Here is a 112,695-nt window from a genome sequence, read left to right as displayed (position 1 = left end):
AGGCCCGCTCCCACCGTTCAGTGGTGCTGCTGGCAGGACCTGTGGGAGCAACTGTCTTACCCCTGCCATTTGTCACCGCCACTCAGTGCCGCCCTCGCGAGCAGGCTCGCTCCCACCAAGGAAAATGAACATCCCACCCGCACCACAGTTCAACTGTGGGAGCGGGCCTGCCCGCGATGGGGCCGGTACAGCCGCCACCGTTCTATTGCCTGCGATGGCGCGGGCACTTGTCAGCCGGCTATTTCCACCACATCTCCCACCAGCCGCACCGGCCAGGTGCGCAGTTGTTGCTGGGGGTCTTCGAGGCAGTGGCCGTCGTCGAGGCAGAAGTGCTGTTTGTACAGCGGCGAGGCAATGACGCGGTGGCCTTTGAGGTGGCCGACGATGCCGCGGCCGATCACGTTGGCCCCCGATTGCGGGTCGCGGTTGTCCACGGCGTATAGGCGCTCTTCGCTGCTGAGGTAGAACAGCGCCACCTGGGCGCCGTCGAACCAGGCGACAACGCCCGAGTCGGCCACCAGGTCCTGGCGGCTGCACAGTGCTTGCCAGTGCACGGCTGGGGCGGCGTTTCGCAGGGTGTTTGGCGGGGTCATCAGTGGGCCTCCTGGGTGACGCTTATCAGTTGCAGTTCATGGTTGTGGACCGGGCGGCGCTGGCCGCGCTCCTTGACGAAGTGGATGTCCGGGTCGGCGCGTCGGTCGTTGACGAAGGTGCGAAAGCGCTTGAGTTTTTCCGGGTCGGCGATGGCGTTGGCCCATTCGCATTCGTAGCGCTCGACCACCTGGTGCATCTGCGCCTCCAACTCGCCCGCCAGCCCCAGGCTGTCGTCGATGACCACGGCTTTGAGGTAGTCCAGGCCACCCTCCAGGCTTTCGCGCCACACCGAGGTGCGTTGCAGTTTGTCGGCGGTGCGGATGTAGAACATCAGGAAACGGTCGATGTAGCGCAGCAGGGTCGCGTCATCGAGGTCGGTGGCCAGCAGCTCGGCGTGGCGCGGGCGCATGCCGCCGTTGCCGCAGACGTAAAGGTTCCAGCCTTTTTCCGTGGCGATGACGCCGATGTCCTTGCTTTGCGCCTCGGCGCATTCGCGGGTGCAGCCTGAAACCGCCAGTTTGAATTTGTGTGGCGCGCGCAGGCCCTTGTAGCGGTTCTCCAAGTGCAGGGCCATGGCCACGCTGTCTTGCACGCCATAGCGACACCAGGTACTGCCCACGCAGGATTTGACCGTGCGCAGGGATTTGCCATAGCCGTGGCCGGTCTCGAACCCGGCCGCCACCAGTTCGCCCCAGATGTCCGGCAGTTCGTGCAGTTGCGCGCCGAACAGGTCGATGCGCTGGCCGCCGGTGATCTTGGTGTAGAGGTCGTACTTCTTCGCCACCGCGCCCAGCACCATGAGCTTGTCGGGGGTGATCTCGCCGGCGGCGATGCGCGGGATGATGGAGTAGGTGCCGTTTTTCTGCATGTTGGCCATGAAGGTGTCGTTGGTGTCCTGTAGGGCCACCCGGGCCGGGTCCATGATCGGTTGGTTCCAGCACGAGGCGAGGATCGAACCCACAGTCGGCTTGCAGATGTCGCAGCCCAGGTGGCCACGGCCGTGGCGGCGCAGCAGTTGGTCGAAATCCTCGATGCCTTCGACGCGCACCAGGGCGTAGAGCTCCTGGCGGGTATAGGCGAAGTGCTCGCACAGGCTCTTGTCCACCGCCACGCCACGGGCGCTGAGTTCATGCTCGAACACTTGCTTGAGCAGGGCGCTGCAACCGCCGCAACCGGTGGCGGCGCGGGTCAGTTGCTTGAGCGCACCGAGGTCGCTGCACCCGGCGTCGATGGCGCAGCACACCGCGCCTTTGCTGACGTTGTGGCACGAGCACAGGGTGGCGCTGGCGGGCAGAGCGTCGGCGCCCAGCGCCGGGGCCGCGCCGCCGCTGGGCAGGATCAGGCTGGCCGGTTCCTGGGGCAGGGCGATGCCGTTTTGCGCGTATTGCAGCAGGGTGTCGTAGTAGCTGTTGTCGCCAATCAGCACCGCCCCCAGCACATGCTTGCCGTCGGCGGACACCACCAGGCGCCGGTAACTGGCGCTGGCTTCGTCGATGTAGCGATAGCTGCGCGCGCCCGGCGTGGTGGCGTGGGCGTCGCCGATGGAGCCGACATCCACTCCCAGCAACTTGAGCTTGGTGGACATGTCGGCGCCGGTGAAGGGTTGCGCCACGTGCCCGGCCAGGTGCGCGGCAACGGTGCGGGCCATGGTGTAGCCGGGGGCGACCAGGCCGAACACGCTGCCGTTCCACGAGGCGCATTCGCCGATGGCGAAGATCGCTGCATCGCTGGTGCGACAGTGGTTGTCCACCATCACCCCGCCCCGGGGCGCCACGTCCAGCCCAGCGTCGCGGGCGAGGGCGTCCTGGGGGCGGATGCCGGCGGAGAACAGGATCAGGTCGGTTTCCAGGAACTGCTCGTCGGTGAAGTTCATGCGGTAGGCGTAGTCCTCGCCGGCGACGATCTCCCGGGTGGCGCGGGACAGGTGCACCTGCACGCCGAGGGCTTCGATGCGCGAGCGCAGGGCCTCGCCGCCCAGGCTGTCGAGTTGCACCGGCATCAGTTGCGCGGCGAACTCCACCACATGGGCCTCCAGCCCCAAGGACTTGAGCGCGTTGGCCGCCTCCAGCCCCAGCAGCCCACCGCCCACCACCACACCGCGGCGCGCGGTGGTGGCGGCGGCGCGGATAGTGTCGAGGTCGTCGAGCGTGCGGTAGACCAGGCGCGAAGGGCCCGCCGCACCGGGAATCGGCGGCACAAAGGGGAAGGAACCGGTGGCCAGCACCAGGCAGTCGTAGGCCTGACGCCCGGCGCCGGTGACGATCTGCTTGGCCTCGCGGTCGAGCGCCAGCACCGGTTCACCCAGGTGCAGGTGCACACCGTGGCGCAGGTAGAGGTCGGCATCGCCCAGGGCCAGGGACTCGGCGTCGCGCCCAGCGAAGTATTCGGACAGGTGCACGCGGTCATAAGCGCGCTGGCGCTCTTCGCCGAACACATGCACCTCATAGCGGGCCAGGGCGCCCTGTTCGATCAGTTGCTCGACGCAATGATGGCCGACCATGCCGTTGCCGATAATCACCAGGGTTTCGCGTGGGGTGGGGGTGACGGTGGGGTTCATAGCCTTTCCTCGAAACGGGTCGCGGCCCGGGCGGGGGCCAAATAAAAAGCAAAAAAAAACGCCTGGAGCTGGGGAATCAGCTCCAGGCGTCTTTGCCTGGCGTTCGTTGTGCTAGCGGTGAGGGAACCGGGCCGCGTTGCCTGGATCACCGCGCCCGTGCCTGGGCAGGCCAGTGGTCGTCGATGACCACTCGGGGTGTGCCTGGGGTGTAGCAGGGTTCGTGCCAGTGTTGGATATATGGGGTTGCAGGGCTCTAGGCAAAGGGTTTTACGCGGCTGATGGTGGGGGGTGGCGAGAAAGGGGATGAACCAGATCAGGGCATCCGGGAGCGGAAATACTCTTTTTGGGGCGCCAGGGCCTTATCCCAGAGGCCAGTAGAAATGATCGGCCTTTGTGGGGCTCTGCCCGCGATGAGGCCGGTACAGCCGATGCCCCTCTAGCGCTTGCAATGCCGCCATCGCGGGCGGGCCCGCTCCCACAAATGCCCCCCGGCAACGCGGCCCACTGGTTCGCCACCACCGCGCAATCAAGCCTGGATCGGCGTGCACAACTCCACCAAGGTGCCGTCCGGGCAGCGCACGTAGGACACCACTTGCCCCCAGGGTTTGCGCTGTGGCGCGCTGAGCTCCGTGGCGCCATGGTCCAGGGCGCGGGTGTGGGCGCCGTGGACGTCGTCGGTGACGAGGCCGATTTCCATCCCTAAAGGTTGCGCTGAGGCGTGGGCCTGGATGTGGCCGCCGGGGAAGTTCATCTCCCCCAGTTCGTGGGCGGCAAAGGACAGGGTGGTTTCACCGCTGGCCAGTTCGCCGTAGGTTCCGGATTCATGCACAAACCCGCGGGCAAAACCAAAGGCCTGCTCGAAAAAGGCCAGGGAGGCGGCGACGTCGGGGACGTAGACGATGGTGTATCCGAACTTCATGGGGCAGCGTTCCTTTGCCAATGATGGGGGGCGCAGCTTAACTGCCCGGCTGCTGTTTTTGAAAGGCATCGGTGTGCCGGCGCCCGGCATTGCTCCAGGCCCCGCCGGATGAGGCCCGGTGGCCATAGGACACTCGCTCGATGCCTTCCAGGCGCTGTTGCAGGACCTGGCTCAAGGACTCTTCGGGGCGCAGGTAGGTATCGCCGAAGTCGCCGTCGAGCAGGCTGGGGTGGGCGATGACTTCCAGCAGGCCCCGCTCGGGCGGTGCCAGGTCGCGCAGGTCTGCCGGGGTGCAGACATAGTCGGCGGTGCTTGCGGCCAGTTGGCGCAGGCGCCGGTTGAACAGGGTTTTGTACAGGCGCTTGATGGGGTGGATCCGGTTGCCCAGGTTGCGTGCCAGGCGCACCGGTACGCCGTGCTGGGCGGCGAAGCGGGCGAGGATCTCGCCGATGGGCCAGATGTTGTGCACGTGTTGGTGGGAGTCCAGATGGCTGGGTTTGAGCCCCAGGTCCAGGCAGCGTTGCCATTGGGCGTGCAGTTCCTGGTGGATGGCCTCGCGCACCGAGGCCTGGAGCCACAGGCAGTGGCGCGGCAGGCGCAGGTCGAATTCGCCGGCGCCGTTGCAGAACGCCGGTTGCGCAACGATGGCCTGGCTCAGGGGGCGGCCATGGGTGAGGTTCAGGTGCAGGCCGACGCGCCCCCGCAGCAGCGGCAGGCGAGCCATGGCGCAGGCTTGGGCAAATGCGGGCATGTTGGCCATGGCCGTGGCGCTGCTAATCAGGCCGGCCTGGAAGGCTTGCAGGATCACGGCGTTTTCGTGGGCGTCGAGGCCGAAGTCGTCGGCGTTGATGATGACGTGGCTGGGCATGGCGGTGCCTCCTGGCAGGGGATGGGTGGTGCCGGTGGTGCGAGGTTGGAGTTGGCGCGCCGGCGCAGCCACGGCTTGAACAGGTGCCACAGGCGCAGGCCCAGGCCCAGGCAAATGCCGCTGGGGCGCCAGGAATAGAAGCTCCAGCGCCAGTGCTCGACCTGGTCGCTCATGCGTTCGTGGAGTTGGTGGCTGGAGTTGTCCAGGCTGACCCGCGAGGCGTCTACCCAGCGCCAGCCGTCGTCCAGGCCCCAGTCGATCCAGGCTTGCAGCAGCACACGCCCGCTGCCCAGGTCGGCGTATTGCGGTAGGAAGGCCAGGTTGTAGTCGTATAGCCGAGCGTGCTCGAGCAAGCCCAGGCGATAGCTGATACAGCGCCCGTCCAGCTCCAGGCTGACCACCCGCACCAGGCCTTGCTCGGCCAGGGCGGTGAAGGCCTGGATGATCCACGGGCGGTTGGCGGGGCTGAAGATGCCCACGCCCTCGTCGCCTTTCCAACTCTGCGCCTCCACATCGCTGAGGGCTTGCAGCAGCGGGCCGATGCTGGCCGCGTCGGGTACCCAGCGCCGCACCTGGGCGCCGCAGGCGGCAATGCGCTTGCGCGCGCGGCGCAGTTTATAGCGGGGGGCGCCGCTGACTTCCTCGCGGTCGGCGTCGCCGATCAGGTGCACCGGCACCCGGCAACTGAGGCGCCGCTCGGCGGTGGAGCTGCGGTACATCCAGTGGGCCAGGGTGCTGTGGCGGTCCGGCAGGTCGGTCAGCTCGCTGAGTTGGAGCAGGGCGTGGGGTTGCCGGCGGCGGATTTCCCCCAGTGCTTGTTGCAGGTCTGCCACGCCCAGTTCCGCCAGCCAGCCGAGGCGGTCGGCCAAGGGAAAGCCCAGGTGGCGCACCACGCGAAACGGCCAACCGGCAAAACGCTCGCGGCCACTGACCAGGGGCAGGCACAGGCACAGGGTATCGGCCTGCCAGGCCAGTAACACCTGCAACTGCTGGGTCGGGCCCAGGGCCGCTTCGGCCGCCAGCAACCAGGCCAGGGTATTGAATGGCGTGGCGTCGGGGCAGCGCTGGCGCAATTGTTCGTAGGCGCCCTGGGGGAAAAACGGGTCGCGCAGCGAGCCCAGCCATTGGAAACGCACGGCCATGGCGTTCAGGCTGCCGCGTGGGGTGCGGGGTGAGCGGTCATATAACGTTCCATGTCAGGGCAAAAAGGGTTTGGCCGGGCAGGGTGAAGCGCACCACCCCATCCTGGCAGTCGAAGGGCGCCTTGCGGCTGACGCTGTCGTCGCCCATGTACAGCAGTTGGCTGTCGGCGGGCGGGCACTGAACCTGGGAACCTTGCAGGCTGATGTGCTGCTGGCGGTTGGCTTTGTTCACCCCCAGGAGGCTGCGCTGCTGGGCGCTGGCCATGGCCAGCACATCGACTTCAAAGGCGTCGTTGTCCAGGCGCAGTACCTGCCCCAGCCAGTGCTGGCTGATGAATTGCTGGGCCAGGCCCACCGGTTTGAGCTCGAAGCTGCCGTCGGCGCGCGGGCGCAGCAAACCCTTGAGGTGGTCGTCTTCATCGGCCAGCAAAAACCAGTTGAGCATGTCCAGCAAGCCGTCCTGGCTGGCGTTGATGACCACCGAGGCCCACCACAGTGAGGCGAAGTGGGTGTCTTGTTCATAGGGGCTGACCGAGCCGCCGCTGGAGATGTTGGTCTGGTCCAGCAGCAGCGCCTTGCGCGGGCGGCCATCGCTGTCCAGGCCCACCAGTTGGGCGGCCTGGCGGACCGCGTCGCGGTAGGTGCGGGTGGCCAACAGGTCGCGCACCATCCATTCGTGCCAAGCCAGGGCGTCGACGTTTTCCCCCGAGTTCTGCAACAGGCGCCGGGCCCAGTCGATGCCCCGGTAGTCACGGGCGTTTGGCAAGAACGGGCCGTTGACGAAGCGCGAGCTGGCGGGCATGGCGATGCGCACGCCGGCTTCGTGGGCGCCGGGGTAGCGGCGCACCTGCCAGGCCAGGCTGTCGAACAGCTGTTGAAAGGAACTGTAGTTGCGGTAACTGGCATTGGGTTCGTCGGCAAAGCTGATGTAGTGCAGCCCAGGCTTCGCCATGGCCACGGTGCTCGCCAGCCAGGCCTGGAGCGCAGCCTGGGTAGTGTCGTCGGCCACCAGGTCGGATTTGCGCCCGGTGGCGGCCATCAGGGTGAGGTCGTGGTCGATGGCAAACCGTTCGCGGTAGAGCTGGCGGAATTTATCTTCGAACTGCGGCCGGTTGCCTACCACATCGACAAAGCTGTAATAGCCGGCGGTGCGCAGGCCCAGGGCCTGGACCGCTTCATGGGTGGCGGGCGGCAGGCGTTCATAGGGCAACCCGCTGCCCAGGCGCGGCGTGCTGCCCAGCACGTCGGCGTACAGCGTGAGGCGCACTTGGCCGTCGTCCTCGCGCAGCGGTTGCAGGTGTTCGGGGCGCTGGTCGAACAGGTTGGCCGTGCCATCGAGCCAGAACGCCGCCTTGCCGCTGCCCAGCAGGCGCAGGCGCCAGACCTGCTCGGTGGTGGCCACGGGCAGGGCCACTTGGTCGAAATGCCAGTGCTGCGGGTAGGGTTTGAGTGCCAGGGCCAGGCGCTGGCCATCGGCGAGGCGTTCGGCTTGCAGGGCGCGCACCCCGCCATGGAACTTGCCCGCGAGAAAGGCCCGCTCGCCGGCGCCCACCTTGAAGTACAGCTCGGTGTCGGCGGGCAGTTCGGCGTTGAAGTGAACCTTGACCGGTGCGTACAGGGCTGCGGTTCGTTCATCGTGCTCTACCCGGTAGCGGCGGAAGCTGTAGCCGGGGATCTCCAGGCGATAGCGGCCGGCGGCCAGGGGCCAGCGCTGGCGGCCGCAGGTTTCGTCGGCGTCGATCACGCGCTCGGCGTGCAGGCGGCCCTGGCCGTCCAGCAGGTACAGGTGCTCCTGGTTGGCATCGGCTTGCCAGGCTGGGGTCCAACTGACGGCCAGGGTGTCGCCTTGCCCGGTTTGCAGATACAGGCTGCCATCGCGGATCGCCGCCCAGCTCAGGGCCTGCGCCGCCGCACCCTGGCACAGCAGCAGGCCGAGCAGCAGGGCCATGGCTTTCATGCCGGGCTCCGGGTCAGCAGGTTGCGCACCGACACCAAATCGCCGGGCAGGATGAACAACGTCTGCCACACCGGCACCCGGTTGAGCCGGCAGTACAGCGCCAGCAGGCAGGCGGCCACCGCCAAGTAGGTGGCGGACGAAGCTATGGCGGCGCCAACGATGCCGTACCGGGGGATCAGAACCAGGTTGAGCACCAGGTTGAGCAGGGCCCCCAGGCCGGTGGCCAGGGAGATGCTGCCGGGGCGGTTCTTGCCCAACAGGTCCAGGCGCAGGGTGCTGACGAAACACAGCCCCAGGCTGCCCGGCAGCAGGGCCAACAGCGCCGGGTAGGCGGGGCGGTATTCGGCGCCGAACAAGGTGACGATCAGCCATTCGCCCAGCAGCGCCATGCCGGCACAGGCGCAGATCATCACGGTGCTGGTTAGGCGCAGGGCCATGGCGGTCAGGCTCTCGATGCCTTCGCCCTGTTGCAACAGGCGTTTCATCAGCGGCGTGGTGACGGCCTCGGTGACGATGGTCAGCAGGTCGGCGGCAGCGCTGGCCATGGCATAGAAACCCAGGGCGGTGCTGCCCAACAGGGTGCTGATGAACAGGTAATCGGCCCGCGAGATGACCTGCCTGAACAGGGTTTCGGGGTGGCTCTTGGCGCTGTAGTGCAGCAGTTCGTTTTGCCCCTGGCGGTCCCACCTCAGGGCCAGTTCGTGGTTGTGCGAAAGCCACCAGCAGCCCACCGCTACCACCAGCCCCAGCCCCGCCAGCCAGGTTATCAGCGCCGCTTCCAGGGCTGCGGTTTGCCACATCCAGAACAACGCCAGGAACAGCAGCAGCGGCGCGGCGGACTCGATCAGGCGCAAGCCGTTGTAGCCTTCCACCCCGCCGGAGGCATTGTGCAGGTTGAGCAGGCCGTTCTTGAGCACCGCCAACGGCACCGCCAGCAGCAGCAACCAGGCCAGCAGGCCCAGTTGCCGGGTGATCTCAAGGCTGGCGCCGAACTCGCGCAGCAGCCACACCCCCAGCCAGGTCGCCAGCCCACCGAGCAGGCAGCCGAACACCAATACCTGGCTGAGCAGCAAACCCATGGCCCGTTGCTGGGCGGCCTGGTAGGCGATGGCCGAGTTGAGCCCGCCGCTGGTGACCGCGCTGATAAGTTCGGGCAGGGCACTGAGCAGGGCGAACAGGCCCCGCTCACTGGGGCCCAGGATGCGCGCCAGGAGCACGTTACGCAGCAAGCGCAGGACGATCATCGCCACGCGGGTGCCCATGCTCATGGCCAGGTGCCGCAGGTAGGGGCTGCGGGTCATGGTCGGGCCCCTTGATACATGCGCCAGGCCAGCAGCGACGGGTGGTGGGCGGTGTGCTGGCTGACGCCGATGCGCGGCAGTGCCAGTGGGTCGTGGGCGCCGCGCCAGACGCCTGGGCGGGTGCCCAGGGCATAGGGGTAACGGTGTGCGGCCACGCGTTCGCGTACCCGTGTGTCGTGGTTGCCATTGGGGTAGCAATACACCGGCAGCGGCTGGCGGCAGCCGCGCAGCAGGGCTTCGTGGCTGCGGCGCAACTCATGCTCCAATTGCTCATCGTCCAGACCGGTGAGGATGGCGTGGCTGGCGCCATGGGGGCCGAAACGCACCAGCCCGGAATCTTCCAGCTGGCGCACCTGTTGCCAGTCCAGTGCCTGGGGCGTGCCCTGGGCGGGGCAGGCCTCGGCCAATTGGCTCAAGCCTTGCGCGGACATGGCCTTGAGGCTTTGCAGGTACTGGGCCAGGGCCTGGCTGCGTTGTGGCTCGGTGGCGCTGTCGAGCAGGGCGGCGGGCACCGGGCGGCCGATGCCGTAGAGGTGCTCGATCAGGTTCTGCCGGGCCTGGGCGCCGAAGCTGCCCCACAGGGTTTCGCCGACGCTTTCCCACCAGAAGCACTGGCGGCTGCCGATGAAGTCGGTGGAGAGGAAAATGCTTGCCGGTACCTGATGGTGTTGCAGCAAGGGGAAGGCGTTGACGGCGTTGTCGCGCCAGCCATCGTCGAAGGTCAAGGCCACCCGTGGCCGCGCGGCGCGCACGGGGGCGGTGAGTAAGTCCATCAGCGGTACACAGTCGAAATGGCGCTTGAGCCAACGCAACAAATGCTCGAACGCCTGAGGGCCGATGCACAGCTCAGTGCGATGGGCGAGCCGGGCACTGGTGTCGTCGGCCAGCACCCGGTGCAGCATCAGGATCACCCCGGCGCCGCGCAAGGGCGCCGCTGGCCGGGGCGTGTTGAGGTAGAGCCAGCCGGCGCTGCGCTTGACGAGTTGTTTGATAGCCATGGGCGCCGTCCTCAGCGGTTTTCGTCGGGGGTCCACTGGGGGTAACGATGGCCCCGCAGGAACTGCCACAGGCCCGCGCTCATCCCGGCCAGGGTCACCACCACGAAGGCAGCGAGGCGAAACGGCTTGGGCAGGCGATGGCGCACGTCCAGCAACCCGGCGATGGCCACGCCATAGCCGAGCACCTGGGCGATCAAGGCCAGGTTGTAGAAGCCATGCTCGCCCCACAGCCACAGGTTGCTCAGCAGCAGCGGCACCAGCAGCACCGGGGCCAGGCGGCGCAGCAGTTTGTGGCTAATCAGGGCCACGGCGTAGAGGCCGTGGCGCAGCGGGTTGAGCAGTTCGCTGCGCTGGGCCAGGCTTTGCAGGCCGCCTACGGTCACCCGTTGGCGGCGGCGAAACTGTCTGTTGGCTTGATCCACGCCCTGGTCGGTGACCCGCGCCGATTCGACGTAGACGATGGTTTTGCCGCCCACGGCCGCGCAGGTACTGAGAAAGAAGTCATCGTTGACTTCGGCGGGGATCCATTGCAGCAACTCGCGCCGCAGGGCCAGCAGCGCGCCGTCGGCAGACACCATGCACCCGGTACGGTTTTCCATGCGCCGCAGCCAGCCCTCGTAATGACGGTAGAGGCTGTCGCCCAGGCTAAGGCCGTTGCCCGGCACCGGAATACTCATGTGCCCGGCGCACGCCCCAACCTGGGGATCGTTGAGCGGTGCGAGCAAGTGGCCCAGGGTGTCGCTGGCCCACTGATTGTCCGCGTCGGTGAATACCAGTATCTCTCCCGTGGCGTGACCCACGGCGGTATTGAGGGTGGCGGTCTTGCCCCGGCGTGGCAGGTCGAGCACTTCAATGCGTGGGTCGACCACGGCTTGGGCACGGGCCACGGTGTCATCGCTGGAGCCGTCGCTGGCCAGGATGATTTGCAGACCCAGGGGGGTGTAATCCTGCACCAGCAGCATGCGCAGCTTGTCTTCGATATGCCGCGCCTCGTTGTGGGCGGCAATGATGACGCTCACCGTCATCGGCCGGGCGGCCTCGACCCGGCGTGCTTTGAACAGCGGCGCCAACAAGGTCAGCAGCAGCGGGTAGCCGACGTAGGCATAGAACGGCAACAGCAGGCACAACCAGAAAATCACTTCAGCCACGGGCAGGTCTCCTTGCTTTCCAATGACACAGGCTGAGCACGAACGCGGCGCCCGCCAAGTGCAGGCGTACCCAGTGCAGGCCCCACAGTTGCAGGCTCAGCCAGGGGTCGCGGTGACTGAGGCTTTGGCGCAGGCTCAGGGCCAGCGCCGGCAGGCTGGTCAGCAGCAAAAGGAACAAGGCCTGGCGCGTCTGGCCGGCGAACAGCGCCGCCAGGGCCAGGGCATCGAGGGCCCACACACCCAGCGAGAGCAGGGGCAAGCGCAGCAGGCGCCAGTTGAAACGGCTGCGCAGCAGTTGCACATGGCTGCCCTGGCGCCACAGCTCCTTGCCCATCCATTCGCGCCAATTGACTTCATAGCCCCAGTGCAGCGCCAGGCTGTCGTTGACTGCCAGCAGGCGTGCGCCGGCGCGGCTGAGGCGCTGGGTCAGGTCCTTGTCTTCGCCGGTGCGCAGGTGTTCGTCGAAGCCGCCGACCTGCTCGAACCAGTGGCGGCGCATCAGCAGGTTGGCGCTGGGCAGCCACGGCGCCGGTGGCCGCGGGCGATGGGCCGGGCGCAGGGTACGCCGCTGCCAGGCACAGGCGAACCACGGCGCCTGGGCCGGGGTGTCGCAATCAAGCGCCAGCACATCGGCCTGGCCACTGGCCTCAAGGCCGGTGAGCAGTGCCAAGCTGTCGGGGGGCATTTCGATATCAGCGTCGATAAACGCCAGCCATTGCCCCTGCGCCTGGGCCGCGCCGGCATTGCGCAGGGCGCCGATGGCCAGGCCCGGCAGCGACCACACGCGGGCACCGCAGTCGCGGGCGATCTGCGGGCCCTGGTCCTGGGAGCCGTTATCCATCACCAGTAGCTCGCACTCAAGGCCAGCCGCCCGTGCCGCCAGGCGTGCGGCCTGCAAGGTGCGGCCAATGTGCCGCGCTTCGTTGTACATGGGTATGACGATGCTGATCCCGGTCATGGCCGCGCCTCCTGGCGTGTGGCCTGTTCCACCTGTTGGCGCAGCACGGCGGACAGCGCCAGCATGATCCACAGGTACTTGAGGTTGGGCACGCTGAGGAACAACAAAAACAGGGCCAGCACCAACAGGCTGATGCCCAGGTGAGTGAGCAGGTCGGCCTGCTCGTGGGCGCCCCGGCGCAGGCACAGGGCGCGCGCGCGCAGGAAATTCCATAGGCCCAGGGCAATCATGGCGATAAACAGCAGCGCCGCCGGGATGCCGGTTTCGGCCAGCAGCCCCAGGTAGGTGTTATGGGCTTCGCGCAGCAGGTCGCCGGGTTTGCGGTGCGAGGCAATGAACAGCTTGGCGTAACCGCTGTTGGCGTAATGCTGGGGGAAGGTGCCGGGGCCGGCGCCGAGCAACGGGTGCTCCAGGATCAATTGCCCCCCCACCAACACGTATGAGGCGCGCCGGCCCAGGGATTCGTCGGCCTGGGTGCTGACGTTGCCCCCCAGCGCAGCCAACGACTGCATACGGGCAAAGTAGGACGCCGGCACGGTGTAGGCCGCCAGGGGCACGGCAATGGCCAGGGCCAGCATGGCGAACCCCAAGTGCCGTGGGCGAATGCCGGGCAGGTGCGAGCGGTAATGCCACACCCCAAGGCCCAGGCTGAGCAGCAGCACCAGCAGCCCCGAGCGCGATTGCGTGGCGGTCATGCCCGCCAGCAACAGCCCGGTGCAGCCCAGCCAGAGCAGCCGTTGCCCGGCACTGGGGCTGTGAATCGCCAGCAACAGGGCCAGGGGCACGGCAAAGGCGACAATCATCGCCATCAGGTTGGGGTCGTCGAGCAGGCCGGCGGCGCGGCCCTCGTCTTGAAAGTGGCTGGAGAGCAGGGCCATGGCGCAGGTCAGGGCGATGCCCAGTACCGTCAAGCGGCAGAACAGCCCCAGGTTCAGCCCGCGGCCCAGCACCAGGGTGATGACGAACACCACCGGGCCCACCAGCAGGTTGCGCAGGTCGGCCAGGGATGCCTGGCGGTCATCGGAGGCCCACAGGCTCAGCAGGTACAGGGCGCTGAAGCCCAGCAGCAGCGGCCACAGGTTGCTGCGCAAGTGGCTGGCGGGGATTTGCCGCAGGGCCAGTTGCAGCGCCAGCACCAGCATCAGCGACAGCCCGAGGAACTTGGCCGCGGAAAAACTGCTGTCGCGGAACAACCCCTCGAACGGCAGCACCGCCACCAACGCCAGCAAGCCCCAGGCCGGGCGCCGATACAGCAGCACCACGCCCAGCAACCCCAGCACGGCGCCGGGTGCCAGGTACGGAAAAGGGCTGGCCAATAAGGCCAGGGCCAACAGCGCCACCAGGGCGACCAGCGACAGTGGCACGATCATGGCCGTGCGCCCCTTGCGGTGTTCAGGTACAACTGCCCCCAACGCCCGGCCAGTGCGGCCAGGTCGTAGCGCTCGCGCTGGGTGTGGCGGGCGTTGTCGCGTAATTGCCCGGCGCGTTGCGGCTGCTCCAGCAGGCAGGTGAGCTGGCGTGCCAGCGCGGGGCTGTCCAGGGCCGGGGCGAGCAAGCCGTTGTGGCCATCGACGATCACGTCGCCAATCCCGCCCACGGCGAAGGCCACCACCGGCACGCCGGCCTGCATGGCTTCGAGCAGGATCATCGGCGTGCCTTCGGTGCGCGAACTGATGACCAGCGCATTGAGTTTCGCCCACCAGGGCTGCATGTCGTGTTGGTAACCGGGCAGGTGGATGCGCCCCGCCAACCCGGCAGCGTCGATACGCGCCTGCAAGGCCTCGCGTTCGGGGCCGTCACCGAGCATCACCGCATTCAGCGTGGGGTGTTGCCGGCACAGCGGGATCAAGGCATCGAGGAACAGGTCGGGGCCTTTTTCCTGGCTCAGGCGCCCGACAAAACCAGCCAGCCAGGGGTGCTCGCCCGGGCTGCTGGGCAGCGCGGCCAGCGCGGCCGGCAAGCCGTTGGGGATGACGTGCAGTTTGTCCGCGCGTACCTGCGCCTGGCGGTGCAGCACGGCGATGCTCTCGGCCACGCACACCACCCGGTCCACCACACGGGTGCGGCACAGTTGCAGGCTCAGCCAGGTGTACAGGCGCTGCTTGCGGCTGCGCGGGGTAAAGCCGTGTTGGGTGATGACCAACGGCAGGCGCCACAGCAAGGCCGCCAGCCAGCCGAACACCAGGCCCTTGAAATTGTGAGCATTGAGCAACGGCCGCTGGGCCCTTTGCCGATGCAGGCTGCGCAGCAGCGTGCTCAGGTCGGGGCAGTCATGGCACTGCACCCCGGCGGCGCGAAAACGCGCTACCAGCGGCGCCGGCGCGCCGAGGAACAGCACCTGATGCCGGCCCGCCGTCGCCAGGCAGTGGTCCAGCAGCATCCGCTCGGCGCCGTAGAAACCACCGCTGCCCAGCAGGTGGATGATCGGCAGTGCAGCCTCGACGGCGCTGTTCAATTGCGCACCCAGTGCATCAGGCGCGGCATCGACCAGTTGGGGTGCGGGTTGGGTTGCTCGTGCTGCTGGTCGTTGATGACCAGCAGCACCGGCAGGTCCAGTTGCCGGGTGATCTGCGCCGGGTGTTTGAAGCGGTGGTCGAAGAACTCACGCAGGTACACCAGGGTGATCGCCAGCAGCAGGCCGGTGAGCAGGCCGAACGGAATAATCAGCATGGGCTTGGGGAACGCCGCTTCGGTGGGCTCGTAGGGCGGGCTCAGTACACGGGCGTTGGACAGGCCGTTGTCCTGGGGCCGTTGGGTGCTTTCCTCATAGCGCTGGGTATAGGTGAAGAACGCCGCGTGCAAGGCGTCGATCTCGGTGTCCATCTGGCGCAGCTTGCTCAGGGTTTCTTGCAGTTGGTGGATGCGCGCCTTGAAGTCGGCGATGCGCTGGGTTTTCTGCGCCACCACCGAGCGGACGATGTCCAGGTCGCTGCTGCGTTCCTGGATGCGGTTGTTGACCACTTTGAGGAACTGCTGGCGCGCGCGGCTGATCTGCTCGCGGATCAACAGCATCGGCTCGCTGCCGGGCTGGAAGATCGCCAGGTCACTGTTGTAGCGCGCCACCAGGGTGGTCAGTTGCTCGACCATCTGGCCGATTTCGCGGTCCTGATAGGTGAGGTTGTCCACGGTGGTGGTGAAGGTGTAGGGGAAGGTGAAGTCGCGGCTGCTGGCCGCCGCCAGGCTGGCCTTGAGGTAATCGAGCCACTGCTGGCCTTGCAGCAAACGGTCGCGGGCCTGGTTCAGGGCCTGTTCCTCGACGTTGATGGCGTTGAGGCGAAAGGTGATTTCCTCCTTGGGGTCGGAGGCGCCGATGCCTTCGAGCAGGCCCAGGCGATTGCCTTCCAGGCCATCGAGGCGCGCGCGGTATTGGCTTTTCTTCTGCTCGTAAAAGGTCTGCGGCAGGTCATTGGATTGCAGGTCCTGGCGGTTTTGCAGGTAGTTATCCAGCAATTGGGCGACGAACAGGGTGCCCTGGGTCGGGTCGGCAAAGCGGTAGGTGATGGAGATCACGTTGGAGCCGGGCAGGGTTTCCACCTTGAGGTTATGCAGGGCGTTCTCCACCAGTATGTCCAGGGTGTTATCGCGCGGCGGGTCCACCTCCATGCCCAAGGCCTGGCGCGCTGGGTTGACCAGGTGCTCGCGCAAGGGTGTGAGCACCTGTTCGCGTAGCGGGCGCATCACCCAGCGGCTGAGCAGGCCCTTGGGCGGCGTGTATTCGCCGCGTTCGCGCAACTGGCTGATGGTCTGGCGGATCAGGGTGGGCGAACGCAGGATGTTGCTCTCGGTCTCCATGTCCGACAGCGACGGTTGCACGAACTTGTCGGTGTCCTGGGCCAGCAGGGTCGCGGTGTCGCTTTGCGAGAGTTTTTTCGACTGCACGATGACTTGGGCGGTGATGTCGAAGCTCTGCTTGAGCAACAGCGGCAGCAGCAGGGCGATCACGGCGAACAGCAGGAACACCCGTTTGACCAGTTGCCGGTTGGCGAACAGGATCCTGAAGAACTCGTGCAGGTAGTTTTCCTGGGGATTCATGGCGGGCACCTGCGTTTTAGTTGTCATTGCTGTTGTCGTTCAGGTCATAGCCGACGCTGAACCCGATGCCCTGGAACAGCACCACGTCGGCCAGTTGCCGGGCGATTTCGCCGGCGCTGGCCAACCCGGTCTTGGGCACGAACAGCATGTCGTCCGGTTGCAGGTAGGCCATTTGCGTGGCATCGCCTTCCAGGGCCTTGGCCACGTCGTAGTGGTAGGCCTCGACCTGGTTGCCCTTGCGCCGCATCACCACCACCGAGCCCAGTTGCGCCTTGATGCTGGGGCCGCGGGCCAGGGACAGGGCTTCGAGGATCGACACCGGCCGGCGGATCGGGTACGCCCCGGGCATGCCCACTTCACCCAGCACATACACCTCGTTGCCCGCCGTGGACTTGAGCAGCACATCCACCGTCATGCGCCCCGGCAACTGGGCGTAGCGCTGGTTGAGCACATCGCGCAATTGGTTGAGGGTCATGCCTTGCAGGGGCAGGGCACCGATCTCGGGGAAACTGGCGTAGCCGTCGGTGCCCACGGTGATGTCGCGGCTCATGCCGGTGGCCGGGTGGTTAAGGGTGTTCTTGAGGTTCTGTTCGTTGGTCATCGGGCTGGTGACCTGCACCGACAACTGGTTGCGGTTGGGCTTGAACAGGCTCTTTTGTGTGTAGATGCGCTGGATCTCCTCGCGCGCCTGCTCGCTGGTCAGCCCAGCGATTTTCGCCGAGGCATTGGCGCCGGGCAGGTCGATGGTGCCGTCGGGCAGTACCAGGCGATTGCCGTTGAGCTGGCTGGCGGCGTTGAAGGTCAGCGCCACTTGGTCGCCGGCCTGCACTTGGTAGGCGTTGGAGCCGCTGGTGCCGATATGGAAGATCACTTCCAGCACGTCCTGCGGGCGCAGGGTTTGTTCCACTTGCCCGATATCGGTGGCCTGGGCGTTGGCGGGCGCAGCGGTGAGGATCTGCACCGGGGTGCTGCGGGTTTCGGTATGGCTGGTGCAACCGGCCAGCGGCAGCAACAGCAGGACAAGCAGTCGGGTGTTCATGGCGTCATCCTTCGTGGCGGCTCAGAGGTTGTCGTACAGCCACTTGGGCATGTAGTACTTGCGGCCATTGAAAATGCTGCCGATCAGCTTGGCCCCGGCCTGGGCCAGGCGCTGGGTGGCGGCCTGGGCCACTTCGCTGCGGGTGTCTTCGGCGCGCACCACGAGAATCACGCCGTCCACCAGGGGGCTGATGACCAGGGCGTCGGCCGCCGAGTACACCGCGCCGCCGTCGATCACCACAAAGCGGTACTTGCCGCCCAACTGCTTGAGCAACGGGCGCAGGTGCTCGCTGTGCAAGTGGCTGGCGTCGCGCGGCGAGCGGCCATTGGGCATCACGTCGAAGGGCAGGTTAGGCACTTGGACAATGCAGTCCTGCACCAGGGGCGGTGGTTGGGAATCGAACAGCAAGTCGCGAAAACCGCGCTCGCGGCCCAGGCCCAGTTGCTGGCTGAGGTTGTGGCTATCCTGGCAGGCGTCCAGCAGCAGTACGCGGCCACAGCTCATCTGTGCCAGTTGGCCGGCCAGGGCCAGGGCGCTGGTGCTGGTGCCATCGCCGGTGTTGGCGGCGGTGATGAGCAACAGGCGCAGGTCCGGGTCGAGCAGGGCCGAGGTCAGGTTGGTTTCGCTGGGTTGAGCGAAGGTGGGGCTTTTGCTGGTTGAACCGTCCATCTCAACTTGCTCCTTGGCCGCTGAACACTTTGAAAGGGGTTTTCAACAGGATCTTCATGTCCAGCATCAGGCTCTGTTGGCTGATGTAGCTCAGGTCCAGTTCTACCCGTTGGTCGAAATCAATGTTGCTGCGCCCGCTGATCTGCCATAGGCCAGTGATGCCGGGATAAATACTCAGGCGTACCAAGTGGTTGTCCTGGTAGCGGTAGGCATTGAAGGAGGTGGGGCGCGGGCCCACCAGGCGCATGTCGCCGATGACCACATTGAACAGGTTGGGCAGTTCATCGAGGCTGCTGCGCCGCAGCCAGCGCCCGATCGGGGTCACGCGCGGGTCGCGGTCGATCTTGAAGTCGATGGCCTCGCTGCCGTGCTTGTTCAGGTAGCGCAGCGATTCCTTGAGCTCTTCGGCGTTGGCGACCATGGTGCGCAACTTGTACATGCCGAACATCCGCCCGCGATAACCGGTGCGCTGTTGCACGAAAAACACCGGCCCCGGGCTGCTCCATTTGACCAGGGCGGCCAGGGCCAGGAGCAGGGGCGAGAGCAGCACCAGCAAGGCCACGGCACCGAGGCAGGCGAGCACGCGGTTGGTGCGCGACAGGCTCCAGGGCCGCCCGCCCTCGCGGCCGGTGAGCCAGCCGCGGCCCTGGCGGTGGATGGCGGCGTCCAGGCGCATGCGGTGGGTGGCGTCCAGGCGCTTGTCGCGGCGCAGTTGGGTGGTGGCATGGGATTGTTGGCCTGTCATGGGGTTCTCCACGGCTTATGGGTCGCTGCCGCTGACGAAGCTCCACGGTTTTGTGGTGTCTCAACATCGGGCAAGGGGTAGTAGTCACGAAACCAGGCCACGAAGCGCCCAAGGCCTTCGTCCAGCGCGATCCGTGGGCGAAAACCGCTGGCGCGCTCTAGCGGCGCGGCATCGGCGCAAGTGTCGAGCACATCCCCCGGTTGCAGGGGCAGTAACTCGACGCGGGCTTGGCGGCCCAGGTGTTTTTCCAGCAGTGCCACGTAAGCCTTGAGCGCCACCGGGCGTTGCCCGCCGATGTTGTACAGGCACCAGGGTGCCAGGCTGGTGGCCGGGTCCGGGGCGTCGCCGGCCCATTGCGGGTTGCCCTGGGGCGGCCGATCAAGCAGGCGTACCAGGCTTTCGATGATGTCGTCGATGTAGGTGAAGTCGCGCAGGTGCAGGCCGTGGTTGAACAGTTGCAGCGGGCGGCCCTCGCTGATGGCCCGGGCGAACTGGATCGGCGACATGTCCGGCCGGCCCCAGGGGCCGTACACGGTAAAAAAGCGCAGGCCGGTGCAAGGGATCGCAAACAGGTGGCTGTAGCTGTGGGCCATCAACTCATTGGCTTTTTTGCTGGCGGCGTACATCGACAGTGGGTGGTCGGCGCCCTCGTGCACCGAATAGGGCGTGCGCGTGTTGGCGCCGTACACCGAACTGGACGAGGCGTAGATCAGGTGCCGCACCGGGTACTGGCGGCAGCCTTCGAGGATGTTGAGGAACCCGGTGAGGTTGCTGTCCACATAGGCCCGCGGGTTCTCCAGGGAGTAGCGCACCCCGGCCTGGGCGGCGAGGTGGATGACCGCCTCGGGTTGCTCGCGGGCGAACCACTGGTCGATAGCCACGCCATCGGCCAGATCCAGGCGTTCGAGGGCAAAGTCCCCGGCCTGCTCGCGCACCCAGCGCACCCGCGCTTCCTTGAGCGCCGGGTCGTAGTAGCCGTTGAAGTTGTCCAGGCCCAGCACCTGATGGCCGTCGCGCAACAGGCGCAACACGCAATGGGCGCCGATAAACCCGGCGGCGCCGGTGACCAGGACCTTCACTTCGCGGCCTCTTGCGGGGCCACGTGGCGTAGGCCGATGCCGCGATAGTGCAGCCCGGCGGCCGCGATGTGCTCGGGGTTGTAAAGGTTGCGCCCGTCGATCACCACCCGCGCGCGCAACTTGCTGGCCAACCAGGGGAAGTCCACCACACGAAAGTTCTTCCATTCCGTGCAGATCACCAGGGCGTCGGCGTCTTCCAGGGTGTCGTCGCGGGTGGCGCACAGTTGCAGGTCATCGCGATAGCCGTACAGGCGCCGGCATTCGGCCATGGCCTCGGGGTCAAAGGCACGCACTGTGGCACCCTCGTGCCACAGGGCTTCCATCAAGTAGCGGCTGGGGGCTTCGCGCATGTCGTCGGTGTTGGGCTTGAAGGCCAGGCCCCAGAGCGCGATCGATTTACCGCCCAGGCCTTCGGGAAAGTAGGCGCGCAACTTGCCCAAGAGGATGTTGCGCTGGCTGTCGTTGACGTCGCACACGCTTTGCAGCAGGCGCAGCGGCATGCCGTTGTGGTCGGCGGTGTGCAGCAGGGCACGCAGGTCCTTGGGAAAGCACGAGCCGCCAAAGCCGCAGCCGGGGTAGATGAAGTGGTAACCAATGCGTGGGTCCGAGCCGATGCCTTTGCGCACCGCCTCGATATCTGCCCCCAAGTGTTCGGACAGGTTGGCCAACTCGTTCATGAAACTGATACGGGTGGCCAGCATGGCGTTGGCGGCGTACTTGGTCAGTTCGGCGCTGCGGTTGTCCATCACCATCAGTTTTTCGTGGTTGCGGCACAGCGGTGCGTACAGGTCGGCCAGTTGCGCCTGGGCGATGGGGTCGCTGGTGCCGATGATGATCCGGTCGGGGCGCATGCAGTCGAGCAGGGCGCTGCCTTCCTTGAGGAACTCGGGGTTGGACACCACCCGCACGCACAGCTCTGGCTTGCCTTGGCGTTGCAGTTCGGCGCGGGCGCAGGCCAGTACCTGGTCGGCGGTGCCCACCGGCACGGTGGATTTGATGATGAGGGTACGGTCGGCAGCCATGTGCTGGGCGATTTGACGGGTGACCTCCAGCACATGCCTCAGGTCAGCGGAACCGTCTTCGTCGGGCGGGGTGCCCACCGCGATAAACACCAGGGTGGCATGGGCCACTGCGTCGCTGGCCTGGGTGCTGAACAGCAGGCGGCCGTGCTTGATGTTGTCTTCGAGCATCAGCGACAGGCCGGGTTCGCTGATGGGGGGCACGGCTTGCTGGAGCTGGCGAATCTTCTGGGCGTCGGTGTCCACGCAGAGCACGCGATGGCCGATATCAGCCAAAGCGGCTGCTTGAATCAGGCCCACGTAGCCCGTGCCGAATACGCTGACGTCCATATTCACGCCTCTTAAATAATCAATTTATCTAAATAGAATTAATACCTTGGAGTTGGTATAGATCAGCCTGGAAAAATCGTGTCAATGAAATGACATGTTTTTTATCGGACGATCTTTTTCCCACGCTCTGCCAATGACCATGAATTGCTTTGCGGTCGGGGATTTAGCCCGTTTTTCTGTGAAAGCCTCTCGCCAGATTTACACGACGAACGGCTGTAGGCCTTGATTTGGAAGGGCTGCGCAGCCGTCTGCGTCAGAAATGAGACGGTTCGTTTTTTGACGCTTGTAAAAATGAAACATGAACTTGCTCTTTGCCCAGGTGCTGCTAGTTTTCGAGTCGATTCATCAGAAAAACGGCACGCGAATTGCTATCGCCAAATTATTGACTCTTCGCCCTGCGGTTTTTTGATAAAGGCTATCGAGCCTTCTTTCCGGGGACGCCATGCGCCACAGCCTCAAACCCATCTTGCTTGGCCTGTACCTGCTCACGGGCCTGGGCCAGTACCAGGAACGCCTCGCCGCCCTAGGCTGGGGCTGGCCGCTGCTGGCCTATGGCGTGTTGTTCGCAGCGCTGGTGCTGGCACTGTGGCTCACTGCTGCCATCCCCCCACCTGTGCTGCGCTGGGGCCTGGCCGTGGTGTTGGCGGGGGCGGCGGTATTTTTCGAGGGCTACGCGAGGGTGACAGCCAGTTACCTGACCTACAGCCAGTTTGTCTCGCTGGTGTACTCGGCCGGGTTTATCGGGGAGGCGTTGCAGCAATACGGCGCGGCGCTCATCTGGCCCCTGGGCTCGGGGTTGTTGCTGTTGCTGGGGATTGGTGTGGCGCCGCGCCAGCCTTCGCGGGTGCCCCAGGTGCTGGCGGTGGCGGCGCCCTTCGTGGCCGTGCTGGCGCTGTCGGTGTTGTTGTTCGCCCGGGCGGGGGCTGGGGCCATGGGCCTGCCGGGGTTGTTCACGCCCCTGGTGTACCTGAACCTGCTGGCCTATGAGAGCGCCCAGGCCTCCGTGGGCCCGCGCCAACCGGTGACCCTGGCGCGCCAGGGTGGGGCGGTGGGGCACGATATCGTATTGGTGATCGACGAAAGCGTGTCGGGCAACTACCTGGACATCAACACCCCCGGCGGTGTGCCCAGCCACCTGGGGCAAGCGCCCGCCGGGGTGGCTATCTTCAACTTCGGCTATGGCGCCGCGATTGCCAATTGCAGTGCCGATACCAATGTCACCCTGCGTTTTGGCGGCACCCGCGAGGACTACCTGCGGATCAACGCCACCCAACCGTCGATCTGGCAGTACGCCCGCCAGGCCGGGCTGGCCACGGTGTACATCGACGCCCAGCGCACCGGCGGGCATTTGCAGAACCTGATGACACGCCTGGAGCGTCAGGACATCCAGCGCTTTATCCAGTTCGATGACGTCCCCGTGCGTGACCGCGACATGGCCGTGGCCCGGCAATTGATCGATTTGCTCAACGACGGCCAACCGCAGTTGGTGGTCATCAACAAGGTGGGCGCGCACTTTCCGGTGCACGACAAATACCCCGACGCCTTCATGCGCTACCGGCCGGCGCTGCCGCGCGGGGGCTATGCCGATATCTCCGACACCGGCGCGCGCGACGGCTTCGACGGCCGGCCGGACGACTGGCAGCGCTACCGCAACGCCTACCAGAACACCTTGCTGTGGAACGTCGGCGAGTTCTTTGCCCGAGTATTTGCCCAGGCCGACCTCAGCCGCGCGGTGCTGATCTACACCTCCGACCACGGCCAGGACCTGCACGAACGCGGCAACCCGGGGCTGGACACCCATTGCGGCAGCGACCCGATGCCAGAAGAAGGGCTGGTGCCGCTGGTGGTGATCCAGGGCCGCCAGTTGCAGACCCTCGACTGGCAAGCCGCACTGCCCGGCAACAAGGACCGTTCCAGCCACTACAATATTTTTCCTACGTTGCTGGCGCTAATGGGCTACAACCTGGCGGCCATCCGCCCGCTCTACGGCAAGCCCTTGAGCGAACCCACCGAGGATGCGTTCAGTTTCAATTACCGCTTCAACGCACGCCTGGGCGCTAAACCACTGTTCAAACACATTGATCTGGGCCAGGTCGTCACGCCCCCCGGCCCCGTTGATTTCACACTAAGGCCAAGCGCTTTTGGTGATTAGACAGATTAATGGCCTACTGCTAGCGTTGTCGGAAAGTCCCCACGGGTCATCAACTTAAAAAACAATGCAGGGATGCAGTCAGTTCCTTGCCAAGGTCATAAAGGGAAGGAAATCATGCGCCTTGTCAGTCTGTGTTTGGCAACTTCGTTAGTTGCCGGTTGTGCGTCTGCGCCTGCCAGTAAAGCGCCTTCTTCGTTGATTGAAACGCGAGTGGGGTGGCGGACTCAGTGTGGTGTGAAAACCATTACCAACAACACGGCCTACCAGTCAGTGGTGGGGGCTGCTGTGGTTGCCATTGTGGTGCCGAAGTTGATCTCGGGGGCCATTGATGCCGGGGCCGATTACTTGAAAGCGGCAGGGCAGAGCAAGGCGGTGAGTAGCCAGGCGCGGGTCGACGGCAAGTTTTATGACGTCACCGAAGAGGGGGATTTAAAAAAGAGTGATGGCAGCCGTTGCCTGGAAATTGTCCGCGCCAACTTCGGTGACCCTACCAAAGATACGGTTGCCGAGCATCCATGGGCTGACGGAATCACTAACTTCGCAGGGATAAATAATGTCCAGTTCAGGCTGTCAGCGATTGCGGTGGTAGTGGAAAAACAATACTTAAAGTTGATTCCTACCTACTTCAAAGTTGAGAAATTTCAGGAAAGCTCCTGGTTTAAGAAAACTCGGGATTATTCAATCGCGGTTACCTTTGCCACGCCGGGCAGTGCTGCGCCCTTCAGCGCCTTCGAGTTCAAGTTCGCCGGCGTCAGGGCCGGGGACGAGAAGCAGATCGGCGATATGGTCGGCATGGAGAGCTTGCCCGTCCCCTTGCCCGCGGACATGGCTGACGCGAAGGTCGCCCAAACCCGCCAAGAAGCCCAGGCGGCGCCCTATGTGCTGGCCTACGACATCATCAATAGCCGCTACCGGCACGACCATCCCAAGACGCCCGCGCTGCCGACTCGGCCCCCGATTTACGACACCTCGGTGCAAGCGGCGGCGCAGGCCTATTGCCACCAGTTGCAGCAACACAATCGCAGTGTGCCGCGCAACTTCGCGTTGAACGACGAGCGTTGTACCTATGGCAATGAACCTTCGCGCTTGGCGTTGGAGAAGGGCCTCAAGGACGCCTATATCAGCGATGCGCAAGTGAGTTGGGCCCATTCGGTCTGCCAAATACCGCCCACCCGCAATGCAGAGGGAGAGCTTGAGGCCCAAAAGTGCTCGACACTGCCAACGGTCACTGGCACCACCGGCTACTTCATCACCACCGCCACCCTGGTGGAAACCCGCGAAGGCAGCAAGTTCGCCGCTTACCTGGGCAATGCGCTGGCTGCCTCCAAGGACGAACTCTCGACGCTGGTGCAATCGAAAGTGATCCCCGCGCAGCGGGAAGCGGCCCGGGATGCGGCGGACAAGGCCAAGCGCGAAGGCTATGAGGGCATGCTGCAAGCCGACTACGCCGTGGAGTACGCCCAGGCTGTGCTGATTGAAACCAGTGCCGTACCCGACATTCCAGCTTCGCAGCTGAGCGCGGCCAAGGCCAAGCTGCTGGACAGCAAGATCAAAGCCAACAAGGCCTACCGCGATGCCGGGCGGGCCGCCCCTTACCCGCACCTGGACTGATGCCATGGGCTTTAAAAGAATGAGCGCCCGTTGGGCGCACGCGGGGCTGCTGGCACTCGCGGTGGCGAGCCTGGCCGTGGCGGACACGGCAACCATACAAACGGCCTATGACTTGTTGACCAGGGGCGGCACGCGGGTAGCGCAGGGCAGTAACACCTGGCAGGTGGCGATGCTGCGCAAGGACCAGCCCCGGGCGGCGGGAGCCTTTTGCAGCGCCACCTTGATAAACGACCAATGGGCTCTGACCGCCGCCCATTGCTTTCACAATGGCGAGGGCGACTGTAAACAGAACCTGACTAGGAACGGGTTTTACTTGTTGCTCGGCTCGGTCACCCTCAACGAGCAAACCCCGGCCTATCAGGTTGAAGAGGTGGTGATTCGCCCCGGCTATGACTGCAAGGCCAAGTACTACGACATCGCCCTGGTGAAATTGGCCAAGCCGGTGCCCGGCCTGCATGCCATTGAGCTGCCGGATGCGGCGCAGGAAAAGAGTGTGGTGGCGGCCAAGCCGCAGTTCCACGTGGCCGGCTGGGGGGCCCGCAGTGACTTGGGGCTGGGCTCGCGGGATTTGATCCAAGCCTCGGTGCCTGTGATGGAACACGCCGCCTGCAAGCACTTACGCCCGAATCTGCCGGGTGGGACCTTGTGTGCTGGCGACCAGGGCGGCGGCGACGCCAAGCGCGCCTGTCGCGGTGACAGCGGCGGCCCGTTGTACGTGCTGGGCAAGGACAAGCAGGCGATGCAACTGGGCATCGTCAGTTTTGGCGAGGGCTGCGAGGACACGCCGCTGCCGGGCGTGTACACCCAGGTGTCCGTGCACAAAACGTGGATTCAAGACACGGCCAAACTCGATTGCAGGGTGCTCGATAGCCGTGGCTACGCGCGCTGCTGAGCAGGCTTGTAAATGGTCGGACTGGTGAGTTCAAGAAGGCTCTAGGCCGGGGGTTTCAGCGGGTTCTGCGCTGCCCGGAAAAAACCTTGAAATGAGCGCCCACAGCGCGCTTTTCCTGGATTAGAATCCACCCCGTTCGCCCAGTGTCACGGCTCTTTACCGGTGCATGGATTGCCGAGGCCACTGCACTGGGCGAACTCCCTTCTTATTCCTTCCCGCGTTTCATTCCCGTTCCTGTTACCCCAGCCCCAGCACCTTGAAGCACTGCTCCAGGGAGCGTTGTTGTGTCTGGGCGTAAAGTGCCAATTCGTCGATGGTCGGGCGGCCCAAGGCTTGCTCGAAGGCCTGGCGGTTGGACGCCGAATCGTAGTGCCCCTGGCCGTTGTCCCCTAGGTTGGACTGGAAGATCCCCGCCGCGCTGACCGGCAGGAAATCCTCGTACACCACTGGCTCGAAACCGAGATGGCCGGCGGCGACCAGCGCCTCCAGGCCCGCGTTGGCAGGCAGTTGGCCAGCGGCTTCCTGGCCCTTGGCCGTGACGAAATAGCGGAAATAAGCCAGGCCCTGGTCCCGCAGGCTGGGGTAGTCGTCGGGGAAGTCGGCAAAGTGCTGGGCCAGTAATTGCTCGTAGCGCAGGGCGTTGCTTTCGTTGGGGAACGCTTGCAGGGCGTCGCGGGCGCTATCGAGCAAGCGGTCGTAGAGGGCGCGGCCAGCCGGGGTCAGGGCCGCGCCGCGTTGTTCGATCTCGCCGAAACGGGCGCCGTGGCTGCCCTGGCTGGCGTCTTGGCCGGCAAAAGCGATGGCTTCGTCCAGGGCCTTGAAACTGGTTTGGCGCAACAGGATCGGGCAGTGGCGGCGCGGTGGGCCTTCGATCACGGCTTTGGGGGTGATGCCGTGGGCGGGCATCTGCGCCTGCACGGCGTCGATGTCCAGGGTGCGCGGGGTCAGGTGGTTGATGTGGGGGCCGGGGAAGGCCACCACGTCGGCCACCAGGCGATGTTGCTGGCTCAGTTGCTGGTACTGCGCGGCGCTGACCGTGGCGCGCGAATGCCAGCGGAAGGTTTCCAGGGCCTGGGCGACGAATGCATTGGCGTCGCGCTCGTCGAGGCCGCCCTCGGTGTGGGCCTTGTCGATCAGGGCCAGGGCGGCGGGGGTGAAGATCTCGCGTCGGGCCAGGGTGGCGCGGGCGAATTCGCGCAGCGGCGGGTTGTCGATCAACTCCAGGCGCAGCAGCGAGGTGAACACCCGGAACGGGCTGACCTGCAACGCCGCCTCGTGCACGGCGCGGAACGCGGTGGAATGCACCGGCACCCCGGCAGGCGTGAGGTCGTAGTAGCCCACCGGCTCCATGCCCATTACCGCAAAGAGGCGGGCGAGGGTGGCCAGTTCCGCCTCGGTGCCGACGCGGATGGCGCCGTGGCGTTCCAGGTCCAGGCGTTCGATTTCGCCGGTCATGCGCAGTTGCTCGGCCACCTGGCGGTCGTTGGCCAGCATCCGGGCGTTGGTCTGCGCGACCAGTTCCATCAGCACGCCGTACAGTGGCACTTCGTGGCGGTACATGTCGGACATGGCCCGGGAAAAACGCTGGCGGATCAGGTCGGGGCTGACAAAACGCGGGTGGCTCATGGCGGTAGGTTCCAGGCAACAGGGCGATGGCGCGATTCTGTTGGGCAAGCGGGGGGCTGGCAAACGAAGTTTCTTCCCGACTTCATTCTTTGCCGGACTGCTGTAGGTGCCTGGATCGCGGTCTGCCGGTCGGTGATAGCTATTTGACGTTGCCCTGATAGACTCCCCTCACGCTGTTTACCTGTCACAGGAGTTTGGCCCCCGATGCCTCACACCGGCGACAAGGGACGTTCACTGGCAAGGAGGCTTTACAGCTCACGTACCCTGGGCCTGGCCCTGGGGTTTATTTGCGTGGGCGCGGCGATGTATCCGCTGCACCCGCCGGCCTGGGTCTGGGCCTTGATGCTGTTCAACGGCTTTGCCTGGGCGCCGTTGGCGTACCTGTGCTCGCGCCTGGCCAAGGCGCCCTACGACAGCGAGCGGCGTAACCTGCTGATCGACTCCTACATGGCCGGGTTCTGGGTCGGCGCCATGCATTTCAATCCGCTGCCCAGTGTCACCTCGCTGTCGATGATGGCGATGAACAACGTCGCCATCGGCGGGGTTCGCTTTCTGCTGGCCGGGTTCATGGCCCAGGGCCTTGGCGTGGCGACTTCCCTGATGATTTTCGCCCCGTTGTTCATCCCCCATACCACGCCTGTGCAGTTGTATGCCAGCCTGCCGTTGTTGAGCCTTTACCCGCTGGCGCTGGGCTGGATCTGCTATCGCCAGGCCGCCACCCTGGGCCGGCACAAACGCGAGCTGCTGGCCCTGAGCCGCACCGACAGCCTTACCGGCCTGCTCAACCACGGGGCGTGGAAGGATCAACTGGACCTGGAGTTCCAACGCTGCCGCCAGCAATCACGCAGCGGGGCAATTGCCTTGATCGATATCGACCACTTCAAGACCATCAACGACACCTATGGCCATGTCGCCGGCGACATCGTGCTGCGCCAGTTGAGCCGCATCCTCACGCAGAACCTGCGCGCCAGCGACATGGCCGGGCGCTATGGCGGTGACGAGTTTTGCGTGATCTTGCCGGATGTGCCCCTGCACAGCGCCGCCCAGGTGATGGAGGCCCTGCGCGAGCGCTTTGCCTGCCTGGGCTATGCCCAGAGCCCGAGCCTGAAAGTCAGCCTGAGCATCGGCCTGGCCGCCTACGACCCGGCCCACAGCGACGCCACCCTGTGGCTCAGCCACGCCGACCAGGCCTTGTATGCCGCCAAGACCACGGGGCGTAATCGGGTGATTTGTGGAGTAGCGGCGTCGGTGGGCTGAAGCACCTTGTGGGAGCAACTGTCTTACCCTTACCCCTGGTCACCGCCACTGCGTGCCACCCTCGCGAGCAGGCTCGCTCATACAGAGGAAAATCACAGTTCAACTGTGGGAGCGGGCCCGCCCGCGATGAGGTCGGTACAGCCGATGCCCCTCTAGCGCTTGCAATGCCGCCATCGCGGGCGGGCCCGCTCCCACAAAAGCCCGGCAACGCGGCCCACAGAGGTCGCTCTTTACGCTGTGAAACCCCTACCGCTTGCCCGCCATGGCCTTGAACCGCTTGGCCAGGTCCAGGGCCACGGCGCCGCTGGCCGGGGTGGGCACGAGGTGGGCGAAGGGGATGTCGATCAGGCGGTTTTCCCGCACGGCGCGCAGGCGTGAGAGCAGCGGGTCGGTCTGGAGCAGGTGGCGCTTGCGGCTGGCCGGGGACCACACGGCGTCGGCCAGCAGGATCACGTCGGGGTCGTTCATCAACAGCACTTCATTGCTCACGTTCAGGCGCGGGATGTCGACGTCGGCGAAGCTGTTACGCCCGCCCGCGGCGGCCAGCAGGGCGGTGATAAACCCCCGTGTGCCGACGCTGTGCAGGCCATTGACCTCGCTGTCGAGGTAGAACACCGACAGCACTCGGCTTTCGTCATGCAGCGCGCGGGCGCCGGCCAGGTCGGCATCCAGGCGGGCGATCAACTGCTTAGCGCGCTCGGGCTGGCGCACCAGCGCGCCGAGGGTGCGCAGGTCGTTGCGGATATGCCCGAAAAAATCCAGGGAGCGGCCGTCGCAGGCCGATTCCATCAAGTAGCTGGCGATGCCGTTGGCGCCCAGGGTGGCGCGCGAGGTCAGGTTGTTGTCGAACGCCGAAGCAAAGCCGCCCACCACCAGGTCGGCATGCTGGCTATAGAGCACTTCGGCTGAAGGGTAGAGCCGGGAAATCACCGGGATGGCGCGATAGGCGCCGTGTTCAATGGCTGCGCCGTCGTCGTCGATATAGGCCACGCCGGCCAGCAAGTCGCCGGCGCCGAGGCTGAGCAGGGTGTCGGCGCTGTGCTGGTTGAGGGCCACGATGCGCTGCGGCGGCTGCGCCACGGCCCAGGTTTGGCCGCAGTTGCCATAGGTTTGGCCAAAGGCTGGGGCGGCCAGGCACAGCCACGTAGCGGCAACGAAGAATCTACGCATCGGGCACGCCTCCTGGGGGCGGATGGATCAGCAGGGCCGCAACCGGCCTATTGCCCAGCAGGTGTTCGTCCACCAGGCGCCGGGTGTCGTCGTCGGTGGCGATGCGGTACCAGCAGGCATCGGGGTAAACCGTCAGCAGTGGCCCACGGTTGCATGGGAACTGGCAAGCGGTGCGGGTCAGCAGCACGCCGCCCGGGGTTTCTACCAGGTGATGGTCGAGCAAATGGCGGCGCAGGGTTTTCCACCGCGCCAGGGCGCCCCGGCGCACGCAACGCGGGCCGGTGCACAAAAACAGGTGGCGGGCGTGGGCCGGCGGGTGTTCCCAGCCTGGGTCGGCGGCCACCGGGGCCACCCGCTCGCAGGGCAAGTGGCGCTCGCTGCGCGCCACCTCGGCGCACACCGCGTCGGCCTCCAGGCCCCGGCGGCCGAGGGCCGAGGCGGTGACCCAGAGCCTTGGCGCCTGCGGGTGGGCGGCCGCGCGGCGCGCCAGCTCATCGCGCAACCAGTCCAGGTAGGCGCTGTCGGACGCGGGCTCCAGGTCCACCACCAGCACCTGCTCGCCGAGGTGCTGGCGCGGTGCTTGGAGGGCCTGCCAGAGCCCGTCGAAGCTGTGCAGGGTGTCGATGATCCGCTCGTTCGGCGCCGCGCCGCGCAAGGTGCGCAACGCGGCGGCAAAGGCCTGGCCTTGCGAGCCGTCACGCAGGCCCGGGCCGACGAACAGCACCTGTTGGTATGGGCTTGGGGTGTTCATCAGAAGCGGTACGTGTAGCGCACTTCGCTGGTGAACGGGCGCCCCAGGTTGTCCACCGAGCTGGCGCGGCTGGTGACGTAGTCGCGGTCGAGCAGGTTTTCCACCAGCAGGCTGATGCGGTGCTGGCGGGCGTTGTCGAGGTAGCGGTAGGCGTCGGCGTCCACTACCGCGTAGTGGCCGTATTCCACCTCCTTGGCGCCCACCACGCTGCGGATGTAGCGCACCGCGCCGGCCACGCCCCACAGGCGATTGTCGGCGTCGAAGGCCAGGCGCGAGCGGGCGAAGAAGCTGGGGATGTTGGTCAGGGTGACGCCGTGGTTGCCTTCCACCAGGTTGCGGGTCATGTCCGCCGACAGGCTCCAGCGCTCGTCCAGCTGCCATTTGCCGTCCAGTTCGACGCCGCGCACCCGCACCTCGCCCTGGCTGTTGGTCCAGTGGATGTCGTCCAGAGCAATCAGGTCGGTGATCTTGCGCCTAAACCCAGTGACGCTGGCACTGAAGTCGCGGTTCAGCAGTTCGCCCTTGTAGTCCAGCCCCAGCTCGGCGTTGCGGCTTTTTTCGGGCTTGAGGTTGCGGTTGCCGATTTCATCGTCTTCGCGGGCGAACAACTGTTCGGCGTTGGGCAGCTTGTAGGCGCTGCCGTACTGGCCGCGCAGCTGCCAGTTGGGGTTGAGGTCATAGAGCGAGGTGAGCATGCCCACGGTGGCGCTATCGCCGCCGCTCATGGCTTCGTGGCGGATGCCGAGGCTGGGGTGCCAGTCGGGCAGGGCGGCGATCACCGGGCGCAATTGGGTGTAGAGGGCGTGGGCCTGGGCCTGGTTGTCGTCGATGATGAGCACATCGTCCTGGCCCTTGAACCACTGGTTGTCGGCGCCGAACACCAGCACGTGGCCGCCGTCCAGTTCGGCCTTGCCTTCGGCCTGCACGCCCCAGTCGGTGAAGCCCCAGTAATCCTTGTCGTTGACCACCGTGGTGGCGCCGCCCGGGGCGTTGTTGATGCGGGTGTAGCGGGTGTCCCAGTCGTTGACGTGGCCTTTGACGAAATAGCTCAGGCGTTCGCTGAGGCTGTGCTCGAAGGTGGCCGTGGCGATTTGCTGCACGCGGTCGTTGGTGGTTTTGCGGTTGTTGGCGGGCCGGGCGAAGTCCAGGTTGGCGTCGGAGTATTGGTAGAACAGCTCCAGGCGCGCATCGTCGCCCAACGCCTGGATGGCCTTGGCACCGAAGGTGGTGACCTCGTAGGAACGCTTTTTGTCCGTGGTGTTGGCGCTGTAGTCGCGGTTACGAAACGGTTGGTAGCCGTCGGAGACGTTGTGGCTGACGTAGGCCAAAAGGCCCAGGTCGCCCCAGCCGTTGCTGACGATGCGCTCGGCGCGGGCGTCGCCTGTTTTGCCCATGAAGCTGTCCAGGCCCAGGTTGACCTCGCCGCCGATGTCGCGGCTTTGCGGGCTGCGGGTGACGATATTGATGACGCCGGCCACGGCCTGGGTGCCGAACAGCAGGCTCTGGCCGCCCTTGAGCACTTCGATGCGCTCGATGGCGTTGGCAGGCAGGGTGTCGATGTAAATGCCGCCATACAGGCGATTGTTCAGGCGCACGCCGTCGAGCAGGATCAGGGTGTCGTCGTTGCGCCCGCCCAGCAGGGAATAGGTGCCGTAGTCGAACGGGCCGTTTTTCGGCGCCACGTATAGGCCCGGTACGTACATCTGCAGGACGCGGGAGATGTCGCTGCTGGGGCCGGCGCGCTCGATCTGCTCGCGGCTGACGATCTCCACTTTGCTGCCGTACTTGGCCATCTCGGCGACGGTGGTGGATTCCACGGACGGAGCGCTGACGGTTTGTTGTTCGAGGGTCAGGGCGCTGTCATCGGCCAGCAGGGCCGGGCTCAGGAGGGCGCCGCACAGGGCCGCGCAGGCATGCAAGGGCGCAGGACACAGGGCCCGGGCACGCAAGGTTTGGAGTTGATTCATTTTTTGGTCTTCTCGAAAAAGTTTCTTTCGCAGAAGCACGCAGGAGAAAGTACCGGGCACACGCCGATACCGGCCCATGCCCGCCCACCGCAGGTTTTTGCCAAACAAACATTCCAGGCCGGTCTCCGGGCTTGCGAGGCTGGAGGGGTTCGCCTTCCCATGCCGTGAGGCACAGTGGCTGATTGAACCCATCACTCGCTTACCGTTGCGGGGGCAGCACCGGACTAGCCCTGGGAGGGCGCACCGGTTTCCCGTTTCACCTCATGCACGGCGGCAGGAGGCACCTGAAACAGGGCGGCATCTGAACACTGGCATGACCGTTCGTCAACCTTGGCGGGTGTTTTGGGGAGACTGGTGTAGCAAACGGGCTCGCCCGCGCTCGGTCGCGTAGCGGCCGTAAAAATTGGCCCGGTGCCACACCACCGAGGGGCGCTGCGCACCCCAGCGCGGGCGAGCCCGCTTGCTACCGCGAGGGTTACGCGGCGACAGCTTGCATGTGGCGCAGGGCCATGGGCACGGCGCGTACCGATTGGCCGGGTTGCAGTTGCAGGCGTTTGGCGGTGAGGCGGTCGATCAGCAACTGATTGCCCACCAGGCGCGCCTTGGCGGCGGTGATACGGCAGTTTTCCAGGCGCCGGTTGTGGATCAGCCAGGTCGGGGCTTCGTCGTCCGGGGTGCCGATGCTCAAGGTCAAGGACTGGCTGTCGCGCACGGCACGGATGTTGCCCACCGCCGCTTCGATCAGCGGGCCGCCATCGAAAATATCGATGTAATTGTGGTAGCTGAAACCCTCGGCCTGGAGGATCTGCGCCGCGTGCCGGGTGTTGGGGTGCATTTGGCCGATCACCGCTTGCGCCTCTTCGGTGAGCAGGCAGGTGTACAGCGGCTGGCGCGGCATCAGTTCGGCGATGGAGGCCTTGTTGCCCATCACCGAGAGGTGGTCGGCGTGGAAGAAGTCGCGCTTGAAGAAGTGCCGGCCCAGGCTGTCCCAGAACGGCGAGCAGCCTTCTTCATCGGTGCAGCCGCGCAACCCGGCGATGAGTTTTTCGCCGAACAACTCGGGGAACTCAGCCACGAACAGCAGCCGCGCCGTGGACAGCAAGCGGCCATTGCCGACGCTGCGCAGGTCCGGGCGCAGAAACAGCGAGCAGAGCTGGGATTGGCCGGTCATTTCGTTGTTCAGGAACAGGGTCGGAATGTGCCGCTCGATGCCCAGTACCGGCGCCGAGTTCACCGTCAGGCCAACCCGGTAGTTGTACCAAGGCTCGCGCTCGCCCACCGCGCCAGCCAGGGCGCTGACGCCGAGCAGGCGTTGGTCGTCGTCTTCGAGCACGAACAGGTAGTCGGCATCGGCGCGCTCGACCTGTTGGGCGAAGGTGCGTTGCGACCAGCGCACCCGATGGGCCATGCGCTCTTCACTGATGGGCAGGCTGGTCAGCGCGGGGTCTACATGCCGGGCCAGGTCCTGCAACGCGGGCAGGTCAGTGATATTCACCGGGCGGACGATCATGGTGCAGCTCCTTGGGCGCGCCTATCCAGGCGTAGTTCTTGGGCTCGGGGCAAGGTCACAGGGCGATCAACCGCACAGTGCGGCCCTCGTCCAGGCGCAAGGCTTCGAGCATGTCATCACTTAGGCCGACCTTCCCCTCCAGGGGTTCCTCCAGTTCGGCGACGATGGCGCGGTAATCGCGCAGTTTGTCGTTACTTAGCAGGTAGCGGCCCAATTCGCCGCTGGGGGCCCGGCGCACTGTGGTCAGAAGCTGGCTGCGGGCGATGGAGCGGATGTTAGCGGTGCGCGCATAAAGCGTTGGGCCACCGTCGAAGATGTCCACGTAGCTGTGGGGTTCGAAGCCTTCGCGCAGCAGCATGTCCATGGCGTCGCGGCCATCCGGGTGGGGTTTGCCGATACAGTCCTGGGCCGCTTGCGGCAGCATGGGGATGTAGATCGGGTGATGGGGCATCAACAGGGTGATGGCTTCGCGGCTTTGCAGGCCACTGAGGCGCTCGGCCTCGGCGTAGGGCAGGTCGGTGAAGTGCTTGCCCAGGGCATCCCAGAAGGGCGAACTCATGTCTTCGCTGTAGTAGCCGACGATCTCGGTGATGGCGGCCTCGGCAAAACGCCGCGGGTGGGCGGCCATGAACAGCAGGCGTGCGCGCGACCCCAGCTCGGCGTAAGGCCCGCGCACCAGGGCGTCGTCGACGTGGAAACCGCGCAGCAAAGTGTGCCCGTTGAGGTCCTGGCACAGCGACAGCGCCGGCACTGCGTGCTGGATGTTCAGCTCCCGCGAGGTGCTGATGAAGGTGCGATTGCGCAGGCTGTAGAACGGCTCTTTGAAGCCGATGGTGGCGATGATCTCGGCGCAGCCGTGCAGGCGCTGGCTAAAGCTGTCCTGCAGGACGAAGAAGTAGCTCTCGTCGGCGCGCTCGTCCACGTCCTTGGCGAAGGACCGCAGGGAGCCATCGATTTTGGCCTGCAACAGCGAGGTGTCATCCGGTAGGGATGTGACGCCCAGCAGACTTTCGCGGGCCAGTTGCTGCAAATGGGGCAGGTCGGTTGACTCGACTGGGCGTAACACCAGCATGGATGCACTCCTGTATCAATGGGCTCCTACGCGCCAGCTTTGGCGGGATGAGCCTGACTATCACTGTCTTTTCCACGGGTTTGACCCCGGTCACGGCCAATGGGCGGGGTGCCGGTGCTTATTGTGCGCTCTGCCTGGCGCTCGATGGTATTGCAATGCTATGCCAGGTCATAGCGTCGGTGCGCTTGTCGGCGATCAAGGTTTACAACAGCGGCGCCAGATACTCCGTCCAGCGCTGCACGGCTTGCGGGGTGTGCAGCAGGTCGTTGCGCACCTCGATCAATACAGCATCGATCCCCCGGGCATCGCCGTGCACGGGCACGGTCATATCCGACAGGGGGTCGATTTCATAAGGTTGGTTACCGGCCGCGTTCAGGCCGTGGCGTTGCAGGCCTTCGACCACGCGTTGGGCGTAGGCCTGTGCCCGAGCATAGAGCACCCCGGCTTGCAGTGTGCGCGGTTGGCCGAAATAGATCGGCGTAAAGCTATGGATGCCGACGACGCGCACTTCGCGCCCCGCAACGGTGCGTGCTTCGATCAGTTCCCCCAGGCGGGTGTGGAAGGGTTTGAACAGGCACTGGCGGCGGTAGTCGCGGGCGGCCTCGTTCAGGCCCTGGTTGCCGGGGATATCGTAGATCTCGCTACGCACCGGGATGCTGTCGGCGGCGTGGCGTGGGCGGTTGAGGTCGATCAGCAGGCGCGAATAGTTGGCGCTAAGCAAGGTCGCGCCCAGGGCCTGGGACAAGCCGCGAGCCAGCTCCAGGGCGCCGATGTCCCAGGCGATATGCTCGGCGGCCGCCTGCGGGCTCAGGCCCAGGTCATTGAGGGCCGGCGGAATGTAGCGGCTGGCGTGTTCGCACACGAGGATCAGCGGGTGGCTCGAGTCTTCGTGGTGCAAAGTATATGGGGGCTGCTCGTAGAGCCCGGTTTCGGCAGTGGGCAAGGTCATCTTTCCTCCAGCAGGTGGACGCCGAACTCGTTGCGCAAGGCATCCACGCTATCGAGTCGCTCCGCCAGGTCTGGGCTGCGGCGGGTCATGCAGGCGATCAGCGCCTCGACCTGAGCCATGGCCGGCAGCAGGGTGTCGAATGCCGCGCCCGAGGCCACCGGCGCGCTGATTATCAGGTCGGCCAATTCGCGCAACGGCGAGGCGTAGATATCAGTGAACAGCACCACCCGCGCATGCCGGGCCTTGGCCGCCGTGGCCACGCGCAGGGCACGGGCCTCGTAGCGGCGGTAGTCGAAGATCACCACGGTGTCGTGGTGCTGCACCTGGAGCATGGCGTCGGCCAGCCGAGCGCAGTCTTCCAGGGCTTGGCAGCCGGGGCGGAACAGGCGCAGGTGGCTGAGCAGGTATTGGGCCAGGTGATGGCTGAAACGGCCGCCATAGCAATGCACCAGGTGGCGGTTGTCGAGCAGCCATTGCACGAGGATGCGCACGTCTTCGGCCTGGGTCAGGGCCTGGGTTTCCTGAAGGGCGCGTTGGCAGTCGTGCAAATACTGGCCCCAGGTATCGTCCTGATGGACCTGGGCATGTTGTTGCAAAAGGGCGCTGGGGGAGCGCAGGCGCTGGTCCATGTCGCTGAGCAGGGCTTCCTGGAATTCGGCGTAGCCAGGGAAGCCGAGTTTCTTGACCAAGCGCACGATGCTGGGGTCGCTGACTCCGGCCCGCTCGGCGAGGCGGGACATGGCGCCCAAGCCGTTGCGCGGGTACTGATCGAGCAGCGCACGCACGACTTTGCGTTCCGAGGGGGTCAAATCCAAGGCAGCGCTGGTTATCAAGTCTCTGAGGGGGGGCATCCTGGCTCCGGCACGGGCAGTGTCGTTTTTGTTTCATAGTCCGTTAAAACAGTATTTGTGTAATCAACACTACATGTCTAGTGAATTTTTGCTGCCGTGGATACCCCTTCAAAATACGCAGAATTGCCTTACAGCAAGGCTTGCGCAGCGCGTGCCGGCCATGGGCCTAGCGTTAGGCCGCAAAAGCACCAATAGGGGAAGAACCCGAGAAAATGCCCACGACAAATGCTACAAAGCCCCACATTCCGAAGCGTTCGATTCCCCCATGGAGGCCCTCCGTGTTAGCCACCCGCTTGACCCTGGTCTGCCATGGCCGCACCGCAGCACAGAAATTCGCGCGTTTTGCCTTGGACGAACCGCTGCTGGAGCCAGGCGCAGTTGTCATGCTGCCCCCGCCCTGGCAACTGCTCAGCGCCCCTGAACTGCGGGCCCGGCAGACCGCCGCACAGTTTGGCTGTGCGCCAACCCTAGAGCCGGCACTGCGCGACTGCGATATGGGGCGCTGGGCCGGGTTACCGATCAAACAGCTGCAACGCGACGAGGCCCCAGCCCTGGAGTGCTGGTTGAGTGACAGCAGCAGCGCGGCCCATGGTGGCGAGTCGATAGCGATGTTATGCCACCGGGTCGGCACCTGGATGGACAGCCTCACCGCCCGCCCCGGCCATTGGCTGGCGGTGAGCCACCCGCAGGTGGTGCGCGCGGCCCTGGTGCATGCCCTGCAAGGCCCGCCGGGGGCGTTCACGCTGATCGATGTCGAGCCCTTGGCGCGCATCCATTTGCAATTCAATGGCCGCTGGCGCCTGCGCTTGCCGGCCCCTGGCGAGGAGTGAAGGCACCACATGAAAACAATCCTGATTATCGGCATCGGCGCCGGCGACCCCGAGTACATCACGATGCAAGCGGTCAATGCGCTGAACCGGGTCGATGGCTTTTTCATCCTGGACAAGGGGCCAGCCAAGGAAAAACTCACCGACCTGCGCCACGAAATCTGCCAGCGCTACATCAGTGCTGGGCGCGCTTACCGCTTCATCGAAGCCCACTGCCCCGAGCGCGTGCGCGGCGGTGTGGACTACAGCGCCAGCGTGGCGGACCTCAACCGCGACAAGCAAAACACCTTCGAGCGCCTGATCGACGAAGCGCTGGCCGACGGCGAAACCGGCGCTTTCCTGGCCTGGGGCGACCCGGCGTTGTACGACAGCACCATCCGCATCCTGCGTGCGATCCTCGCCGAGGGCCGCTGCCACTTCGAGTTCGAGGTAATTCCCGGTATCACCAGCGTGCAGGCCCTGGCGGCGCGGCACAAAGTACCCCTCAACCGCATCGGCCGCAGTGTCGAGATCACCACCGGCCGGCGCCTGGCGGCGGGGCAGGTGAGCGACGCCGACAGTCTGGTGGTGATGCTCGACGCCGAGGACGCCTATCAGCAGGTTGCCAACCGCGACCGCTACATCTATTGGGGCGCCTACCTGGGCACGGCCGAGGAAATCCTCATCGCCGGGCCGCTCAAAGAGGTCGCCGACGACATCCAGCGCACCCGCCAGGCCGCACGCCAGGCCAACGGCTGGATCATGGACACTTACCTGCTGCGCGACCCCGACTGACCCGCGCCATGCTAGATTCCCCGCCCCTGCCATCCGAAAAGGACTTCCCATGACCCGCGCCATCACCCTGATTACCGAGAATTTTTCCGACTGGGAAACCGCCCTGATTAACTCTACGGCCCGTTGCTATTTCGGTATCGAAACCTTGTACGCCGCACCCGGTGGCGCACCGCTGACCTCCAGCGGCGGTCTGTCGGTTACACCGCAGTTGGCGATCGAAGACATTCGCCTCGAGGAGGTGGACCTATTGATAGTTTGTGGCGGCACGATCTGGCAGACCGAACAGGCCCCCGACGTCAGCGCCCTGGTGTGCGAAGCCCATGAACGCGGCCTGATCGTGGCCGGCATCTGCGACGGTACCCGGGTGTTGGCCCAGGCCGGGGTGCTGGACCATGTGGGCCACACCTCCAACTCGGCGGCTAACTTGGTGCAGACCGGCTATGCCGGCGCCGCGCACTACCAGGACGTGCCTTATGCAGTGGCCGATGGTCGTGTGGTCACGGCGCCGGGTTCGGCACCGGTGAGCTTCATGGCGCAGATCGTCGGCCTGCTCGGCTTGGCTGGCCCGGACCTGGACACCTACCTGGCGCTCCACGCGGCGGAACACAGCAAGCCGCGGTAGGCCTCGAAGCAGGCAATAAAACAGTGATTTTTTATAACGGGGCTGCGGCAACTGAACAACGTGCTGCGAAACAGCCTCTTTAGGTGGCCGGGTGCTTAGACGCGATGCTCGCTGAGGCGGGCAAAGGCGATACGGCGTTGGCCGAGCGCTTCAATGGTGCCATCGAGCACATCCGCACCCATGGCAAGTACCAGCAGGTGTAGGCCAAATACTTCAACCTTGACGTTTACGGTCACAGATCCCGGCCCCGCCAAAGCGGCCTGCGTGCAAGCGCTGAACGTTTTTCATGGGGCCTGGCAAGGAGCCAGCCATGTACCTGTTTGAAACCCCTAGGCTGCTGGGGCGGCAACTGACCCGCGAAGACCTGCCGGCCCTGGGCACAATGCTCAGCGACCCCGAGGTGATGCGCTTTTCCGTGGGAGGGGTGTGCGATGAGCACGCCACGCGCCGCTTCTTCAATGCTTGCCTGGACTGCTACGCCGCCCACGGCATGGGGCCTTGGGCCTTGGTGGACAAGGCTTCCAAGGCGTTCGTGGGGTTCTGTGGAGTATCCCCGGAGCAGGTTGGCGATGTGCAGGAGCTCAACCTCGGTTATCGATTGGCCCGACGCTTCTGGAACCAGGGTTTGGCCACCGAAGCCGTGAAGGGTGTGCTGGCGCATGTGTTCAGCCGCCGGCAATTGGCCTCGGTGGTGGTGATTATCGAACCGGCCCACAGTGCCTCGCTGAAGGTCGCGCAAAAGGCCGGGTTCAAGGATTTTCAGGTGCTGGACTTCCATGACCGGCCGGTGCGCTTGTACCGCATGAACCGCAGTGAGGCGAACCTGGCTGATCTGACGTAATGAGCGTTTTGCGTGGGTGCCAGCAGGTACAGGCTGGCGCCCTGGGCCGCAGTTATTTAACGGCTGTGATCCACTTGACCAGTTCGCGGTGCTTGGCCAAGGCGTCCTCGCGGGAAATTACCTGAACCACCAGGGTGCGGTTGCCCGATCCCGCCAGCAGGGTGGTGCTTAGGGTCTTGCCGCCGCCCTGGGTGGCGTGGCTGTCGATCTGGCGCACGCCGAGGCCGCCCAGGGTCAGGGTTTTCTGGTCCTGCTGGGTGAAGTCGGGCAGCGCCTTGCGTTGTTGGTCGAGGAAGTTACTGGCGGCGCTGTCGAGAAAGGTTTTGTCGTTGTCCTTGATGGTCACGCCGTCGGTGCGCAGGTTCTCGGCCACCAGCACCACGCTTTGGGTCTGCGGGTTGGCGTACATCGTGCCCGTCGCCCCGGCCGTGCCGCTGGCGGCTTCGCCCGCAGGCAGGGGGCTGGATTCAAAGCCCGGCGGCAGCTTGAGGGTGAACTTGCCCCCTAGTAGTTGGACCTGCTGCGCAGCCGCAATGGGCTGTGTAACGTGAGGCGCGGGGGCCGCGTGCACGCCGAGACTGGCGCTGGCCGCTAATAGCAAAACAATGGCTTTTTTGCCGAGCAAGAACATGGGGGGTCTCCGAGAGAGTCGCAAGGGCGGCATCATCCCACGGCTCTTGCGACAGGCTCCAGCCCGATGTTCAAGAGGCCGTGTCGCGCCGTGTTGCGATGACTGCCCCGCTAATAATCAGCAGTGCCGGCACGATCAGAATCGCGCTGGCCTGGCTTTGGCCGACGGCGATCAGCAGCAGGGTGGAGACCAGCGGCGCCAGGTAGGACAAGGCGCCGAGCATCGCCAGGCTGCCGTGCTTGGTGGCGTGGTCCCAGGCGAAAAACGCCAGCCCCACCGGCCCCAAACCGAGGCCCACGATAGCCGCCCACTGGCTCGGGGCCGGTTGCACGGTGGTTTCCCAGGCCAGGTGACACACCAACCCCGCCACGGCCACCAGGCCGCAGATCGCGCCGATGAAACTGCTGTGCACCGTGCTGAAACGCCGGTTGATAACCGAATAGCTCGACCACACCAAGGCGCAGCCCAGGGCTGCCGCGTAGCCGGCAATGGGTGCGGCCCCGGCGGCGTCATGGCTGCGCAGTTGCATGATGAACGCGGTGCCCGCCAGGCCCAGCAGCGCCCCCAGCAATTGCCCGGGCTTGAGCCGCTCGCCGCTGCTCAGCGCCGCCAGCAGCACGATCAGCAGGGGCCAGAGGTAGGCGATCAGGCTGGCTTCGGCGGCGGGGGCCGCTTTCAGGGCGAAAAAATACAGCGCATGGTAGGCGAAAATCCCTACGAACCCGGTTACCCACACGGCCCATGGCTGGCGCCATGCCCGAAACCCCGCGCGCCCGCGCCAGCCCAGCACGCCCAGGCTGGCGACGAACGCCACGGCAAAGCTTGAGGCCAGCAACTGGAAGGGCGGGATGCCGGCGGTCAGGGTGGTCAGCAGGGCCAGGCACGACCAGAGGAACACCGCGATCACGCCAATGGCGGTGGCGCTATGCGGATTGGGCGGGGTGTGCCGTGCGGTCATGGTGCGTGCCTGAAGGTCGGAAGTTGCCGGGCAGCATAGCGCCCGGACCTGGGGCGATCTTGCGCCAGGCTGCACGCGGTTTGTTCAGGGCTGCCAAATCAGCCCCTGCGCAGTGCGCCGGGGGTCAGTTGGCGGTTTTTTTTCAGGGCGTGGGTCAGGGCGCTTTGGTCGGCGTAACCGACCTGCTGGGCGATATCGCTGATGCTCACGCGGGTGTCGCGCAGCAGGTCTGCCGCGCGGTCCAGGCGCAACCGGGTGAGGTAGGTGAACGGCGTGCAGCCCAGGTGCTCGCGCAGCAAGAGGTACAACTTGCGCTCACTGGTGCCGCAAGCGTGGGCGATACACCGCGCCGTGAGGTCGCGGGCCAGGTGCCGGGCCATGAATTCCTGCACGCGGGCCAATAGCTGGGCGGCTTGGCCGGGGTGTGGGTCAGGGAGGCCAGCAGCAAGGTGCTCCAGGACGCCGCCAGCGCGGGCGAGGCGAGCATCAGCGGCGCGCTGCGGCTGGCGTAATCCAGCAAATGGCGGATATCCGGCGCCACGGCGAAGAAGCGCTGTTCGCTCAACGGCCCGGCCACGGTTTGGGCCAGGGGCACGTCCAGCACCAGGAAGCTGTTGTTGCTTTGGGCCATGAAGGCGTGGCGCGCTCCGGCGGGAATCACTACGCCCTGGCGCCAGTCGACCTGGCCGGCGCGGCCGTCGAGTTCGATCTGCATCGCGCCCGATTGGGGCAGTACGATCTGGTGGAAGTGGTGGTCATGCAACTCGACCTGGCCCGAATAGGAGCGCAAGGCAAGGGAAACTGTGGGGGTGTTGTGCATTGCCGCACTCCTGGGGCCGATGCTGGCCATCATGCCCCAAGACCGCCGGCGAGTGTGTGTAGGTAGCAAGCGTGCTCGCCCGCTTGCTACCTACACGCTGCGGCGGGTCAGCTGGATAGGCGCCACGTAACGTCTTCGATGCCGTACTGGCGGGCCAGCGGCGGGGTGGTTTTCTTGACTTTTTCCAGGCCGAAGCGGCCGATCCTGCCCACGCCCGCATCGCAACTGGCCCAGTGCCAGGCCTCCGCGTCGTTCATTTTGTCCTGGCGGATGATGAATGACTTGGGTTGTCCGTGCAGGCGGTACTCAATGACGAAAAGTTTTGCGTTGTTCATGCCCGTGTAATCCTCCCTGTTGTTTAACGACTGATCCCCGCGGCGCTGGAAAATTCACTTTGATTGCACCTCGCCCGGGGGCGGGTGGCGCTTCTGCTAGAATCGCGGCCCTCCACTTGCAGAGGTACACCCCATGTCCGAGCCCATCCGCCTGACCCAGTACAGCCACGGCGCAGGCTGTGGCTGCAAGATATCGCCCCAGGTGCTGGAGGTGATCCTGGCCGGCAGTGGCGCGCAGAACCTGGACCCAAAATTGTGGGTGGGCAACAGCTCGCGCGACGACGCGGCGGTGTACGCCATCGATGACGAGCGCGGCGTCGTTTCCACCACTGATTTTTTCATGCCGATTGTCGATGATCCCTTCGATTTCGGGCGCATCGCCGCCACCAACGCCATCAGTGACATCTACGCCATGGGCGGCGACCCGCTGATGGCCATTGCGATTCTCGGCTGGCCCGTCAACCTGCTGGCCGCGCAAATCGCCCGCGAGGTGATCCGTGGCGGCCGCGCGGTGTGCGACGCCGCCGGCATCCCCCTGGCCGGCGGTCATTCCATCGACGCCCCGGAGCCGATTTTCGGCCTGGCCGTGACCGGCCTGGTGCACAAGCGCCACATGAAGCGCAACGACACCGCCACTGAAGGTTGCCTGCTGTACCTGACCAAGCCCCTGGGCATCGGCGTGCTGACCACGGCGGAGAAAAAGGGCAAGTTGCGCGCCGCCGATGTGGGCCTGGCCCGCGACTGGATGTGCACCCTCAACACCCCCGGCAGCCGTTTCGGCAAGCTCGACGGGGTGACGGCCATGACCGATGTCACCGGTTTCGGCCTGCTCGGCCATTTGGTGGAGATGGCCGACGGCAGCGGCCTCACGGCGCGCATCGAGTACGACCGCGTGCCGCGCCTGCCGGGGGTGGAGTACTACCTGGAACAGGGCTGCGTGCCCGGTGGCACCTTGCGCAACTTCGACAGTTACGCCGCCAGGCTCGGGCGCCTGCAAGAGCTGCACAAGCGCGTGCTGTGCGACCCGCAAACCAGCGGTGGCCTGCTGGTGGCCGTGAGCCCCGAGGGCAACGCCGCATTCCTCGCCGTCGTCGCCGAACTGGGCCTGGACCTGGCCCCCATCGGTGAACTGGTGGCCCGACAGAGCCACGCGGTCGAGGTGTATTGATGACTATCGATATCACCGACTACCGCGACATCTTCCTCCACGACCGGCCGCTGATGGACACCCGCGCGCCGGTGGAATTCACCAAGGGCGCCTTCCCTGGCGTGGTCAACCTGCCGCTGATGACCGACGCCGAGCGCCAGCGCGTCGGCACCTGCTACAAGCAGCAGGGCCAGCAGGCAGCCATCGTGCTGGGCCATGAGTTGGTGTGCGGCGCGGTCAAGGCCGCGCGCATCCAAGCCTGGGCCGATTTCGCCCGGGCTCACCCCCAGGGCTACCTGTATTGCTTTCGCGGTGGGCTGCGCTCGCAGATCGTCCAGCAATGGCTCAAGGACGAGGCGGGCATCGACTACCCACGGGTGGGCGGCGGCTACAAAGCCATGCGCACCTTCCTGCTCAATACCCTGGAACAAGCTGTCGGCCAGTGCGACTGGGTGCTGCTGGGGGGCATGACCGGCACCGGCAAGACCGACGTGCTCAGCCAACTGCGCAATGGCCTGGACCTGGAAGGCCACGCCAACCATCGCGGCTCCAGCTTCGGCAAACGGGCCACGGGCCAGCCGTCCAACATCGATTTTGAAAACCGCTTGGCGGTGGACGTGCTGAAAAAGCGCGACGCCGGCATCGCCAGTTTCGTCGTCGAGGACGAGAGCCGCACGGTCGGCAGTTGCGCCTTGCCCCTGGCGTTGTACCAGGCGATGCAGCGCTTGCCGATGGTTTGGCTCGAAGACAGCGTGGCCGGGCGCGTGGAGCGGATCCTGCGCGACTATGTGGTGGACCTGTGCGCCGAGTTCGTCACCTGCTTCGGCGCCGAGGGTTTTGCCCTGTTCGCCCAACGCCTGCGCGACAGCCTCAACAACATCCGCAAACGCCTGGGGGGCGAGCGGCACCAGCGTTTGCTGGCGCTGCTGGACGCGGCCCTGGAGCAACAGGCGCGCAGTGGCGCGGTGGACCTGCACCGGGCCTGGATCGAGGGGTTGCTCAAGGAATATTACGACCCGATGTACGCCTTTCAGCGGGCCAGCAAAGGCGAGCGCATCGAGTTCGCCGGCGACCAGGCGAGCGTGCTCGAATACCTGCGCGAGCGCGCCCGCCAGCGCGGTTAGGTCACAGCAGCGCGGCGCCGATCAAACCGCAGACCACACCCATGGCCATGGTCAGCAGCGCCACGGTGACGAGCACGCGGCGGTCGAAGTCTTTGCGCAGCATCAGCAGCGACGGCAGGCTGATGCTGGGCAGGGTCATCAGCAACGCCACTGCCGGGCCGGTGCCCATGCCCAGGGCCATCATGGTCTGCACGATGGGGATTTCGGCGGCGGTGGGGATCACGAACAGCGTCCCGACAATCGCCAGCGGCACCAGCCACAGCAGGCTGTCGGCCATGGCCCCATCGACATGGGGGAACAGCCATACCCGTGCCGCGCCCAACAGCAACACGGCGAGGATGTACACCGGGATGGTGCTCCAGAACAGTTGCCACAGGGTCCGCCCCCAGCGCAGCAGGAACGGCTGGGTCGGCGCCGTGGTGGCTGTGGCTACTGCCTCGAACGCGGCCTGCGGCAGTTGCTCGGGGCGCGACATGCGTTGGGCGATCAGCGCCACCCCCAGCACCAGCACGACGCCCGCCACCAGGCGCAGCGCGGTAAAGCCCCAGCCCAGGACGAAGCCCATGAACACCAGGGTGGCCGGGTTGAGCACCGGGTTGGCGATCCAGAACGCCAGGGCCGCGCCCACCGACACCTGCTGGCGGCGCATGCCGGCCGCCACCGGCGCGGCGCAGCAACTGCACATCATGCCGGGCAGGGCGAACAGGCCGCCGCGCAGGGTGGAAGCCAGGCCGGCGCGGCCGAACAGGCGCAGCAGCCAGTCCCGCGGGATCAGCACTTGCAGCAGCGAACCGAGAATCACCGCCAGCACCGCGGCTTTCCAGATCGCCAGGAAATACACCTGGGCGTAGCTCAGCGCGGCCGCCAGGGGCGCGGTCTGGGCATCGTTGAGGATCGAGGCACCGATGCTGTGGCTATCGGCGGCGGCGAAGGCTTTGAAGTAGTAGGGCGACCACTTGACGTAGTAGAGGCCGATACAGGCCACCAGGACGAACAGCGCGGGTTTGCACCAGAACGACCAGCCCCGGCGAGGGGCTGCGAGGGAGTTGGGCATGCAGGGAGTTCCGGACAATCAGGGGGAGGCGGCGATGATACCCCAGCGTCCCGGCTCCAGGGCCTTGATTGCGTGCCGGGCATCGCCTGGTTTCAGGTCGGACAGTTCTCTTCGCCGTTGTCCAGGCCTTGCTTGTAGCTGTGGCTGAGCAGGGTGGCCTTGCCGTTGTGCCAGGTCAGGGTCAGCACGTAGAGGGAGTCGAAGTCGTTGGATTTCCAGTCTTCGGTGATCGGCGCTTTTTGCCCCACCGCTTTTTCGGCCACCTTGTTGATGAGTTCCGGCAGGTAACCGTGGGACCACGCGGTGTAGATGATCGAATCGTGATACTTGGGGTCGAGCAACTCGTGGGCCAGGTCGCTGGTGTCGTTGGCCGAATACTCGATGTTCACCGGCAGGCCAAGCTTGATGGCGCTGGGGCTGATGGTCATCAGGGGGCGAATGTAGCTGTAGGAGTTGTCGAACTCGCCTTCCTCAACGTTGCGCGTGGGGTTGGCGGCGAACACGTAATTGGCCTTGCCGAATTTTTCCGGGAGCAGGGTGGCCAGGTCGATGGCCCGGTTCAGGCCCTGGCAGTTGAGCTGGCCGAGGCCGCCCTGGGGTTTTTCGGCGTGGCGCAAGAACACCAGGGTCTGCGTGCCATTGGCTTGTTGGGCCCGGCTTTCCAGGGGTTCGAAGGTGAAAAACAGCGCCCCGGCCACCAACAGCGCGGGCAGGATCAGGTAAGTGCGGGGCTTGAGGGAGCGGGCGAAACGCAAAGGGCTTTTCATGGATTCATCGTTCTTCGGCGCATTCGGTTAAGGCTGACAAACCTGTCCACAACGAGCCGGGGGCCGCGCGCGTTTTCCCTGTCATTGGGTGGTTCCATCCACCGATGCGTCACCCTCAGATTCCCTTTACGGGTTTTGGTTCGATATCTGACGCGCGAAGGCACTTTATCTTCGCCTCTATCGGACGTTGATGAACTTTAACCACAGGATGTTTCGGATGCGTGACGGCCAGGGCGGAACCCATGGCCAGGGCGTCGGTCGGATCATTCGCCAACCCCTGGCGCCCTCTACAAGGAAGTCCTTCGATGCTGTCACGCACCCTGACCCTGTCCCTTGCCGCCTTGACCCTGGCCGGTTGTGCCATGGGGCCGACCTACCGCGGCGCCAGCGTGACCGACGCGGTGCTGCGCGCCGATATCTATAAAACCGTGCACATGATGTTCGACGTGCAGGCCTCGTGCCGCCGCGTCGACACCGTCGACACGCGCATCGTGACCCTGGAGAAGGACGCCGCCGGTGGCTTGCAGAAAGTCCACGAGACTTGGAACGTGAGCGGCTGCGCCACCTCGCGCTTGTATGACGTGACGCTGCGGGCCGATGGTGCGGGGGAAACTTTCTTCTCCGTCAGCGCGGCCAAGCCAGGCGTGGTGCCATCATTGTAGGGCTGCGCCTATAATCAGCCCGCTGCGAGGGCCGGCGTCGTCACGTGCAGGCCCCATTCCCATCGCTATCGGAAGCTTTCCATGACCGACCTTGCTGCGTTTCCCATCACCACCAAATGGCCCGCCCAGTTCCCGGACTGGATCCAGCTCTACTCCTTGCCCACGCCCAACGGGGTCAAGGTGTCGATCATGCTTGAAGAAATCGGCCTGCCCTACGAGGCGCACCGGGTCAGTTTCGAGACTGAGGATCAACTGTCTGCCCAGTTTCTGTCCCTGAACCCGAACAACAAAATCCCCGCCATCCTCGACCCCCACGGCCCGGGCGACCAGCCGCTGGCGTTGTTCGAGTCCGGCGCGATCCTGATCTACCTGGCGGACAAAAGCGGCCAACTGCTGGCCCAGGAATCGGCGGCGCGCTACGAGACGATTCAGTGGTTGATGTGGCAAATGGGCGGCGTGGGCCCGATGTTCGGCCAGGTTGGTTTCTTCAATAAGTTCGGCGGCAAGGACTTTGAAGACAAACGCCCGCGCGACCGCTACGTGGACGAAGCCAAGCGCCTGCTGGGCGTGCTGGAAGGGCGGCTCGAGGGGCGCGATTGGATCATGGGCGAGCGCTACACCATCGCCGATATCGCGGTGTTCCCCTGGGTGCGCAACCTGATCGGCTTCTACGAGGCCGGGGACCTGGTGGGTATCCACAACTTCCCCAACGTGCTGCGGGTGCTGGAGCGCTTCGTCGCCCGCCCGGCGGTGGCACGGGGGTTGGACGTCCCCGCTGTCCGTTGACCGCCCGCCAGGCCTCGGATCGCCCTAATTGTTGATCCGCGGCATGCCCGGGTTGCCGCGTCGGCCATAGACTCGCGGTTTGTACCGGGCCGGGCGCGGCGTTTAAGCTTAAGCCCCCTCCCTGTGGGAGCGAGCCTGCTCGCGATAGCGTCCTTGCAGCCAACATCGATGTTCAATGAAAGACCGCTATCGCGAGCGGGCTCGCTCCCACCGTGCCGGTGTTTTACCTGCCAGGGCCTTGATACCCCTGGCCCCTATTTTTTGGAAACCCCATGACCAGCCAATTTCCCGAAGCCCGTCCCCGTCGCCTGCGTCGCTCGCCGGCATTGCGCAGCCTGTTCCAGGAAACCGAGTTCAGCCTCAACGACCTGGTGCTGCCGATTTTTGTCGAAGAAGAGATCGACGATTTCGTGCCTATCACCAGCATGCCTGGGGTGCGGCGCATTCCTGAGAAGAAACTGGCCAGTGAAATCGAGCGCTATGCCCGTGCCGGGATCAAGTCGGTGATGACGTTTGGCGTGTCCCATCACCTGGACAGCGACGGCAGCGACACCTGGCACGAACGCGGCCTGGTGTCGCGCATGTCGGCCATCTGCAAGGACGCGGTGCCGGAAATGATCGTGATGTCCGATACCTGCTTTTGCGAATACACCCAGCACGGCCATTGCGGTGTGATGCACGGCGCCGAAGTGGACAACGACCAGACCCTGCACAACCTCGGCAAGCAAGCCGTGGCCGCCGCCCGCGCCGGCGCCGACGTGATCGCGCCCTCGGCCGCGATGGACGGCCAGGTCCAGGCCATCCGCCGTGCGCTGGACGCCGCCGGGTTCAGCCACATCCCGATCATGGCCTACTCCACCAAGTTCGCCTCGGCCCTTTACGGCCCGTTCCGCGAAGCCGGCGGCAGCGCCCTCAAGGGCGACCGCAAAAGCTACCAGATGAACCCGATGAACCGCCGCGAAGCCGTGCGCGAGTCGTTGCTCGACGAGCAGGAAGGGGCGGATGCGTTGATGGTCAAACCGGCCGGCGCGTACCTGGACATCATCCGCGACATCCGCGAAGTGTCGAACCTGCCGCTGGCGGCGTACCAGGTCAGCGGCGAGTACGCGATGATTAAATTCGGCGCCCAGGCCGGGGCCATAGACGAGGATCGCGTGGTGCGCGAAACCCTGGGCTCGATCAAACGCGCCGGCGCCGACCTGATCTTCACCTACTTCGCCATGGACCTGGCGCTTAGCGGGATCTGAAACCCCTGTCGCTAGCGCTGGGCGAACGCCAGGTTCACCCCCAGCGCGGCGAAGGATGCGGCAAAGCCACGGCGCAGCCAGTCCTGCACCCGTTGCGACTCGATGACGTGCCTGCGCAGGCTATGGGCCAGCAGCCCATAGAGCAGGAACACGGCGAACGTCATGGCCATGAATACCGCGCTCAGGCTGAGCATCTGCACCGCAGGCGCCGGGCCGCTGGAGCTGATGAACTGGGGCAGGAATGCCAGGAAGAAGATCGTCAGTTTCGGGTTGAGCACATTCAGCAGGCAGGCCTTGAGGGCAATGTTCCAGGCGCTGCTGGCCTGCGGCGTGTCGCCCAGGGCGAAGGCCGCGCGGTCGCGCCAGGTGGCGTAGGCCAGGTACAGAAGGTAGGCGACACCGGCGAACTTCAGCCCCTGGAACGCCAGCGCACTGGCGTGTAGCAGCGCCGACAGGCCCAGCACCGACGCCAACAGGTGCGGCACGATTCCCGTGGTACACCCCAGCGCTGCGTATACGCTGGCGCGCTTGCCGGCCGCCAGGGCTGTGGAGAGGGTGTAAACGACACCGGTGCCGGGAATCAACACGACAATCAGTGAAGTGATAAAGAAATCCAGGGTCATCATAAGCTGCAGGCTCCAGCGCTGGTGGTACCGTCCATGTGGGTTTTTTGCCCCGGGCCGGCCATTGAATACCAGCGTGGCGGGCATTGCCAGCTTAGCCGTGGAACAGGGTGCCGCTACTGGGGTCGAAGTCCTCGGCGCCAGCCTTGGCCGCCTCCCTGTCGCAGGAGTTCCCATGCAACGCTTACCCCTCACTCTGGCCGCCGCCGCGTTGCTGCTGGCCGGTTGCAGCAGCCAGCGCAGCCAACCGCCGGCGCCGAAACCGGCCGAGGTGCGGGCGCAGATTGTGCGCCTGCTGCCGGCCAGCACGGTCGACCGCCCAGGCTGGGCCACCGACATCTACGCCGCTTTCGCCGCGCTGAACATCAGCCCCGATCAGTCCAACCTATGCGCAGTGCTGGCGGTGACGGAGCAGGAGTCCACCTTCGTGGTCGACCCGCCCGTGCCGGGCCTGGGCAAGATCGCCCGCGCCGAGATCGACCGGCGTGCGGCCAAGGTCCATGTGCCGGCGTTCTTGGTCAGTGCGGCGCTGAAGTTGCCGTCGTCCAACGGTAAATCCTATAGCGATCGCCTGAGCGCCGCGCGCACGGAAAAACAGCTCAGCGCGATCTTCGATGACTTTATCGGCCGCGTGCCCATGGGCCGCACCCTGTTCGGCAACTTCAACCCGGTGCACACCGGCGGGCCGATGCAGGTCAGCATCGCCTTCGCCCAGGCCCGGGCGCGCAATTACCCCTACGCGGTGCAAGGTTCGATCCGCGAGGAGGTGTTCAGCCGCCGGGGTGGGATGTACTTCGGCATCGACCATTTGCTGGGCTACCCGGCCCACTACAGCCAGCCGCTGTACCGCTTCGCCGACTTCAATGCTGGCTGGTACGCCAGCCGCAATGCGGCGTTCCAGAACGCCGTCAGCCAGGCCACGGGCATTCCCTTGGCCCTGGACGGCGACCTGATCCGCCATGGCTCGCTGCTGCCCGGCAGCACCGAATTGGCGGTGCGCACCCTGGGCAAGTCGTTGGGCATGCGCAACCCGAGCATCCGCAGCCAATTGGAGCAGGGCGACAGCCTGGAATTTGAAGGGAGCGCGTTGTATCGCAAAGTATTTGCCCTGGCCGATCAGGCCAATGGCAAAGCGCTGCCCCGGGAATTGCTCCCGGGGATCGTGCTCAAGAGCCCGAAAATCACCCGCCAACTCACCACGGCCTGGTTCGCCAAGCGCGTGGATGAGCGTTATCAGCGGTGTATGAAGCGTTAAGCGCGACGGCGCACGAATTTGCGCCACAGCCATACCCACAGCAGCAGCGTCGGGAAGGCTAGGATCAGGAACGGCAAGGTATAGCTGGCTTTTTCCACGGCTTGGGCGGTGCCGTCGGCCAGGTTGTCCAGCAGGTTGGCGAAGGCCTCGCGCAGGTTGGAGGCGCGCTGGCTACTGTCGGACGGGGTGAAGCTGAGGGTCACGCGGTTGGTGTCCAGGCGTCGCTGGTGGCCGGCGGCAACTTGGGCCAGGGCCTGCAAGTCGTTTTCGATGCCAGCCTGCTCCTTGCTCAGGGCGATCAGGTCGCTGACGCTGATGTCGCGGCGCTTGGCCAGGTCATCGAGCCGCGCTTGCTGCGCCCGCAAGCGTTCCTGTTGGCGTTGCATGTCGGCCACGGCGTCGGCCAGGTCTTCGGCGCTGGTCACCCGTTGGCCCAGTTCGCCTCCTTCGCCCGCCATCGCCACCAGCGGCTCCACCCCTGTTGGGGCGATGCGCAGGGTGATGTCGGCGCGCTCGGCGCTTTGCTCGATACGCAGGATGTTGCACGCCCCAAAGCGCGCGGTTTCGCAGGCCTGGCGGGTTTCGGCCAGGCGCGGCGCGATCTGCGCCAGGGGCAGGGTGAGGGTCAGTTCGTGTTCATACGCCAGCATTGCGCCAGCCTGGCCCTGCTCACCACGAATCGCCGAGGCGGATGAGAGCGAACGGTCGCTGGGGGAGCAGGCTGCGAGGCTCAGGCTGGCGAGCAGCAACAAAACCAGGGAGTGACGCGAGGCAGGTTTGCCATCCGGTTGCATGGGGGTTCCTTGGGTAGAAGAGGGCACGGCCATTAAAAGGCCGCGCATCTTACTGCCAATTGCCCCTCTGTGTTACTCGCATGGCTGTTGGATCCGCCGTGGTAGCGGGCTCTGCCCGCGATGGCGGTGTGTCAGTCGACATTCATTTACCTGACAGATCGCCATCGCGGGCAGGCCCGCTCCCACAGAGAAGGTTAGGACTGCCACATACATCATTTGGAACCCAATCCTGTGGGAGCGGGCTCAGCCCACGATAGCGGTGGGCCAGCCAACCTAAATGCTGGATGTCTTAGCGCCATCGCGGGCAGGCCTCGCTCCCGCGGGGGCGGGTCGGTGGGGGTTTCAGCCGCGCTCCAGTGCCAGGGCCACGCCTTGGCCGCCGCCGATGCACAGGGTTGCCAGGCCCTTTTTGGCGTCGCGCTTGAGCATTTCGTGCAGCAGGCTCACCAGCACGCGGCAGCCCGAAGCGCCAATCGGGTGGCCCAGCGCAATGGCGCCGCCGTTGACGTTGACCTTGGCCGCGTCCCAACCCAGCTCCTGGCCTACCGCCAGGGCTTGGGCGGCGAAGGCTTCGTTGGCTTCGATCAGGTCCAGCTCGGCCAACGCCCAGCCTGCTTTTTCCAGGCAGCGGCGGGTGGCCGACACCGGGCCGATGCCCATGATCGCCGGGTCCACGCCGGCATTGGCGTAGGCAGCGATTTTCGCCAGCACCGGCAAGCCCAGGGCCTGGGCCTTGGCGGCGCTCATCAGCAGCACGGCGGCGGCGCCGTCGTTGAGGCTCGACGCATTGCCGGCGGTCACCGTGCCGTCCTTCTTGAACGCAGGTTTGAGCTTGCCCAGGGACTCAGCGGTGGTGCCGGCGCGGGGTTGTTCGTCGGTGGCGAAGGCCAACGGCTCGCCTTTGCGTTGGGGAATCAGGATCGGGGTGATTTCGTCGGCAAAGCGCCCGGCCTCGATGGCGGCCACGGCTTTTTGCTGGGATTTGGCGGCGAAGGCATCTTGGTCTTCGCGGCTGATCGCGTATTTTTCGACGAGGTTCTCGGCGGTAATGCCCATGTGGTAGTCGTTGAAGGCATCCCACAAGCCGTCGCTAATCAGGGTGTCGACCATTTTTGCGTGGCCCATGCGCAACCCGGTGCGTGCGCCCGGCAGCACGTAGGGGGCCAGGCTCATGTTTTCCATGCCGCCGGCAATGATGACTTCGGCATCGCCACAACGGATGGCCTGGGCGCCCAGGTGCAGGGCCTTGAGGCCCGAGCCGCAGACTTTGTTCAGGGTCATTGCTGGTACGGCGTGGGGCAGGCCGGCGAGGATCGCCGCTTGGCGCGCCGGGTTTTGCCCGGAGCCTGCGGTGAGGACCTGGCCGAGGATCACTTCATCGACTTCACTGGCGGCCAGGCCGGTTTGCGCCAGCAGGCGACGAATCACCGCCGCCCCCAGCTGCGGCGCGGGAATACTGGCCAACGCACCCTGGAAACTGCCAATGGCGGTGCGGGTAGCCGCGACAATCACAACCTCTTGCATAGTGTTTGCTCCTTGGGTTCGGCGGTTCAGGCGAACTGCATTTCGGGCACGTGGTCAGGGACGATCAGTTTGCCGGCGGTCTTGCTGACGATTTCCTCGACGCTCACGCCTGGGGCGCGTTCCTTGAGGATAAAGGCGCCGTCCTGGATCTCCAGGTAGGCCAGGTCGGTCAGCACTCGCTTGATGCAGCGCGCGCCGGTCAGCGGCAGGCTGCAACGGCTCAGCAGTTTGGATTCGCCATCCTTGGAGGCGTGGGTCATGGTGACGATGATGTTCTCCGCGCCGGCCACCAGGTCCATGGCGCCGCCCATGCCCTTGACCAGTTTGCCGGGGATCATCCAGGAGGCGATGTTGCCTTGCACATCCACCTCGAAGGCGCCAAGCACCGTGAGGTCGATGTGGCCGCCGCGGATCATCGCGAAGGATTCGGCGGAGGAGAAAATCGAAGCGCCGACGCGGGCGGTGACGGTTTGTTTGCCGGCGTTAATCATGTCGGCATCGACTTCATCTTCGGTGGGAAAAGCGCCCATGCCCAGCAGGCCATTTTCCGATTGCAGCATGACTTCCATGCCTTCGGGGATGTAGTTGGCGACCAGGGTGGGAATGCCGATACCCAGGTTCACGTAGTAGCCGTCCTGCATTTCACGGGCGACGCGCTGGGCCATTTGTTCGCGGGAAAGTGCCATTGTTGTTGTTCCTTGCATGCGGTCCGGGGCGGGGGTTACTTGCGTACGGTGCGCTGTTCGATGCGCTTCTCGAAGGTGCCGCAAATGACCCGGTCGACGTAGATGCCGGGGGTGTGGATCTGCGAGGGGTCCAGCTCGCCGGGTTCGACGAGTTCTTCGACTTCGACCACGGTGATCTTGCCCGCCGTGGCGGCCAGGGGGTTGAAGTTCTGCGCGGTGTGGCGGTACACGACGTTGCCGAAGTGGTCGGCTTTCCAGCCCTTGACGATGGCGAAGTCGCCGGTGATGGATTCTTCCATCAGGTACGGGCGGCCGTTGAACTCGCGGGTTTCCTTGCCGTCGGCCACCGGGGTGCCAACGCCGGTGGCGGTGAAGAACGCCGGGATACCCGCGCCGCCAGCACGCATTTTTTCGGCCAGGGTGCCTTGGGGGGTGAGGTCGACTTCGATTTCGCCGCTGAGCAGTTGCTGCTCGAACAAGGCGTTTTCGCCGACGTAAGACGCCACGACCTTGCGGATCTGCCGGTCTTCGAGCAGCACGCCCAAGCCAAAGCCATCGACGCCGCAGTTGTTGGAGACCACGGTGAGTTCACGCGTGCCTTTGCGTTTGATCTCGGCGATGAGGTTTTCCGGGATGCCGCACAGGCCGAAGCCGCCGCAGATGACAGTCATGCCGTCTTCGAGGCCGGCCAGGGCCTCCTCGTAGGACGCCACACGCTTATCGAAACCTGCCATTGGGACCTTCCTCTTTTATTGTGGGTTTGACGCAGTGTTGCGCTGGGGCATTCATTTGTTAAGTTGATTTTTAAGGATGATTGATTTAGAAAAACAATGATTAGGGGCAAGCGGCAAGCGGCAAGTCATAAGCTGAGTGGAGGTGGGTGTGACGGTTAAGCAGATACGGGCGTTCCTGGCGGTGGCGCAGAGCTTGAGCTTTGCGTTGGCGTGTGAGCGGTTGCATTTATCGCAGTCGGCGTTGAGTTTGACCATCAAGGCTTTGGAAGAAGGTTTGGGCGGGCGGTTGTTTAGCCGTACCACGCGTAACGTCAGCCTGACGGCCGAAGGGGAAGCCCTGCTGCCGTTGGCGCGGCGGTTGATCGCCGATTGGGACAACGCCGAAGATGAACTGCGTCAGCGCTTCACCCTGCAACGGGGGCGCGTGACACTGGCGGCCATGCCTTCGTTTGCCGGCAACCTGCTGCCGCCGATCCTCAAGACCTTTCGCGGGCGTTACCCCCAGGTCAATGTCACGGTCAACGACGTGATTAACGAACAGGTGCTGGAAATGGTCCGCGACCGCCAGGTGGAACTGGGGGTGGCGTTCGAGCCGGGGCCGGGGTCGTCGTTGCATTTCACGCCGCTGTACCTGGACCGCTTTGTCGCCGTGGTGCCCGCCGACTGCGCCCTGGCGCGGCACACGCAGGTGGATTGGGTGACGCTGCTGGAGCACCCCTTCATCACCCTACAACGGCCCTCCACCGTGCGGGTGATGCTGGAGGAACACTTGCAGGCGCGGGGGATGAAGTTGCCGGTGGAGTTTGAAAGCCATCAACTGGCGACCGTGGGGCGTATGGTCGCCAGTGGCCTGGGGGTGAGTGCGGTGCCGGCCCTGTGCGCCGGGCAGATGCGCGAATTGGGCGGCCATTGCCTGACCCTCAGCGAGCCGGTGGTGGAACGCGCCATCGGCGTGCTGACCAAGCCCGGCCAGGAGTTGTCGGCAGCGGCCCAGGCGCTGTTCGACAGTTTGCTGGCGGCGCACTCACTCGCCGCGGATGTACTGCTCTAACTGGCGGATCAGGTCGGCCTGTTCGGCGATGGCTTCCTTGACCAGGTCACCGATGGACAACAGGCCCAGCAACTGGCCGTTTTCCACCACCGGCAAATGGCGCAGGTGGCTGTCGGTCATGATGCCCATGCAGCCTTCGACGGTTTGGTGGGAGTCCACGGTGATGACCGGCGAGCTCATGATGTCGCTGACCGGCGTGCCCACCGACGAGCGCCCCTTGAGCACCAGTTTGCGGGCGTAGTCCCGTTCGCTGATAACCCCCACCACCACGCCGTCCTTGACCACGGGCAGGGCGCCGACGTTCTTCTCGGCCATTTTCATCAAGGCTTCGAGCACCATTTGGTGAGGCGCGATGGTGTGCACTTGCTGGTTGTGCTGGGCCTTGAGCTTCAGGAGTTGGGCAACGGTCTTCATGGTGGGCCTCGACGGTGGCATGCCGGGCGGCAGAAGGTGCCGCCCTGTAGTGTTTGACGCAGCGCGCGTTAATACAGAATCGTGGAGTGCGGCCCGCAGGGCAAGGGCCAAAGCGGCATGCAAACGGGTGAAAAACGTCATTTTTCGGCAAATTTTCAGCAATTGGCGCGAAAACCTGCCTCAGCCTCACCCGACAGACGTACCTCGGCGCCACTGATGGCATTGCGCTTTTAGCGCTACGCTCAATAAAATCAGGCGCGTCGCGGTGATATCACTGTGTGGTGGCACTGTTTGGCCGGGCCGGATATCGCAAGCACTGAACCCGAAGGAGGCGTCCATGAACCCGTTGCATTGGCCCGCAGTGCTGTTGCTGGCGTGGGCCGCCAGTGCGCCCGTGTGGGCCCAGGGCTCATGCCCGCCTGGCTATGGCAAGAATTGGCAAGGCCAGTGCCTTGATTGCTCCAAACCGATGTCCGAAGCCCTCTGTGCCGGGGATGCCGGCGGCTATTCCACCAGCGCCGAGCCCGACCGCGTCGGCCAGGCCTCCGAGGCCTTGGGCGCGGTGGGCGACTACCTGCAAAAACGCGCCGATGCCCAGGACCGCGAGGCGCAACAGCAACGCCAGCAGGCCGAGCAACAGGAAGCCCTGGAAAACCAGCGCAACGCCCGGGGCGTGGCGGCGTTCAATAACGCGGTCGATAACCTGGAAAACACCGACTGGGAAAGTCAGGCCTTGCAGAGCCAAGCGCCCCGCCCCGGCAAAAAAGGCCTGGACTGCGACTGCGGCACAGTGGTGGCCCGTTGCGAGGCCACCATCGATTCCCTCAAGCGCACTGGCAAGACCGGTTTCAGCTTCCGCGTGTCATCCACCGAGGCGCAGTGCTCCAAGGTCTCCTACTTCATTGATGGGCGGCCCAACCTGACGGTTCTTAACCGCCGTTCCTCGGCCATCGAACAGGCTTCGGGGCAGAAGAACCTGACCTTGCAGCAGTTCGATATCGAGCGCTGCGAGGTGTGCGCCAGCCAGTAGCAAGCGGGCTCGCCCGCGCTCGGTCGCGTAGCGGCCGTAAAAACGCTGTAAGGCACACCATTGTCGAGGGGCGCTACGCACCCCAGCGCGGGCGAGCCCGCTTGCTACAACAACCACAACGAGGACCCGCGGGAGGCTTATGAAAATCCTGATGATGGTATTGCCCTTGGTGGCCGTGCCGGCCCTGGCCGCCGAACTCAAGCAAGTGCGGGTGTTGCCCGGCGAAGCCCGGCACATCTCGCCGGCGCTCAAGCGCCAGTACGAGTACGACCCGGAAATCGGCAAGGTCGGCACCGCGGCGGCCAAGCTGCAATCGGTGACCATGGCCGACGGCAAGGCCTACCCCGCGTGGGGCTATGTGTATACCGGCGACGGTGGCACGGTGACGCGCCTGCCGATCTACCACGGCTTTGCCGCGCTGCAGAGCTACCAGGCGCCCGATCAGATCCAGAACTGCGGCACCAAGGACAGCCTGACCGCCAACACCAAAGTCGTGCTGTCGAAGACCAGCCCCTGGCCGGCGCCGGTGTTCAAGGTCTACAGCGAAGAGCTGTACTCGCGCCAACCCCTTGATTGCGTGACCCAATGGACCAAGTCCTACCCCACTGAACCGGTGGTGATCCAGACCAAGAAACTCACCGAATGTCGCCAGTTGCGCAGCGGCCCGGCGCGGGAGCTGAGCGCCAAACTGGCGGGCAAGCTCTATGAGTACAACTGCAAGAGCTTCACCCTGGGCAGTTACGAAGGGGCGAAGATGACGCCCACGGCCGACGCGACCGTGGTGTATTCCGACTACCTGGACACCGTGGTCAGCGGCAAGCTGCACAACGTGCCGGGGGTGGATTTCGACTACACCGCGCAACCGGCCCAGCGCCTGAGCTACACCTTTTTGGACGAGGCCGGCACGCGCCAGACCCTGGAAGTCAGCAGCCAGTTCGGCTGGGGCATCCCCTAGGTTTCAGCGCCGTGGCGCTTGCAGGTACGACACCACGCTTTCGGTCAGTTCGGTGGCCAGTTTCACGCAGGCCGGGTTGCGCGCCATCACAGCCGCCACCAGGCCTTCGATCAGGGCCAGCACGGCGATGCTGGAACTGGTCAGCACCGGGTGCTCGGCGGGGGCGAAGAGCACGTGGTCGGCCAGGGCGGTCAGGGGCGAGGCAGGGGAGTCGGTGATGGCCAGCACGCGGGCGCCGCGTTCGTGGGCAAAGCGGGCCAGTTGCAGGGTGTCCAGGGAGTAACGCGGCAGCGAGATGGCCAGCAGCACGTCCTGTTCGGTGATGGCGGCGAGGCGATAGGCGGCGTTTTCGTTGCCGCCCTCCATGCTGATGGCGCAGGCATCGGCGCAGAACGGCATCAGGGTCGCGGCCGCATAACCGGCCAGGTACACGCTGTTGCCAAACCCCAGCACATAGATCTTGCGCGCCGCCGTCAGGCCTGTGACAAAGGCCTCGAACGCCTCGCCCGGGTTGTTGCTGGCGGCGGTGGCGAGGTTGCTGCTGGCGATCTGGATTTGCTCCGGCAGGCCAAAGGCGCCGTCGGGGCGCTGGGCCAGTTGATCGCGCAGTTTGTCCACCGGCGAGACCATCTGTTGCAAGGTATCGATCAACTCGGCGCGCATGCCAGTGTAGCCGCCCAGGTCCAGGGCTTTGGCCAGGCGATTGACCGCCGCTGGCGAGGTGGCGGTTTCCTGGGCCAGTTCCTCGATGGTCAGGGTGGCGGCCTTGAGCGGGTGGCGCAGGATGAAGTCGGCCACCTTGCGCAGCGAGGGCGGCAGGTCGCTGATGATCTGCGCCAGTTTGCGCATCACCGGGGTGGCGTAGACCGTGGTGTCGGAGGCGGGGCTCAGCATGGGCGATGCAACCTGTGTGAAGGCGCCCCGCGCCAGTGGCGTGGGGCGGGGACGTCAATCGGTAAGCAAGCGGCCCTGGCGCAGCACCTGGGTGCCGGCGACCTTGGCCAGCCACAGCCCCGGTTGGGCGAAACGCAGGCGTTCGCGGGCGTAGAGCAAACCGTCGGTAGTGGCGTGGACCACGCTGTGGCGGTCGGTGAGCGGGTCGAGGACTTCAAACAACGGGTCGCCGACCTGCACCCGCGCACCCACCGCTTGCAGGAAGCTGACCACCCCCGCGTGGGGGGCGTAGGCGTATTGGGTGGCGGCAAACGGCGTGGCGTCGCAGCACTCGCCGGGCACGGGTGGCCAGTCGCCGGCGATCAGGCCCTGGTCGGCCAGGTAGGCGAGGATCTGCTCGGCGCAGGCGATGCTCGGTTCGCGGTCGGTGTCGGTCATGCCGCGCAACTCCAGGGTACTGGCCACGCAGGCCAGGGGCACCGGCACCTGGGGGAAGCGCTCGGCCAGTTGCACCCAGGGCAGCGAGCAGGATTCGTCGAACGCCTTGCCGCCGGAATCATCGGCCAGCAACACGGCCCCGGCCTCCAGGCGCGCGGCGAGGGGGCGGATCTGCGCCCAGTGCTGGGGGATGGCGTAAAGCAGCATCACACCCTCGAAATCGCAGTGCAGGTCCAGCACCAGGTCGGCGTCGCAGGCGTGTTGCAGCAGCAGGCGGCGCAGGCCTTCGGTCTCCGACTGCGCGGCGGGCAGGGCGGCGATGGCCTCGCCCATGGCGGCACGGATCAGGGCGACGTTGGCGTCGGCGTCTTGGGTCAACTGGCCGTCGATGCGCAGTGCGACGGCATCGGCCAGTTGCGGGAAGTCACGGTTGAAATTCTTGCCGCTGGAAAACTCGAAGCGGCCTTGGTGGGTGCCCTGGAACATCTGCGCCAGGCCAATGGGGTTGGCCACCGGCACCAGTTCGATCACCCCGTTGAGGCGGCCCTGTTGTTCCAGCTCCCGCAGGCGCGCCTTGAGTGCCACCGCCACGCGCATGCCCGGCAGTTCATCGGCGTGCAGCGAGGCCTGGATATAGGCTTTGCGCGGGCCCTGGCCAAAACGAAAGACCGACAACTGCCGCTCGGTGCCCATGGCACTCCAGGGCAGCAGGTGTTGAATGTGTTCCATGCAAATCCTTAGTGGGAACCCTGGCGCGCGCGCCAGGGTGAACGCGGGGGCTTAGCGAGCGCCGTAGATGTCGAAAGTGAAGTATTTGGCCATCACTTTGTCGTAGGTGCCGTTAGCGCGGATAGCGTCGATGGCGGCATCCAGGCGTTCCTTGGTTTGGACGTCGCCCTTGCGGATGGCGATGCCGGCGCCTTTGCCGAAGTATTCCGGCTTGCTGGCGGTGGACGGGCCGACCATGGCGAAGCCTTTGCCCTGCGGGGTTTGCAGGAAGCTGTCGTTGGTGAACACGCTGTCGGCCAGGGCGGCGTCGATACGGCCGTTCTGCAGGTCAAGGAACGCTTGGGCCTGGGTGTCGTAGCGCACCACCTCGATGCCGGTTTTTTCCAGTTCGGCAGTGGCGAAACGGTCGTAGGTGGAGGCTCGCTGGACTCCGACTTTCTTGCCCTTGAGCTCGACCAGCGAATCGCTGAGCTCAGTGCCGGCCTTCATCGTGTAGCGGCCAGGGGTGTGGTAGTACTTCTTGCTGAAGTCCACCGACTTGAGGCGGTCGGGGGTGATCGACATGGACGTGACCGCCGCGTCGATCTTCTTGGTGTTGAGCGACGGGATCATGCCGTCGAACGCCAGGACCACCCATTGGCACTTGACCTTCATTTCTTCGCACAGCGCATTGCCGATGTCGTAGTCGAAACCGCCGAGCTTGCCTTGCTGGTCTGCGTAGTTGAACGGCGGGTAGGCCGCTTCGATGCCCATGCGCATGGTTTTTTGATCGGCGTGGGCAAACAGACTGACGGCGCTAAGTACCAAAGCACCGAAAACGTGGGTCTTTTTCAAATGGTTCACTCCTGTGTGGGACGTGCGGGTGGTCATTACCCTTGGCCAAAAGGTTGGCGCGGCTATAAATGACAGGTTTTATTTCACAAATCAATCCACTGAAAGTAAACGTATCAACCCCGCCAGCGCCCAGCAAAAAGGGCGCCGAAGCGCCCTGTGGGAATGGCTGTAGCAAGCGGGCTCGCCCGCTGACTACCTTAGGCGGTGGTGGTTTGTTCCTGGCCTTGGCGCAGGCGTGTGCTAATAAGCGCCGCGACCACCAGCAACCCGGCGATTACCAGCAAGCCGTTGCGGGTGCTGCCGGTGGTTTGTTCGATCAGGCCCATCACCGAGGGGCCGACGAAACCGCCGAGCAAGCCGCACGTGGTGACGAACGCCAGGCCCGCCGCCAGGGCCGTGCCGCTGAGGCGGCTGGAGGGGAAGACGAAGATGATCGACTGCACCACGAACAGCATCAGCGCGGTGAGCGAGAAACCGATCAGGCCGATGTAGGAGTTGGAGAACGACGCCAGCAACAGGCCGCTGGCCATGGTCAGCAGGCCGAAGAACAGGATGCGCCGGCAGCGCTGCGGTGAGGTGGCCAGGCGTGGGAACGTCGCGGCGCCGATGGCGGCGGCGATCCACGGCACCGAGGTCAGCAGGCCGATTTGCAGGGGCGTCAGCGCGCCATAGGTGCCGATGATGCCGGGCAGGAAGAAGATCACCGTGTAGATGGTGATCTGATGCACGAAGTACACAGCAATCGCCAGCCAGATCTGCTTGTCGCGGAACATCTGCCCCAGGCGGCTTTGCTGCGGCGAGGCGGCGCGCTCGGCGCTCAGGCGTTCTTCGATGGCGCGGGCCTGGGCTTTGGTCAGCCAGGAGGCGGAGGAGGGGCCGTCGGGCAGTTTTTTCCATACCACGTAGGCCAGGGCCACGGCGGGCAGGCCTTCGAGCACGAACAGCCACTGCCAGCCGTGCCAGCCCAGCCAGCCGTCGAGTTCCAGCAAGGCGCCGCCCAACGGGCCGCTGAGGATGTTGGCCAGGCACACGCCGAGCAGGAAGTAACCGGTGGCCCGTGCCCGTTGTTCGCGGTTGAACCAGTAGGTCAGGTACAGCATTACGCCGGGGAACAGGCCGGCCTCGGCCACGCCCAGCAGCAGACGCATGATGTAGAAGGAGGTTTCGCCCTGGACGAACGCCATGCCTGCGGACAACAGGCCCCAGGTAATCATGATCCGGGTGATCCAGAACCGGGCACCCACGCGTTGCATGATGAGGTTGCTGGGCACCTCGAACAGCGCGTAGGTCAGGAAGAACAGCCCCGCGCCCAGGCCATAGGCCGCGGCGGAGAGGCCCAAATCGATGCCCATGCTGGCCTTGGCCAGGGCAATGTTGGTGCGGTCGAGGAAACTCATCACGTAGACCACCACCAACAGTGGCATGAGTTTGCGCAACAGCAGGCGGTTCAGGCGGCTTTCATCGGTGACGCCGGCAGTGCTTGCCTGGGCCGCCGCGGTACTTAGGATTGTCATTTTTATAGTCCTAATGTGGGCAGGTACAAAGGGTCAAACCGGTGGTGCAACCCTTGCCCGCCGGGGCGGGCAAGGGGAGTGGGGCAGTGTTCGCGGACTATTGCGGCTCCAGGTCCACCCAGATAGCGCCGCCAGGGTACTGATATCGCTCCAGGGTTTGCGCGCTCATTTCGATGCTGTAGCCCGGTTGCTGGGGTGGCATGTAGCGCCCGCGGCGGATCACCACCGGCTCCAGGAAGTGCTCGTGCAAGTGATCGACGTATTCGAGCACGCGATTTTCCAGGGAGCCGGAAACGGCGATGTAGTCGAAGATCGAGATGTTCTGCACGTACTCGCACAGGCCGACGCCGCCGCCGTGGGGGCAGACCGGCACGTCGAACTTGGCGGCCATCAGCATCACGATCAGCACTTCGTTGAGGCCGCCCAGGCGCGCGGCGTCCAGTTGGCAGAAGTCCATGGCCTGGGCCTGGAACATCTGCTTGAACATCACCCGGTTGTGGCAGTGCTCGCCGGTGGCGACGCCAATGGGCTTGATGCGCTGGCGGATGGTGGCGTGGCCGAGGATGTCGTCGGGGCTGGTGGGCTCTTCGATCCACCAGGGGTTGAACGCGGCGAGGCGGCGCATGTTAGCGATGGATTCATCCACGCCCCAGACCTGGTTGGCGTCCATCATCAGGGTCAGGTCCGGGCCCAGTTCTTCACGCAGGATCGCGGCGCGGCGGATGTCTTCTTCCAGGTTGGCGCCGATCTTCTGCTTGACGTGGGTCCAGCCGTCGGCCACGGCTTCGCGGCACAGGCGGCGCATTTTCTCTTCGCTGTAGCCCAGCCAGCCTGGCGCGGTGGTGTAGCCGGGGTAGCCTTCGCGCAGCATGTGCGCTTCGCGCTCGGCCTTGCCCGAGGCCTTGCGGCGCAGCAAGGCGATGGCTTCTTCGGGGGTGATGGCGTCGGTCACGTAGCTGAAATCCAGGCACGCCACCAGTTGCTCGGGGCTCATGTCGGCGAGCATTTTCCACACCGGTTTGCCTTCGACCTTGGCCCACAGGTCCCATACGGCGTTGACGATAGCGGCGGTGGCGAGGTGGATCACGCCTTTTTCCGGGCCCAGCCAGCGCAGTTGGCTGTCGCCGACGGTGATGTTGTGCCAGAAACCGCCCATGTCGGCGGTGATGTCTTCCAGGGTCTTGCCGACGATCAGTGGCGCCAGGGATTGCACGGCGGCGCAGCAGATCTCATTGCCACGGCCGATGGTGAAGGTCAGGCCATGGCCTTCCAGGCCTTTGTCGGAGTCGGTGTGCAGCACCACATAAGAAGCCGAATAATCCGGCGCGCTGTTCATGGCGTCGGAGCCGTCCAGCGAACGGGAAGTCGGGAAACGGATGTCGCGTACGCTCAGGTGGGTAATTCGAATGCTCATGGCGAACTCTTTTTTGTAGGTGACGTCTTGGAAGCCCGACTGTAGGGTGAGCGGCGATATAGGCATAATCGTCGATTCGTATAGATGGATACCAAAATTGATATGTCAGAGCTGCCCGTCAAACCCTCGCTGCCAGCGGCCAAAACCTTCAGCCCGCTGAAGATTTCCAGCCGCCAGATCGCCTTGCTCAATGCCCTGGGCGAGTACCGCAACCTGCGCCGCGCCGCCACGGCCATGCACACCACCCAACCGGCGGCGAGCCTGCTGTTGCAGCAACTGGAAGAGCGCCTGGGGGCCAAGTTGTTCGAGCGCTTGCCCCGGGGCATGGAGCCGACCCTGTATGGCGAAGTGATGCTGCATTACGCCCAGGGCGCGGTGCATGAGTTCGAACACGCCGAAGCGCAACTGGCGGAGCTGGCCCGGGGCGCCTCGGGCCTGGTGCGCATCGGCACCGTGATGGGGCCGGTGCCCACGGTGTTGACCCGGGGCGTGCTGGCCTTCAAGGCCGACAACCCGAAAGTGCGCATCAGCATCGAGGTGGGCACCAGCGACACCTTGCTCCCGGCCCTGGTGCGCGGCGACTACGACGTGGTGCTGGGGCGCCTGCCGGACCAGAGCGACAGCCAGGGCCTGAACATCGAGCTGTTCGAACAGGGCGAGCAGATGCGCGTGATCGCCCGCCCCGGGCACCCACTCGCCGGCGCGGCGCGCTTGAGCCTGGCCGACCTGATGGCACTGACCTGGATTCTTCACCCTCTCGACAGCCCCATGCGCCGCCGCGTAGAAAACGCCCTCAACGCCGGCGGCATGGTGCAGGCCCTGGATATCGTCGAAACGGCCTCGATCCTGGCCACCACCGCCATGATCGAAGCCTCGGACATGATCGCTGTGGTGCCCAACGATGTGGCCGAGCACTACGCGCGCTACGCCATGGTGGCGATTTTGCCGGTGGAACTGCCGATCTCCATGGTCAACCTGGGCCTCTTGACCCGCCAAGCCCGGCCCCTGGCCCCGGCGGTGAGCCGGTTGCTGGGGTACTTGCGCGAGTGTGGCAAGGGCTGACCCACCTGCAACATGGTGGGAGCGATCCCACACAGGCCAGCCCTTGCTTAAGTGACCCAGCGCACCCCGCCCGCTAGACTCCCCGCCATTTCCCCAAGGACATCGCCCATGCCCCCGGCCATTTCCCATCCTGCCTTCTGCAATTGGTTGCGCTTCAAGCACCTGGTGCTGATCGACACCCTGGCCCGCACGCGCAACATGCACACCACCGCCCAGCAGATGAACCTCAGCCAACCGGCCCTGAGCAAGATGCTGCGCGATTTGGAGGAGCAGTTCGGCTTTGCCCTGTTCGAGCGCCTGCCGCGCAGCATGCCGCCCACGGAGCTGGGGGAGTACGTGGTGCGCTACGCCCAGGTGTCGCTTAACGATTCCCAGCGCTTTGTCGATCAGGTCAATCGCCTGCGCCAGGGCGGCCACGGCTTTTTGAAGGTGGGTGGGATCTTTGCCGCCACCTCGGTGGTGCTGCCCGAGGCCATTGCCCTTATCAAGGCCCGTAGCCCGTTGTTGTCGATTGAGGTGGTGGAGCAGTCCAGCGACCACTTGCTGGCCATGCTGGAGCAAAACAAGCTCGACCTGATAATCGGCCGCTTCACCGATGAGCGCTTCGCCCAGCTCTTCGACTTCCAGCCCTTGGGCCCGGAGCCGTTCTGCCTGGTGGTCAACCATCGCCACCCGCTGGCGCAAGGCCCGGTCAGCCTGGCCGACCTGAGCCAGTGGCCGTGGGTGCTGTACCCGGTGGGCACGCCGATCCGCGCACGCATGGAGGCAGCCTTCGCCGCCGTGGGCCTGGCCACGCCGGCCAATACGGTGGACACCATCTCCATGCCCACCTTCCTGCAACTGCTGCAATCGGGGCCGATGATCGCCATGCTCCCGGAGTCCATGGTCAGCGCCCACCTGCACAACGGCTTGCTCAAAGCCCTGGACACGCCGCTGCAACTGGCGCCCCTGGACTACGGCATCCTCACCCGCAAAAACGAACGCCTGACCGGGCCGACCCGGGAGTTTGCCGAAATCCTCCTGGAGTTCGCCCGCCAGCGCCGTAATGGGGAAATTGCCTGAAGCGATAACCTGGGGTTATCGGTCAATCGCAACCTTTCATTGGGCAATGGCCCGGCAGCTCCTTAGAGTGGTTATAGACCTGCTCGATCTTGATCGAGCACGTAATAACAAGAACCTACGGTGTAACCGTCTCTGAGAGGTTCCATGGAACTGATTGCCAAGACCCAAGGCTTTGACACCCGCGCGGCCGTGATCCGCCTCAACCCCTTGGACAACGTATTGATCGCCCGCCAGGCCCTGCCCGCAGGCCTGGTGCTGGCCGCCGAGCAAATCACCGTGCGCCAGGCTGTGCCGTCGGGGCACAAGGTCGCCACCGTGCGCATCGAGCAGGGCCAGCCCCTACGCCGCTACGGGCAGATCATCGGTTTCGCTTCGCAGACCATCGAAGCCGGCGACCATGTGCACGTGCAGAACGTGGAAATGGGCGACTTTTCCCGCGATTACGCTTTTGGCGTCGACGCCCATGAAGTGCCGGCCAGCGAAGCGTTTTTTGACGGCATCGTGCGCGCCGATGGCCGGGTCGCCACCCGCAACTACGTCGGCATCCTGACCTCGGTGAACTGCTCGGCCACCGTGGCCCGGGCCGTGGCCGACCATTTTCGCCGCGACATCCACCCCGAAGTGCTGGCCGCCTACCCGAACATCGACGGTGTGGTGGCCCTGACCCACGGCGCCGGTTGTGCGGTGGATCCCAGCGGCGAAGCCCTGGGCCTGTTGCGCCGCACCTTGGGTGGCTACGCGGTACACCCCAACTTCGCGGCGGTGTTGATTATTGGCCTGGGCTGCGAAACCAACCAGATCGAAGACCTGCTGGCCACCCAGGGGCTGACCAAGAGCGATCAACTGCGCGCCTTTACCATTCAGGGCGTGGGCGGCACCTCGAAAACCATCGCCAGCGGCATTGAGCAGGTCAAGAGCCTGCTGGCCCAGGCCAACGAGGTCAAGCGCGAGCGGGTCAGTGCCAAGCACCTGGTGGTGGGCCTGCAATGCGGCGGCTCCGATGGTTATTCGGGGATCACCGCCAACCCGGCCCTGGGCAACGCAGTGGATCGCCTGGTGGCGGCCGGCGGCACGGCGATTCTCTCCGAGACTCCGGAAATCTACGGCGCCGAACACCTGCTGACACGCCGTGCGGTGAGCCGTGCCGTGGGCGAAAAACTCATCGCCCGCATCCACTGGTGGGAAGCCTACTGCCAGCGGATGAACGCCGAACTCAACAACAACCCCTCGGCCGGCAACAAGGCCGGGGGCTTGACCACCATCCTGGAAAAATCCCTGGGGGCGGTGGCCAAGGCCGGCTCCAGCAACCTGGTGGATGTCTATGAATACGCCCAAGCCGTGCGCGCCAAGGGCCTGGTGTTTATGGACACCCCCGGCTACGACCCGGTGTCGGCCACCGGCCAGGTCGCCGGCGGCGCCAACCTGATCGCCTTTACCACCGGGCGCGGCTCGGCCTACGGCTGTGCGCCGGCGCCCTCGATCAAGTTGGCGACCAACAACCGGGTGTTCGAGTACCAAGAAGAAGACATGGACGTGAACTGCGGCGGCATTGCCGACGGCAGCACCAGCATCCAAGAGCGGGGCGCCTACATCTTCCAGATGATGCTCGACATCGCCTCCGGCCAACGCAGCAAAAGCGAACAGCACGGCTACGGCCAGAACGAATTCGTGCCGTGGCAGATCGGCGCGGTGACGTGATCGCGCGCCCCCGGCTGATCTGCTGTGGAAGCGGGCTTGCCCGCCACAGCGGTGGGTCAGTTGGCAACTGTATGGCCTGACAGTCCGCCATCGCGGGCAGGCCCGCTACCACTGGGTTGTGTGGCTGCCGGCCCTTTTTTTACTTTTCACCAAGGGAACTCTTCAAATGAACCTCTCCGGATTCAACTTCATTGACGGTCAACGCAGCGCCGAAGGCGATACTCGCCTGCACAGCGTCGACGCCACCACCGGCGAGCAACTGCCGGGCGCGTTTTTCCAGGCCACCCTGGGCGAGGTCGACCTGGCCGTGGAAGCCGCCGAGCGCGCTTTCCCGATCTACCGCAACCTGCCGGCCGCGCGCCGTGCCGAATTCCTCGACGCCATCGCCGACGAACTCGATGCCCTGGGCGATGACTTCGTAGCCCTGACCTGCCGCGAAACCGCGTTGCCCACCGCCCGTATCCAGGGCGAGCGTGGCCGCACCAGCGGGCAGATGCGCCTGTTCGCCCAAGTGCTGCGCCGTGGCGACTTCTACGGTGCGCGTATCGACCAGGCCCTGCCCGAGCGCAAACCGCTGCCGCGCCCGGACCTGCGCCAGTACCGCACCGCCGTGGGCCCAGTGGCCGTGTTCGGCGCCAGCAACTTCCCACTGGCGTTCTCCACCGCCGGCGGCGACACCGCCTCGGCCCTGGCCGCCGGTTGCCCGGTGGTGTTCAAGGCCCATAGCGGCCACATGGCCACGGCTGAGCGGGTGGCCGAAGCGCTGGTGCGCGCCGCCGAGAAAACCGGCATGCCCACGGGCGTGTTCAACATGATTTTCGGCGGCGGTGTCGGCGCTGCGCTGGTCAAGCACCCAGGCATCCAGGCCGTGGGCTTCACCGGCTCCCTCAAGGGCGGCCGCGCCCTGTGCGACATGGCGGCCGCGCGTCCGCAACCGATCCCGGTGTTTGCCGAAATGTCGAGCATCAACCCGGTGTTGGTCCTGCCCCAGGCCTTGCAGGCCCGCAGCGCGGCCATCGCCAAGGACCTCAGCGCCTCGGTGGTTCAGGGTTGCGGCCAGTTCTGCACCAACCCGGGCCTGATCCTGGGCATCGCTTCGCCGCAGATGAGCGCATTTGTCGAGCAACTGCGCGCGCACATGGCCGAGCAGGCGCCACAAACCATGCTCAACGCCGGCACCCTGGCCAGCTACGGCAAAGGCCTGGCGGCGCTGCACAGCCACCCTGGCGTCAGCCACCTGAGCGGCCAGCCACAAAGCGGCAACCAGGCCCAGCCGCAACTGTTCCAAGCTGATATCAGCCTGCTGTTGGAACACGATGAACTGCTGCAAGAAGAAGTCTTCGGCCCGTGCACGGTGGTGGTACTGGCCGCCGACCGCAAAGAGCTGCTGCGCGCCGTGCGTGCCCTGCAAGGCCAACTGACCGCCACCCTGTTGGCCGAAGACGCCGACCTGGTGGAGTTTGCCGAGCTGTTGCCGATCCTCGAACAGCGCGTCGGCCGCGTGCTGCTCAACGGCTACCCGACCGGGGTGGAAGTCAGCGACGCCATGGTCCATGGCGGCCCGTACCCGGCCACCTCCGACGCCCGCGGCACCTCGGTGGGCACCCTGGCCATCGACCGCTTCCTGCGCCCGGTGTGCTTCCAGAACATCCCCGATGCGCACTTGCCCGACGCTCTGAAAAACGCCAACCCATTGGGCATCGCCCGCCTCGTGGACGGCCAGAGCAGCACCCGCGCCTTGGGCTGACCCGCCCCGACGTTCTCGCCCCCTGACCGCCAGGGGGCCTTCTCCTACATCACCTTGCGAGTGTTGCGATGAACAACAACCTGAATTTGAGCGCCAACGCCCACGTGTTCGATACCGGCACCTGGGTGGGCCGCGTGTGCCTGCCCAACGAAGGGCCGGCCGTGGTCCTGCTGAAAAACGCGGCGGTCTACGACATCAGCGCCCATGTCGCCACCGTTTCGGCCCTGCTGGAACTGGACGACCCGGCAACTTGGCTGCGGGGCGTGCCCCTGGGCGCGCCGTTGATGGAACTGCAAACCCTGCTGGACAACAGCGACCCGGCCCGCCAGGACCGCAACCAGCCTTGGCTGCTGGCGCCGATCGACCTGCAAGCGGTCAAGGCTGCCGGCGTGACCTTCGCCGCGAGCATGCTGGAGCGGGTGGTCGAAGAGCAGGCCAAGGGCGACCCAGCCGTGGCCGACGCCATCCGTGGCACCCTGGTGGCGCAGATCGGCAGCGACCTGTCGCAGATCGTCCCCGGCTCCGAGCAGGCCCAGGCCTTGCGCGCGGTACTGGTGGAGCAGGGCCTGTGGTCGCAGTACCTGGAAGTGGGCATCGGCCCCGACGCCGAGATCTTCACCAAGGCCCAGCCCCTGTCGGCGGTCGGCCACGGCGCGTTGATCGGCATCCACCCCAAGTCGAGCTGGAACAACCCCGAGCCGGAAGTGGTGCTGGCGGTGAACAGCCTCGGCAAGATCCAGGGCGCGATGCTAGGCAATGACGTCAACCTGCGCGACTTCGAAGGGCGCAGCGCGTTGCTGCTGTCCAAGGCCAAGGACAACAACGCCTCCACCGCGCTGGGGCCGTTCCTGCGCCTGTTCGACGACAGCTTCGACCTGGACGACGTACGCGCCGCCGAAGTGGACCTGTGCGTCACCGGCGACGATGGCTTCGTCATGCAGGGCCGCAGCTCGATGCGCCAAATCAGCCGCGACCCGGCCGACCTGGTGCAACAGACCCTCAACGAAAACCACCAATACCCCGATGGCCTGGTGCTGTTCCTCGGCACTCTGTTCGCCCCCAAGCAAGACCGCGACCAACCCGGCGGCGGCTTCACCCACAAACCGGGCGACGTGGTCAGCATCAGCAACCCACTGCTGGGCACCCTGTGCAACCGCGTCACCACCAGCGACCAGGCCCCAGCCTGGGAATTCGGCTTGCGCGCCCTGATCGAAAGCCTCGATCGCCGCGGGTTGTTGCAGGTGGCGGTGAAGGCACGCTGAGGTAGGAAATGGTTTATTGGCGCGAGCCCGCCAATAAACCAGGGGAGGATCTACACCAGTACTGAGGTCAAGTTGTAAGCGGAGTTACGCCCTTCCTTGCGGCCAAAAATCTTGAAGTGCTCTACCGGGTTCGCGCCTGCCGCTAACACATCACGGTTAAGCAACAGGTAATGAATCGGATCGAACGCCTCTTTAGTTGGCTTCAGGCTTTTCGTATAGGCCTGGAGGCGTTCGCTGATATTCAAGAAGTTATTGATTTCTTCCAGGGCCATTATCAGCAAGTGCTCTTCTTGACTGGCCTGGACAGGCGCATCTATGCCAGAAGGCGATGCAGTATCGGCCTCGGTGCAACGGGTCAACACGGCAATCAGCTGCTGTGCTGCCGGGGTGGACAGTGTTGAGTGGCGTTCAGCCAGTGCGAGCGAAAACGCGTGTTCAATCGCTTGGTTATCCGCCTTGTTCGATGGGCTTTGTGCGTCGGGCTTGGCATAAATCCAGCGGTCACTGATGCGGGTCGATAGTTCTCCATTTTTGAAGACACTATTGATATGGCCGAGTAATACAAGTTCGGCGGCAGTCAGGGAACGGTTGACCTTGGCGTCGGTCAGTTCTTCCAGGTCGGCGGGCCCTTCACCCAGAAGATTCAGGAACTCATTGAGCAGGCCCTGTTTCTGGTGGGCGATGACTTGGGCATTTGCCATGAAGGGTTCAAGCATCTCCAACTGGGCAATCAACTCCTGGCTGAATGTGTCGAAAAAGGCCTTGTCGTAAGGTACATGCACGCCATGACGCTTGATGAGTTGGTGATACATCGAATAGCAAAGCTCCCCTAGAGGGCGCGCGCCAATGATGAGTTCAACGTTGTTGGTGTGCGTCAGGAGTAGCTCATGCAGCACTTTCATTCTTGCAGGCTCGGCAACCGAGAAGTGCTCGCTGGAAATAAGTAGGCACGGCTTTTCACGGTCTGCCGCATCTACCAATGTATTGAGCAGTTGCTCTACCAGGGGCGCTGAAAAAACGGGAACTAACTCTTCCAGTAACTGGAAGGCAACAGCTTCTCCGTTCCCAGATCGAATAGCTTTGAAGTCGTCGATGTTGTTCAGTACGGGGTAGCTGATATTTTTCAACTGGCCCGTGTTTGAAAGAGTGTCCAAGCAACTTTGCAGGTAGCTGGTGCCGGTTTTTTTCAGTCCAATGTGAAGATAGATTTTCTCAAAGGTTTTGGCGGGCGCTGAGGTGCTGCTGGAAGTTGGCATGGGTTCGGTGTTCATAATTGTCGCTGTGGATGAGGTGACCGCGTCGGTTGGGACACTGGGCAGAGGGGGCGATTTATTCAAGAACAAATTATCCCAGTCAGCCTGCTGGAATAGATGCGCGGCGCCGATAGCGCGCAAGAACGACGGGATGACGTTTTTTTCAATCTGCAACGCGTCGTTGTAGCTTATTAGCGTGACATGCGAGTGGCCGAATACGTCTTGAAAGGCTGAAATGCGCTGGTCGAGGTTGAACAGCCAGGAATCATCCTTGGCATATAAAAAAGAGTTCTTGCTTATATGTTCTGGTTGTTTGTGTTTAAGCAGTTCGTTCCTATAGGAAATGCGATAGCTGTGCAGATCGCGCATGTAAATGATGAGCTGAATCGGGTGGGGCGAAAACATTGCCTGCAGCCTTGAAATTTCGTCTTCATATCTCAGGAGCGAGATACCTTCGGCGGAAAAGACAAGGGTGTTGCAGTTGGAGTTGGCTATGTAGTTTTTTATATGAGCTTCGGTGCGTTGGCGATACTGTTCATCGAAGCTCAAGGTCGAGTAGGTTTTGAACGAAGACGTTCGCTCCAATTGCATGGCTGCCGCATAAATTTCCACGTGATTGTTGGGGAAGTGGGCGCCTGTAAAAAAATCTATGCCATGGCAGAGCAGTGTTTCTCGATGCTTGCCAAGAAACCCCTGTATTGATGTCGACCCGGTTTTATGGAGGCCGGCATGTATGATGATGTTCTTGGTTGTCATGTTCTAGGCAGTGGCGTGCTGATTGTCGGGTTCTTGTGCGGGGGCGGCTCGTGTAAAGATGCCTTTGGTTTTCAGGTGGCTGATGATCGTGTCGATAGTTGCAGTCGCCGGCTCGTCTGAAGGCTGGAGATGGATTTCCGGAGCGACGGGTTTTTCATACGGGGAGTCAATTCCCGTAAAGTTCTTTATCAGGCCGGACCTCGCTTTTTTATACAGCCCCTTCACATCCCGTCGTTCACATTCCTGCAGCGGTACATCGACGAAGACTTCGATGAATTCATCCTTTGCGAGTAAGGCACGTGCGGCATCCCGATCGCGCTGGAAGGGTGAAATAAGCGCGACAATCACGATAAGCCCGGCATCGACAAAGAGCTTGGCTACTTCAGACACCCGGCGGATATTCTCTCTGCGGTCGTCATCACTGAACCCAAGGTCGTTACTCAGGGCATGACGTATGTTGTCGCCATCCAGTAAGTATGAGTGATGACCCATTCGTAGGAGTTCTAGCTCCAGCAGATTGGATAGTGTCGATTTTCCCGAGCCGCTCAGCCCTGTGAACCAGATGATGCAGGGTTTTTGGTGCTTCGTTGCGGCCCGTTGTTCCTTGTTGATTGAGTGGTATTGCCAAAGAACATCGTTATTCATCAAGCATCTCCGTCGCCGGGTTAGTAGTTACACGGCAGTTCAAAAGGGGAGGTTAGAGAAGTATCGGGCCATTGAGGCTGACGATGTTCGCCATTTCGACGTTTTGGAGCCTAACCAAAAAGGGCAGGATCATATCGCCATCACGCGAGTCGATGCCACTCCCTACCTCCCGGAACATCGTTAGAACCATCAACCCAGCCGTGGCGTATGCCTTTGGCTGACAAAGCCAAACAACGTATAGCCACTTAAGGTAAACAACGCCCCCAGCATCAGCGCCTGGGCGCCGGAGCTGTATAGCGCCAGGTAGCTGTAGGCCGAGGCGAGCAGGGCGATGAGGTTGGTCAGGCGGGCTTGGCCCGGGGCGATGCCGGCGGCTTTCTGAATGGTCATCACGGCGGCCATGGACAGGATGTAGGGCACGATGTTGGTGACCACCGCCAGGTTCACCAGGGTGTCGAACTGCTTGCTCAAGTCCGGGTTCAGGGTCATCAGCACCAGCACCGTTTGCAGGCCCAGTAGGATCGACATGCCCCACACGGGCGCCCCGGCGCTGTTGAGGCGGGCGAACACGGGCAGGAAGTAGCCGGCGTCGGCCGAGCTCTTGAACACCTGGGCGATGGTGAACTGCCAGCCCAGCAGCGAGCCGGCGCAGGCGACGATCATCATGCCCATCACCACATCGCCCACCAGGGGCGTGAACATCTTGGCGAACACCAGGCCGAAAGGCGCGGTGGAGCTGACCAGTTCCGGGTTGGCGACGATCCCGGCGATCACGTTGGTGGACAGGATGTACACCAGCGCCGCGCCGAGGGTGCCGCCCAATACGGCGATGGGCACGTTGCGCTCGGGGTTTTCCACGGCGTCGCTGTTGGCGCAGGCCGATTCCAGCCCCAGGAAGGCCCACAGGGTGATGGACACCGACGCCGTGGCCGCATGCCACCAGCTCGCGTCGTGGGGGTTCCAGGCGGCGCGGTAGACCGAGGCGTCGAACCAGAACCAACCGACCGTGGCCACCACCAGCACCGGGGCGATGATGCCCCACACCGTAACCGCGCCGATTTTGCCGGTAACCTGTGCGCCGCCAAAGTTGGGCAGGGTGGTCAGCCATAGCAGGGCGATGGTGGCCAGGCCGATCTGCAGGGCGCTCAACTGCCAGCCGAACAGTTCTTGCAGGTAGCCGATGGCGGTGATGCCGATGGCCACGTTGGCAATCAGCAGCGAGCTGCCGTAGGTGTAGTTGGTCAGGTAGTTGCCGGCCTTGCCGAAGGCGTATTCGGCGTAGCCACCCATGCCCCCGGCCTTGCGGCTGAGCATGCCGCACCGGGCGAAGGCGTAAGCCAGCGCCAGGGAGCCGGTGGCGGTCACCAGCCAGGACAGGATCGAAATGCCGCCGACCTCGGCCAGTTTGGCCGGCAGCAGGATGATCCCCGAGCCGAGCATGTTCACAGCGGTGAGCAGGGTTAGCTGCATCACGTTCATTTTCTTGGGCAGGGCCATCCAACCAATCCTTGGGCGCGGGGAAGGCTGTAGCTGTAGCGGATTATCGGCGTGATGCCAAGTGGACATTTGCCCGGCGAAGCGCCACTCTCGCCGGGGTTTGCCAATGGCTAAAGCGAATCTTTGCGTGACGCCTGGCGATTACGAGCGTCATAGACCCGAACGAGCGGCGCGGCATGGCCTGCGCCGGCTCTCGGAATTTTGAAAGAGGGAGACCTTTTATGATCGTCAAACCGCGTGTCCGTGGTTTTATTTGCGTGACCACCCACCCGGTTGGCTGCGAAGCCAACGTCAAGCACCAGATCGACTACGTTACCGCCCAGGGGCCGATTGCCAACGGGCCGAAGAACGTTTTGGTGATCGGGGCTTCCACCGGCTATGGCCTGGCAGCGCGCATCAGCGCCGCGTTCGGCTGTGGCGCCAACACCCTGGGCCTGTTCTTCGAGCGTGAAGGCGACGCAGGCAAACTGGGCACCGCCGGCTGGTACAACAGCGCCGCGTTCCACAAGTTCGCCGAGGCCAAGGGCCTGGTGACCAAGAGCATCAATGGCGACGCGTTCTCCGATGCCATCAAGCAGATCACCATCGACACCATCAAGAAAGACTTCGGCGGCAAGATCGACCTGGTGGTCTACAGCCTCGCCTCGCCACGGCGCACCCACCCCAAAACCGGCGAAGTGTTCAGCTCCACCCTCAAGCCGTTGGGCAAGTCCATCACCTTGCGTGGGGTGAACACCGACAAGGAAGTGGTGCAGGACACCACCCTGGAACCGGCGACCCAGGAAGAGATCGACGGCACCATCGCGGTCATGGGCGGTGAAGACTGGCAGATGTGGATCGACGCCCTGCATGGCGCCGGTGTCCTGGCCGAAGGCGCGAAAACCACCGCGTTCACCTACCTGGGCGAAAAACTCACCCAGGACATCTACTGGAACGGTTCCATTGGCGAAGCCAAGAAGGACCTGGACAAGAAAGTCGTGGGCATCCGCCAGCAACTGGCCGATATCCAGGGCGACGCCCGGGTATCCGTGCTCAAGGCTGTGGTGACCCAGGCCAGTTCGGCGATCCCGATCATGCCGCTGTACCTGTCGCTGCTGTTCAAGGTGATGAAGGAGCAGGGCAGCCACGAAGGTTGCATCGAGCAGGTCTATGGGCTGTTCCGCGAGAGCCTGTACGGCAGCAACCCGCTGATCGACGAAGAAGGTCGCCTGCGTGCCGACTACAAGGAACTGGCCCCCGAGGTACAGGACCGCGTCAAGGCGCTGTGGGACCAGGTCACCAGCGAAAACCTGCACGAATTCACCGATTTTGCCGGCTACAAGCAGGAGTTCCTGCGCCTGTTCGGCTTCGAGATCGAAGGCGTGGACTACGAGGCTGATGTCAGCCCCGATGTTGAGATCAAGAACCTGATCCAGGGTTGATCTGCACCCCTCCAACCCTTGCCCGGTGACGGGCAAGGGTTTTTTATTGCCGGGTGATTTTGCTGGGCGAGGGGCGGGGCGCTTCAGTCCTCGGCGATGTCCACATGGCGCGTCTCACCCAGGCACAACAGCCCCACCAGCAGGCTCACCCCAGTGATGACCACCGGGTACCACAGGCCATAGAAGATATCGCCGGTGTACACCACCAGGGCAAAGGACACCGTGGGCAGGAAGCCGCCGAACCAGCCGTTGCCGATGTGGTACGGCAACGACATGGAGGTGTAGCGGATGCGCGTGGGGAACAACTCCACCATCAGCGCTGCCAGCGGCCCGTAGCACATGGCGGAAATCAGGATAAGGGCGACGATCAACGCCACGATCATCGGCTTGTTGACCAATTGCGGGTCGGCCTGCTGCGGATAACCGGCCAAGGTGACCGCGCCGCGCAGGGCCGCTTCGTCGTAGCCGTCGATGCGCACGTCGCCAATGCTCACCTGCACCTCACTGCCGGCCGGGGCGGCGGCGCTGTGGTAGGGCAGGCCCTGCTTGACCAGGAAAGTCTTGACCTTGTCGCAAGGGCTGTCGAAACGCGCCTTGCCCACCGGGTCGAACTGGAAGGTGCAGGTGGCCGGGTCGGCCAGGACGGTGATCGGCGCCTGGCGGCTGGCCTGGTCCACCAAGGGGTTGGCGTAGTGGGCCAGGGCCTTGAAGATCGGGAAGTACAGCACCGTGGCCAGCAACAGGCCGAGCATCAGCACCGGTTTGCGCCCGACTTTGTCCGACAGCCAGCCAAAGAAAATAAAGAACGGCGCGCCGATCACCACGCTGACAATCAGCAGGCCGTTGGCCAGGGCCGGGTCCATTTTCAGGAATTGGGTAAGGAAAAACAGCACGTAGAACTGCGCGGCATAAAACGTCACCGCTTGCCCGGCGTTGATGCTGAACAGGGCGATCAGCACCACCTTGAGGTTCTCCCACTGGCCGAACGACTCGCGGATCGGCGCCTTGCAAACCTTGCCTTCGCCTTTCATTTTCACGAAGGCCGGGGACTCGTGCAGGCTCAGGCGGATCCAAGTGGAAATGCCCAGCAGTACGATCGACAGCAAAAACGGAATGCGCCAGCCCCAGACCTCGAACTGATCGCCGGTGAAGTAGCGGCATGCCAGCACCACCAGCAGCGACAGCAATAGGCCCAGGGTGGCGGTGGATTGAATCCAACTGGTGTGGAAACCGCGCTTGCCCATGGGTGCGTGCTCGGCGACGTAAGTGGCCGCGCCGCCGTACTCGCCGCCCAGGGCCAGGCCTTGGAGCATGCGCAGCACTACCAGGATGATAGGCGCAGCAATGCCGATGCTGGCGTAGGTGGGCAAAAGGCCGACGCAGAATGTGGCCACGCCCATCAGCACGATGGTGGCGAGGAAGGTGTACTTGCGCCCGATCATGTCCCCCAGGCGCCCGAACACCAGGGCACCGAAGGGCCGCACGATAAACCCGGCGGCGAACGCCATCAGGGCGAAGATGAATGCCGTGGTGTCGTTGACCCCGGCGAAGAACTGCTTGCTGATGACCGCCGCGAGGGCGCCGTAGAGGAAAAAGTCATACCACTCGAACACCGTCCCCAGGGACGACGCGAAGATGACCTTGCGGGTTTCCTGTTGGCTGACCGCTTCACGCGGGACGTCCAGGGTTTGAGCACGTTCTGACATAGGGGTGTCCCTCACAGTGATGACTTATTGTTGTTCCACTGTCGGCGCCGGGATTGGCGCCTTTTACTGCGTGATTCAGATGCTGTAGGTGCCAGGCGTGACAGCCCTGGCGTTTTGCGGGGCCTGCCTGGCCCCCGCGGTTTCGGGGCTGAGGATCAGTTGTGCGGCTTTCTCCGCGATCATCAGGGTGGGTGAACAGGTGTTGCCCGAGGTGATGCTGGGCATGATCGAGGCGTCGGCGATGCGCAGGCCCGGGATGCCGTGCACCCGCAACTGGGCATCGACCACGGCATCGCGGCCCTGGCCCATGCGGCAGGTGCCCACCGGGTGGAAAATCGTCGTGCCGATGCGCGCCGCGGCTTCGTGCAGCTGTTCGTCGCTGCGCAGCTCGGCGCCTGGCAGGTATTCGCTGGGGCTGAAGCGTTGCAGGGCCGGGGCGGCGACGATGCGCCGGGTCAGGCGAATGGCGTCGGCGGCCACCCGCAGGTCTTCGGGGTGGCTCAGGTAATTAGGCTGGATCAGCGGCGCCTGGCGCGGGTCGGCGCTGGCGATGTCGATGCGCCCACGGCTGTGGGGGCGCAGGTCGCAGACCGAGGCGGTGAACGCCGGGAAGCTGTGCAGCGGCTCGCCGAAACGCTCCAGGGACAGGGGCTGTACGTGGTATTCCAGGTTGGCGCGCTGCTGCTCGGGGCCGGAGCGGGCAAAGGCGCCGAGTTGGCTGGGGGCCATGGACAGCGGGCCGCTGCGGTCGTACAGGTAGCGCAGGCCCATGGCCATCTTGCCCCACAACGAGCCGGCGATCTGGTTCAGGGTGCGCGCGTTGTGCAGCTTGTAGATCAGGCGCAGTTGCAAGTGATCCTGCAGGTTACCGCCCACCCCGGGCAGTTCGTGGCGCACGCCGATGCCCAGTTGCTTGAGCAGCGGCGCGGGGCCGATGCCGGAGCGTTGCAGGATGCCCGGCGAGCCGACGGCGCCGGCGCAGAGGATGATCTCCCGACGCGCGCGCCAGGTCTGGGCCCGGCCCTGAAAGTGGCCGCTGACCTGGCTGGCGCGGCCGTCTTCAAGCAGCACGCGGTCGACGTCGACATCGGTGAGCACGGTGAGGTTGGGGCGCTGGCGGATTGGCTTGAGGAAGGCCTTGGCGGCGTTCCAGCGGATGCCGGCCTTCTGGTTGACCTGGAAGTAGCCGCAGCCTTCGTTGTCGCCACCGTTGAAGTCATCGATGGCAGCGATGCCGCTTTGCCCGGCCGCTTCGCGAAAGGCGTCGAGCACCGGCCAGGACAGGCGCTGGCGTTCGATCCGCCATTCGCCGCCGGCGCCGTGCAGCTGCGACTCGCCGGCAAAGTGGTTTTCGCTGTGCTTGAACAGGGGCAGCACGTCCTGCCAGGCCCAGCCCGGGTTGCCCTGGGCCGCCCAGGCGTCGTAGTCCTGGGCCTGGCCGCGCATGTAGATCATGCCGTTGATCGAGGAACAACCGCCCAGCACCTTGCCCCGTGGGTAGCTCAGGCTGCGGCCTTGCAGGCCGGGTTGGGGTTGGGTCTTGAAGCACCAGTCGGTGCGTGGGTTACCGATGCAGAACAAATAACCCACCGGAATGTGGATCCAGGGGTAGTTGTCGCGGCCCCCGGCTTCGAGCAGGAGCACGCGGTGCGCTGGGTTGGCGGACAGGCGATTGGCCAACAGGCAACCCGCCGGGCCGGCGCCTACCACCACATAGTCGTATGGCTGTTGCATCCCTGGCGTCCCCGTTTGTTTTTGTTATTGCGCACCATCCTAGTTGCTCGCGCACCCAAACAAACATGAGTTTTTTGCCGACCGCTTGTGCGTTTTCGCCCCAGGAACGCCCACAGCCCAGTGCCTGGCGAGGATGACGGTCTTTTCATTCATCCAAAACCGTTTTTTACGCCCGCTACGCGACCGAGCGCGGGCAAGCCCGTGCTACAACGACGAGGCGGGTTTTTCCGATTGTTCGTCCAAACGGTCGGATTCAAACAGCCGCGCCAGCTCTTCGCGGGCTTCCTGGGCGGTTTGCATGACCTTGGCGGCGTCGTCGTAGACCGCGTGCTGGGCGGCCAATACCTGTTCGTCGTGGAGCTTGAAGCGGTCGATCCGCGCTTGCGCCTGGGTCGGGCTCAGGCCCAGGCCGACCAGGGTACGGCGGCTCATTTCCAGGCTGGAGTAGAACGTTTCGCGCACGGCTTGGGCATCGAGGTCCACCAGGCGATGCACGTGCTGGCGGTTACGGGCGCGGGCGATGATTTTCATGTGGGGGTAGCGCTTGCGCACGATTTCGGCGGTCTTGATGTTGGTTTCCGGGTCATCCGTGGCAATAACGAAGAACTCGGCTTGCTCGACCTTGGCCGCGCTGAGGATTTCCGGGCGCATCGGGTCGCCGTAGAACACCGGCAAACCGCCGAAACTGCGGGTCAACTCGATGGTTTCCACCGAGGTGTCCAGGGCCACGAACTGGATGTTCTGCGCCCGCAGGATCCGCGCCACGATCTGGCCCATGCGGCCCATGCCCGCGATCACCACCCGGGGGGCATCGGTGTCGATGCTGCGCAAATGCTCGGGCACCGGCACCACGGCAGGCTTGGCCTGGATCAGGCGCCCGCACAGCAGTAACAACAATGGCGTCAGGGCCATGGACAGGGTGATGGTCAGCACCAGCAAGTCGTACAGGCGCGGCTCGAACAGGCCTTGGTCGCGGCCGATCTTGAACACCACGAAGGCAAACTCGCCGCCCGCCGCCAACACCACCCCCAGGCGCAGGGCATTGAGTTGGCCCAGGCCCCCGGCGAGGCGGCCGACCACATAGAGCAACGGCAGCTTAATCAGGATCAGCAGCAGCGTTAGGCCCAGCACCGCTGCCGGGGCGCTGAACAGCAGGCTGATATTGGCGCCCATGCCGACGCTGATGAAAAACAGCCCCAGCAGCAGGCCTTTGAAGGGCTCGATCTGCGCTTCGAGTTCATGGCGGTACTCCGAATCCGCCAGCAGCAGCCCGGCCAGGAACGCCCCCAAAGCCATGGACACGCCCACCAGGTCCATCAGCCACGCGGTGCCGATCACCACCAGCAGCGCGGTGGCGGTGGACACTTCCCGCAGCCCGGTGCGGGCGACGATGCGAAACACCGGGCGCAGCAGGTAGCGCCCGCCGATCACCACCACCGCGATGCTGCCCAGCACTTGCAGGCCGTGGTTGAGGTCTTGGGCGGCGGTGGTGGAGTGATCGCCACCGGCCAGCACCGGGACCATAGCGATCAGGGGAATGGCAGCGATGTCCTGGAACAGCAGAATGGCAAACGCCAGGCGCCCGTGGGGCGCGGTCAGCTCCTTGCGTTCGGCCAGGCTTTGCAGGCCGAACGCCGTGGACGACAGTGCCAGGCCCAGGCCCAGCACAATCGCGCTGTTGAGCGGTTGGCCAAATACGAAGAGTGCCACGGTGCCGATCACCGAACCGGTCAGCAGCACCTGGGCCAGGCCCACGCCGAACACCGCTTTGCGCATCACCCACAGGCGCCGGGGCGACAGCTCCAGGCCGATGATGAACAGCAGCAGCACCACACCTAGCTCGGAGATATGGCTGACGCTTTGCGGGTTGCCAATCAACCCCAGCACCGACGGCCCGATAATCACCCCGGCAAACAGGTAACCCAGTACGGCGCCCAGTTGCAGGCGCTTGGCCAGGGGCACGGTAAGCACCGCCGCAAAGAGGAACACAACAGCGGCTTGCAACAGGTTGCCTTCGTGGGGCATGGGCGTACTCCGGGACGTCTGGGCGGGGAACCGGCGACGGGTGCCGGCCGGGCAGGGCGCGATTCTACCGGGGTGGCGGGGGCGCTGCAGCGCTAATCAGGCCTGGGTTACGGTTTCCAGGTTCGCCCCGATATGTACGAAGGCGCGTTTGACGTACTCATCCTTTTCCCCCACCGGGGCAAAGTTGTGCAACACCTCTCGCGCCTCGGTCTGGCCCTTGAGCCGTGCGATCAGCCACGCCGCGAGGTAAGACGACGCCAGGCACCCCCCGGCGGTGGCGACGTTGCCCACGGCGCGAAAGGGCTGGTTGAGCACCTTGATACCCGCAGCCACCACCCAGGGCTTGCTGGTGTTGTCGGTACAAGCGGTGTGGTCTTCCAGCAGGCCCAGCTTGGCCAGCAGGTAAGTGCCGGAGCACTGGGCGGCGAGCAATTGGCGGCGCGGGTTCAGGGCCCGTAGCGTGGCCATGAGCGGTGCGCTCTGGCAAACATCCATGATGTCCAGGCTGCTGCCGACCCATACCGCATCGGCCCGGCACGCCTCTTCGAGATCGATGTGGGCATTGAGGGTCAGGCCGTTCATCGACGTGACCTGGGCCGTGGGCGCGGCGATGCTGACGCGCCAGTGCGGGTCCCCCAGCAGGGCGATGCGGCTCAACAGGGTGTAGGCGATGATCGAATCCAACTCGTTGAAGCGGTCAAAGGTCAGGATTGCAATGTGCATGGCGGTTTCCGAGGGGCGTGAGGTGCGAGGTGTTGGATGCTCAACCGGGATCTCACTACTGGAACTGCACAAGAGGTCACACAAACTGGTTCAGCGGTGGCGCTGAGTATGGTTGATAACGCTGATTTGGCCGGGTGGGTGGGCGATTTCTTTTGTTGGGCCATTGAGTTAGTGCTAGCGCTGGCTTTTCCTGTGCCGGGATTTATCTGCGCAGGTGAATGACAACGGTTGCCAACCCCTGCACTTTCTGAGAAAACCCAGCCCTTCAAGCCTCGGACATAGGCGCACTGACGAGTAGACACTCATGAACGAGCCATTGCAGGTGACGGATATTCAGCTCGGCGAGGGCAAGGAAGTGGTCAAGGGGGCCTTGATTACCACTCAGTACCGGGGGTTTCTGGAAGATGGCACCTCGTTCGATTCCTCATACGAGCGGGGCAAGCCGTTCCAGTGTGTGATCGGCACGGGGCGGGTCATCAAAGGGTGGGATCTGGGGTTGATGGGAATGAAAGTGGGGGGCAAACGCAGGCTGTGGGTGCCGGCGCCTCTGGCGTATGGCGAGCGTTCCATGGGCGCCCATATCAAGCCCCACTCGAACCTGGTGTTCGAGATCGAGTTGCTCGAGGTGCTGACCCGGGACGATTGAGACCGTCACACAAAGCTCGCCCGCCACGGCGGGTGGCGTCGCCTAAACAAACCGGGTGTTTCATTGCGTCACCCCCGGCGCGCCGAAAAGGAAGGGGTCGGCCCAGCGGGTTTTCGCGTTGTGGGCTTTGGTGGCTGCGTCGGGCGGGCGGACCATTTGCACGGTGGTGCTGCCGTCGCTGCCGTTGTAGACCACCGCGCTGGTGCCGCCATCGAGGTAGCTGGCCATGGTAGCCAGGTTGATGGCCACCAGCGCACTGCTGACCCCGGTGTTACCCAGGCGACGGCCCAGGTCGTAGCCTTCGTCGACATTGCCCAGCTCAATACCGGTGCCGTCGGTGTTGAGGGTGTGCAGGGTGTTGTTGAGGGCAATCAGGCCGTCGATGTTGTCGGTGCTGTCGTAGAATACCCGCACCGGGGCAGCGCCTTCGGGCAAGGTGTTCAGGGCTTTGAGCCAGGCGCCTTGCAAGGCTTTGACCTGTAGCGCGGGCTTGAGGCGCTTGCCGGTTTCGTCGCTCATCGCCACTTTGATCGGGCGGTGCAGGTAACCGAGCATGGGCGCGGCGTCGAACTCCTTGACCTGGTGTTCGGCCCAGCGCACGGGTAGCCAGGGGGTGGGTGTGAAATGGCCGGGGCCGCGATTGCTAAGGGTTTGCCACAGCTCGGGGAGTTGGGCGTGCCAGTAGGCGCTTGGCATGGTGCCGGGGCCATGCGCATTCTCCACGCCTTCCGCCTGCTTCTTGGCCGCATAGATATCGTCGAATAAAAAAGAATGCTTCCAGTAGAAGGCCCATAACTTGCCCATATCGGTGCGCTTGTTTTGGTTGTCCTCTTCTTCGTTGCTGGCGAACGGGCGTAGGTATTGATCGACCCGATCCGAGCGCGATACCAGCAGGCCGGTCATGCTTTCGTAAACCTTGGGTACGAAGTGGCCATCCTGGAGCCACGGTGTTCCGGCGACCCGGTAACCGCTGCGGGTTACATCACCATCACGGCTGATAATCAGGGCCTCAGGTACCTCCTGGTGGTCATCAAAAAACTGGAAGAGCTTTTCGAGCATGGCTTGGGCATGCGTGGTGTTATCGGCCTCCTGCCATAAGAACAGGGTTACACCGAGGGTGGCCTTATTACGGCCACTGAGAATGTCGCTTTCGGCGCCCATATTGTGTGGCTGTTTAGGAGGCCCCAGTGCAAAGGTCGGCAAGGGCCAGTAGGCCACGGCATCGCGGGCGGAATGGCGGAAGGCAACCCGAGTATTGAGCGCGGCAACAGTACGGCGACTGTCCGCGCCATACGGATACGCCTTAGGGTCTGAAGAAAATATCGAACTGAAGTTGTCGTTCTTTTTCTGAATGAGTCGCCAGATCTTGGAGTGATGGTCCTGATCCACCGCTAACCCCGCCGCCCTGATTTCCAGTGCATAGGTCCGTTCACGTTCCGCGATTTGCTCGGCGGTCAGTGGCGCCGGTTGCGTAACCGCCAGCCTTGGATTGACCCACTGCATCAGGGCCTTGGCGCCCCATACCGCGCCATACAGCAGCGCCACGACACCGCACACGGCAGCCAGGCCAACGAGGGTGGGTGGCGCAATGTTTCTCATCGTCATTTCTTCTGTCTCTAAGTACGTTATCGCTTGATAGGTCACGAACGTCAGCCAACCGAGAACCAGTACGAACCCGATCCAGAGGAAAGCCTTTAAGCGCGGTCGGCTGCTCATGATTGACCTCCTGTGTGGCCGGGCCTTCTGACCAGTGGGGGCGGCGTCATTGGCACCAATTCCGGGGATGGGAATGTTCCTTCGTCGTAGTACAGGTAGTTGGCAGTGACCAAGGCTCGCGCCTGGGCACTGAGCTTTGGCCAGCCAGGCATTTGTGTTATCCCGTCGTTGAACAGCTCCTTACTCATCCGCCAATCCGCCAATCCGCCAATCCGCCACCGCAATCAGCACCTCACGAATATGCGGATCGTCCAAACATTTACCCTGCCCCACCGCCACATCCATCGCCGTCACCCAGCGGTGGTTTTCCGGGCTGCGCAACACCGCCGAGTGATAACTGTTGTTGCCCCATTCGTTGGGGTCGACTGCCAGGCGTGCGCGGATTTCGTTGGGGGTTTCTTCGCGTTCGATCAAGAAATAACCGACCGGGCTGAGCATCTTTGCTGAAGCCCTCGCCGAACATTTCCAGCAGGTTGTTGGTGGCATTGGCGAAAAACCCGCCGCCCTTGGCGAAGTGGCGGTCCAGGCGATTGTCGAAAACGTCCTGATACTGGGTGCGCAGCTTGGTCGGGTCGCCGTTCTTGTCGCGTTTTATCTCGTTGGGCGCAGCGCGATACCCCCAGTAGAACGGGATGAAACAACTGCGGGTGGTTTTATCGGTGCTGCGTTTGTAGAGGTAGGTGTCGGGGTCGTCGGCGACTTCCTCGGCGCTACCGCGCCGCTCCTTCACCGGGGTCGCCTTCGCCGCCGCGAAGTCCGCCCCATACCGCCCCGCACACAAATCCGGGCGGTGCAGGCGCTCGTTCAAGCCTTGCATCAGCCCGGTTTCCACTGACTCATAGGCGGCGCCGGGGTCATTGACGCCATGCAAAAAAATCACAATACCGGGCATATCCCGAGGGATGGCGATCAGTCGATCGCTCGGCCGATTCGGCACAAGCCGGGTGCGCAGTTCGGCGATTACGGCGTAGGTGGGGTTGCTCATCGGGGGCGTCCTTGTGTGGCTGAGGGCGACGGACGCTCATCTACGGGAAAGGGATAGCGGTTCGCCTGAGCGCACAAATATGAGCATGGGGTAAGTGAAACCACATGTCGGACAGGGGCCATGCACGAGTAGGACCGATCCGAAAATGCTCATGCTGCCCGTGGGGTGAGGGCAGGAGCCTGGAGCAGAGACAGAACGCCCACGGGGGCAACTTGGAGTCAAAAAAAACCCACCCGCTTCGCTAGAAGGGGTGGGCTTTTTTACGCTGGGAAGATCAGACCTTGACGATCCAGCCTGCTGGCGCTTCGATGTCGCCGGTTTGTACGCCGGTCAGCTCTTTGTAGAGCTTCTGGGTCACAGGGCCGACTTCGGTCTGGCTGTGGAACACGTGCAGGTGATCCTTGTAGCTGATGCCACCGATGGGCGTGATGACCGCAGCGGTGCCGCAGGCGCCGGCTTCTTTGAAATCGGCCAGTTTGTCGACAAATACGTCGCCTTCAATCACTTCCAGCCCCAGGCGCGATTTGGCCAGTTCGATCAACGACAGGCGGGTGATACCCGGCAGGACCGACGGCGAGTTCGGCGTGACGAACTTGTCGTCATGGGTGATCCCGAAGAAGTTGGCCGAGCCGACTTCCTCGATTTTCGAGTGGGTCTGCGGGTCCAGGTAGATGCAATCGGCGAAGCCGGTTTTTTTCGCCTGGGAGCCGGGCATCAGGCTGGCGGCGTAGTTGCCGCCGACCTTGGCGGCGCCGGTGCCGTTGGGGGCGGCGCGGTCGTAGCCGGAGATCAGGAAGTTGTGCGGGGTCAGGCCGCCCTTGAAGTAGGCGCCCACCGGGATGCAGAAGATCGAGAAGATGAACTCGGGTGCGGTACGCACGCCGATGTTGTCACCCACGCCAATCACGAACGGGCGCAGGTACAGCGCGCCGCCGGTGCCGTACGGCGGGATGAAGCGCTCGTTGGCGCGCACCACGTCCTTGCAGGCCTGGATAAAGGCGTCGGTCGGCACATGCGGCATCAGCAGGCGCGCGCAGCTGCGTTGCATGCGCAGGGCATTCTGGTCCGGGCGGAACAGGTTGATCGAGCCGTCCTTGCAGCGGTAGGCCTTCATGCCTTCGAAGCATTGCTGGCCATAGTGCAGGGCAGTGGAGCCCTCGCTGATGTGCAGCACGTTGTCTTCGGTCAGGGTGCCTTTGTCCCACTCGCCGTCGCGAAAGTAAGACAGAAAACGTTTGTCAGTCTTGATGTAGTCAAAACCCAGTTTGTCCCAATTGATGCTTTCGTTACCCATGACACCCTCTATCACTTGACATCCGCCTGGTCGAAGCAGGCTTCTGGTTTTTGCTGGATGGGCGCAACGATACTCCATTGCGCGGCTGTGTGGGAGCAGGCTCGCTCCCACACGCTCAACACTGACTAAATGTGCAGCGCGTGCCCCAGTGCCCGCAGGGCGGCTTCATGCACCGCTTCGCCCAGTGTGGGGTGAGCGTGGATGGTGCCGGCGATGTCTTCCAGGCGCGCGCCCATTTCCAGGGACTGGCCGAACGCCGTAGACAGCTCGCTGACGCCCACGCCCACCGCTTGCCAACCGAGGATCACATGGTTGTCGCGCCGTGCCACCACCCGCACGAACCCGGCCTTGGATTCCAGGCTCATGGCCCGGCCGTTGGCAGCGAACGGGAAGTTGGCGACGACGCAGTCCAGCCCGGCGGCCTTGGCTTCGTCCGGGGTTTGGCCGACCACCACCAGTTCCGGGTCGGTGAAGCACACGGCGGCGATGGCGGTGGGGTTGAACTCGCGGTGTTTGCCGGCGATCACTTCCGCGACCATCTCGCCTTGGGCCATGGCGCGGTGGGCGAGCATCGGTTCGCCGCTGAGGTCGCCGATGGCCCAGACGTTGCGCATGCTGGTCTGGCAACGGTTGTCGACTTTGATCGATGAGCCGTTCATCGCCAGGTCCAGGGCTTCGAGGTTGAAACCTTGGGTGTTGGCTTTGCGGCCCACGGCCACCAGCACCTGGTCGGTGGGCAGGTTCAGGCGTTCGCCCTGGGGGTCACGCACTTGCAGGGTGTTGGTCTGGGCGTCGAAGCCCTCGACACTGTGCTTGAGGTAGAGCTTCACGCCGAGTTTCTTCAGTGCCTCGTGCACAGGCTGGGTCAGTTCGCCGTCGTAGGCTGGTAGGATGCGCTCCTGGGCCTCGACCACGCTGACCTGGGCCCCGAGCTTGGCGTAGGCCGTGCCCAGTTCCAAACCGATGTAGCCACCGCCGACCACCACCAGGCGCTTGGGCACCGAGGTGGGCGCCAGGGCTTCGGTGGACGAAATGATCGCCCCGCCAATGGGCAGCATCGGCAGGTTGACGCTTTTCGAGCCGGTGGCCAGCAGCAGGTGTTCGCACTGGATGCGTGTGTTGGCGCCTTCAATCTCGACGGTCTTGCCGTCGACAATCCGCGCCCAGCCCTGTATGACCTGAACCTTGTGTTTTTTCAGCAGGGCCGCGACGCCGCTGGTCAGGCGATCGACGATGCCGTCCTTCCACTCCACGCTTTTGCCGATGTCCAGGGTGGGCGCCGCGACCTGGATGCCCAGGGCCGAGCCCTGGCTGTGCTGGCGGGTCTGGTGCAGTTGCTCGGCGACGTGGATCAAGGCCTTGGACGGGATGCAGCCGATGTTCAGGCAGGTGCCGCCCAGGGCCTGGCCTTCGACCAGGACGGTGGTGATCCCCAGTTGGCCGGCGCGGATGGCCGCCACATAGCCGCCAGGGCCGCCGCCGATAATCAGCAGCGTGGTATTGAGCGTCTGTTGCATGTCTTACTCCACAAACAGGCTGGCGGGTTGCTCGAGCAGGCCACGGATGGCCTGGATAAACAGCGCCGCGTCCATGCCGTCGACCACCCGGTGATCGAAGGAACTGGAGAGGTTCATCATTTTGCGAACCACGATCTGGCCTTTGATAACCATCGGCCGTTCGACGATTTTGTTCACGCCGACGATGGCCACTTCCGGCAGGTTAAGTACCGGGGTGCTGACGATGCCGCCCAACGCGCCCAGGCTGGTCAGGGTGATGCTCGACCCCGACAGCTCATCGCGGCTGGCCTTGCCGTTGCGCGCGGCGTTGGCCAGGCGTGCGATCTCCGCGGCGCTGTCCCACAGGCTGCGGGCTTCGGCATGGCGCACCACCGGCACCATCAGGCCCACGTCGCTCTGGGTGGCGACGCCCACGTGCACCGCGCCGAGGCGGGTGATGACCTGGGCCTGGTCGTCGTAACGGGCGTTGATCTGCGGGAAGTCGCGCAGGGCCACCACCAGGGCACGCACCAGGAACGGCAGCAAGGTCAGCTTGCCGCGGCTGGCACCGTGTTTTTCGTTGAGGTGGGCGCGCAGCTCTTCCACGGCGGTCACGTCGATTTCCTCGACATAACTGAAATGAGCGGCGCGCTGGGTGGCGTCCTGCATGCGCTGGGCGATCTTGCGGCGCATGCCGATCACCGGGATCTGCTGCTCGTCATGGCGCTCGGCGTACGCCGCCGGGGCCGCGGCGCGGGCCGTGCCCTGGGCGAGGTAGGCGTCGAGGTCTTCGTGCAGGATGCGCCCGGCGGGGCCGCTGCCCTGGACCAGGCGTAGCTGGATGCCGGCGTCCAGCGCATGCTTGCGCACCGCTGGCGAGGCCAGTGGGCGCTCGTCGGCGCTACGTGCCACGGGCGCCTGTGGCGCTGGGCGGCTGACGGGGACAGCGGGTTTGGCCAGTGGGGCCGCCATTGCGGGCGCTGGCGTCGGGGCCGCTTGCGCGGTTTCGACCGGCGCAACCTTGGCGGGCGCGGCGGGCGGCGCATCCTTGACGTTACCCGCGCCTTCGACCTCGATGCTGATAAGGATGCTGCCCACGGCCATCACTTCGCCGGGCTGGCCGCCCAGGGCGATGACCTTGCCGTGCACCGGGGAGGGGATGTCGACCATGGCCTTGTCGGTCATGACATCGGCCAGCACTTGGTCTTCAACCACCATGTCGCCGACCTGGACGTGCCACACCGACAGTTCTACTTCTGCGATGCCTTCGCCGATGTCCGGCATCTTGATGACGTGCGTACCCATTTAAACCTCCATGACCCGATGCAAAGCCGCGCCCACGCGGGACGGCCCAGGGAAATACGCCCATTCCTGCGCGTGGGGGTAGGGCGTGTCCCAACCCGTGACACGCTCGATGGGCGCTTCCAGGTAGTGGAAGCAATGCTCTTGCACCAGCGCCACCAACTCGGCGCCGAAACCGCAGGTGCGGGTGGCTTCGTGGACGATCACGCAGCGGCGGGTTTTTTTCACCGAGTTGACGATGGTTTCCAGGTCCAGCGGCCACAGGCTGCGCAGGTCGATGACCTCGGCGTCGATGCCGGATTCTTCGGCCGCCACTTGCGAGACATAGACGGTGGTGCCGTAGGTGAGGATGGTCACGTCCTTGCCTGGGCGGGTGATGGCAGCCACATCCAGTGGCACCGTGTAGTAGCCGTCCGGCACTTGTGCGGCGGGGTGTTTGGACCACGGCGTTACCGGGCGGTCGTGGTGGCCGTCGAACGGGCCGTTGTACAGGCGCTTGGGCTCCAGGAAGATCACCGGGTCATCGTTTTCGATGGAGGCGATCAGCAGGCCCTTGGCGTCGTAGGGGTTGGAGGGCATCACGGTGCGCAGGCCGCAGACCTGGGTGAACACCGCTTCGATGCTCTGGCTGTGGGTCTGGCCGCCGTAGATGCCGCCGCCGCAGGGCATGCGCATGGTCATCGGTGCGGTGAACTGGCCCGCCGAGCGGTAGCGCAGGCGCGCCGCTTCGGAAATGATCTGGTCCGAGGCCGGGTACACGTAGTCGGCGAACTGGATTTCCGCCACCGGCCGCAGGCCATAGGCGCCCATGCCCACGGCAACGCCGATGATGCCGCTTTCGGAGATCGGCGCGTCGAACACCCGGGAGGTGCCGTACTTGGTCTGCAAGCCTTCGGTGCAACGGAACACGCCGCCGAAGTAGCCCACGTCCTGGCCGAACACGACCACGTTGTCGTCACGCTCAAGCATCACATCCATGGCCGAGCGCAGGGCCTGGATCATGGTCATGGTAGTGGTGGTCATGGCGGTTTCCAGCTCGATTTGGTTGTTGTGATCGTTCATGTCAGATCCCCAACTCTTGACGCTGGCGCTTCAAGTGCTCCGGCATCTCTTTATAGACATCCTCGAACATGCTCGCCGCGCTCGGGATCTGCCCGCCGGAAAGCGTGCCGTACTGCTCCGCCTCTTTTTGCGCGGCGATCACCTGGGCTTCGAGTTCGGCGCTGACCGCCGCGTGTTCTTCCTGCGACCATTGGCCGATTTTCACCAGGTGCTGCTTGAGGCGGGCAATCGGGTCGCCCAACGGGAAGTGGCTCCAGTCGTCGGCGGGGCGGTACTTGGACGGATCGTCCGAGGTCGAGTGCGGGCCGGCGCGGTAAGTCACCCACTCGATCAGGGTCGGCCCCAGGTTGCGCCGCGCCCGTTCGGCGGCCCAGGCGGAAGCGGCGTAGACCGCGATGAAGTCGTTGCCATCGACCCGCAGCGAGGCGATGCCACAGCCCACGCCACGGCCGGCGAAGGTGGTGGCTTCACCACCGGCGATGGCTTGGAAGGTGGAGATTGCCCATTGGTTGTTGACCACGTTGAGGATCACCGGCGCCCGGTAGACGTGGGCAAAGGTGAGGGCGGTGTGGAAGTCCGATTCGGCGGTGGCGCCGTCGCCGATCCAGGCCGAGGCGATCTTGGTATCGCCCTTGATCGCCGAGGCCATGCCCCAGCCCACGCCTTGTACGAACTGGGTGGCGAGGTTGCCGGAGATGCTGAAGAAGCCGTAGTCACGCACCGAGTACATGATCGGCAGTTGGCGGCCCTTGAGCGGATCGCGCTCGTTGGACAGCAACTGGCAGATCAGGTCCACCAACGGCACTTCGCGGGCCATCAGGATGCTTTGCTGGCGGTAGGTGGGGAAGCACATGTCGGTGACATTGAGCGCCAGGGCCTGGGCGCTGCCGATGGCTTCCTCGCCGAGGCTCTGCATGTAGAACGACATTTTCTTCTGGCGCTGGGCCACCACCATGCGGTTGTCGAAGATCCGCGTCATGAGCATGGTGCGCATGCCCTTGCGCAGGATCTCCACGGGCACGCCTTCGGCCCATGGGCCCAAGGCATTGCCCTGGTCGTCAAGCACCCGGATCAGGCCCTTGGCCAGGTCGGCGGTGTCGGCGGGTTCGACGTCGATGGCAGGTTTGCGCACGGTGCCGGCATCGGTCAGACGCAGGTACGTGAAGTCGGTTTTGCAGCCGGGACGGCCGGAGGGTTCGGGAACGTGCAGGCGCAGCGGTTCGTACTGCTGGGTCATGGCTTTCTACGCTCTATCTTGTGAATTTCTTGTAGTGGGCGCGCTTAGCTGACAGTCCTTCGCCGGGTAGGCGAAATATTGTCCTACAACAATCATAGGCCGGGGGCAGGAGAATATTTATCTGTGTTTCGTTGCGTTGGAGGTGATTTGCAGATAAAAAATCTGCATAAACATAAAAAACAGGTGGTTTTGTCTCATGCGCAAGCTGGATCGTACCGATATCGGCATTCTCAACAGCCTTCAGGAGAACGCCCGCATCACCAACGCCGACCTTGCCCGGTCGGTCAACCTGTCGCCCACCCCATGCTTTAACCGGGTCAAGGCGATGGAGGAACTGGGCTTGATCCGCGAGCAAGTGACGCTGCTAGACGCCGAGCTGTTGGGCCTGCACGTCAATGTGTTTATCCACGTCAGCCTGGAGAAACAGGTAGAAGAGGCGTTGCAGCATTTCGAGGAAGCGATTTCCGACCGCCCGGAAGTCATGGAGTGCTACCTGATGGCCGGCGACCCGGACTATCTGATCCGGGTGCTGGTGCCGACCATCCAGGCGTTGGAGCGGTTCATGCTGGATTTTCTGACCAAGGTGCCGGGGGTGGCCAATATCCGCTCCAGTTTTGCCCTCAAGCAGGTGCGCTATAAAACCGCGTTGCCGTTGCCGGCCAATGGGTTGACGGTGGAAGGCTAGGCAAGCCGTTCAAAGGCGATTGAGCGGAATTTTCAGGTAAACGACGCCATTGTCTTCCGCTACCGGCAAATGTCCGGCGCGGATGTTGACCTGCACGGCCGGTAGCAACAGTGCTGGCATGCCTAGGGTGGCGTCGCGCTGGGTGCGCATGGCGACGAATGTCGCTTCATCGATGTCATCGCGCACGTGGATGTTGTACTGGCGCTGCTCTCCCACCGTGGTTTGGTGGCATGCAGTGCGTTCGGTGGGCGGGTAGTCGTGGCAGACATAGAGGCGGGTAGCGGCCGGGTAGGCCAGCAAGCGTTTGATCGAGGCGAACAACTGCTTGGCGCTGCCGCCGGGGAAGTCGCAACGGGCGGTGCCGGCATCGGGCATGAACAGGGTATCGCCTACCAGAATCGCCTCGTCTTCAATCAGGTACGCCATGTCCGCCGGGGTATGGCCGGGCACATGCAGCGCTCGGGCGCGCAGATTGCCGATACGGAAATCCTCATCGGCGCCGAACAGGTGATCGAACTGTGAGCCATCGACGGCGAAGGGTGGCTTCAGGTTGAACAACGTCTTGAACACGCTTTGGACCTGGGTGATGCCTTGGCCGATAGCGATCTTGCCGCCCAGGTGTGCCCGCAGGTAGGGCGCCGCGGACAGGTGATCGGCGTGGGCATGGGTTTCTAACAACCACTGCACACGCAACCGGTGTTCGTGAACAAAGGCCATGAGGCGGTCGGCCTGGGTAGTGGCCGTGCGGGCGCAAGCGGGGTCGTAGTTGAGGACAGGGTCGACAATGGCGCATTCGCTGCCATCGCACTCGAACACAATGTAGGAAAAGGTCGATGTGTCTTTGTCGAAAAAGGCTTGGATTTGGGCAGGCATAGGGGCGAACCTTTTCAGAAGATTGCGCAAGGGTAGTGAAGTGCGCGCGCTGCTGACCAGTGCCAGGGTGTTTCTGTTGATGCCTGGGCAGTATCCTGTCGCCGATTCGCGACCGGATCACCGGAGCGGCCACTGATTACGGGTTTTATATGCTGGCGATGTTGTTGGGTGGGGTGATGGGGTTGGTGCTGGGCCTGACCGGCGCCGGCGGCGGCATTCTGGCGGTGCCGGCCTTGGTGCTGGGCCTGGGTTGGAGCATGACCCAAGCCGCGCCCGTGGCGTTGCTGGCGGTGGGCAGTGCGGCGGCGGTGGGCGCCCTGGATGGCTTACGCCACGGCTTGGTGCGTTACCGCGCCGCATTGTTGATTGCCTTGCTCGGCGCGCTGTGTTCGCCCATTGGCATCTACTTGGCCCATCGCCTGCCGGAAAAAATCCTCATGGGCCTGTTCAGCCTCCTGATGATGCTGGTGGCCTGGCGCATGTTGCGCCGTGAGGCGCCAGCGCCCGGGCCGAGCGACCACGGCAGCGCATCCTGGGGGCAGAAAAACTGCCTGCTCAACCAGCAGACGGGGCGCCTGGCCTGGACCGCCAAATGCTCGGCCACTCTGGCGGCGTTGGGGGCGGTGACCGGCGTGGTGTCGGGGTTGCTGGGGGTGGGCGGCGGGTTTCTGATCGTGCCGGCGTTCAAGCAACTGACCGATGTGCAGATGCGCGGCATCGTCGCCACGTCGCTCATGGTGATCTGCCTGATTTCGGCGGTCGGGGTGGTGGGGGCGCTGCGGGCCGGGGTGGTTATCGACGCCACGGGTGGCGCGTTTATCGCGGCGGCCATCGTGGGCATGCTGGTGGGCCGCGGGGTGTCCGGGCGGGTGCCGGCGCGGCTGTTGCAGGTGGGGTTCGCCAGCCTGTGCCTGGGCTCGGCCGCGTACATGCTGTACACGGCCGCACGTTAGGAGGCGTTTTTAGGAAAGGAAACCGCCATCCACGTTCAACGACACACCGGTGGTGTAGCTGGAAGCGTCGCTGGCCAGGTACAGCACGGCGCCGGCCATTTCGCTGGGGGCCGCCACGCGCTTGAGGGGGATCTGGGCCAGGGCAGTGTTGAGGATCGCGTCGTTTTTCACCAGGGCCGAGGCGAATTTGGTGTCGGTCAGGCCCGGCAGCAGGGCGTTGCAGCGGATGCCGAACTGCGCGCATTCCTTGGCAAACACCTTGGTCATGTTGATGACCGCTGCTTTGGTCACCGAGTAAATGCCTTGGAAGACGCCCGGTGAAATGCCGTTGATGGATGCGACGTTGATGATGCTGCCGCCGCCGTTTTCGCGCATCAGCTTGCCGGCTTCCACCGACATGAAGAAGTAACCACGGATGTTCACATCGACAGTTTTCTGGAACGCGCCTAGGTCGGTGTCCAGCACGTTGCAGAACTGTGGGTTGGTGGCCGCGTTGTTGACCAGGATGTCCAGGCGCCCGAACTGCTCGCGGATGCCGGCGAAGACCTGGCCGATCTGTTCCATTTCACCGATATGGCAGGCCACGGCGGTGGCTTTGCCGCCATCGGCGATGATCGCGTCGGCAACGTGTTGGCAGCCTTCGAGCTTGCGGCTCGACACGATCACGTGGGCACCTTGCTGGGCCAGGAGTTTGGCGATGGCTTCGCCAATACCGCGGCTGGCGCCGGAGACGAAAGCGATCTTGCCATCGAGGTCGAACAACTGAGTCTTGGACATGGTTTTTCCTTGTTATAAGCCGTCGATCAGAGGCTGGATTTGGCGATGACTTGCAGGCTCATGTGCTCCAGCAACTTGTTCATCGAAATGAACTGCGCGAAGCGTTTGTCCTGGGTCTGGCCGTGGAAGAAGCGGTAGTAGATCTGCTGCACGATGCCGGCGAGGCGAAACAGGCCGTAGGTGTAGTAGAAATCGAAGTTATCGATGCGAATGCCCGCGCGTTCGGCGTAGTAATCGACAAATTCTCGGCGAGTGAGCATGCCGGGCGCGTGGCTGGGCTGGCGCCGCATCAACTGCACGGGCGCCGGGTCGCCGGCTTCGATCCAATAGGCCAGGCTGTTGCCCAGGTCCATCAGTGGGTCGCCCAGGGTGGTGAGTTCCCAGTCCAGTACGCCGATGATCTGCATCGGGTTGTGGGGGTCGAGGATCACGTTGTCGAAGCGGTAGTCGTTATGCACGATGCTGGAGGTCGGGTGGTCGGCGGGCATTTTGTCCTTGAGCCAGGCCTTGACCGCTTCCCACTTGGGCGCGTCGGGGGTCAGGGCTTTGTCGTAGCGCTCGCTCCAGCCGCGGATCTGGCGCTCCACATAGCCTTCGGGCTTGCCCAGGTCCGCCAGGCCGCAGGCGCGGTAGTCGACGCGGTGCAGCTCAACGAACTTGTCGATAAAGCTTTTGCACAGGGCCTCGGTCTTGCTGGCGTCCAGGCCCAGCTCCGGGGGTAGTTCTGAGCGCAGGATGATGCCGCTGACCCGCTCCATCACATAGAACTCGGCACCGATCACCGCTTCGTCGGTGCAGTGCACGTAAGCCTTGGGGCAATACGGGAAGCCGTCCTTGAGTTGGTTGAGGATGCGGAACTCGCGGCCCATGTCGTGAGCGGACTTGGCCTTGTGGCCAAACGGCGGGCGGCGCAGCACGAATTCCTGGCCGGGGTATTCCAGCAGGTAGGTGAGGTTCGAGGCGCCGCCCGGGAACTGGCTGATCCGTGGGGTGCCGCTCAGGCCGGGAATGTGCGCCTTGAGGTAGGGGTCGATGAGACTGACATCGAGTTCTTCGCCGGGGCGAATGGGGGTGGACTGGTCAGTAAGCGTCATGCTTATCCCTTCTGCTTATTTTGGATGCCAGAGACTATTGGCTAATCTAATGTGCCCGCCGGGCCCCCACAACCACGAGAGGCCTTTATAGGTGTGGGTGTTGCCGGGTAATCATTGTTTTTGATACGGGCGTTTGAATTGTCCGACAAGGCTGTTTCAAGCCTTCGCCGGCAACGCCAGCGGGGTGAGCAAAGGTTGCCCGGCGAAGTGCGCCAGCAGGTTTTTACCCACCAGTTCCACCGTCGCCTGGGTCGCTTGCGGCGACAGCCCGGCCACGTGTGGGGTGAGCACGACGTTGCTCAATACCTTAAGGGCCTCGGGCACCAGAGGCTCGTCGTCGAACACATCCAGCGCCGCCCCGGCGATGCGTCGTTGTTCCAAGGCGCTGATAAGTTCGCCGGTGTTCACCACGCTGGCCCTGGCGATGTTGACGAGAAAGCCGTTGGGGCCGAGCGCATCCAGGGCCTGCTTGTTAATCAGGTTGCGGGTGCCCAGGCCGCCGGGGGTGGCGACGATCAAAAAATCCGAGGCCCGCGCCAGTTCTGTGGGCGTGGAGCAAAAATCGTAGGGCACGTCGCTACGGTGCTGGCGGTTGTGGTAGCTGACGCTCATTTCAAAGCCTTTGGCGCCGCGCTGGGCGATGGCCATGCCCACGGCACCCAGGCCCAGGATGCCCAAGTGTTTGCCGGCCAGGGACGGGCGCATGATTTTCGGCCACTCGCCCCGGCGCACGGCGGCGTCGGCGCGGGGAATGTCGCGCACCAAGGCCAGCAGCAGGGCCATGGCGTGGTCGGCCACTGACGAGGCATTGACCCCGGCGCCATTGGTGACCGCGATCCCGCGGTTGCTGGCGGCTTGCAGGTCAACCTGCTCATGGCCGGCACCGATCACGCAGATGATTTCCAGGTGGGGCAGGGCGGCCATCTCTTCGCCCGTCAGGCCCAGGGGGCCGCGGGTGAGTACCGCGCGGATTTGCCCGGCGTGGGTCTGGATCGCCTGGGCCCGCTCGGCCGGGGTGGGCGCGAGGATCAGGTGAAAGCCGCTGTGCTCCAGAATCGGCAGGTAGTCATTGATGGTTTCAACCAGGACCAGAACGGTGTTGGGCATGCTGCGCTCCTGTGGGCAAGGCTGTGGGGCAAGGGCGCCAGACTGCTGGCTTGGCCGGTGTTTGGCAATGGTAGACGCGGTTACGCGCGGCTGCCGCCCCGCGTGGGGCCTGCATCTTGGCGCAGCCGCTAGTGGCATTTGGCTGTCGTCGTCATGGACGTACACAAACGCGACCGTTGGCCTGATCCGCCTAACCGTTGCTCAGCTAAGTCTTTGCTTCTGTTGATGAATCCCCCAGAATCGCGGCCCTGTTACGGCCGGGGCGCTGCCTGTCGGGTTTTTCCGACTCGCTTCGGCTGTGTGGCAAATGACCGGAATGCGGAGATCCGACCGGATGAAAGATCAAGCCAATAGCGTCAACCCACCGTTTGACGCGGCTTTACCTGTCAGCATCAGTGCCTGGAATCGCCAGGACACCACGTGGATGTTGGGTCTGTTTGGGACGGCCATCGGCGCCGGCACGCTGTTTTTGCCGATCAACGCTGGCCTGGGCGGTTTCTGGCCGTTGCTGATTCTCGCGCTGCTGGCCTTCCCCATGACCTTTTACGCGCACCGTGGCTTGACCCGGTTCGTGCTGTCGGGCCGTGAGGGCTCTGACATTACTGAGGTGGTTGAGGAGCATTTCGGCATCAAGGCCGGCGCACTGATTACCCTGCTGTACTTCTTTGCGATTTTCCCGATCCTGCTGATCTACAGCGTCGCGCTGACCAACACCGTGGGCAGCTTCATGGAGCATCAGTTGCACATCATGCCGCCGCACCGGGCGGTGCTGTCGTTTGTGCTGATTCTCGGCCTGCTGGCAGTGGTGCGCTGCGGCGAGCAGGTGATCGTCAAAGCCATGAGCCTGATGGTTTATCCGTTTATTGTCGCGCTGCTGTTTCTGGCGGTTTTTCTCGTTCCCCACTGGAATGGCGGCATCCTGGAGACTGCCTCCACCGTGCCTGCGCCCTCGGCGCTGCTGCACACCCTGTGGCTGGCGATTCCGGTGATGGTGTTCTCGTTCAACCATTCGCCGATCATCTCGGCGTTCGCGGTGGATCAAAAGCGCCGCTATGGTGCCCAGGCCGAGCCGCGCAGTTCGCAGATACTGTCCCGCGCCCACCTGTTAATGGTGGCGATGGTGCTGTTCTTCGTGTTCAGTTGCGTGCTGACCCTGTCGCCGGCGCAATTGGCCGAGGCCAAGGCGCAGAACCTGTCGATCCTGTCGTACCTGGCCAACCACTTCAGCAACCCGACCATCGCTTTCGCCGCGCCCTTGATTGCCTTCGTGGCGATTTCCAAGTCGTTCCTGGGCCATTACATCGGCGCCAGCGAAGGCCTCAAGGGCCTGATCGTCAAGAGCGGCCGACGCCCAGCGCCCAAGACCCTGGACCGCATGACCGCAGCGTTCATGCTGGTGGTGTGCTGGATCGTGGCCACGCTCAACCCGAGCATCCTGGGCATGATCGAAACCCTGGGCGGGCCGATCATCGCCGCCATCCTGTTCTTGATGCCGATGTACGCCATCCGCAAGGTGCCGGCCATGGCCAAGTACCGTGGCCAGGCGTCCAACGTGTTCGTGACCCTGGTGGGGTTGGTGGCGATTTCGGCGTTGATTTATTCGTTAACGGCGTAAGCAATATTCCCACCACTCTGTGGGAGTGAGCCTGCTCGCGATAGCGCCCTTTCAGCCGACATCTATGTTCAATGAAAGACCGCCATCGCGAGCAACCTCGCCACAGATGACACCCACATCCTGCGCAACGGTTGATGAGCATCAACGCCTAGTGGCCGTAAGCCGCTATGCTGGGTGGTTTTAGTCACCTTCCAGCCAGGCGTCCCCCAGCGTGTCGACCCCGCCCAAACCCACCACCTTGTTACCCGTTGCCCATCCTCCTGCGACCGTGCGTCAGCGCCGCCTCGGCGATTTGCTGGCCGGTTTGTCGGTGGCCGGGTTGCTGCTGCCCGAGGCCGTGGCCTATTCGACCATCGCTGCGTTGCCGCCCCAGGCCGGGGTGATCGCGCTGTTTGCCGGGTTGCTGTGCTATGGCCTGTTTGGCGGCAGCCGTTTTGCCATTGTCTGCGCCACGTCGTCTTCGGCGGCGGTGCTGGCGGCGGCGACGGCGAGCCTGGCCGATGGCGACCCGGCATTGCGCATGACCTTGGCGGTGGCCTTGGTGCTGGTGACGGGGGTGTTTTTCCTGCTGGCCGGGCTGCTCAAGTTGGGCAGCGTCACGGCGTTCATCGCCAAACCGGTGCTGCGCGGTTTCGCCTTTGGCCTGGCGCTGACCATCATCCTCAAACAAGTGGCGAGCATCGTTGATGTGCCGTTGAGCAACGGCAACCTGGTGCGGTTCCTGCCGCAACTGCTGGAGCAATGGCCGCAGTGGAACTGGGCCGGGGCCGCGGTGGCCGGGGTGGCGTTGGCGCTGTTGTGGCTGTTTGCCCGGGTACGCTGCCTGCCGGGGGGCTTGCTGGTGTTGATGGCGGGCATTGCGGCGGGGCGTTGGCTGGATTTACCGGCCCACGGCGTGAAGTTGATCGGGGTGATCGAGCTGAGCCTGGAGGTGCCTTCCCTGCCGGTACTGCCATTTTTTGACTGGTTGCGCCTCGGCGAGCTGGGCTTTGCCATGGTGATGATTCTGTACGCCGAGTCCTATGGCTCCATCAGCGCCTTCGCCCTCAAACACGGTGACCGGGTGTCCTCGAACCGTGACTTGTGGGCGCTGGGCGCCGGTAACCTGCTGTCCGGGCTGTTCCATGGTATGCCGGTGGGCGCCGGGTACTCGGTGACCTCGGCCAATGAAGCGGCCGGGGCGACGTCGCGCCTGGCCGGCGCGGTGGCGGCCCTGGTGGTGTTGTTCATCGTGCTGACGATGCTGCCGTGGATCGCCCTGACACCGGAGCCGGTGCTGGCCGCAGTGGTCATCCACGCGCTGTCCCGAGGCTTGAGCCTCAAGCCGCTGGGGCGCTACTTCGTCTGGCGCCGCGATCGCTTGCTGGTGATCTGCGCGGTGGTGGCGGTGTTGGTGCTGGGGGTGTTGGATGGTCTGCTGATGGCCGTGGCGATCAGCGTGGTACTGATGCTGCGGCAGATGTCGGCGGCGGATATCCAGGCCCTGGGGCAGATGGGGGGCGGCCATGATTACGTTGACCTCGGCCGCCACCCGCAGGCGCGGGAAGTGCCGGGGGTGCTGGTGCTGCGGCCGGGGGAGCAGCTGTTCTTCGCCAATGTGGAGCGCATCCTGGGCAATGCCCTGCGCCTGATCCGCCACACGCCCGAACCGGTACACACGGTGATTCTCAGCCTTGAGGAGTCCTCCAACCTTGATGGCACCAGTATCGAGGCCCTGGCCGAGTTCTTCGCCCGGGTCGGCGAGGAGGGCAAGCACCTGGTGCTGGCGCGGCTCAAGCACCGGGCCAAACAGGGCCTGCTCGCCTTGCCCGAGGCCGAGCGCGACGGTGTGATGCTCAGTGGCCTGAGCGTGGACGATGCGGTGCAGGCAGCGCTCAAACGCCAGGCATAAAAAAACGCCGCGTACCTGGCGGTGCGCGGCGTTTTCTACAGCGGTTAAGCCTTAGGCTTGAATGACCGGGATATTGGCATTCGCTGCGGCTTCACGGAACTCGGCGATCTGGTCGAAACTCAGGTAGCGATAGACATCGCTGGCCATGGTGTCGATTTCCTTCGCGTAGACCATGTATTCCTCGACGGTCGGCAGGCGACCCAGGATCGAGGCCACCGACGCCAGCTCGGCCGAAGCCAGGTAGACGTTGGCGCCGTCGCCCAGACGGTTCGGGAAGTTACGGGTGGAAGTGGAGACCACTGTGGCGTTCGGCTCAACCCGTGCCTGGTTACCCATGCACAGCGAGCAGCCCGGCATTTCCATGCGCGCGCCAGCCTTGCCGTAGATGCCGTAGTAGCCTTCTTCGGTCAGTTGGTGAGCGTCCATCTTGGTCGGCGGCGACAGCCACAGGCGAGTTGGCAACTGGCCCTTGACCTGCTCCAGCAACTTACCGGCAGCGCGGAAGTGACCGATGTTGGTCATGCACGAACCGATGAACACTTCGTCGATCTTCTCGCCAGCCACGCTGGACAGCAGGCGGGCGTCGTCCGGGTCGTTAGGTGCGCAGAGAACTGGCTCCTTGATCTGGGCCAGGTCGATTTCGATGATTTCGGCGTATTCGGCGTCGGCATCGGCCACCATCAGTTCCGGGTTGGCGATCCAGGCTTCCATCGCTTGAGCGCGACGTTCCAGGGTGCGCGCATCGCCGTAGCCTTCGCCGATCATCCAGCGCAGCAGGGTGATGTTGGAGCTCAGGTACTCGGTGATGGACTCTTTGGACAGCTTGATAGTGCAACCGGCAGCCGAACGTTCGGCCGAGGCGTCGGACAGCTCGAAAGCCTGTTCGATGCTCAGGTTGTCCAGGCCTTCGATTTCCAGGATGCGGCCGGAGAAGGCGTTCTTCTTGCCTTTCTTCTCTACGGTCAGCAGGCCAGCCTGGATCGCGTAGTAAGGAATGGCGTGCACCAGGTCACGCAGGGTGACGCCCGGTTGCATCTTGCCTTTGAAGCGCACCAGGATCGATTCCGGCATGTCCAGTGGCATCACGCCAGTGGCGGCGGCGAACGCTACCAGGCCGGAACCGGCCGGGAACGAAATGCCCATTGGGAAACGGGTGTGGGAGTCGCCGCCGGTGCCGACGGTGTCCGGCAGCAGCATGCGGTTCAGCCAGCTGTGGATGATGCCGTCGCCCGGGCGCAGGGACACGCCGCCACGGGTCATGATGAAGTCAGGCAGGGTGTGGTGGGTGGTCACGTCGATCGGCTTTGGATACGCCGCGGTGTGGCAGAAGGACTGCATCACCAGGTCGGCGGAGAAGCCCAGGCACGCCAGGTCTTTCAGTTCGTCGCGGGTCATCGGGCCCGTGGTGTCCTGGGAACCGACGGTGGTCATCTTCGGTTCGCAGTAGGTGCCGGGGCGTACGCCGGTCACGCCGCAGGCCTTGCCGACCATTTTCTGCGCCAGGGTGAAACCCTTGGTGCTTTGCGCCGGGGCTTCTGGCTTCTTGAACAGGTCCGATGGTGGCAGACCCAGTTCGGTACGGGCCTTCTCGGTCAGGCCACGGCCAATGATGAGCGGGATACGGCCGCCAGCACGGACTTCGTCGAGCAGGACCGGGGTCTTCATTTCGAAGGTGGTCAGCACTTCATCGCTGTTGTGCTTGGTGACTTTGCCAGCGTGCGGGTACAGGTCGATCACGTCGCCCATGTGCATGTTGGAAACGTCGAATTCGATCGGCAGTGCGCCAGCATCTTCCATGGTGTTGTAGAAGATCGGAGCGATCTTGCTGCCGAAGCAGAAGCCGCCAGCGCGCTTGTTCGGCACGTAAGGCACGTCGTCGCCGAAGAACCACAGCACCGAGTTGGTTGCCGATTTACGCGAGGAACCGGTACCGACCACGTCACCGACGTAGGCGATAGGGAAACCCTGGCCGCGCATTTCTTCGATCTGCTTCATCGGGCCGGTCACGCCTTGCTCGTCCGGCACGATGCCGTCACGGGCCATTTTCAGCATGGCCAGGGCGTGCAGCGGGATGTCAGGGCGCGACCAGGCGTCCGGGGCAGGGGACAGGTCGTCGGTGTTGGTTTCGCCGGTGACCTTGAACACCCGCAGGCTGATCTTGTCAGCCAGGGTCGGACGGTTCTTGAACCATTCGCCGTCAGCCCAGGATTGCAGCACGCCTTGGGCGTGGGTGTTGCCGTTCTTGGCTTTTTCTGCGACGTCGTGGAACGCATCGAACATCAGCAGGGTGTGCTTGAGCTGGGCTGCGGCCACGGGCGCCAGTTCAGCGTCGTCCAGCAGGTTGACCATGGTGACGATGTTGTAGCCGCCCTGCATGGTGCCCAGCAGCTCGACTGCACGCTTTTTGTCGATCAGCGGGGAAGTGGCTTCGCCCTTGGCCAGGGCCGACAGGAAACCAGCCTTGACGTAGGCAGCTTCGTCAACGCCTGGTGGAATGCGGTTGGTAATCAGGTCAACGAGGAAAGCTTCTTCGCCAGCGGGGGGATTTTTCAGCAGCTCGACCAGGCCTGCAGTTTGTTCGGCGTTAAGCGGCTGGGGAACGATACCCAGGGCGGCGCGCTCTTCGATATGTTTGCGGTAGGCTTCAAGCACAGTTATTACCCTCATCAGTGGTCCCGGTCCGGGACGCTCATCCAGAAATAGCCGGTGCGCAGCGCCTGGGGGCTTTTTGGGCCGCAAAGCCTGCGCTACCGGTATTCCTCACAGAAGCTGCTTTCAAAGTTTTACGCCTGCCGAACGGGCTGATGAGGGTTGGCGCAGAGCTTTCCCCGCTGGAAAGACTCCTCGCCAACACCGTTCTTTAGGATCAACTGTGCTCGTGACGCTTTGAAAACAGCTTCTAACGGACTATTGGCGCCTTAAAAGGCTGGCCGATTCTACGGCAAAAAAAATCTAAAGGTAAGTTAGGCCCTCAAGTTTGAGGGGTGATGAATGTTAGACAAAGGGCTAACATGCCGACCTGTTTTGCTTCCTCGCGTCCTGCCTACCTATGCCCAATCAGACCATCAAGACCCCCTGCGTCGGCCTCTGCTCCACTGTTTACGGTGATTTGGTGTGCCGTGGCTGCAAGCGTTTCCACCACGAAGTGATCCACTGGAACGGCTACAACGAGGAAGAGAAACGCGCGGTGTGGCTGCGCCTGGAGCAACTGCTGGTGCAGGTGATGGCCTCCAAGTTGGAGGTTTTCGACGCCGCTTGCCTGCGTTCGCAGCTGGAACAGCGCAAGATCCGCTTCGTGCCCCATCAGTCCGAGTACTGCTGGGCCTACCAGTTGATCGCCCGCGGTGCGCGGGTCATCAATCAATTGGATGCCTACGGGATGGTGCTGCTGCCGGAGTTTCGCGACTGGAACCTGCCGGAGCTGCGCGATGCCATCGACCGGGAATTTTTCCTGCTCTCCGAGGCCCACTACGAGCGTTACATCGCCCCGGGCTTTCTCAAGGATGCTCTTGCGCGCTGAGCCTTGAATGCAACGGGGGCAAGCGTCGCGACGCTTGCCCCCGTGGTTTGCCTGCTTGGCACCGCACTTGCTAGTGGCGGGCCACTTCCTCCTCCAGATGCCCCATCACGTCCTCAGGCTTGAGCACCAGCACGTCGCAGTTCACGGCGTCGAGCACCACTTCGGCGGTGTTGCCGATCAGCGCGCCGGACAACCCTGTGCGGGCCACGGTGCCGATGATGAGCACCGCGGCGTCCAGCTTGTTGACGTTGTGGGGGATCAGCACATCGGCCGGGCCTTCCTCGATGTGCAGGTGGTCGTCATCGATATCGAACTCGGCCTGGAACGCGCGGCACTGCTCGCGATAGCGGGCCTCGATGGTTTCCTTGAGTTGGAACACCGGGTCCGCCGCCGACAGCATGGGCGAAGGGTGGGCGCTGATGACGTGCAACTTGGCTTTGGCCAGGGAGGCGATGTCGAAGCCATGGTCAACAATGCAGCTGTGCAGGGTGCGGTGCTCGCCGTCGGTGTTGCCCACGTCCACGGCCGCCAGGATGGTGCCGCCGGTCCACGGCGTCGCGGTCTTGACCAGCAGCACCGGGGTGGGGCAGTAGCGCAGCAGTTTCCAGTCCGCCGGGGTCAGCAGGGCTTTTTTCAGCGGGTTGTCGGGGAAATGCTGCTTGATGACCAGCCCGCAGCCCTCGGCTTGTTGCACGTCAATGATGGTTTCGTGCTGGCTTTCCTTCCACGCCTGTTCGGTGGTGACGCTATAGCCTTCTTCCACCAGGCGGGCCTTGAGTACGGCCAGGAGCGCGCCGTGGTCATGTTTTTTGTCGCACACCAGCAGATGCAGATGGGCTTGGGTGACGCCAGCAATCAACTTGGCGCGTTTAAGTGCCAGGCTCTCGGCCGGTGTGGGCTCAATGACCACCAGGATGCTGCGGATGGCTTGCATGGTCGGGTTCTCCAGAAAAATGACAGGACGTGAGTGCCACAACTATAGATGCTGCGCGCGCACCCGGATGTTGATGCACATCAAGCCCGGTTGCTGGTGGTCTGCGGCCCGGCCGGTATAATCGGCGCCTTTGCCCGTGAACCCCTACTGCGTGAGCCCCATGTTGCCGATTCTTGACGTCGCCGCTGCCCTGCCTTGCCCCGTATCTTTTCTGACGCAGGTGGCTCAATGATCCTGCCCGAGATCCACGAATTTCTCGGCTGCCGCACGCCGGATGCCTGGGTGCAAGCAGCGCTGGCGGACCAGGAAACCCTGCTCATCGACCACAAGAACTGCGAATTCAAGGCCGCCAGCACCGCCCTGAGCCTGATCGCCAAGTACCACAGCCATGTCGACTTGATAAACCTGATGTCGCGCCTGGCCCGTGAAGAGCTGGTGCACCACGAGCAGGTCATGCGCCTGATGAAAAAACGCAAGATCGGCTTGCGCCAGTTGTCGGCCGGGCGCTACGCCTCGGGCCTGCGCAAAGTGGTGCGCAGCCACGAGCCGGTGAAACTGGTGGATACCCTGGTGGTGGGCGCGTTTATCGAGGCCCGCAGTTGCGAGCGTTTCGAGGCCCTGGTGCCGCACCTGGACGAAGAGCTGGGCAAGTTCTACTTCGGCCTGCTCAAGAGTGAAGCGCGGCACTTCCAGGGCTATCTGAAACTGGCCTACCAGTACGGCGACGCGGCCGACATCGCCCAGGTCATCGAGCGGGTGCGGGCCGCCGAACGGGAGCTGATCGAGTCGCCCGACGTCGAGTTCCGCTTCCACAGCGGCGTGCCGGGCAACTGTTAAAAACTCTTAAAAACATGAAAGTTATGGCCAAACCCGGCAACCCACGCCGTTTTGGCCAATGCCGACGGCATTTTGCCAAGCGTTGACCCTTATACTGCAGCCTCTTCGGATCAAGGGCTGTGGTTGGGCGTTATGGAAAACCTGGGAGTTGGCAAAGTCCTGCTGGTGGAGGACGACGAGCGCTTGGCGGCGTTGATCGCGCACTTTCTCACCCAGCATGGTTTTGAGGTGAGGGCCGTGCACCGCGGTGACGTGGCGCTGGCGGCCTTTCTGGAGTTCAAGCCCCGGGTCGTGGTGCTCGACCTGATGCTGCCGGGGCAAAGCGGCCTGCATGTGTGCCGCGAGATCCGTGCCATTTCCGACATTCCGATTGTCATCCTCACCGCCAAGGAAGATGACCTGGACCACATCCTGGGCCTGGAGTCCGGCGCCGACGACTACGTCATCAAACCCATCAAGCCGCCCGTGTTGCTGGCCCGGTTACGCGCCTTGCAGCGCCGCCAGGTGCCCCAGGATAGCGTGCGCGGCGCCCTGGAATTCGGGCGCCTGGTGATCGACCGCAGTTGCCGCGAAGTGCGTCTGGGCGCACAGGTGATCGACCTCACCACCATGGAGTTCGAGCTGCTGTGGCTGTTGGCCAGTGCGGCGGGCACGCTTCTTTCGCGCGACGACATCCTCAACCGCATGCGCGGCATCGCCTTCGACGGCCTCAACCGCAGCGTGGACGTCTACATCAGCAAACTACGCGGCAAACTCAACGACAACCCTCGCGAACCGGTGTGCATCAAGACCATCTGGGGCAAGGGTTACCTGTTCAATCCGTTTGCCTGGGAGGTCTAGATGCTGCGCCTGTTTTTACGCCTGTACATCGTGCTAGCCATCGGCCTGGCGGGCGCCATCATGGCGGTCAACTACACCTTCTCCGAGCTGCTGCCCGAAGCCAACGAAGCCTATAACCGCGAAGCCCTGCGCGGCCCGGCCTATGGCCTGGTGCAACAACTGCGCCCAGTCACCGGCGCGGCGCGGGCGCAACGCCTGGCCGAGCTGCAACCCCACTACGGCCTGCGCTTGGAACTGGTAGAGGCCAGCGACCTGAGCCTCAGCACCCGCGAACAGGGGCTGTTGGCCGAAGACCAAGTGGTGGTGCGCGGCGACTTCAGCGAGTTTGTCGCGAACATCGATGGCGGCGCGCAGTTGCTCAGCATCAAACTCCCCGAAGAGCCCAAGTGGCTATATCTCTGGGCGTACTTGTTCCTGGGGGTGTGCCTGGCGCTGGTCCTGTATTTCTGGGTGCGCCCGCATTGGCGCGACCTGGAGTTGATCCGCCTCGGCGCCCAGCGCTTTGGCGACAATGACCTGAGTGCGCGCATCCAGCTCTCGCGACGCTCCAGCGTGCGCGAGTTGGCGGGGCACTTCAACCACATGGCCGAGCGCATCGAAGGCTTGATCGCCCATCAGCGGGAGCTGACCAACGCGGTTTCCCACGAGTTGCGCACCCCCATCGCGCGGCTGTCGTTCGAGCTCGATCAGTTGCGCCAACAGGCCGACCCGCGCAAGCACAGCGAACTCATAAATGACATGTACGCCGACCTCGGCGAGTTGGAGGAAATGGTCTCTGAGCTACTGACCTACGCCAGCCTGGAGCGTGGCGCCACGGTCATCAGCCGCGAAGACATCCAGGCCCAGAGCTGGCTTGACAGCGTAGTCGGCAGCGTGGCCCTGGAGGCGGAAGCGGCGGGGGTGCAGTTGTCCATTGGCGCCTGCCAGGTGGAGTGGGTGCGCATCGAGCCGCGCTTCATGGCCCGGGCCCTGATAAACCTGCTGCGCAACGCCATCCGCTACGCCGAACGGCGGGTGGAGGTATCGCTGGTGCGCCTTGGCGATGGTTATGAAGTGCTGGTCAACGACGACGGCCCCGGCGTGCCGCTGGCCGGGCGGGAGAAGATCTTCGAGCCGTTCTCGCGCCTCGACGCCAGCCGCGACCGCCGCACCGGTGGTTTTGGCCTGGGGCTGGCGCTGGTGCGGCGGGTGTCTCAGTCCCACGGTGGCGAGGTCGAAGTGCTCGATTCCCCCTGGGGTGGCGCCTCGTTTCGCATGACCTGGCTGCACCAGTAGTTAAGCGGGCTCGCCCGCGCCGGGGTGCGCAGCGCCCCTCGACGGTGGTGCGCCCGCTTCGCGCCCGAGCGCGGGCAAGCCCGCTTCCTACAGGGCGGGCACGACCACCGGGCCGAGGCGATAGCGCCCCCCGGGCCCGGCAAAGGGCCGGGGCTTGATTGAGCCCATGCCGTGCCGCGCTGACGTGCCCTGAAGCAACCCCTCGCGATCCCTACGCCGATCCGTGGCGCCCACGTGGGTGGCCAAGCCGAAGGTGGTCTCATCCCACTCTTTTTGCCTATCCGCCAGCCCGACGTGTTGGGGGCTGCGGTGTGGTTGCTCGTCCGCGGCCCGCAGGCCTTCTGCGGGCAGCATCCAACAACAGCAGTACAGCGATAAACACAGGGTGCGCAGGGGCGTGGGCATGGCGGCATCCGCAGGAGAGGGTGCGTTGATGCTAGGGCGGGGCGGGGCGGAAAACTTCAGGAGCTTTGTCGGGAAACTGTCAAAGACTGTAAGGCGCGAGGGTTCCTGGGGCTGATTGTGAACAGGGCGAATTCCGACCAGCGGCACGAAAACCTGTAACTTTTGACAGTAGTCAGGGGGGTGTGGAGGGTATCGAATAAAGCCATCCAGGCCCTAGGGGCTGCGAATCGTCGAAGGCCAGGTGCACCGCAGTACCCGGGTCTGAAGGAGGGAGGTCGAAGTGGCTACACGCAAAGGTTCCAACAGCACCCCAACCCAGGATAATGCGCCTATTGGCCCCCGAGACGCGTTCGCCCCACCTCGGGTGCCGGCCATCATGGACCCGGGCGACCCTACCGGGCTGATACACCGCAACTCCACGCTCGTCCCCCTGGAGGTGGAGTTCGACAGTTGGGAAAGGTCTACCGGGCCCAATCGCACGGACTGGGTGGTGTTGGGGTTCACACATCAGGGCGGCGCATTTCGCGAAGTGGCTCGCAGGAGTTACCCCTCCATAACTGAGGTGGTCTTCCCTCAACGGATGCACGTACCTGTGGAGTTCCTGAGCACCGAGGGGGCGTACTCAGCCTCTATCACTGTTCGTCTTGGCTCGTGGGAGGCCGCCCCCAAGGAGTCGCTCAGAACCCGAGTTTCCATCGATCTGAAATCCCCAAACTTTGGCGAGAAGCCCCTAGCACCCGTATTTCCCGATGAGTTAGGCGGCATCGTCACCGAGCAATACCTGGTGGATCATGGCGGGGTTTGGCTGAAAATCCCGTGGCACGCCGATGCCCAGGTTGGCGATGTGGTCATTTTCTACTTCACCGATGATCCCAATAACCCGGCAACGCCTGTCCCGGTCGGCACCTACACCCTGACTCAGGGTGACGTCAACAACAAGCAACTGAGCTTCTTTCTGGACGCTGCGGTGATCCGCAGCCAGGGCCAAGGGCTGCATTTTGCGCAGTACCGGCTCAGGGATAGGGCAGGTAACACCAATACCGAGACCTCGGATGCAGCCAGCATTCAAGTCAACCTGACCCCGTTGCCTGGCAGCCTTCCACCGCCGAGGGTGCCGCTTTCGACTCGAGGCCTGATTGACCGCCAACACGCGCGCGACCTGGTTTTTGTGGTCATCGACCCGTACCTGCCGGCAGAGCCCGAGGACTGGATAGCAGTGAGCTGGGATGGCTCGCCCCTGCACGAAGTCCACGTGGAGACGGGGGGAGGGTTGCCGTTGGAGATCCCTGTTCCGTGGCTTGCTCTCAGCGCCCAGGGGCTTGGCCCGGCCAATGCAATGGTGAACTACAGAGTCCGGCGTAACGGGGTGTACACGCCACCCTCGCCGACCATCGCGGTGCCCTATGACTTCACCATTGCCGGCCAGGACCACGTGGACGCGCCTGCACTGCTCAATAAAAAACTGGCCCTGATCGAGGTTCGCGGGCTGGCCTCGAACATCCCCAATATGCTGACAGGTGCCGATTTTAGCCTGCCAGCCAAGGCGACGCTCAGGCTATATGACAACCCGATTCCCGGTGAAACCATTGAGTTGTATTGGGGCGCTATCCCGACACCGGTGTATACCTACACCGTAAAATTCGGAGATGGCGGCGGCGATATTATTGAAGAGTTCGTTATTGCCTGGGAATTTATAGAGCTGGATAAAAACAATGCCCACTTGCCGGTGCGCTACCTCACTAATAATGGTGTCAATCAGCAGTTGTCATTAACTACGCCGGTTAATGTATCTATTATCGTTATCGAGAATCTCAAGGAGCCCGTTTTCCGGGATAAAAGTTTCTTCCATAAAATCGAGTGTGATACGGTGCCTCGGCCTTGGCAGGGTATCAGGGTTCAAATCAAGCCGGATGTACGCTTCGCTGAAAACGATCTCATCACCTTGGTGTGGCAGGGCTGCCGCAACTCCAATGGCAGCGATCCCATCGACGGTACTGATGCCGAAATTCCCCATAAGTTGAGTGCGCATGAGGCGCAGTATGGTTTTGACTTTATTGTAAGTGATTGGGAAAAGTTGATTAAGCCCATGCAGGATAATGGCTCTGCCGTTATTTACTATCGTTTGTTGAAAACCACTGGGGCGGTCGGCAGTTCAACTTATGTCCATGTCATTATCAATCACACCTGGCCCAGCGGTTGTGTGTGTTCACCCACTAATGAGTGTCATGTAACGCCACCTCTGCGGGTGTGAGTGGGCCGGATTGGTTGGTAGTGTTTCTTTGTTTCTACAATGGAGCGTTTGAAATGACTAAGGTAAAAGTAAACCCCGGCCGTGAAACCTTGAGTGAGTTGCGTCGGCGCAAAAGCTTGGCGGATGAGGACTTGGTGATAGATGGTGCGTTGCCCAATATACCCGGCGATGAGCCAAACAAATTGCCTAAGGTTTTACAGGGAAGCGAACGGAATGTGGTGTTTAATAATATTGTTTGGCCTGGGAGTACGACGCCCAATCGTAATGTTAGGGTGCAACTTGCAATCAGCGGTGCGAAGTACGGTGACGTACTGAACCTTCGTACTCCCATTACGTATCCGCAGACTTTAAAGTTGCCTGCTGACGAGACGCGATATGAAAGGGTCTTCACCTTGAGTTATTTTGTAAGTTACGGATCTTCTAGTGCTCCGAGTGAAGTTGAGAATGGCAGGACTCAAGTGTATGTAGATAAGTCTCCTCCCCATCATGGTACCAGCGGTGAGGCGATGAAGCATCCTCCGGAAATTGTGAATGGGGGCGGTTACAGGAGCTGAGTGCAACACGGTTATTGAATTGAAGCTGGAGCATCATGCCGCATAGCCATAGCTTCCTGCATCACCTCGTCCATAACCTCGATCGGACACTTGAAGTCGAAGCGCTTA

At 64.0% G+C, this 112,695-nt stretch carries 100 protein-coding genes, 1 pseudogene and 1 riboswitch; of the genes and pseudogenes, 34 read left to right on the top strand and 67 right to left on the bottom strand.

What is annotated here, in order from left to right:
• Positions 1-230 precede the first annotated feature (230 nt).
• The 18 genes from nirD to AC19YT_RS05185 all read right to left on the bottom strand — a co-directional run bounded on the left by nirD (position 231) and on the right by AC19YT_RS05185 (position 21,355).
• Positions 231-593, bottom strand: a complete 363-nt coding sequence (gene nirD / locus AC19YT_RS05270) for a nitrite reductase small subunit NirD (protein WP_095110755.1) — start codon at positions 591-593, stop codon at positions 231-233.
• The gene (gene nirB / locus AC19YT_RS05265) at positions 593-3,151 is read right to left on the bottom strand and encodes a nitrite reductase large subunit NirB (RefSeq protein ID WP_095110754.1); all 2,559 of its coding nucleotides are present in this window, start codon (positions 3,149-3,151) and stop codon (positions 593-595) included. The genes nirD and nirB overlap by 1 nt, the downstream gene beginning before the upstream one ends.
• A gap of 526 nt (positions 3,152-3,677) precedes the next feature.
• Positions 3,678-4,070, bottom strand: coding sequence for a VOC family protein (locus tag AC19YT_RS05260; protein ID WP_500609888.1), 393 nt, complete (start codon positions 4,068-4,070; stop codon positions 3,678-3,680).
• Positions 4,071-4,107: 37 nt separating this feature from the next.
• On the bottom strand, positions 4,108-4,938 hold the full coding sequence (locus AC19YT_RS05255; RefSeq protein WP_500609887.1) for a carbohydrate deacetylase: 831 nt from the start codon (positions 4,936-4,938) through the stop codon (positions 4,108-4,110).
• Positions 4,875-6,080: a GNAT family N-acetyltransferase gene (locus tag AC19YT_RS05250; RefSeq protein ID WP_500597948.1), complete on the bottom strand. Its 1,206-nt coding sequence runs from the start codon at positions 6,078-6,080 to the stop codon at positions 4,875-4,877. The genes AC19YT_RS05255 and AC19YT_RS05250 overlap by 64 nt, the downstream gene beginning before the upstream one ends.
• Positions 6,081-6,117: 37 nt before the next feature.
• On the bottom strand, positions 6,118-8,037 hold the full coding sequence (locus AC19YT_RS05245) for a hypothetical protein (protein ID WP_500609886.1): 1,920 nt from the start codon (positions 8,035-8,037) through the stop codon (positions 6,118-6,120).
• Positions 8,034-9,338 carry a lipopolysaccharide biosynthesis protein gene (locus AC19YT_RS05240; protein ID WP_095110749.1) on the bottom strand — a complete coding sequence of 435 codons (1,305 nt, stop codon included), beginning with the start codon at positions 9,336-9,338 and terminating at the stop codon, positions 8,034-8,036. Before AC19YT_RS05240 ends, AC19YT_RS05245 begins: the two co-directional genes overlap by 4 nt.
• The gene (locus AC19YT_RS05235) at positions 9,335-10,336 is read right to left on the bottom strand and encodes a polysaccharide deacetylase family protein (RefSeq protein ID WP_500609885.1); all 1,002 of its coding nucleotides are present in this window, start codon (positions 10,334-10,336) and stop codon (positions 9,335-9,337) included. The genes AC19YT_RS05240 and AC19YT_RS05235 overlap by 4 nt, the downstream gene beginning before the upstream one ends.
• Before the next feature lie 11 nt (positions 10,337-10,347).
• Complete coding sequence (locus tag AC19YT_RS05230) at positions 10,348-11,484, bottom strand: glycosyltransferase (protein WP_500597954.1); 1,137 nt, start codon at positions 11,482-11,484, stop codon at positions 10,348-10,350.
• Positions 11,477-12,442 (bottom strand): glycosyltransferase family 2 protein, encoded by a 966-nt coding sequence (locus AC19YT_RS05225; RefSeq protein ID WP_095110746.1) that lies wholly within the window; start codon positions 12,440-12,442, stop codon positions 11,477-11,479. The genes AC19YT_RS05230 and AC19YT_RS05225 overlap by 8 nt, the downstream gene beginning before the upstream one ends.
• The gene (locus AC19YT_RS05220; protein ID WP_500609884.1) at positions 12,439-13,812 is read right to left on the bottom strand and encodes an O-antigen ligase family protein; all 1,374 of its coding nucleotides are present in this window, start codon (positions 13,810-13,812) and stop codon (positions 12,439-12,441) included. Before AC19YT_RS05220 ends, AC19YT_RS05225 begins: the two co-directional genes overlap by 4 nt.
• Positions 13,809-14,897: a glycosyltransferase family 4 protein gene (locus AC19YT_RS05215; RefSeq protein WP_500609883.1), complete on the bottom strand. Its 1,089-nt coding sequence runs from the start codon at positions 14,895-14,897 to the stop codon at positions 13,809-13,811. The genes AC19YT_RS05220 and AC19YT_RS05215 overlap by 4 nt, the downstream gene beginning before the upstream one ends.
• Complete coding sequence (locus AC19YT_RS05210) at positions 14,894-16,474, bottom strand: GumC family protein (protein ID WP_500609882.1); 1,581 nt, start codon at positions 16,472-16,474, stop codon at positions 14,894-14,896. The genes AC19YT_RS05215 and AC19YT_RS05210 overlap by 4 nt, the downstream gene beginning before the upstream one ends.
• Before the next feature lie 16 nt (positions 16,475-16,490).
• Positions 16,491-17,513 (bottom strand): polysaccharide biosynthesis/export family protein, encoded by a 1,023-nt coding sequence (locus AC19YT_RS05205; protein WP_500609881.1) that lies wholly within the window; start codon positions 17,511-17,513, stop codon positions 16,491-16,493.
• A 21-nt stretch (positions 17,514-17,534) separates the two neighbouring features.
• Positions 17,535-18,182, bottom strand: coding sequence for a CpsD/CapB family tyrosine-protein kinase (locus tag AC19YT_RS05200; protein WP_500597961.1), 648 nt, complete (start codon positions 18,180-18,182; stop codon positions 17,535-17,537).
• Position 18,183: 1 nt separating this feature from the next.
• Positions 18,184-18,927, bottom strand: a complete 744-nt coding sequence (locus tag AC19YT_RS05195; RefSeq protein ID WP_500597962.1) for a sugar transferase — start codon at positions 18,925-18,927, stop codon at positions 18,184-18,186.
• On the bottom strand, positions 18,924-20,006 hold the full coding sequence (locus AC19YT_RS05190) for an NAD-dependent epimerase (RefSeq protein ID WP_095110740.1): 1,083 nt from the start codon (positions 20,004-20,006) through the stop codon (positions 18,924-18,926). Before AC19YT_RS05190 ends, AC19YT_RS05195 begins: the two co-directional genes overlap by 4 nt.
• Entirely contained in the window at positions 20,003-21,355 is a 1,353-nt protein-coding gene (locus tag AC19YT_RS05185; RefSeq protein WP_095110739.1) for a UDP-glucose dehydrogenase family protein, read from the bottom strand. The genes AC19YT_RS05190 and AC19YT_RS05185 overlap by 4 nt, the downstream gene beginning before the upstream one ends.
• 442 nt (positions 21,356-21,797) lie before the next feature.
• On the opposite strand from AC19YT_RS05185, the gene AC19YT_RS05180 reads away from it, so the two are divergent.
• The 3 genes from AC19YT_RS05180 to AC19YT_RS05170 all read left to right on the top strand — a co-directional run bounded on the left by AC19YT_RS05180 (position 21,798) and on the right by AC19YT_RS05170 (position 26,010).
• Positions 21,798-23,507, top strand: a complete 1,710-nt coding sequence (locus tag AC19YT_RS05180; protein WP_500609880.1) for a sulfatase-like hydrolase/transferase — start codon at positions 21,798-21,800, stop codon at positions 23,505-23,507.
• Positions 23,508-23,621: 114 nt separating this feature from the next.
• Complete coding sequence (locus tag AC19YT_RS05175; RefSeq protein ID WP_500609879.1) at positions 23,622-25,118, top strand: hypothetical protein; 1,497 nt, start codon at positions 23,622-23,624, stop codon at positions 25,116-25,118.
• Between the two features lie 4 nt (positions 25,119-25,122).
• Positions 25,123-26,010, top strand: a complete 888-nt coding sequence (locus AC19YT_RS05170) for a serine protease (protein WP_500609878.1) — start codon at positions 25,123-25,125, stop codon at positions 26,008-26,010.
• 237 nt (positions 26,011-26,247) lie between these two features.
• Here AC19YT_RS05170 and hglS read toward each other — a convergent pair whose 3' ends face one another.
• The gene (gene hglS / locus AC19YT_RS05165) at positions 26,248-27,636 is read right to left on the bottom strand and encodes a 2-oxoadipate dioxygenase/decarboxylase HglS (protein WP_500609877.1); all 1,389 of its coding nucleotides are present in this window, start codon (positions 27,634-27,636) and stop codon (positions 26,248-26,250) included.
• A gap of 204 nt (positions 27,637-27,840) precedes the next feature.
• On the opposite strand from hglS, the gene AC19YT_RS05160 reads away from it, so the two are divergent.
• Complete coding sequence (locus AC19YT_RS05160) at positions 27,841-28,893, top strand: diguanylate cyclase (protein ID WP_500609876.1); 1,053 nt, start codon at positions 27,841-27,843, stop codon at positions 28,891-28,893.
• Between the two features lie 246 nt (positions 28,894-29,139).
• On the opposite strand, the gene AC19YT_RS05155 is transcribed toward AC19YT_RS05160, so the two are convergent.
• From AC19YT_RS05155 to AC19YT_RS05125, 7 genes are all read right to left on the bottom strand, one after another.
• Positions 29,140-30,063 (bottom strand): ABC transporter substrate-binding protein, encoded by a 924-nt coding sequence (locus AC19YT_RS05155; protein ID WP_095110733.1) that lies wholly within the window; start codon positions 30,061-30,063, stop codon positions 29,140-29,142.
• The gene (locus AC19YT_RS05150; RefSeq protein ID WP_500609875.1) at positions 30,056-30,814 is read right to left on the bottom strand and encodes a (2Fe-2S) ferredoxin domain-containing protein; all 759 of its coding nucleotides are present in this window, start codon (positions 30,812-30,814) and stop codon (positions 30,056-30,058) included. Before AC19YT_RS05150 ends, AC19YT_RS05155 begins: the two co-directional genes overlap by 8 nt.
• Positions 30,814-32,781: a TonB-dependent receptor plug domain-containing protein gene (locus AC19YT_RS05145; protein ID WP_095110731.1), complete on the bottom strand. Its 1,968-nt coding sequence runs from the start codon at positions 32,779-32,781 to the stop codon at positions 30,814-30,816. Before AC19YT_RS05145 ends, AC19YT_RS05150 begins: the two co-directional genes overlap by 1 nt.
• Positions 32,782-32,880: 99 nt before the next feature.
• Positions 32,881-33,084, bottom strand: a riboswitch (cobalamin riboswitch).
• Positions 33,085-33,256: 172 nt separating this feature from the next.
• Positions 33,257-34,291: an arginine N-succinyltransferase gene (gene astA / locus AC19YT_RS05140; RefSeq protein WP_095110730.1), complete on the bottom strand. Its 1,035-nt coding sequence runs from the start codon at positions 34,289-34,291 to the stop codon at positions 33,257-33,259.
• A gap of 55 nt (positions 34,292-34,346) precedes the next feature.
• Positions 34,347-35,363: an arginine N-succinyltransferase gene (locus tag AC19YT_RS05135; RefSeq protein WP_500609874.1), complete on the bottom strand. Its 1,017-nt coding sequence runs from the start codon at positions 35,361-35,363 to the stop codon at positions 34,347-34,349.
• Between the two features lie 202 nt (positions 35,364-35,565).
• The gene (locus AC19YT_RS05130) at positions 35,566-36,312 is read right to left on the bottom strand and encodes an N-formylglutamate amidohydrolase (RefSeq protein WP_500609873.1); all 747 of its coding nucleotides are present in this window, start codon (positions 36,310-36,312) and stop codon (positions 35,566-35,568) included.
• Positions 36,309-37,163, bottom strand: coding sequence for a MurR/RpiR family transcriptional regulator (locus AC19YT_RS05125; protein WP_500609872.1), 855 nt, complete (start codon positions 37,161-37,163; stop codon positions 36,309-36,311). Before AC19YT_RS05125 ends, AC19YT_RS05130 begins: the two co-directional genes overlap by 4 nt.
• Positions 37,164-37,441: 278 nt before the next feature.
• Between AC19YT_RS05125 and AC19YT_RS05120 the strand changes: the two genes are divergently transcribed.
• The 4 genes from AC19YT_RS05120 to AC19YT_RS05105 all read left to right on the top strand — a co-directional run bounded on the left by AC19YT_RS05120 (position 37,442) and on the right by AC19YT_RS05105 (position 40,227).
• The gene (locus AC19YT_RS05120) at positions 37,442-37,993 is read left to right on the top strand and encodes a histidine phosphatase family protein (RefSeq protein WP_500609871.1); all 552 of its coding nucleotides are present in this window, start codon (positions 37,442-37,444) and stop codon (positions 37,991-37,993) included.
• 9 nt (positions 37,994-38,002) lie between these two features.
• Positions 38,003-38,764 (top strand): precorrin-6A synthase (deacetylating), encoded by a 762-nt coding sequence (gene cobF, locus AC19YT_RS05115; protein ID WP_500609870.1) that lies wholly within the window; start codon positions 38,003-38,005, stop codon positions 38,762-38,764.
• 49 nt (positions 38,765-38,813) lie between these two features.
• Positions 38,814-39,386, top strand: coding sequence for a DJ-1/PfpI family protein (locus tag AC19YT_RS05110; RefSeq protein ID WP_500609869.1), 573 nt, complete (start codon positions 38,814-38,816; stop codon positions 39,384-39,386).
• Between the two features lie 310 nt (positions 39,387-39,696).
• The gene (locus tag AC19YT_RS05105) at positions 39,697-40,227 is read left to right on the top strand and encodes a GNAT family N-acetyltransferase (protein WP_500597974.1); all 531 of its coding nucleotides are present in this window, start codon (positions 39,697-39,699) and stop codon (positions 40,225-40,227) included.
• Between the two features lie 52 nt (positions 40,228-40,279).
• On the opposite strand, the gene AC19YT_RS05100 is transcribed toward AC19YT_RS05105, so the two are convergent.
• The 5 genes from AC19YT_RS05100 to AC19YT_RS05080 all read right to left on the bottom strand — a co-directional run bounded on the left by AC19YT_RS05100 (position 40,280) and on the right by AC19YT_RS05080 (position 42,971).
• Positions 40,280-40,858 carry a DcrB/PsbP domain-containing protein gene (locus AC19YT_RS05100; protein ID WP_095110722.1) on the bottom strand — a complete coding sequence of 193 codons (579 nt, stop codon included), beginning with the start codon at positions 40,856-40,858 and terminating at the stop codon, positions 40,280-40,282.
• 70 nt (positions 40,859-40,928) lie between these two features.
• Positions 40,929-41,816, bottom strand: a complete 888-nt coding sequence (gene yddG, locus AC19YT_RS05095; protein ID WP_500609868.1) for an aromatic amino acid exporter YddG — start codon at positions 41,814-41,816, stop codon at positions 40,929-40,931.
• A 98-nt stretch (positions 41,817-41,914) separates the two neighbouring features.
• Positions 41,915-42,115 carry a helix-turn-helix transcriptional regulator gene (locus tag AC19YT_RS05090; protein WP_500609867.1) on the bottom strand — a complete coding sequence of 67 codons (201 nt, stop codon included), beginning with the start codon at positions 42,113-42,115 and terminating at the stop codon, positions 41,915-41,917.
• Positions 42,022-42,636 (bottom strand): AraC-like ligand-binding domain-containing protein, encoded by a 615-nt coding sequence (locus tag AC19YT_RS05085; protein WP_500609866.1) that lies wholly within the window; start codon positions 42,634-42,636, stop codon positions 42,022-42,024. The genes AC19YT_RS05090 and AC19YT_RS05085 overlap by 94 nt, the downstream gene beginning before the upstream one ends.
• A 107-nt stretch (positions 42,637-42,743) precedes the next feature.
• On the bottom strand, positions 42,744-42,971 hold the full coding sequence (locus AC19YT_RS05080) for a DUF6555 family protein (protein WP_095110719.1): 228 nt from the start codon (positions 42,969-42,971) through the stop codon (positions 42,744-42,746).
• A 133-nt stretch (positions 42,972-43,104) separates the two neighbouring features.
• On the opposite strand from AC19YT_RS05080, the gene selD reads away from it, so the two are divergent.
• Both selD and mnmH read left to right on the top strand, forming a co-directional pair.
• Positions 43,105-44,139, top strand: coding sequence for a selenide, water dikinase SelD (gene selD, locus AC19YT_RS05075; RefSeq protein WP_500597979.1), 1,035 nt, complete (start codon positions 43,105-43,107; stop codon positions 44,137-44,139).
• Positions 44,139-45,242 carry a tRNA 2-selenouridine(34) synthase MnmH gene (gene mnmH / locus AC19YT_RS05070; RefSeq protein WP_095110717.1) on the top strand — a complete coding sequence of 368 codons (1,104 nt, stop codon included), beginning with the start codon at positions 44,139-44,141 and terminating at the stop codon, positions 45,240-45,242. Before selD ends, mnmH begins: the two co-directional genes overlap by 1 nt.
• Before the next feature lies 1 nt (position 45,243).
• Here the strand turns inward: mnmH and AC19YT_RS05065 are convergent, their stop codons facing one another.
• Together AC19YT_RS05065 and AC19YT_RS05060 are read right to left on the bottom strand one after the other, a co-directional pair.
• The gene (locus tag AC19YT_RS05065; RefSeq protein ID WP_500609865.1) at positions 45,244-46,296 is read right to left on the bottom strand and encodes a permease; all 1,053 of its coding nucleotides are present in this window, start codon (positions 46,294-46,296) and stop codon (positions 45,244-45,246) included.
• A 92-nt stretch (positions 46,297-46,388) separates the two neighbouring features.
• Positions 46,389-47,063, bottom strand: a complete 675-nt coding sequence (locus tag AC19YT_RS05060) for a histidine phosphatase family protein (protein WP_095110715.1) — start codon at positions 47,061-47,063, stop codon at positions 46,389-46,391.
• A gap of 305 nt (positions 47,064-47,368) precedes the next feature.
• Between AC19YT_RS05060 and AC19YT_RS05055 the strand changes: the two genes are divergently transcribed.
• The 3 genes from AC19YT_RS05055 (at position 47,369) to hemB (ending at position 49,758) form a co-directional block, all read left to right on the top strand.
• Positions 47,369-47,725 carry a hypothetical protein gene (locus AC19YT_RS05055; RefSeq protein WP_095110714.1) on the top strand — a complete coding sequence of 119 codons (357 nt, stop codon included), beginning with the start codon at positions 47,369-47,371 and terminating at the stop codon, positions 47,723-47,725.
• Between the two features lie 81 nt (positions 47,726-47,806).
• A complete protein-coding gene (locus AC19YT_RS05050; protein ID WP_095110713.1) occupies positions 47,807-48,511 on the top strand; it encodes a glutathione binding-like protein in 705 nt (234 codons plus the stop codon).
• 272 nt (positions 48,512-48,783) lie between these two features.
• On the top strand, positions 48,784-49,758 hold the full coding sequence (gene hemB / locus AC19YT_RS05045) for a porphobilinogen synthase (RefSeq protein WP_095110712.1): 975 nt from the start codon (positions 48,784-48,786) through the stop codon (positions 49,756-49,758).
• An 11-nt stretch (positions 49,759-49,769) separates the two neighbouring features.
• Here the strand turns inward: hemB and AC19YT_RS05040 are convergent, their stop codons facing one another.
• On the bottom strand, positions 49,770-50,384 hold the full coding sequence (locus AC19YT_RS05040; RefSeq protein ID WP_500609864.1) for a LysE family translocator: 615 nt from the start codon (positions 50,382-50,384) through the stop codon (positions 49,770-49,772).
• Between the two features lie 172 nt (positions 50,385-50,556).
• On the opposite strand from AC19YT_RS05040, the gene AC19YT_RS05035 reads away from it, so the two are divergent.
• Complete coding sequence (locus tag AC19YT_RS05035; RefSeq protein WP_095110710.1) at positions 50,557-51,636, top strand: DUF1615 domain-containing protein; 1,080 nt, start codon at positions 50,557-50,559, stop codon at positions 51,634-51,636.
• Here the strand turns inward: AC19YT_RS05035 and AC19YT_RS05030 are convergent.
• The 4 genes from AC19YT_RS05030 to AC19YT_RS05015 all read right to left on the bottom strand — a co-directional run bounded on the left by AC19YT_RS05030 (position 51,633) and on the right by AC19YT_RS05015 (position 55,374).
• On the bottom strand, positions 51,633-52,430 hold the full coding sequence (locus AC19YT_RS05030; protein WP_095110709.1) for a DUF4349 domain-containing protein: 798 nt from the start codon (positions 52,428-52,430) through the stop codon (positions 51,633-51,635). The two genes, AC19YT_RS05035 and AC19YT_RS05030, sit on opposite strands and share 4 nt — an antisense overlap.
• A 342-nt stretch (positions 52,431-52,772) precedes the next feature.
• Positions 52,773-53,954 (bottom strand): acetyl-CoA C-acetyltransferase, encoded by a 1,182-nt coding sequence (locus AC19YT_RS05025; RefSeq protein WP_500609863.1) that lies wholly within the window; start codon positions 53,952-53,954, stop codon positions 52,773-52,775.
• Positions 53,955-53,980: 26 nt separating this feature from the next.
• Positions 53,981-54,640 carry a CoA transferase subunit B gene (locus AC19YT_RS05020; protein WP_095111195.1) on the bottom strand — a complete coding sequence of 220 codons (660 nt, stop codon included), beginning with the start codon at positions 54,638-54,640 and terminating at the stop codon, positions 53,981-53,983.
• A 35-nt stretch (positions 54,641-54,675) separates the two neighbouring features.
• On the bottom strand, positions 54,676-55,374 hold the full coding sequence (locus AC19YT_RS05015) for a CoA transferase subunit A (protein WP_095111196.1): 699 nt from the start codon (positions 55,372-55,374) through the stop codon (positions 54,676-54,678).
• A 148-nt stretch (positions 55,375-55,522) separates the two neighbouring features.
• Between AC19YT_RS05015 and AC19YT_RS05010 the strand changes: the two genes are divergently transcribed.
• Positions 55,523-56,425: a LysR family transcriptional regulator gene (locus AC19YT_RS05010; RefSeq protein WP_095111197.1), complete on the top strand. Its 903-nt coding sequence runs from the start codon at positions 55,523-55,525 to the stop codon at positions 56,423-56,425.
• On the opposite strand, the gene AC19YT_RS05005 is transcribed toward AC19YT_RS05010, so the two are convergent.
• A complete protein-coding gene (locus AC19YT_RS05005) occupies positions 56,399-56,839 on the bottom strand; it encodes a CBS domain-containing protein (RefSeq protein ID WP_095111198.1) in 441 nt (146 codons plus the stop codon). The genes AC19YT_RS05010 and AC19YT_RS05005 overlap by 27 nt on opposite strands.
• A 337-nt stretch (positions 56,840-57,176) precedes the next feature.
• On the opposite strand from AC19YT_RS05005, the gene AC19YT_RS05000 reads away from it, so the two are divergent.
• Complete coding sequence (locus AC19YT_RS05000) at positions 57,177-57,869, top strand: hypothetical protein (RefSeq protein ID WP_095111199.1); 693 nt, start codon at positions 57,177-57,179, stop codon at positions 57,867-57,869.
• Positions 57,870-58,008: 139 nt separating this feature from the next.
• A complete protein-coding gene (locus AC19YT_RS04995; RefSeq protein WP_500609862.1) occupies positions 58,009-58,824 on the top strand; it encodes a hypothetical protein in 816 nt (271 codons plus the stop codon).
• A 3-nt stretch (positions 58,825-58,827) separates the two neighbouring features.
• On the opposite strand, the gene AC19YT_RS04990 is transcribed toward AC19YT_RS04995, so the two are convergent.
• From AC19YT_RS04990 to AC19YT_RS04970, 5 genes are all read right to left on the bottom strand, one after another.
• Positions 58,828-59,718 (bottom strand): MurR/RpiR family transcriptional regulator, encoded by an 891-nt coding sequence (locus AC19YT_RS04990; RefSeq protein ID WP_500609861.1) that lies wholly within the window; start codon positions 59,716-59,718, stop codon positions 58,828-58,830.
• 54 nt (positions 59,719-59,772) lie between these two features.
• Positions 59,773-60,885: a succinylglutamate desuccinylase/aspartoacylase family protein gene (locus AC19YT_RS04985; protein WP_500609860.1), complete on the bottom strand. Its 1,113-nt coding sequence runs from the start codon at positions 60,883-60,885 to the stop codon at positions 59,773-59,775.
• 51 nt (positions 60,886-60,936) lie between these two features.
• Entirely contained in the window at positions 60,937-61,755 is an 819-nt protein-coding gene (locus AC19YT_RS04980) for an ABC transporter substrate-binding protein (RefSeq protein WP_371856255.1), read from the bottom strand.
• A gap of 161 nt (positions 61,756-61,916) precedes the next feature.
• Entirely contained in the window at positions 61,917-63,233 is a 1,317-nt protein-coding gene (locus AC19YT_RS04975) for an MFS transporter (protein WP_095111204.1), read from the bottom strand.
• 97 nt (positions 63,234-63,330) lie between these two features.
• Positions 63,331-64,647 carry an L-fuconate dehydratase gene (locus AC19YT_RS04970; protein ID WP_500600254.1) on the bottom strand — a complete coding sequence of 439 codons (1,317 nt, stop codon included), beginning with the start codon at positions 64,645-64,647 and terminating at the stop codon, positions 63,331-63,333.
• 84 nt (positions 64,648-64,731) lie between these two features.
• On the opposite strand from AC19YT_RS04970, the gene AC19YT_RS04965 reads away from it, so the two are divergent.
• The 5 genes from AC19YT_RS04965 (at position 64,732) to AC19YT_RS04945 (ending at position 71,478) form a co-directional block, all read left to right on the top strand.
• The gene (locus AC19YT_RS04965) at positions 64,732-65,709 is read left to right on the top strand and encodes a LysR family transcriptional regulator (protein WP_500600256.1); all 978 of its coding nucleotides are present in this window, start codon (positions 64,732-64,734) and stop codon (positions 65,707-65,709) included.
• A gap of 108 nt (positions 65,710-65,817) precedes the next feature.
• Positions 65,818-66,771 (top strand): LysR family transcriptional regulator, encoded by a 954-nt coding sequence (locus AC19YT_RS04960; RefSeq protein ID WP_095111207.1) that lies wholly within the window; start codon positions 65,818-65,820, stop codon positions 66,769-66,771.
• A 144-nt stretch (positions 66,772-66,915) separates the two neighbouring features.
• Positions 66,916-68,469 (top strand): UxaA family hydrolase, encoded by a 1,554-nt coding sequence (locus AC19YT_RS04955; protein WP_095111208.1) that lies wholly within the window; start codon positions 66,916-66,918, stop codon positions 68,467-68,469.
• A 166-nt stretch (positions 68,470-68,635) separates the two neighbouring features.
• Positions 68,636-70,216 carry an aldehyde dehydrogenase (NADP(+)) gene (locus AC19YT_RS04950; RefSeq protein WP_500609859.1) on the top strand — a complete coding sequence of 527 codons (1,581 nt, stop codon included), beginning with the start codon at positions 68,636-68,638 and terminating at the stop codon, positions 70,214-70,216.
• A gap of 68 nt (positions 70,217-70,284) precedes the next feature.
• Positions 70,285-71,478 (top strand): fumarylacetoacetate hydrolase family protein, encoded by a 1,194-nt coding sequence (locus AC19YT_RS04945; RefSeq protein ID WP_500609858.1) that lies wholly within the window; start codon positions 70,285-70,287, stop codon positions 71,476-71,478.
• 50 nt (positions 71,479-71,528) lie between these two features.
• On the opposite strand, the gene AC19YT_RS04940 is transcribed toward AC19YT_RS04945, so the two are convergent.
• From AC19YT_RS04940 to potE, 3 genes are all read right to left on the bottom strand, one after another.
• Entirely contained in the window at positions 71,529-73,487 is a 1,959-nt protein-coding gene (locus AC19YT_RS04940) for a hypothetical protein (RefSeq protein WP_500609857.1), read from the bottom strand.
• Between the two features lie 3 nt (positions 73,488-73,490).
• Positions 73,491-74,132: an adenylyl-sulfate kinase gene (gene cysC, locus AC19YT_RS04935; protein WP_500609856.1), complete on the bottom strand. Its 642-nt coding sequence runs from the start codon at positions 74,130-74,132 to the stop codon at positions 73,491-73,493.
• A 189-nt stretch (positions 74,133-74,321) separates the two neighbouring features.
• Positions 74,322-75,629, bottom strand: coding sequence for a putrescine-ornithine antiporter (gene potE, locus AC19YT_RS04930; protein ID WP_500609855.1), 1,308 nt, complete (start codon positions 75,627-75,629; stop codon positions 74,322-74,324).
• Between the two features lie 221 nt (positions 75,630-75,850).
• Between potE and fabV the strand changes: the two genes are divergently transcribed.
• Positions 75,851-77,050 (top strand): enoyl-ACP reductase FabV, encoded by a 1,200-nt coding sequence (fabV, locus tag AC19YT_RS04925; RefSeq protein WP_095111212.1) that lies wholly within the window; start codon positions 75,851-75,853, stop codon positions 77,048-77,050.
• Positions 77,051-77,133: 83 nt separating this feature from the next.
• Here fabV and AC19YT_RS04920 read toward each other — a convergent pair whose 3' ends face one another.
• The 4 genes from AC19YT_RS04920 to AC19YT_RS04905 form a co-directional block, all read right to left on the bottom strand.
• Positions 77,134-78,756 (bottom strand): MFS transporter, encoded by a 1,623-nt coding sequence (locus AC19YT_RS04920; protein WP_500609854.1) that lies wholly within the window; start codon positions 78,754-78,756, stop codon positions 77,134-77,136.
• Positions 78,757-78,831: 75 nt separating this feature from the next.
• The gene (locus tag AC19YT_RS04915; protein WP_500609853.1) at positions 78,832-80,490 is read right to left on the bottom strand and encodes a GMC family oxidoreductase; all 1,659 of its coding nucleotides are present in this window, start codon (positions 80,488-80,490) and stop codon (positions 78,832-78,834) included.
• Between the two features lie 204 nt (positions 80,491-80,694).
• The gene (locus AC19YT_RS04910; RefSeq protein ID WP_095111215.1) at positions 80,695-82,515 is read right to left on the bottom strand and encodes a monovalent cation:proton antiporter-2 (CPA2) family protein; all 1,821 of its coding nucleotides are present in this window, start codon (positions 82,513-82,515) and stop codon (positions 80,695-80,697) included.
• 96 nt (positions 82,516-82,611) lie between these two features.
• The gene (locus tag AC19YT_RS04905) at positions 82,612-83,238 is read right to left on the bottom strand and encodes a DJ-1/PfpI family protein (RefSeq protein WP_500609852.1); all 627 of its coding nucleotides are present in this window, start codon (positions 83,236-83,238) and stop codon (positions 82,612-82,614) included.
• 304 nt (positions 83,239-83,542) lie between these two features.
• Between AC19YT_RS04905 and AC19YT_RS04900 the strand changes: the two genes are divergently transcribed.
• Positions 83,543-83,884, top strand: coding sequence for an FKBP-type peptidyl-prolyl cis-trans isomerase (locus AC19YT_RS04900; RefSeq protein WP_095111217.1), 342 nt, complete (start codon positions 83,543-83,545; stop codon positions 83,882-83,884).
• Positions 83,885-83,944: 60 nt separating this feature from the next.
• Here AC19YT_RS04900 and AC19YT_RS04895 read toward each other — a convergent pair whose 3' ends face one another.
• From AC19YT_RS04895 to AC19YT_RS04855, 9 genes and pseudogenes are all read right to left on the bottom strand, one after another.
• Entirely contained in the window at positions 83,945-85,600 is a 1,656-nt protein-coding gene (locus AC19YT_RS04895) for a type VI lipase adapter Tla3 domain-containing protein (RefSeq protein ID WP_500609851.1), read from the bottom strand.
• Positions 85,597-85,803, bottom strand: coding sequence for an effector protein Tle3 domain-containing protein (locus AC19YT_RS04890; RefSeq protein WP_500609850.1), 207 nt, complete (start codon positions 85,801-85,803; stop codon positions 85,597-85,599). Before AC19YT_RS04890 ends, AC19YT_RS04895 begins: the two co-directional genes overlap by 4 nt.
• The gene (locus AC19YT_RS04885; RefSeq protein WP_500609849.1) at positions 85,781-86,038 is read right to left on the bottom strand and encodes an effector protein Tle3 domain-containing protein; all 258 of its coding nucleotides are present in this window, start codon (positions 86,036-86,038) and stop codon (positions 85,781-85,783) included. The genes AC19YT_RS04890 and AC19YT_RS04885 overlap by 23 nt, the downstream gene beginning before the upstream one ends.
• Positions 85,965-86,585: pseudogene (locus tag AC19YT_RS04880) on the bottom strand (T6SS effector phospholipase Tle3 domain-containing protein); the annotation flags it as partial. The pseudogene AC19YT_RS04880 and the gene AC19YT_RS04885, both read right to left, overlap by 74 nt.
• Positions 86,586-86,859: 274 nt before the next feature.
• Complete coding sequence (locus AC19YT_RS04875; RefSeq protein WP_095111124.1) at positions 86,860-87,879, bottom strand: branched-chain amino acid aminotransferase; 1,020 nt, start codon at positions 87,877-87,879, stop codon at positions 86,860-86,862.
• Positions 87,880-88,004: 125 nt separating this feature from the next.
• Complete coding sequence (gene lpdA, locus AC19YT_RS04870; RefSeq protein WP_500609848.1) at positions 88,005-89,396, bottom strand: dihydrolipoyl dehydrogenase; 1,392 nt, start codon at positions 89,394-89,396, stop codon at positions 88,005-88,007.
• Between the two features lie 3 nt (positions 89,397-89,399).
• Positions 89,400-90,680 carry a dihydrolipoamide acetyltransferase family protein gene (locus AC19YT_RS04865; RefSeq protein WP_095111126.1) on the bottom strand — a complete coding sequence of 427 codons (1,281 nt, stop codon included), beginning with the start codon at positions 90,678-90,680 and terminating at the stop codon, positions 89,400-89,402.
• Positions 90,681-91,739 carry an alpha-ketoacid dehydrogenase subunit beta gene (locus AC19YT_RS04860; protein ID WP_095111127.1) on the bottom strand — a complete coding sequence of 353 codons (1,059 nt, stop codon included), beginning with the start codon at positions 91,737-91,739 and terminating at the stop codon, positions 90,681-90,683.
• Position 91,740: 1 nt separating this feature from the next.
• On the bottom strand, positions 91,741-92,976 hold the full coding sequence (locus AC19YT_RS04855; protein WP_095111128.1) for a 3-methyl-2-oxobutanoate dehydrogenase (2-methylpropanoyl-transferring) subunit alpha: 1,236 nt from the start codon (positions 92,974-92,976) through the stop codon (positions 91,741-91,743).
• A gap of 196 nt (positions 92,977-93,172) precedes the next feature.
• On the opposite strand from AC19YT_RS04855, the gene bkdR reads away from it, so the two are divergent.
• Positions 93,173-93,661 (top strand): Bkd operon transcriptional regulator BkdR, encoded by a 489-nt coding sequence (gene bkdR, locus AC19YT_RS04850; protein WP_095111129.1) that lies wholly within the window; start codon positions 93,173-93,175, stop codon positions 93,659-93,661.
• A 9-nt stretch (positions 93,662-93,670) separates the two neighbouring features.
• On the opposite strand, the gene AC19YT_RS04845 is transcribed toward bkdR, so the two are convergent.
• Positions 93,671-94,534, bottom strand: coding sequence for an MBL fold metallo-hydrolase (locus tag AC19YT_RS04845; protein WP_500609847.1), 864 nt, complete (start codon positions 94,532-94,534; stop codon positions 93,671-93,673).
• A gap of 149 nt (positions 94,535-94,683) precedes the next feature.
• On the opposite strand from AC19YT_RS04845, the gene AC19YT_RS04840 reads away from it, so the two are divergent.
• Positions 94,684-95,487: a sulfite exporter TauE/SafE family protein gene (locus tag AC19YT_RS04840; protein ID WP_500609846.1), complete on the top strand. Its 804-nt coding sequence runs from the start codon at positions 94,684-94,686 to the stop codon at positions 95,485-95,487.
• Positions 95,488-95,496: 9 nt separating this feature from the next.
• Here AC19YT_RS04840 and AC19YT_RS04835 read toward each other — a convergent pair whose 3' ends face one another.
• The 3 genes from AC19YT_RS04835 to AC19YT_RS04825 all read right to left on the bottom strand — a co-directional run bounded on the left by AC19YT_RS04835 (position 95,497) and on the right by AC19YT_RS04825 (position 98,465).
• The gene (locus AC19YT_RS04835; RefSeq protein WP_095111132.1) at positions 95,497-96,264 is read right to left on the bottom strand and encodes an SDR family oxidoreductase; all 768 of its coding nucleotides are present in this window, start codon (positions 96,262-96,264) and stop codon (positions 95,497-95,499) included.
• 26 nt (positions 96,265-96,290) lie between these two features.
• Entirely contained in the window at positions 96,291-97,358 is a 1,068-nt protein-coding gene (locus tag AC19YT_RS04830) for a phosphotransferase family protein (RefSeq protein WP_500609845.1), read from the bottom strand.
• A 156-nt stretch (positions 97,359-97,514) separates the two neighbouring features.
• The gene (locus AC19YT_RS04825; RefSeq protein WP_095111134.1) at positions 97,515-98,465 is read right to left on the bottom strand and encodes a 2-hydroxyacid dehydrogenase; all 951 of its coding nucleotides are present in this window, start codon (positions 98,463-98,465) and stop codon (positions 97,515-97,517) included.
• A 334-nt stretch (positions 98,466-98,799) separates the two neighbouring features.
• On the opposite strand from AC19YT_RS04825, the gene AC19YT_RS04820 reads away from it, so the two are divergent.
• Both AC19YT_RS04820 and AC19YT_RS04815 read left to right on the top strand, forming a co-directional pair.
• On the top strand, positions 98,800-100,080 hold the full coding sequence (locus tag AC19YT_RS04820) for a serine/threonine transporter (protein ID WP_500609844.1): 1,281 nt from the start codon (positions 98,800-98,802) through the stop codon (positions 100,078-100,080).
• Between the two features lie 238 nt (positions 100,081-100,318).
• A complete protein-coding gene (locus tag AC19YT_RS04815; protein WP_500609899.1) occupies positions 100,319-101,971 on the top strand; it encodes a SulP family inorganic anion transporter in 1,653 nt (550 codons plus the stop codon).
• 51 nt (positions 101,972-102,022) lie between these two features.
• Here the strand turns inward: AC19YT_RS04815 and acnB are convergent, their stop codons facing one another.
• Complete coding sequence (acnB, locus tag AC19YT_RS04810; RefSeq protein ID WP_095111136.1) at positions 102,023-104,623, bottom strand: bifunctional aconitate hydratase 2/2-methylisocitrate dehydratase; 2,601 nt, start codon at positions 104,621-104,623, stop codon at positions 102,023-102,025.
• Positions 104,624-105,020: 397 nt separating this feature from the next.
• Between acnB and AC19YT_RS04805 the strand changes: the two genes are divergently transcribed.
• A complete protein-coding gene (locus AC19YT_RS04805) occupies positions 105,021-105,491 on the top strand; it encodes a DUF1289 domain-containing protein (protein WP_095111137.1) in 471 nt (156 codons plus the stop codon).
• Positions 105,492-105,561: 70 nt separating this feature from the next.
• Here AC19YT_RS04805 and uspL read toward each other — a convergent pair whose 3' ends face one another.
• On the bottom strand, positions 105,562-106,425 hold the full coding sequence (gene uspL / locus AC19YT_RS04800) for a universal stress protein UspL (RefSeq protein WP_095111138.1): 864 nt from the start codon (positions 106,423-106,425) through the stop codon (positions 105,562-105,564).
• A 228-nt stretch (positions 106,426-106,653) separates the two neighbouring features.
• On the opposite strand from uspL, the gene AC19YT_RS04795 reads away from it, so the two are divergent.
• From AC19YT_RS04795 to AC19YT_RS04785, 3 genes are all read left to right on the top strand, one after another.
• Complete coding sequence (locus AC19YT_RS04795) at positions 106,654-107,262, top strand: MiaE family protein (protein ID WP_095111139.1); 609 nt, start codon at positions 106,654-106,656, stop codon at positions 107,260-107,262.
• Between the two features lie 132 nt (positions 107,263-107,394).
• Positions 107,395-108,102, top strand: a complete 708-nt coding sequence (locus AC19YT_RS04790) for a response regulator (protein WP_095111140.1) — start codon at positions 107,395-107,397, stop codon at positions 108,100-108,102.
• The gene (locus tag AC19YT_RS04785; protein WP_095111141.1) at positions 108,103-109,377 is read left to right on the top strand and encodes an ATP-binding protein; all 1,275 of its coding nucleotides are present in this window, start codon (positions 108,103-108,105) and stop codon (positions 109,375-109,377) included.
• A gap of 87 nt (positions 109,378-109,464) precedes the next feature.
• On the opposite strand, the gene AC19YT_RS04780 is transcribed toward AC19YT_RS04785, so the two are convergent.
• Positions 109,465-109,782, bottom strand: coding sequence for a hypothetical protein (locus AC19YT_RS04780; protein WP_500597059.1), 318 nt, complete (start codon positions 109,780-109,782; stop codon positions 109,465-109,467).
• A 592-nt stretch (positions 109,783-110,374) separates the two neighbouring features.
• On the opposite strand from AC19YT_RS04780, the gene AC19YT_RS04775 reads away from it, so the two are divergent.
• Together AC19YT_RS04775 and AC19YT_RS04770 are read left to right on the top strand one after the other, a co-directional pair.
• On the top strand, positions 110,375-112,033 hold the full coding sequence (locus tag AC19YT_RS04775; protein ID WP_500609843.1) for a hypothetical protein: 1,659 nt from the start codon (positions 110,375-110,377) through the stop codon (positions 112,031-112,033).
• Positions 112,034-112,086: 53 nt separating this feature from the next.
• On the top strand, positions 112,087-112,587 hold the full coding sequence (locus tag AC19YT_RS04770; protein ID WP_500609842.1) for a hypothetical protein: 501 nt from the start codon (positions 112,087-112,089) through the stop codon (positions 112,585-112,587).
• Positions 112,588-112,695: the final 108 nt, after the last annotated feature.

Source organism: Pseudomonas sp. MF08875 (genome assembly GCF_059862525.1).
The sequence above is the reverse complement of the archived record's forward strand: the minus strand, read 5'-3'. Positions and strand labels throughout refer to the sequence as shown.

Excerpts from the sequence above, each read along its gene's own strand:
- AC19YT_RS04910 (WP_095111215.1), bottom strand. The coding sequence starts at position 82,515 with ATGCCCCACGAAGGCAACCTGTTGCAAGCCGCTGTTGTGTTCCTCTTT.
- AC19YT_RS04830 (WP_500609845.1), bottom strand. The coding sequence starts at position 97,358 with ATGACGCTTACTGACCAGTCCACCCCCATTCGCCCCGGCGAAGAACTC.
- AC19YT_RS04865 (WP_095111126.1), bottom strand. The coding sequence starts at position 90,680 with ATGGGTACGCACGTCATCAAGATGCCGGACATCGGCGAAGGCATCGCA.
- AC19YT_RS05205 (WP_500609881.1), bottom strand. The coding sequence starts at position 17,513 with ATGAACACCCGACTGCTTGTCCTGCTGTTGCTGCCGCTGGCCGGTTGC.
- AC19YT_RS04955 (WP_095111208.1), top strand. The coding sequence starts at position 66,916 with ATGGAACTGATTGCCAAGACCCAAGGCTTTGACACCCGCGCGGCCGTG.
- AC19YT_RS05105 (WP_500597974.1), top strand. The coding sequence starts at position 39,697 with ATGTACCTGTTTGAAACCCCTAGGCTGCTGGGGCGGCAACTGACCCGC.
- AC19YT_RS04845 (WP_500609847.1), bottom strand. The coding sequence starts at position 94,534 with ATGCCTGCCCAAATCCAAGCCTTTTTCGACAAAGACACATCGACCTTT.
- potE (WP_500609855.1), bottom strand. The coding sequence starts at position 75,629 with ATGGCCCTGCCCAAGAAAATGAACGTGATGCAGCTAACCCTGCTCACC.
- AC19YT_RS05155 (WP_095110733.1), bottom strand. The coding sequence starts at position 30,063 with ATGCGTAGATTCTTCGTTGCCGCTACGTGGCTGTGCCTGGCCGCCCCA.
- AC19YT_RS05055 (WP_095110714.1), top strand. The coding sequence starts at position 47,369 with ATGCTGTCACGCACCCTGACCCTGTCCCTTGCCGCCTTGACCCTGGCC.
- AC19YT_RS04780 (WP_500597059.1), bottom strand. The coding sequence starts at position 109,782 with ATGCCCACGCCCCTGCGCACCCTGTGTTTATCGCTGTACTGCTGTTGT.
- AC19YT_RS05130 (WP_500609873.1), bottom strand. The coding sequence starts at position 36,312 with ATGACCTTGCCCACTGCCGAAACCGGGCTCTACGAGCAGCCCCCATAT.
- uspL (WP_095111138.1), bottom strand. The coding sequence starts at position 106,425 with ATGCAAGCCATCCGCAGCATCCTGGTGGTCATTGAGCCCACACCGGCC.
- AC19YT_RS05100 (WP_095110722.1), bottom strand. The coding sequence starts at position 40,858 with ATGTTCTTGCTCGGCAAAAAAGCCATTGTTTTGCTATTAGCGGCCAGC.
- AC19YT_RS05020 (WP_095111195.1), bottom strand. The coding sequence starts at position 54,640 with ATGGCACTTTCCCGCGAACAAATGGCCCAGCGCGTCGCCCGTGAAATG.
- AC19YT_RS05085 (WP_500609866.1), bottom strand. The coding sequence starts at position 42,636 with ATGCACAACACCCCCACAGTTTCCCTTGCCTTGCGCTCCTATTCGGGC.
- AC19YT_RS04860 (WP_095111127.1), bottom strand. The coding sequence starts at position 91,739 with ATGAACGATCACAACAACCAAATCGAGCTGGAAACCGCCATGACCACC.
- AC19YT_RS05185 (WP_095110739.1), bottom strand. The coding sequence starts at position 21,355 with ATGGACGTCAGCGTATTCGGCACGGGCTACGTGGGCCTGATTCAAGCA.
- AC19YT_RS05245 (WP_500609886.1), bottom strand. The coding sequence starts at position 8,037 with ATGAAAGCCATGGCCCTGCTGCTCGGCCTGCTGCTGTGCCAGGGTGCG.
- AC19YT_RS05005 (WP_095111198.1), bottom strand. The coding sequence starts at position 56,839 with ATGAAGACCGTTGCCCAACTCCTGAAGCTCAAGGCCCAGCACAACCAG.
- AC19YT_RS05235 (WP_500609885.1), bottom strand. The coding sequence starts at position 10,336 with ATGGCTATCAAACAACTCGTCAAGCGCAGCGCCGGCTGGCTCTACCTC.
- AC19YT_RS04795 (WP_095111139.1), top strand. The coding sequence starts at position 106,654 with ATGATCCTGCCCGAGATCCACGAATTTCTCGGCTGCCGCACGCCGGAT.
- AC19YT_RS04915 (WP_500609853.1), bottom strand. The coding sequence starts at position 80,490 with ATGCAACAGCCATACGACTATGTGGTGGTAGGCGCCGGCCCGGCGGGT.
- AC19YT_RS05025 (WP_500609863.1), bottom strand. The coding sequence starts at position 53,954 with ATGCAAGAGGTTGTGATTGTCGCGGCTACCCGCACCGCCATTGGCAGT.
- AC19YT_RS05225 (WP_095110746.1), bottom strand. The coding sequence starts at position 12,442 with ATGACCGGGATCAGCATCGTCATACCCATGTACAACGAAGCGCGGCAC.
- AC19YT_RS05135 (WP_500609874.1), bottom strand. The coding sequence starts at position 35,363 with ATGCTGGTGTTACGCCCAGTCGAGTCAACCGACCTGCCCCATTTGCAG.
- selD (WP_500597979.1), top strand. The coding sequence starts at position 43,105 with ATGTCCGAGCCCATCCGCCTGACCCAGTACAGCCACGGCGCAGGCTGT.
- hemB (WP_095110712.1), top strand. The coding sequence starts at position 48,784 with ATGACCAGCCAATTTCCCGAAGCCCGTCCCCGTCGCCTGCGTCGCTCG.
- bkdR (WP_095111129.1), top strand. The coding sequence starts at position 93,173 with ATGCGCAAGCTGGATCGTACCGATATCGGCATTCTCAACAGCCTTCAG.
- AC19YT_RS05125 (WP_500609872.1), bottom strand. The coding sequence starts at position 37,163 with ATGCCCCCCCTCAGAGACTTGATAACCAGCGCTGCCTTGGATTTGACC.
- AC19YT_RS05065 (WP_500609865.1), bottom strand. The coding sequence starts at position 46,296 with ATGCCCAACTCCCTCGCAGCCCCTCGCCGGGGCTGGTCGTTCTGGTGC.
- AC19YT_RS04965 (WP_500600256.1), top strand. The coding sequence starts at position 64,732 with ATGGATACCAAAATTGATATGTCAGAGCTGCCCGTCAAACCCTCGCTG.
- AC19YT_RS04825 (WP_095111134.1), bottom strand. The coding sequence starts at position 98,465 with ATGCCCAACACCGTTCTGGTCCTGGTTGAAACCATCAATGACTACCTG.
- AC19YT_RS05080 (WP_095110719.1), bottom strand. The coding sequence starts at position 42,971 with ATGAACAACGCAAAACTTTTCGTCATTGAGTACCGCCTGCACGGACAA.
- AC19YT_RS04785 (WP_095111141.1), top strand. The coding sequence starts at position 108,103 with ATGCTGCGCCTGTTTTTACGCCTGTACATCGTGCTAGCCATCGGCCTG.
- AC19YT_RS05145 (WP_095110731.1), bottom strand. The coding sequence starts at position 32,781 with ATGAATCAACTCCAAACCTTGCGTGCCCGGGCCCTGTGTCCTGCGCCC.
- hglS (WP_500609877.1), bottom strand. The coding sequence starts at position 27,636 with ATGAGCCACCCGCGTTTTGTCAGCCCCGACCTGATCCGCCAGCGTTTT.
- AC19YT_RS04855 (WP_095111128.1), bottom strand. The coding sequence starts at position 92,976 with ATGACCCAGCAGTACGAACCGCTGCGCCTGCACGTTCCCGAACCCTCC.
- AC19YT_RS05000 (WP_095111199.1), top strand. The coding sequence starts at position 57,177 with ATGAACCCGTTGCATTGGCCCGCAGTGCTGTTGCTGGCGTGGGCCGCC.
- AC19YT_RS05195 (WP_500597962.1), bottom strand. The coding sequence starts at position 18,927 with ATGACAGGCCAACAATCCCATGCCACCACCCAACTGCGCCGCGACAAG.
- AC19YT_RS05060 (WP_095110715.1), bottom strand. The coding sequence starts at position 47,063 with ATGAAAAGCCCTTTGCGTTTCGCCCGCTCCCTCAAGCCCCGCACTTAC.
- AC19YT_RS05150 (WP_500609875.1), bottom strand. The coding sequence starts at position 30,814 with ATGAACACCCCAAGCCCATACCAACAGGTGCTGTTCGTCGGCCCGGGC.
- AC19YT_RS05170 (WP_500609878.1), top strand. The coding sequence starts at position 25,123 with ATGGGCTTTAAAAGAATGAGCGCCCGTTGGGCGCACGCGGGGCTGCTG.
- AC19YT_RS04820 (WP_500609844.1), top strand. The coding sequence starts at position 98,800 with ATGAAAGATCAAGCCAATAGCGTCAACCCACCGTTTGACGCGGCTTTA.
- AC19YT_RS05200 (WP_500597961.1), bottom strand. The coding sequence starts at position 18,182 with ATGGACGGTTCAACCAGCAAAAGCCCCACCTTCGCTCAACCCAGCGAA.
- AC19YT_RS04990 (WP_500609861.1), bottom strand. The coding sequence starts at position 59,718 with ATGCTGAGCCCCGCCTCCGACACCACGGTCTACGCCACCCCGGTGATG.
- AC19YT_RS04945 (WP_500609858.1), top strand. The coding sequence starts at position 70,285 with ATGAACAACAACCTGAATTTGAGCGCCAACGCCCACGTGTTCGATACC.
- nirD (WP_095110755.1), bottom strand. The coding sequence starts at position 593 with ATGACCCCGCCAAACACCCTGCGAAACGCCGCCCCAGCCGTGCACTGG.
- AC19YT_RS04790 (WP_095111140.1), top strand. The coding sequence starts at position 107,395 with ATGGAAAACCTGGGAGTTGGCAAAGTCCTGCTGGTGGAGGACGACGAG.
- AC19YT_RS04805 (WP_095111137.1), top strand. The coding sequence starts at position 105,021 with ATGCCCAATCAGACCATCAAGACCCCCTGCGTCGGCCTCTGCTCCACT.
- cysC (WP_500609856.1), bottom strand. The coding sequence starts at position 74,132 with ATGAATAACGATGTTCTTTGGCAATACCACTCAATCAACAAGGAACAA.
- AC19YT_RS05035 (WP_095110710.1), top strand. The coding sequence starts at position 50,557 with ATGCAACGCTTACCCCTCACTCTGGCCGCCGCCGCGTTGCTGCTGGCC.
- AC19YT_RS05240 (WP_095110749.1), bottom strand. The coding sequence starts at position 9,338 with ATGACCCGCAGCCCCTACCTGCGGCACCTGGCCATGAGCATGGGCACC.
- AC19YT_RS05210 (WP_500609882.1), bottom strand. The coding sequence starts at position 16,474 with ATGAATCCCCAGGAAAACTACCTGCACGAGTTCTTCAGGATCCTGTTC.
- AC19YT_RS04885 (WP_500609849.1), bottom strand. The coding sequence starts at position 86,038 with ATGCTCAGCCCGGTCGGTTATTTCTTGATCGAACGCGAAGAAACCCCC.
- AC19YT_RS04960 (WP_095111207.1), top strand. The coding sequence starts at position 65,818 with ATGCCCCCGGCCATTTCCCATCCTGCCTTCTGCAATTGGTTGCGCTTC.
- AC19YT_RS05260 (WP_500609888.1), bottom strand. The coding sequence starts at position 4,070 with ATGAAGTTCGGATACACCATCGTCTACGTCCCCGACGTCGCCGCCTCC.
- AC19YT_RS04905 (WP_500609852.1), bottom strand. The coding sequence starts at position 83,238 with ATGCACATTGCAATCCTGACCTTTGACCGCTTCAACGAGTTGGATTCG.
- AC19YT_RS05180 (WP_500609880.1), top strand. The coding sequence starts at position 21,798 with ATGCGCCACAGCCTCAAACCCATCTTGCTTGGCCTGTACCTGCTCACG.
- AC19YT_RS04835 (WP_095111132.1), bottom strand. The coding sequence starts at position 96,264 with ATGTCCAAGACTCAGTTGTTCGACCTCGATGGCAAGATCGCTTTCGTC.
- AC19YT_RS05255 (WP_500609887.1), bottom strand. The coding sequence starts at position 4,938 with ATGCCCAGCCACGTCATCATCAACGCCGACGACTTCGGCCTCGACGCC.
- AC19YT_RS05040 (WP_500609864.1), bottom strand. The coding sequence starts at position 50,384 with ATGATGACCCTGGATTTCTTTATCACTTCACTGATTGTCGTGTTGATT.
- lpdA (WP_500609848.1), bottom strand. The coding sequence starts at position 89,396 with ATGCAACAGACGCTCAATACCACGCTGCTGATTATCGGCGGCGGCCCT.
- AC19YT_RS05175 (WP_500609879.1), top strand. The coding sequence starts at position 23,622 with ATGCGCCTTGTCAGTCTGTGTTTGGCAACTTCGTTAGTTGCCGGTTGT.
- fabV (WP_095111212.1), top strand. The coding sequence starts at position 75,851 with ATGATCGTCAAACCGCGTGTCCGTGGTTTTATTTGCGTGACCACCCAC.
- AC19YT_RS05110 (WP_500609869.1), top strand. The coding sequence starts at position 38,814 with ATGACCCGCGCCATCACCCTGATTACCGAGAATTTTTCCGACTGGGAA.
- astA (WP_095110730.1), bottom strand. The coding sequence starts at position 34,291 with ATGATCGTCCGCCCGGTGAATATCACTGACCTGCCCGCGTTGCAGGAC.
- AC19YT_RS05030 (WP_095110709.1), bottom strand. The coding sequence starts at position 52,430 with ATGCAACCGGATGGCAAACCTGCCTCGCGTCACTCCCTGGTTTTGTTG.
- AC19YT_RS04875 (WP_095111124.1), bottom strand. The coding sequence starts at position 87,879 with ATGGGTAACGAAAGCATCAATTGGGACAAACTGGGTTTTGACTACATC.
- cobF (WP_500609870.1), top strand. The coding sequence starts at position 38,003 with ATGAAAACAATCCTGATTATCGGCATCGGCGCCGGCGACCCCGAGTAC.
- yddG (WP_500609868.1), bottom strand. The coding sequence starts at position 41,816 with ATGACCGCACGGCACACCCCGCCCAATCCGCATAGCGCCACCGCCATT.
- AC19YT_RS04975 (WP_095111204.1), bottom strand. The coding sequence starts at position 63,233 with ATGACAATCCTAAGTACCGCGGCGGCCCAGGCAAGCACTGCCGGCGTC.
- AC19YT_RS04900 (WP_095111217.1), top strand. The coding sequence starts at position 83,543 with ATGAACGAGCCATTGCAGGTGACGGATATTCAGCTCGGCGAGGGCAAG.
- nirB (WP_095110754.1), bottom strand. The coding sequence starts at position 3,151 with ATGAACCCCACCGTCACCCCCACCCCACGCGAAACCCTGGTGATTATC.
- AC19YT_RS05250 (WP_500597948.1), bottom strand. The coding sequence starts at position 6,080 with ATGGCCGTGCGTTTCCAATGGCTGGGCTCGCTGCGCGACCCGTTTTTC.
- AC19YT_RS04895 (WP_500609851.1), bottom strand. The coding sequence starts at position 85,600 with ATGAGCAGCCGACCGCGCTTAAAGGCTTTCCTCTGGATCGGGTTCGTA.
- AC19YT_RS04940 (WP_500609857.1), bottom strand. The coding sequence starts at position 73,487 with ATGACAACCAAGAACATCATCATACATGCCGGCCTCCATAAAACCGGG.
- mnmH (WP_095110717.1), top strand. The coding sequence starts at position 44,139 with ATGACTATCGATATCACCGACTACCGCGACATCTTCCTCCACGACCGG.
- AC19YT_RS04985 (WP_500609860.1), bottom strand. The coding sequence starts at position 60,885 with ATGGAACACATTCAACACCTGCTGCCCTGGAGTGCCATGGGCACCGAG.
- AC19YT_RS05160 (WP_500609876.1), top strand. The coding sequence starts at position 27,841 with ATGCCTCACACCGGCGACAAGGGACGTTCACTGGCAAGGAGGCTTTAC.
- AC19YT_RS04950 (WP_500609859.1), top strand. The coding sequence starts at position 68,636 with ATGAACCTCTCCGGATTCAACTTCATTGACGGTCAACGCAGCGCCGAA.
- AC19YT_RS05050 (WP_095110713.1), top strand. The coding sequence starts at position 47,807 with ATGACCGACCTTGCTGCGTTTCCCATCACCACCAAATGGCCCGCCCAG.
- AC19YT_RS04770 (WP_500609842.1), top strand. The coding sequence starts at position 112,087 with ATGACTAAGGTAAAAGTAAACCCCGGCCGTGAAACCTTGAGTGAGTTG.
- AC19YT_RS05015 (WP_095111196.1), bottom strand. The coding sequence starts at position 55,374 with ATGGCAGGTTTCGATAAGCGTGTGGCGTCCTACGAGGAGGCCCTGGCC.
- AC19YT_RS04920 (WP_500609854.1), bottom strand. The coding sequence starts at position 78,756 with ATGTCAGAACGTGCTCAAACCCTGGACGTCCCGCGTGAAGCGGTCAGC.
- AC19YT_RS04840 (WP_500609846.1), top strand. The coding sequence starts at position 94,684 with ATGCTGGCGATGTTGTTGGGTGGGGTGATGGGGTTGGTGCTGGGCCTG.
- AC19YT_RS04980 (WP_371856255.1), bottom strand. The coding sequence starts at position 61,755 with ATGACCACCCGCACGTCCCACACAGGAGTGAACCATTTGAAAAAGACC.
- AC19YT_RS04970 (WP_500600254.1), bottom strand. The coding sequence starts at position 64,647 with ATGAGCATTCGAATTACCCACCTGAGCGTACGCGACATCCGTTTCCCG.
- AC19YT_RS04995 (WP_500609862.1), top strand. The coding sequence starts at position 58,009 with ATGAAAATCCTGATGATGGTATTGCCCTTGGTGGCCGTGCCGGCCCTG.
- AC19YT_RS05220 (WP_500609884.1), bottom strand. The coding sequence starts at position 13,812 with ATGATCGTGCCACTGTCGCTGGTCGCCCTGGTGGCGCTGTTGGCCCTG.